The organism is Clostridium coskatii, assembly GCF_001675205.1.
Classification (GTDB): Bacteria; Bacillota; Clostridia; order Clostridiales; family Clostridiaceae; genus Clostridium_B; species Clostridium_B ljungdahlii.
In genome coordinates, this window is the sequence record NZ_LROR01000095.1 from 1 (window position 1) to 87,062 (window position 87,062).

Below are 87,062 nucleotides of genomic sequence, written 5' to 3' on the forward strand. Positions count from 1 at the left end.
GAAGTTTTGTGTAAATTGTCTGTAGCTCTTAAAACAAAAGAACTTTTAAATAATAAAACACTTGAAAGAGTATTTAATGAAAAATTATCATGGGTACCAACAAACATACTCATAGAAGAATTAAATAATAGGAAAGATTTTCCTATAAAGATAGTCAGGAAGTGATTAGATGCAGATACATTATAAATTTTCAGATTCAGATATTAAGAAGCTTTTAAAAGAAAATTTTGTTATTCTCTATGATACGAGAGAACAGCAAAACAGCCATATATTAGCTTATTTTGATAGTAAGAAGGTGCCATATAAGAGAAAGAAGATTGACGAGGGCGATTATACAGCTATTATAACTAAAAGGGCTGATATGGGCATATATAGAGATTTATATTTTCCTGTAGCTATTGAAAGGAAAAATTCAGTTGACGAGCTTGCAGGAAACCTATCAGAGAAAACGGATACCCATGACGATATAAGGCTCATACGTGAGCTTCAAAGGGCAAAGTACAAACATATCAAGATGTATTTAATAATCGAAGATAAGGACGCTATGGAGCATATAAAGGCAGGTAAATACAGAAGCTTATATCAACCAAAAGCATTTTTAGGACGGCTTTCAAGTATACAAGATTTGTACTTGCATGACACAATTTTTGTTGACAGAAAAGACGCGGGTTTTGAGATATACAGAAAACTTTACTACAGTGTTAGGAATTTCTTAAAAGAATTGGATGCAGATATAAGTCCAGAGGCAGAATGTCAGTAATATGAATACAATACGAACTTTTAAGGAGGAATTATTTTATGGAATGGATACAAATAAGTGAAAAATTACCGCCAGCAGGTACTTGTATAATCGCAACAGTTAAAGACCATTGTAGAAATCAGTTAGAACTTAGATACCCTGTGTGGTATATGGAAAAATGTTATGAGCAAGGATACGCTTTTCACTTTGGTGAAATAGGTAATATATTATTACCAGATATAAGTGAAGTGATTGCTTGGATGCCTATGCCAAAACCATATGAGCAAAGTGATTTATAAGTCACAATTCAACTAAATTTTACATTAGAAAAGAGGTGAGAAGGTGGAACTGCAAGATATTGACTTAAAAGAATTAATAGAAAGAGAAACAGGAGAGCATTTTAATAGACAGGGGTACATAAAGTGCCCCTTCCATAGATTTAAAGAAATATGGAAAGATATTGCAGGGTATGAAGGATATTATCAGGTAAGCAATTCAGGAAAAATAAGAAGCGTAAATAGAATAATTATTTATTCAGATGGCAGAATATTCAGATATAATGGACGGGACTTAAAGACAACTTTAAATAAAGGATATGTTAATGTAAAGCTTAGTAAACACTCAAAAGTCGAAACATTTAAAGTTCACAGACTGGTGGCAGAGGCTTTTATATCTAATCCTTTAAACTTGCCTCAAATAAATCACAAAGACGAAAACAAAACTAATAATAATGTTGATAATTTAGAATGGTGTACAGGCAAATATAATATGAATTATGGCACTGTAATACAAAGAGTTAAGAATAATACCAATCATAAACTTATAGGAGAAAAATTAAAAAACAAAAATGGCAAAAAGCTATATCAATATTCTTTAAAAGGCAAACTCATAAAAATATATCCATCCATACACGAAGCTGTCAGGAATGGTTTTGATAAAGGTGCTATAAATAGATGTATTAAAAAGAAAGTAAAAACACATAAAGGCTTTATATTTAGTCTTCATAAGCTTGTAGGTTAGGGGGGGGTAATATGAATATAGAAAACATTGATTTAAGACAAGTTATAGAAGATGTTACAGGGCAAAAATTCAATAGAGAAAATAAAATATTATCTCCTTTTTCTAATGAAAAAACCCCTTCTTTTGCTATTTATTTTGATAGCAATAATAATAAATGGAAATTTAAAGATTTTTCAAGTGGCAAAAGTGGAGACGCAATAGACTTTATAAGAGAGACAAAAGGGGTCTCATATAACCAAGCTCGGGAGTATTTGGGACTTACAGTTGAAAAAAGTGTTCAAGAGCAGCAGACTGAAAGAGTACAGAGTTTTATAGATTGGCAAATAAAGAAATTTGTATGGAAAGAGAAGCTCATAGGGTTATTTCCTTTTACGAACGATAAGGGCGAAGTTGCATATTTCAAAGCCAAATTCAAGAACGATAAAGGTGAAAAACGGCTTTCTTACTATCATATCGAGGACAGTAAGGTAATTAATAAGCGTGGATGTGATGAACTCCCATATAACCTGTATGAAGCCATACAAGGTATTGAAAATGGAAAAGTAATAATTATATGTGAAGGTGAAAAAGATGTAAATAACCTTAACTCTATGCTTAAAAGAAGTGATTATGTTGCTACCAGTGTTAAAAATGTAAAAGATTTGTCTATGTATGAAAATGCATACTTATACATTTGCGGTGATACCGGAGAAGCCGGAGAAAGATATAAGTGGTCCATATATAAAAAACTATTTAGTTCAGCCAAGTCATTCAAATTTATAAACCTCCTGGGTATAAAATCCATGGGGGACAACAAAGATGTTACAGACTGGTTAGATGCTGGACACGATAAAAGGGATTTACTAAATGCTTTTAATAGGTCATTAGATTTAAAAAATAAATATGAGTTGCAGCAGGATTCTTTAGGAATTTATAAAACTACTTTTAAGGGTGAAGATGAAAAAAGAATATACATGACCAATTTCAATGTGGTTGATGCTACAGCAATACATTATGTTAATGAGGATGTGGAAGGTATAAAGTTATCCATAAAAACATCTTTCGGTAGCATAATTGAAAAGATGGATTATGTGAGTGTGTTTGATGATCCAAAGTCATTTAGAAATTTTCTTGGTTCTATGGACCTTATATTTAAGGGAAAAGTTGATGATTTAATGACCTTAAAGGCATGGATAAACAAATATTTTGCTCTTGAAAAATCGAAAGTTTATTCAGGTACTAGATTTGTACTTGAAGATGGTGAGATTAAACTTGTCACAAAAGATGGGATGATTTCAAATAAAGGTGTAGATCCAAAGATAAAGAGTGATGGCGGCACAACTATTAAGATTATAGACATAAAACCTATAGAAAAGAAAGAATTACAGGAACTTATGAAATGTTTATTTGAGTTTGTACCTAAAAAAATAAGCTATTCCATTATAGGTACAATAATTAATAATTTTGCAGTGGCTCAAGCTATGGAGCTAGGAATTAATTTTCATCACCTTTTATTAGCTGGAGAAAGTGGAGGAGGTAAAAGTACAACATTAGAAAATGTGATTGCTGCTATCTTAAATTACCCGAAGGATGATATTAAGTCAATAGGGTTAACAACGCCGTTTGCTATGGAAAAAGCATTAAGTGAAGGAAATTATTCAATTCTATTTGAAGAATTTAAACCAAGTGAAATGAATGAGTATAAAAAGAAAATGATTAGCGAAATTTTAAGAAATAGCTATGATAGGCACACTATTGATAAGGGTAATAGAAACTTAAAAAGTAATACAGTATTTGCTCTTACAAGACCTATAATACTGGCTGGTGAACAAACTTTTGTCAATAATGAAAAAGCACTTAATGAAAGATCATGTATTGTTTACTTTTCTAAAGGTGAAAGGACTAAAGAACATACTACTGCTATGAATTGGATAATAGATCATCAAGATATTTTAAATAAACTAGGTAGGAGCTTGATTGATATAGTCTTGAATATGTCAGTAGAAGAATATAAAAATCTTAGAGATATTGAGGCTAATAAGATTGAGGGGTTAAAAGATAGGCCATTAAATACTGCAATTAATATCTGCACTGGAATTGCTATATTGGATAAGTTACTTAGTAAATTTAGTTTAGATCTTATACAAGAATATGAAACTTCAGTAGTAGAAAATATTAAAAATGAAATTTTGGACAATGGGGAGGAATCATCTTCTGAAGTTGAACAAATATTGAAACTTTACGACCAGATTGTTGGTGATGATAGGGTAAGTGATGAATATTTAAAATGTGCTGTATATCGTCATGAAGGTAATATATACATTAGAACTAGCGAAATGTACAACCAGATATTTTCATACATGAAGGACATTGGAGATAAAAAGCCAATGATGGAGCTAAAGGATTTTAAGAAGCAGGCTAAAATGGCAGGATATTTATTAAAACCGTCAGGAAAGGTGGTAAAAGTAAATAAGAAAACCACAAAATTTGATTTATATGATATTAAAAAAATTAAGAAGTTAGGACTTGAGGCAATAGCTCCGCCGGATATTTTTGAGGATGAGTGGGAGAAAGATGAACAGAAAGTCGTATTTCCGGACAAGTTTAATAAAAACAAGTAGGTTACTAAAAATGCAAAAAGGTAACCAAAGGTAACCAAAAAAGTAACCGCTGAAAATGTTGGTATATCTGGCGTGGCTGTATATATATATATATGAGTTACTAAGTTACATAAACATATATATATACACGCGAGTGTACATGCACTTACGTATAAAGTTCTGTCCATATGTATTTCAAAAAGGTAACCTTTAAAAAAATGCTCTTAAAGCTAGATATACCAATACTTAAAAGGTTACTAAAAAGTAGTAACCAAAAAGGTAACCTGATAGAAAAGAGGTGTTTGCTATAAAATATTACAAAGGTGTGGAATCAAATTTATATAATTATAAAGCAATAAAAGCAGAAATTAAGAATATAGATTTAGAATTACAAGAGTTGGATAATGAAGGTGCAGGATGTAAGGCTATAGGATATGAAGAGAAGTCGGCTCCTACAAATAAATTTAATAGTGCAGTTGAGAATGAGGCATTGAAGCCAGAACAATTGAGGGTGAGGAGGCATAAACTTAAGGTCCAATTGGAGAAGATAGATAATGCACTAGAGACTTTGTCTGATGATGAAATGAATTTAGTAGATCTAAGATATTTCAAGAAGCTACAGTTTAAAGTTATAGCACAAATAATTGATAGGAATGAAGTATACTGTGTTTGTTTGAAAAGTAAAATAATAAAGAAGTTGATACCTCTTATATATGTATAATAAAAATTATATAAAAATATTAGATTTATATAAGATATATATAATGTAGTCTGTGATATTATAGTATCATAGAAATTTACAAGAAAGACACTTAGATTAAGTTCTGAGTGTTTTTTATTATGCTTAAATTTAGACTTTAATAGTTATACACAATATATTGTACATAATGTGGATAACTTATACTATATATTGAATACTAAAATTTAAAAGGAAGTGAATAAATTGAATCGAATCTATAAGAAAAATGAATATATAATAATTCCAGTATATAGTGAGTACCTGATTATAAATACAAATAAAGTATTTAAAGAAGGATGCATACATGTAAAAAATATGGGTATTGCCAGAATGCTTATAGATTTGTGTTTAGAGAAAAAACTTCCTAAGAATCCTCATTTTGCGGAAAATTTAATTAGAATTTCTATTGATAAAGAGTATATAAAGAAACTGCAGGACTTTAAGATTAAAGAATGTATTAACTATAAAGAGCTTATGGATGCACATAGTTATAAAAGACATAAAAGTGCTTTAAGACAGGTGAGATAATGGATAAGAAAATTCGAAACTGGGAAAAAGGAACTGCAGCACCAATACCAAAAAATAAATATCAAAGGTTTAAAGAGAAATTAGTTGAGTATAGTAAAAGATATGCCGAAAGAAATTTAATGCTATTTATATTGGCCAGAGCAACTGGGTATAGAATGCAGGATCTGGTCACACTTACAATTGGACAAATAAAAGATGCGTTAGAAGATGGTTATTTTTTAATTCAAGAGCATAAGCAATATAACCAGTGGGTATCAAATTTACATAGGTATCCAAATAAAAAGAAACCCGATAAGAGAAAAGTTTATATAGGTAATAATTTAGAAAGATATTTAAGTAACTATGTTAAAGGTAAAAAAAGGCTTGAATATGCTTTTCCTTCTAATAAATCTAAAAATGGATTGGAGCCAATAAAACAAAAATCATTTAGTGCGATTTTAACAAGAGTAGGGCAGAGCATAGGTCTTAAAAATATAAGTGGACATAGTCCACGTAAAACTTACGCCACCATAATATATGAAGAGTCAGGTGGAGATTTAGAAAAAGTAAGAATTGCATTAAATCACCAGTCAGTAGAGGAAACAAAAAGGTATTTGGGTATAAAAGAAAAGATGAAAGAGGATGCAGCAAAAATTGCTGATGAAGATATATAATGCGTAAAAAATAAAATGGTGCTTATTTAAAGTAAAATGAAAAAATCTTACCAATATATGCACCTAAAAAAAGATATCAGTAATCCTCCCTGTTATTACGTATTCTAAAAAATTCCAATAGATCATAAAAACCTAGTAATATCAATGGGTTAACAGTGATTTAACTTTTTGTTGGAAAAATAACCCTGAGGGTTGGTCAAAAAAGGGGTTTGATTCAACTCAATTAGGTGGTGCTAACGCGTTATAGGTACAATGCTTAACGTAACATCTACTACAATAAAAACATTGCAATTACTACAATGAAAACTGACTGGGTAGTCGACACAACTTTTAGTAAAAAAAATCTACGTTTATTTTATTAAGATACAAATATTTACACATAACGAAATTAAGCCATTTGTTGAGTAAAAAAATAAGTAAAATAATTAAAGTAAATATATTGACAAACAATACCGTTTAAATTACTATATAAGTATAGTAATTATTGAAGGACGGTGTTTTTTATGATATTAGGATATGCTCGTGTAAGTACAGTAGAGCAAAATTTAGATAGACAACTAGATGCTTTAACTAAAGCAGGTGCAGAGGAAATAATACAAGAGAAAATAACTGGTACAAAAGCAGATAGACCAGAGTTAAATAGATTATTAGATAAATTAAGGCCAAATGACGTTGTGTTAGTTATGGATCTTACTAGGCTAAGTAGAAGTACTAAGGATTTATTCAATTTGGTTGAACAAATAGAGAAAAAAGGTGCTAATATAAAAAGCTTAAAGGAAAGTTGGTTAGATACTACCACACCACAGGGGAAATTAATGTTTACTTTCATGGCTGGAATAAGCCAATTTGAAAGAGACTTAATTAGCCAAAGAACTAGAGAAGGATTAGAGGCAGCAAGAGCTAGGGGAAGAAAGGGTGGTAGAAGACCGAAATTAGATCAGGCTAAGAAAAAAGCTATATATGATTTGTATAGCCAAAAGAAAACTCCACTAAAGGATATATGTGATATGTTTGGTATAACAAAACCAACATTGTATAAAGCAGTTGATGAAATGAGTAAAAAAGCTAGTGCTTAATTCTAGCTTTTTTATTTTGCTTAAAAAGGAGTGATGATATATGACAAAACAAAGAAATCCCAACAGGAGTAAGGCTTTTGAAATATATAAAAAATATAAAGGAAATATTACTAATAAAGAGATAGCTGCTCTACTAAAGGAGGATAAGAGAACTATAGCAGCGTGGAAGTGCCGAGATAAATGGAAAGAAAAAATAAAAAAGAAAGTAGGTGCTCCTACTGGAAATAAAAATGCTATTGGCAACAGTGGAGGTGCTCCATTAGGTAATGTTAATAGGTTTACCTATGGCAATTATAGTAAAAGAATTCCTCTTGCAGTAAAAAACATAATGGAAGAACTAGATGAGGAAGATCCACTTGAAAAGTTATGGAGAAGTATTTGTTTGCAAGAGGCTAGAGTAATTTATATGCAAAAAATAATGCATGTAAAAAATAAAAATGATATTAATAAGGAACTTAAAAGAGAAAAAGAATCTAGTGGGACAAATTCTGATGGTTGGGAAAAGGAATATGAAATTCAATTTGCAGGTGATAGAGAGGCTACTTTAATAAATACTCAATCTAATGCACTTAATACATTAGAAAAGCTTATAAAACGATATGATGATATGCTTCATGCAAATTGGAATTTGGCAACTGAAGAGCAGAAAATAAGAATAGAAAAAATTAGGGCAGATGTTGATAAGGTTAAAAACCCTGATAAAGATAAGCCAATAAAAATAATAATAAAACGAAAGGGCGAGGAATAATGGCTGTAGAAAAGGAAGTCAATCCTCACTTTGAAGATTTTATTTTTAATTGGGATTATAAGTTTTATTTTTTAGTTGGTGGCTATGGATCATCAAAGAGCTACCATGTGGCATTAAAATTAATACTTAAATTACTGCAGGAGAAAAGAACTGCACTTGTGGTTAGAGAAGTATTTGATACTATACGAGACAGCTGCTATTCGCTCCTTGAAGAAATAATAACTGATATGGGACTAGATGATAAAATAAAGTGCGTAACATCACCAATGCAGGTTAAGTTCCCTAATGGCTCTAAGATAATATTCAAGGGCATGGATAAACCTTCAAAACTTAAATCTATAAATAATGTTTCTATAGTATGGATAGAGGAATGCTCAGAGGTTAAATATGCCGGATTTAAGGAACTTTTAGGACGTTTAAGGCATCCAAGCCTATCATTGCATATGATACTTTCAACTAACCCTGTAAGTAAGGATAATTGGGCATATAAGCACTTTTTCAGAAATGACAAAAAGAAAATATTCATACTTGATGATGAAGAACTTTATAAAAAAGGAATAGTCATAAGAAACAACACATATTATCATCATTCAACTGCTGATGATAATTTATTTTTGCCCCAAAGTTATACAGAGCAGCTTGATGAACTAAAAACTTATGATCCTGATTTGTATAGAATAGCACGTAAAGGCAAATTTGGTGTAAATGGAAGGAGAGTACTTCCACAGTTTGAAGTTGCTCCACATTATGCAGTACTCCAGTCTATAGGCAATATAAAGAATTCAATTAAAAGAGTTGGCATGGACTTTGGTTTTGAAACTTCATATAACGCTATTGTAAGAATGTGCATTGATGATGATAACAAAATACTTTATATCTATTGGGAATATTACAAAAATCAAATGACAGATGATAAGACCGCCATTGAAATAGCTGAATTTAAAAATACTCAAGAGCTTATTTATTCTGATTGTGCAGAGCCAAAGACTATAAAATATTATAAGCAGCAAGGCTTTAATATGCGTGGCGCTAAGAAGTTTCAAGGTTCAAGGCTTCAAAATACTAAAAAAGTAAAGAGGTTCAAGAAGATAATATGTTCTGATAACTGTACTAATACCATAGAAGAATTGAAAGATCTGACTTATGCAGTGGATAAAAATGAAGAAATCATAGAGGATGAATTTAATATTGATCCACATACATTTTCAGCTATATGGTATGGATTAGATGGATATGAGGTTGCTGATATTAAAGAACAAAAGTATGCAGACAGTGTCTACAATAAAGGAAATGGAACTATTAAACTTAACCAACAAAGGAAAGGGGGTGCTGTATTCTAGTGATAAATGATGTAAGGGAAACATTACTGCAATTACCACCTATAGAAAAAAAGGAAAGAAGAAGGGCTCTCAAGGATTATATTTTTTATAAAGGTAAATGTATAAACAAGAAACTTGCCAAAGCTGATAAAGTGTTCTTAGGTCAAAGTTGGGAAAACAATGATAATGTAGACTATGAGCCAACGGAAGACATAAGAAATAAAGTTAAGCCATTACTTAAAAAGCAAGCTAGATTTATGTTTGGTGTACAACCTATAATAACAATTAAACCAGATAATACTAAAGATACAGATAGTTGCGAAGAATTAAGAAAATTTATTGATGATATACTTGAGGACAATAAGTTCTGGAAAAATACAAGAAAGGCTTTTCTTATGAGTACTATAAAGAAAAGGGTGCTTTTAAGGCTGGAAATTAATCCAGGAACTCCAATATCAATTAAGTATGAGAACATAGAAGATTTCTCTTATAAAGAAAAAAACGGTGATCTGCTTCAGGTGAGTTTCTTTCAAGAAGATGATGACAATGTGTTCCAGCAGGATGATACTAAAAAGATTTATTATATTCATACTTATTACTATGATAGAGAGAATGAGAATTCACCGGTTCAAGCATATTATAAAAAGCAAACTTATTCAGGAAATGATTTAAGCAGTCCCACTGAAGAAATTACCCAGAATACAGGTTTCGATACTATTCCATGCTGGCTTATAAAAAATGGTGGAGAACTTAATGATGATTTTGGTGAAAGTGACCTTGAAGATCTAAAGGGACCGCAAACTTTATATAATAAAAAGAATTCTGATTATGCAGATGCATTAAGATTTCAAATGTTTGGTGCAGAGGCTGTTATTGATGGTAATGAAGATGACGTAAATAAATTAACTATAGCCCCTAATGCATTACATGCTATAAAAACAGAAAATACGGCTAATGAAAATGGTAAGCAGGCAATCATCCAGAGACTTGAATATAATATGGGCAATGCTGAAGCAGCAAATAATTATCTTGATAGAATTGATAAAGACATGAGAGATATTTTAGACATGCCCAATATTAAGGATTTAAGCAATATTCCAAGTGCAAAAGCTATGAAGTATATGTATAATGACTTAATTGCAAGATGCGAAGAAAAATGGAGTGATTGGGAACCAGTTTTTAAAAATCTGATAAGTTTTATAATTAAGTCTGCTAAATATAGCTATAATGCTGCTTTTAAAGATGAGTGGCTAAGTATTTCTTATACCATTTTATTTAAACATAATTATCCTATACCTGATGATATAGACGATAAGAAGAAGACTGCAATAGAAGAGGTTCAAGCCAATGTAAGAAGTCACAAGGATTATATTAAAACCTATGGTGATGTTGAAGATGTAGAGGGAGAATATACACAGATAATTCAGGAAATAAGCGATATAACTGCAGCTGAAAATGACCAAATGCAGTCAATTCAGGATGGTAATTTAAATGAATGAGTACCAAAGGTTAATTAAAGAAGCAAGGGAAAACAGAGATAAGCTCACAATAAATCAGTTTAGACAAATTAGAGATTTATATAAAGAAGCTGCTAAAGATTTGAAAATCAAAGCGAATAAGGCCAGAAAAGGAAGCTTAACAGAGAGATGGTTAAAGGATTATAGTAAAGCTGTAAGAGCAAAAGTTAAAGAAATAAATAAAATGTTAAAATCTATTATTGAAGAAAACGTGAAAAGTAGCGCTGAATATGCAACCGCAATACAACTAGATTTCTTTGACCAGATTAATATGAGATATGGATTAGGAATGAGTAAATCATTCACGAATATGTTTTCTCAAGTACCTAGTGATGTAGTGAAGGAACTTGTTAAAGGCAACATATACAAAGATGGCAGAGGACTTTCAAGGAGAATTTGGTTTAATGATACTAAGGTTAATGGTGATATTGATTATATAATTCAAAAAGGCATTGCAGAAAAGAAAAGTGCATATGAATTAGCTCAGGATCTTCAGACATATGTAAATCCGGATGCACAAAAAGATTGGAATTGGAAAAAAGTTTATCCAGGTACTTCAAAAACAATTGATTATTGTGCTCAGAGACTTGCAAGGACTTCAATAAGTCATGCATATACTTTAGCAATGCTTAGAAGCTGTGAAAGAAACCCATTTACAACAAAGATTAAATGGCATAGTGTATTTGCAGCAGGCAGAACATGTTCTTTATGTAAAGATAGGGATGGAAGAGTCTATTCACTTAAAGATTGTCCTATGGATCATCCAAATGGACTGTGTTATCAGGAACCCTTACTTGATGATAGTTTAGAAAATATAGGTTCTAGATTGAGAAATTGGGTTAATGGAAGTTCAGATAGTGTGGTAGATAATTGGTACAAAGAATATGGTGATTATTTTAGTTCGTAGGAGGTATTATGAAAAACAGTTTGAAAGAAGCATTAAAAATGCCAGAAATAAAATGTGATTCCTGTGGAAAGTCGTTTAAAATCAAAAAGCTTAAAACAAAGTGGATAAATGATAATGTTCAGAGAGTTTTCTTTACTTGTCCATACTGTAAACATGAATATACCTCTTTTTATAAAGATGACAGAATTAGAAAAAATCTAAAAGAAATAGAAAAATTACAAAAGAAGTATGATGAAATAGTTAAGGAGGATAAAGAAATAATGCAGGAACTTAGAGAAAAATATGATTTATAGTAAACAAAACGGTAAAAGATAAATAAAAATTTATTTTGAAATCTTTACCGAGTATATTTACTAAAGAATGGTTTAAGTGCGTATGCTATATAATTATTAAATTCAAGTAAATAAAACAGTCGTTTATTTTACTTGAAATAGGGAGCGTTTGTTATGGAAAACTATATAATATGGCTTGATAGTGGTGAGTGTATAGAGGGCACTGCGACTAAAAATGAATGCTTAAGATTAAAAGAAGCTTATTGTAATTTTAAAAATGGCAAAACAAATGAGAGTTATAAATGTTATGAGATTAAAGATGATGATGGTACTGCATGGGTAGATTTTAATAAAGTACAAGCAATAGCAATTAATAAGAATATTAAAAATAAAGAGGTAGGATTTAAGTCTTAGAAATAAGGCTTTTTATTTTTGTAAGAAATGAGGTGATGTTAATGCCCAAAGATTTATCTGCAAAAGTAGATATTACAGGGACTGACGCATTCAATGGCTTTACAAATATTTTGAAAGAAGTCATGGAAGATAAAAGAGTTCCTGATGAAGTAAAACATGAAATCATGGATAAAATTAATAATTTGATAAATAAAAAGGAGGACAAAAGTAATGCCAAAATTAAATGAGATTATAGGAGAAGAGGCTTTTAAAGCACTTCCAGAGGAAACTAGAAATAAATATAAAGATACTGATTTTGTGGACAGTACTGGTTATGTTGAAAAATCTAAACTTGATACTGCAAATAATTCTATCAAGGATTATAAAAAACAGTTAAAAGATAGGGATACACAGCTTGAAACTTTAACAGAGAAAGCTAAAGGCAATGAGGATCTTACAACTGAGATTAAGAGGCTTAAAGAGGAAAATGAAACTGCTACTAAAGATTATGAAGCTAAACTTACCAAAATTAAGCTTGATACAGCAGTTAAAGAAGCTTTAAAGCAATCTAAAGTTAAAGATATTGAACTAGCAATGAAACTTATTAACTATGACAATATAAAGCTTTCAGATGATGGAAAAGTAGTTGGTATTAATGAACAAATTGAGCCTATGAAAAAAGAGAGAGAGTATCTTTTTGAAAAAGAAGTACCTGGTACCGGACACTTTGAAACGGGTGGTGCTAAAGACAGGCAGCCAACAATTACACATCTTGGGGAAAGACTTGCAAAACAAAAGGCTGCAGCCATGACCAATACTGAAGAACAAAATAAATTTTTTAAGTAGGAGGTTTTAAGAATGAGACAAAGTACAACCACAATTGGAAGTTCGCAAGTAAATATATTAAAATACAGTCAATATTTTTTGAATGAGGATCTTAAAGTCGCAAAAACAGCAACTACTCTAAACGCTAATGGTATTTTACCAGCAGGAACAATTATTGATTCTACAGGAAAAGTTGTAAATGATGGCACTGCATATGGAATTGTCTATGAAGATGTAAATTTTAATAATTCAATGGGTACTGAAGTGGTTCCAGTAACTATATTTGGATTCGTTGATACGTCCAAATTACCAGTTTCACCAGCAGATGCAGCTAAAACAGCATTAAACATGATTAAATTTTTATAGGGGAGGAATATAAATGACTTTAGAAGAATTTATAAATTCGCAAGAAATAGCGTTATACATTCAAAACTTACCACCACAAACTACAATTGATAAAGTTTTATTTCCAGCAACCAAGCAGTTAGGTACTGAAATAGAATTAGCAAAAGGATCTAAGAAAAAACCTGTGGCACTTAGACTATCTGCTTTTGATGTAGCTGTTAAATCAAGAGCATTAAATGCAAGTTTAAATCTAGAGAAAAAGGAAATGCCATTCTTTAAGGAATCAGTTTTAATAAAAGAAAAAGATAGGCAAATGTTAATGCTTGCAATGCAATCTAATAATCAAAATTTAGTAGAACAGCTTACATCACAAGTTTATAATAATTATCAAAATTTAGTTGATGGTGCAGAGGTTCAAATGAGGAGAATGAGAGCGCAGTTGTTGCAAACTGGTGAAGTTAATATAACAACATCAGATGGAGATATAGTTGTTGATTATAATATTCCAGCTAATCATAAAGAAGTTTTGACTGGAACTGCTACTTGGGATAATCCTGCTGCTGATATTGTAGGTGATTTAATAAGATGGTCAAAAGTATTAACTGATGATGGATATGGCAAGCCTACAAGAATCTTATTTACAGATACAGTGCTAGGTTATATTAAAGGTAATACAGCTATAAAAAATGAATTAATGGCAAGAAATCTTGGAGCTGTAATTGTTACAGATACAGATATAATTAATTATTTAAATACCAAACTTAATTTATCTGTAGGGTTATTAAACGGAACGTTTATAGCAGAGGATGGTTCAACAAAAAGCTATTATAATGATACTGAGGTTACTTTAATTCCAGATGGTTCTTTGGGAAATACAGTTTATGGCACAACTCCTGAAGAAGCCGATAAGATTTATGGTACAGGTAAACTTGATACTTCAATAGTTAATACAGGTGTTGCTATAACAACCAAAGTACAAGAAGATCCAGTAACAGTTGAAACAAAAGTATCACAATTAGGCATACCTTCATTTGATAGAGCAGATGAATGTTTCTTTGCAACTATAAAATAGAGTGAGTTATTCTCTCTATTATTTTTTTAGAAAGGATTGATATAAATGGCAGCAGCTAAGGAAAAAGAAAATATGATTGAGGTAACTGCAAAGGTTAATATGAAATATGATACTGACATTAAAAAAGTTGGAGAAAAGCTAAAGATAAGAGAATCTGATTTAAAAGAATTGCAGGATAAGGGATATATAAGTTATACTCCACCAGTTCAAACACAACAGCCTGGGCAGGGAAATGGCCAACAAACTCCTCCTCCTGCTGATAAGTAAGCAGGTGAAATTATGGCTACTGATTTAGAAATATTAAAATTTAATCTTCAAGAGAAGGAGTATTCCTATTTTGATGATGAAGATCTGCAGCTTTTGTTAGATAAAAACAGTGGAGATGTACAAGCAGCAAGCTATGAAGGCTGCTTAAAGAAAGCAGTAGCAGATGATGCATTGATAATATCAGGAATAACGTTAAAAAGTAACAGAGAATATTGGTTAGGGCTTGCAAAGCAGTTCAAGCCAGTTACTTCTTATAATACAAGCATGAAAAGGGCTGATGGACAATGAGATGGAATGAAACTAGGAAGCAGAGAATAAGAAGGCAGCTTGTAAGAAAAATAACTCCTTTTATGAAAGAAGTAAAAATTTTAAGGCAGGATGATAATGTTTTTAAAGAAAAAAGTGATGATGACTATGTTTGTACAGTAAAAGGATACTATCATACAGGAAGTACTTCCATTAATTTAGTTAATGATAGTTCAGATGCTGCAAATCTTAATAGAAATTATCAGGACAGATTTTTGCTTATAGTTGATGATGAAGTTAATAAGATAGAGGAGCATGATTATTTTAAATTGGATGCCGTAATGTATGAAATAATTGATAAAGGCAATATAGAAGATATTGTTTGGGATACTTATCTGAAAAGGATGGAGTGAGCCATATGTCTGGATTTAAATTTGATGCTACTGATTTACTAAGAAAAATTGCTAAAAATGGAGAAGTAAACAATAGAATGAGATCAGCTGTAGGAGTTTATTGTGATAGTGCAGGAAAAAAGATGGAAGGCTATGCTAAAAATAATGCTCCTTGGAAAAATAGGACTGGCAATGCAAGACAAACTATAAAAGGTGGATTTAAATGGGAAGATGAAAGTAAGTGTAGTGCTTATGTTGCCGGAAATATGGAGTATTCTCCATACCTTGAACTAGCTCATGCAAAAGGAAAAAGTACAGATAATGAAGTTGGAATGGAGGTAAGTCCTTCTTTTGCCCAGTTAGAACTGGGAAATGAGGGTAAATATGCTATTCTTAGACCAACAGTAAGAAAACTTACACCGGAAGTTATAACTGGAATGGCTAATTTACTTGGAAAGTAGGTGCTTTTATGCCAGAAATTAACTTTAAGTATGCAGTCCCGGGAGATATACTGGAAGATTATATAAATGGAACATATATACCACGTACCGTATGGGAACGTGTTTTTTTATTTCTAAAGAGTAAAGGCATAGATGTATATAGTCCAAGTCAACACAAAGGAAAATGTACATCTTCTTATACAGTAGTAAAAAATACAGGTACTACAGGATTTCAAGGTAGCAATCAAATAGGTTCACAAACTTTGGATGTTATTGTTTATTGCCCTAGAAGTAATTATTCAGACATGGAACCTTATACAGTACAGATACAAAACTTTTTAAGTGAATTAAAAGAATATATAAGACCTACAGGAAATATCATGCCTGTCATTTTAGATGATAGTGTGAATGGATATACACAATCAATAGAATATCAAACATTTCAAAGACTAAGGAGGTAGATAATTAATGTCAGGAACTGAAATTCAAGGTATGCCAATAGCAAACATAGCATTAGCAGAGATCATTAATGAAGATACTGGACAGACTTACTATTTTGATACTGCTGAAAAAGCTGATGTAAAACCTGATTTAAGCAAAGGTAAAGAAGATATACTTAGAGTTAAAAATAGAATAATTGCAATGAATCGAACTGAAGACATTTGCATTGGATATAACGTAAAACTAACTGATAATACTTTTCCACCAGAGCTAATGTGTTTAGTAGATGGTGGAACTATGACAAGCAGTGGCTATGAAGGTCCTGAAATTGGAGTTGCAGTAAACAAAGTACCATTTACATTAAATTTATATTCAGAAGAGAAAGACTATGATTCTTCAACTATTCAATATGTTAAATTTAGTTTTAGACATAATAAAGGTACGCCAGTGGAATTTAAATTTGAAGATGGAAAGTTTTATGTACCAGAGTTTGAAAGTACAAGTAGACCTAAGAAGGGAGAAAAGCCAATATATATATCATATGTAAGCAGTTTGCCTAATTCATCAAGTTCTTCTACAGGAGGAACAACTCCTACTACAGTAACAGTACCAAGTCCTCCAGCTCCAACGAGTCCTGATTCGACTACAGGTACCCCAGGAGTTACTGTAGGAACTGACTGCAGGGTAACATGGATTTTTGCTGATGCTGTGAATGATGCAGATGTGACAGCTGCCAATTTTAAAGTCACTAAAAAATCAGATGGTTCAGTAGTTTCGGGCAGTGTAACAATGGATACAGCTAAGAAAGTAATAACTTTTGTACCAACTTCAATAGTTGCAGGGGTAACATATGAGGCCACTGCATCAGCTATAAGAAAAGCTGATGGAACTGGAAATACAACAGCTGTAACAGTTGAATTTACTACAGCATAGGAGGGAATTTAAATGGATGAATTAAAAGTAACAAGTATTGAAGAATTAAAAAATATGTCTACAGAAATAATAGAGTTAAGTTCTTTTTCAGGGACTAAGCCTTTTTGTGCAAGAGTAAAAAGGCTTTCAATTTTAGGATTATGTCAAAGTGGACAAATACCTAACCAGCTTTTAGGTGTAGCTAGAAGGCTTTTTTATCAGGATAAGATAGATCAAATAGATCTAAAAGAGTATGGAAAAGTCATTGATATAATTTGTGAAAATACATTAGTAGAGCCAAGTATAAAGCAACTTAAAGAGATAAATTTAGAATTGACTGATACACAGAGATTTGAATTATGGGCATATAGCCAGCAGGGGGTAGAGGGTTTAAAATCCTTTCGTACAGCATCAAAGGATAATCTCAATAATAGCAATGGCAAGGACATACAAAATAAGGCCAAGTCAAATTTTAAACATAGAAAATAGTTATGATGCATTTTGTTTTGATGAAGCATGTTCCTATATTTTAAGTGAGCTGTCGGCTGAAAAGCCTAAAACTCCTAAATGGAAAGATGAAGAAAAACATATTAGCAATGACAATAAATCTACTATAGAGTGGATGATGAAGCATAATAAGCCACTTTAAAACGACTATATCCCTTATAATATGAACAAATTATTAAGAATATATGATATAATATAGTATATTATACAAATAAAGTATTATTTGGCATAAGGAGCACTATTATGTGGATAGCTTATACTATTGGACTTGTATTTTTAATAATGTTAGTAAAATCTATGATAATTAAACCTATATTATTTAAAGAAAAGTGGCAGGCTGGAGTAGGGTATGGCCTTCCTGCTATTTTGTGTTTCCTATTATTTTTTATGCTTGCTTATTCAGATTACAGTTCTGAACAAGCGTATTTTAAAGATCAGAAAGATAGATATACTGCATCAAGTTGGCATCCACCAACAGTGAGTGGAAGTGTAACTCCTTCAAATCCTACAAGTGGTCAATATGTAAGTATACCAATTTCTCAGGACAAGAATTTACAGGACGGACTTGTGAATTTACAAAATGATTTGAGTACATTGGAGAAAGATGTTGCTACGAAAACATTAAGTACATCATCAGCTAGTGATGATTCTAAAAAACAGCCTTACATAGATAATAATGGGAAACCTGCTATTATAGGTGATACAGATAGTAAAATATATCATTTGCCAGGTGATCCATATTATGCTAAGGAAATGCAAAAGTTAAGTAATAATGTCTATTTTAGGACGATAGAAGAAGCAGAGGCAGCTGGATATAGGGCGATTAAAAGCTGAAATAGTTTAATAGAGTATAAGGAAGAAGAATCACTTAATTGTGATTCTTTTTTTGTACTCAAAATTAAGGGGGGAGGTGAGTATTTGGCAATAAATGCAGGATCTGTAGTTGCTTTTATGGAATTAGATACTTCAAGATTTACAAGTGGTTTAAGCAGTGCAGGAGAGCAGATGAAACAGTTTATGAATTCTAATAATTCTGCAGAGAGTAGAATTCAAAGTCTTGGAGGTGCAATGCAAAGTGTTGGTTCTGTTGCAACTAAGGCTGTAACACTTCCTCTAGTTGGAGTTGGAACTGCAGCAGTGAAAACCAGTATGGATTTTGAAGCTCGAATGTCTAAAGTTAAGGCTATTTCAGGTGCTACAGGGGATGAGTTTCAAAAATTAAGAGATCAAGCAATTCAGCTGGGGGCGGATACGTCTTTTAGTGCTTCAGGTGCTGCTGAGGGTATGGAAAATTTAGCTTCTGCTGGCTTTAAAAACAATGAGATAATGAGTGCAATGCCCGGAATGTTAAGTCTTGCGGCTGCAGGAGGTGTTGATATAGGGACGGCTTCAGATATAGCAAGTAGTTCTTTAAGAGGATTTGGAATGGAAGCTGATAAAACAACGCATGTTGCAGATGTATTAGCAAAAGTAGCTGGAGATACAAATGCTGAAATTACGGATACAGGGGAAGCTATGAAATACATAGCTCCAGTTGCACATTCACTGGGAATTTCTTTTGAAGACACAAGTGCAGCAATAGGACTACTGAGTAATGCAGGTATAAAAGGAAGTCAGGCAGGTACTACATTAAGAAGTGCATTAACTAATCTTGCAAGTCCGACTAAAGCAGCATCAAAAGTAATGAAACAGCTGGGAATGAATTTTTTTGATGCAAATGGAAAAATGATTCCACTTGGACAAGTTATACAACAGCTTCAGGATAAGACAAAAGGACTTACCCAGCAACAAAAAGCAAGTGTTATGGAAACTTTGTTTGGTAAAGAAGCTATGTCTGGTATGTTAGCTTTAGTAGATCAAGGACCCCAGAAATTTAATAATCTTACAAAGGAGTTAAAAAATTGTGACGGTGCATCTAAAGAAATGGCAGATACAATGCAAGATAACTTAAAAGGATCTATAGAGGCAATGAAAGGAAGCTTGGAAACAGCAGGAATAAGGATAGGAGATGTTTTAGCTCCTGGAATAAAAAAAGCTGCTAATTTTATATCTGCTTTGGTCAATGCATTTTCTAGTTTGCCAAGGCCAATTCAAACTATTATTGTTTATGCCGGAGTCATGGCTGCTGCGTTTGGACCTGTTATGATTGTGTTTGGCAAAATAATAACATCAACTTCAACAGTTATAGGGGCGTTTTCAAAATTTGGACCAGCAATCACTAAAGTAATAGGAGTTTTTCCTAAACTAATAACCGGTATTTCAAAAGTAGGAACAGCATTTGGAGGATTGAAAAAAGCTGCAAGTATATTTACCGCATTACCTGGATTGGTTACTCCACCTGTAGTAATAACCATAGGAATTATAGCTGGTTTAGGATTGATAGTTTATGAAGTTATAAAGCATTGGGACGCATGTAAAAAATATGCAGCTGCTTTTGGAAAAGCTATAAAAGATATATTTGCATCCGTTGGTGACTTTTTCTCTAAATCTATAAAAGGATGGGAGATTGCTTTTGATGAATTTAGAGATTTCCTTTCCAAATCAGCACAGGGATGGAAAATGATATTTAAAAACTTAGGTGCAGATATGAAAGCTATAGGTAAATTTATTTTTGAAGGTTTATTTAATGGCATAAGCAGTGTGGCCGGCAAAATAAAAGATAAAGTGGCATCTATAGCAAGTTCTATAAAAAATACGTTTAAATCAGATCTAGGTATACATTCACCGTCAACATTTTTTACTGGATATGGTATTAATACAGGACAAGGATATATAAATGGGTTAGATAAGATGCAGAGTCCTATTAAAAATAGACTTGCAAGATTAGCAAATGGTATTAAAAGTTTAGGCAGTGTAAGACCTAAATTGGACGACATTGCATTAAGTGGAGCTTATGGAAGTTCTCAGCAGCAAGGGTTGAGTAAAATTAGCAAATTAAGCTCTAGTAAATTACTTAATTTTGATCCTAAGATAACACTTTATGTAACTGTAGCAGATACAGGAGAAAAAGGTACTGCAAAACTTACCAGTGAGGTAAAATCAATGACTAAGAGTTCATTAAAAAATGGTTTGGTTGACTTTTTCATGAATGATGTTATAAGGGATTAGGAGGTGGCTTGTTTTGGATATATCTAGACTTAATGAATTTAATATACAACTTTTGTATTCAGATGGTGCAGATACAGGTGCAGCAATAACAAATTATAAACCTCCTCGTCCTGCTTATTTTAGAAAGGCCGTAAGAACTGTTTCTGGTTACAGCCAATTTCAGGATAACGTCAAATCAGATTGTATAATTGAATTTACAGCTGCTTTTCAAATTAAAGGTGATACAGATTCAGAAACCCAGATAAATGCACAGAAGTATCTGGAATTTGTTAAAAGATACAGCGAGAGGTTAACTTTAATAAATGAATTTGGAATAATGTATAAAGGTTATCTTCAAAATAAATTTGATCTGGATACAACAATTGAAGGAGATATATATTATATATCACTTGAGATGCTTTGCAATCATGATGTTTCTGGATGGGTGAGTGATAATGATGGACTCTAGCGTAACTATATACAAAAAGGCAGGCTATGTAAGTTATGGTACAAGTGATGCAGATAAGATTACAGTGAGAAACAGCCTTACAAGCATAAAAACAAACAGGGCTAAAGATACCCAGGTTACAGAGTCTACTATAATTATGGAATACGAAAAACTTCCACTAGCAGCATTTAAGGGGGGCAACACAGGAATAATTGACAACTATGCACACATTGAGATTTATTTTGATGATCTGATTCAATACTCAGGAGTTATAAAGAAATATAACTATAATGAAGGAGATAAGACTATCACATTAACTTGTCACGATATGTTCTATAGGCTTTTAAATGCCACAAATGAAGATATAGTTTATGGTGCTACTACTGCAGTAAATGTAATTGCAGATTTAGTAGGAAGAGCAGGACTTAACTTTTATCAAGCAGGAGGAGATAATTACAGCATATCCAATTTAAAGATAGCTGAAGGCACAGTGTATGCAGATGTTATACAGAATTTTTTAGAGACAATGCATGCAGCTATTAGATGCAGCAAAAGTGGAACTATTATTTTGGAAGATCAGTATCCGTCTTATATAGAAGGTGGTGGAGATAAAAACCATTTTGACTGGGTTTATAAAGATAGTTCAAATAACTCTTCAGATGATGCCGGAAGAGATGCTTCATTAATGAAAAACATATTAAAAGTTACCTGTGATGTAAAGAATGGTGATAAGACTCAAACTGTTTTTGACAAGTTTGAAGATCCAAGTATGACCGAATATCTCAACGGTGAAAAGTGGTATGAAATAGTAGATAATCCTCTAGCAAATACACAGCAAAAAAGAAAAGCAGTAGCAGGTTGGCAGTTCCTAGAGTATTGGAGAAAAAGTACTCCACTTACCATATTGCCGTGTAAGGGAAATAAGAATATTGACCTAGGCCAGGTAGTTAAACTTTTGAGAGACAACACAGATCCAGGATATTATTTAGTTGTTGGTATAGATACGGAAGTAACGGCAGATGGCTATCAAGATACTTTACAATTGGAAGGTATGAGAGACAAAAATACAATATATCTAATACCTAAACTGCTTGCTTCTGGCGTTATGAAGGAGGCTAGTTAATCATGTCCGGAAGTGGGTTTAAGAATTTTAGGGAGCCTGTAGTCTATGTATTAGACCAGGAACTTAGAAAAAGAAATCTTAAAAATAAAATATCCATAGATACAGGGGACCAGCCTTACAGTGGAGAGCTTGCAGAATATCCTGTACAGCTTGTGAGAGATTCTAATACAAAGAAAGTAGTTAAATGTATATATGGAACTGGAACGGACCAATGGAGTGAGGAACTTATCAGAGATAGCAATGGAAAAGTATATAGGATTAAAACAACATATCCTGATGGCAGCACAAAGACAATACAAATTAATAAAGGTTCAGACAACCTGGTTGACAATATAGATTATGTTTAGGGGTGATTCAATTGAGCCTACCAAGTTATGTTATAAATTTTGATGAGTTAGCAGATGCAATAAAGGATTATTTACAAAATGGAGTTAAAGTTGATATAGGGAGCATAACAGTTCCTACAGATAAAATTGAAGATTTGCTTACCCAAATAAGAGATAAAATACAGGGTGTAAATTATAATGATTTAATAGCAGCATTAAATGCTCTTGGAGTTAAATTGGATGCTCTTTCAGGCAATTTAGGCATAAGTGGTGTACAAAAAATATATGGAGAAATGCTTCAAATACCAGCAACCACAGGAGTTTATACTATAGAATTTGAGGTACCTGAAAAGGGAAAAATTACTGGTATAACATATTCTCAATCAGCCTGGAATTTTCAAGATACATGGGATTTAAAAGCAGGAGATACTACATTATTTACTGGTGTCAGGACTAAAGAGTATGGAGAAAATAAGTTCTTTAATGTGTTTTATCCAGTAGCTGCAGGTCAGAAAATAGACTTTATGTTTAATAATGTTAGTGGATCTTCTAAAATATTGTGGGTAGATTTTAATATATTGGAGGACGCAGTATGAGTTTGCCGAGGTATGTTATAAATTTTGATGAACTGGAAACTGAATTAAGATTTAACTTACTAAAGTTAATAGATGATGCAATGAGAAACAAATATCCACAGCTAGATACAGGAGATATTGAATCATTATTAAGTGAAATAGAAGATTTATTACCTGATGAAAAATACAAAGGGCTTAAAAATAGGATAGAGCAATTCTTATTGTATAAGTATGATGGAACACAACAAGTTGAAGGTGGAATGATCGACATACCTGCAATTATAAAGGACTATAAGAAAGACTTTATCTTTGATAAAGATGTGTTTTTAACAGGATTACACCTGAATCAAACAGGATGGAAAAAAGAAGATAGATACAGCCTGGTAATAAATAAAAATAAAATAATAGACAGTGCCACTACAAAAGAAATAGGGGAGCATAAATACTTTAATACTTACTATAAGGTAAATGCCAATACTCCTATTTCTTTTATTTTGCATAATAAAAGTGGAAACAGCAGACAGGCTTTAATTGATTTGGAGTACATACAAGGTAAAGAAATTACAATTGATCCTAGTCAACCAGTACCAGATCCGGATGTGCCTAATATACCAAATGATTGGGACATAGCAGTCCGTATGCAGTGGGATAAAAATTCTGATACAGATATGGATCTCCATGGAATTATGGGTGACATGCATGTTTGTTTCTGGTATAAATCTTATCCTGGATTTTATTTAAATTGGGATTGGCTCCAGCATATATCAAACAATAATCCTGAGATAATATCTGTTAAAGGACACCAGAATAAAGTTTTGGATATATATGTCCAGGACTATAATCAAGGAAAATTAAGAAATCCTGTGAATGTGAAAATATATGAAAAAAAGTCTTATGGTGCAGTACTTTTAAAAGAATACAATATTACAGTTGAAAACACGAGTCCTTTAGGATATGGAGTATGCAGTATAGATTTAAAAACTAAGAAAATAACGGATATGTTTACTAGAAAAAATATATTTATTAGGTAGGAGTGAGATAAAATGGCTATAACAGAGGATTTCTACTATATGGAGGGCAACTGTAGTGTAAAGAATTTAGTTAAGACCTTAGTAACGGAAATAACTCAAAATTCAGGTGTATACAAATGGAATTTAGTTGTACCTGACAGCATAGATAAAATAGGGGTAAATGGAGCAGCTGGAACAATAAATTTAATAACAGATGGAAGCACAACTGATAAAGTTCAGACTACATTTTCAGTTTCTAGGTCAAATGATACTTGTATAATAAAAACAACTACCTCGTATGGAAAGATTTTTTATGTTAAAATTAGCAGACCTACAAGAGAATTGACAACAGCAGAGAATAATGCCATACGAAAGTTTAAAAGTTCGCATATTTATGACGATATTAGTGGCGCAACACATTCCAGGAATGATGCACAAGTTTTAGAATTTATGGCTGAACAAAATGCAGATGGCACTGACAATGGGTACAATGACTATGTTAGTGCAATGACAGTAGGATTAGCTTTAAATAACATAAGACTGCAAATGGCAGCTTCACTTAATTCAGATAGTACAGATATTGATGTAAGTAAGGATATACAGGAAAGGTATAATTACAGGTTAGCATGGTATAGAAATTTACAACCTGAAATAAAAGATTTCTTGCCAGTTCAATACTGGATTTGTGTAACCAAGGATAGTATTAATCTTGTACTTAGGGGAGATCCGTCAGCAGATGTTGCACCATATAATAATTATTTGACAAGTTATGCTTATATTGGAGCGTTAAAGCCTGTAGAAGATTCAGCTTACACAGATGATGAATACAATTTTGGAATAACTACATCATCCGAGATAGAACCAAATTATAGTAATCCATATGGAGAACGAACAGGAACTGGTGTAACAGATGTATGCATGATAGCCAATAAGATAGGTATGCCCTATCAACCACACTACCCGGCTTTTTATAGTACTAATCCGTTTATGGACAAGTGTGGAGTAGAAGGTTCTAGGTGGAACCATAAAAAGCATCAGTTTTCCGATATTACATTAGTTCATCCGGTAGATATGGAACGTGGCAAGATGATTAATGTGCTGGTGGGAGATGCTTCAAGTATTTATGATACAGACAAGTTGGTATATATGAAAGGAACAGACTCAGAGGAAAATTACAAGAAATTTAAGATTACAGCACCATTTAATTTTTTAAATAATAGCTCAAATATTAATTACTGTATTGCTATTAGATGTCCTCAATCCATTGAGTAGGAAGTGATATAAATGCCCTTGCATATAATTCCCTTGTGTGATTTTAAATATGCAGGGGAGATTTATTCTGGAGCAACTTTTAAGTATGATACTGCTGGGAAAATTTCAAAAGTTAAGTTAAAATTGCTTTCTAAAAGTTCAAAAGAATTTGAAAAAAATTCTAAAAAACTACTTTATAGAGATACATCAGATATGTTAAAAAATAACAAAAGGTATTTATCCAGTGAGTCTTGCAAAATAGGCAATAAAAATTTTACTAAGGAATTAAAAGCCAATATTAAAGGATTGGATAAAATTTATAAAATGTATTTACTAAGAATAGAAAGTTTATGTTTTATAAAAAATAGCACTTTTAGATTAAGAAAAAATAATTCTTTGATAAATGTGGAATCAGGAGTAAATTTGGATGTTGCCAAAGATAATGAGTTAAATTTAAAATCAAGTAGAGAGTTAAGTAATGGTAAGAATAGCTGCTTAGATATAGAAAAAAGTAAGGAGCTAGGCAATGCTAAAAACAATTATTTAAGTATAGAACTTGGTAAACCAATGCTAAGAATTTATGGCAATAAGTTTAATAAAGAGGAGGCTTTTAACCTCATAGATCATGGAAGAAAAAATATATTATTAGGTAAATGCAATGATATATTTTTAAGCAAAAGTGCGCAGATTCTTGATAAGGATAAACCTGTGGAGCTAATAAGGTCATATATTGGTGATGTATGTAAATTTACAGAGAGGTATATCATCAGAAATAACATAAAACAGATTTCGTTTGATTTAAGTAAAAGGCTTTATGGAAGATACAATCTAAAAGATGTATTTAAAATCAAAAATAAATTTATTAATAAAATTGCTATTAAAAAAATTGGTAAAATGAATTACCAATTTACCTTAAAGAAGGATTCATCAAAAAGAATAATTAAAAATTATGATGAAAATTACCTAAGTAAACTTAATTTAAAAAGAATATCCAGCAGCATAAAAGCAAGGCTTCTTTATAAATGGAGCATCAAAAGTATTAGTAAAATGAATGCCTATGGCCTTAATAAGATTGTTTTTAAAAATATTTTTAAGAATAATTATAAACTACTTAGAAAAATAACTGATAAGAATATTTACTGCAGTAATGATGATATTGGGTTAATCCTGCAAGAAATAAACAATATAGCTAAAATTAGCGATAGATATTTAAAAAGCACAGCATCTATGAATATTTATAAACAGTTAGAGAAAGGATTATTTGATTTAACTGTAACTGATATAGCACAAATTCAAAGTTACTATTTGGGGAATGATTTAAATAGAGAAGTTTACAAGGAAGGTAGAAATAATAAGTTTATTGATATTATAAAACGCTGGTGGTGGCTAAATCCTACAGATCCAAGAGACAGCATAATTATTCCAAATAAAGATTTTGATTATGACAGCAGTTTATTAAATAATCCTGACTATGAATATCTTAGATTTACTAATCATCCTATAGGATGGGGCGCAAGTTGGGGAATAGATTTCAATATTCCTGCTTATGCAGTAAGTATAGAAATAATGCTGGATCTAGTAAATATCTTGATTATGATATGGCACCATGACGTACAAGCATGGATGTGTTGTAGTGGAAAAGAATCTATGCAGTTTGTAATGGAGATACTTTATGATTGGTATACCTTAGATACTTCTAAACCTAATGCAGATTATTACAGAGCATATAGATGGATAAGATGGGAAGCTGAAAAGGTGTATTTCCTAAATTTAGATACAGGGTTGCAAGCAGTAGGGGTACTTATAGCAAATTTGATAGACTATTTAAAGTATCATGAATTTAATTCAGTTCTACTTTGGAGAAATCCAAAAGCTATGGCCATAGAAAGAAATTTTAATAGAATGGCTCAAAATGGTGATTTAATGAGGAATTTAGATAAGGTAAAGGGCAAAAGATATTACTATATAGAGACGCAAAATATAGAAAAGAAAAATATTTTAGGGAGATGATACTAATGGCAACAATTCCTAGTGCGATAGATTTTAAAAAACCCAGACAAAAAGAATGGGGTATTCTTCAAGGCAGGACATTAGCTTCTTTAAATTATGGTGGAATAGTAGATAGCAATGGAAAATCTATTAATTTAACTTCAACAAATTGTTATCAGGATGCACTTGAGCAGGCCAAAATACTTATAGCTCAGGGGACGGGTACAGTTAATGTACAGGTAGTTGAGTTTGTACCATATGATTACATGATGCAACCTAATGTATAGGAGCTGGTTACATGAAACTTATAAAAGTTAAAGATGGATTACTGGAGGTTGAGAATTTTTTCTTAACCTCTTCTTTCAGTGATTTTGCTGGAAGCGCTAATGTAACAAGAGATATGAGCACAGGAAAAATGAAATTAATCTCCAATAATAAGATTGAAAGAAATTTTACCTATACCGAATTTGTTGTAGAACTTGAGAAAGAAAACTTTAATGATGTGGGTATAGATGATCACTGCTCATTATACTTTGGCAATGATAAATATGCTTTCGGAATTAGAGAGATGAAGCAAGGTGAACAACATAAGTTTTGGAAAATACTTAAGGAAGATAATTATGTACAGGCTTATGCATCAGATGATGGGATAAATTACACCAATATAGGAGGCATGAATTTTATAGATGCAGTGTTACATCAGGGCTTTGAAAAATACAGTAATGAGGATTTTATATTAGATAATTACAAAGTATATGCAAGTCCATATGTTACTATACAAAATTTCCCTGAAAATACTGTATGTGAATTGTATGACTCAAATAATAATTTGTTAAAAACCAGAACCTTCAATGGCGATCTGGAGTGTAAAATATTTCTGGATAGTAATATTCAAGGATATTTTATTTTTAAGGACTCCACTGGAAATCAGATATATAAATCAGATTTATTGGATCTTAAGTATGGTGATGTATATGTATTTAGCAAGTACGAACTTGAAGTAATTTATAACGGACTGGTTGTAACTAACACAAGTCCTGTAGTATTAAAAGACCTTCAGGAGAGCATAACAATTAAAAACATAGATACTAAAGATTATGCGGGGCTAAAAATAGAGATACAGACTGCAAGTGATGATTTAATTCAACTAAGCTTGGATGGTTCAGCATATTCAGATAGTGTAAGTTTGGATTTGCTTCAAGGACAAAGTAAAGATGTATTTGTTAAAATAACTAAAAATGTTGATAATCATAATTTTTCTGTGAGAGATTTTCAACTAGTAATAGATGAGTAGGTGATGACTGTATGAGTGAATTTTTTAATGTAACTCTTAACAAAGATGTTGTTTTGGATGATACTGCAACTAATAGTTCTACAGGATGGACAGGTAAGCATATACTAGATGAAATAATAGCTCATAGAGTAACTAAATTTGAAGGCTTAGATGATGTAAATGTAGCAAATAAGCAAGATAAACAGGTAGTTGTTTATTCTGCAGATGAAAAAAAGTTTACTACTGTAGATTTACAGAATATTGGAGATGCAGCAGGATTAAGTTTAAAGCAAATAAGTAAAATGGGTATAGTAGGAAGTGTATCAGCTCCATATGAAGTAGACATTCCAATTAATACAGTGGATTTTAAAGTCCCTAGAGTAAATGTATTACAATTTCAACAGGGTGACCAAAATGTAATAAAAACTTTAAATTCATTCAGTAACTCTGAATCCAGTGATTTTCAACCTGATGATATGATAGCGTTTGATAATACAGTACATTTAAAAACAAGTTATGATTATCAAATGAAAGATGAGGGATCTATAGGATCTAACAATGAAGAATATTTCTGTGAAATAGATAAGAGCATTTTTAAAGAAATAGATGACATTGAAGAATCGGTTGATGGAGTAAGTGAGATACTTACAGTAACTGCTGTACCACCAGATAGATTATTAATTGCTAGTGGTGATAAAGATTTAAGTTATGTACAGAATATAGATTATTTTAAACTCACAGGAACGGGGAGTAATTTAAGAGTAGTTATAAGTGTAGACGGTGGCACAACATGGAAAACTTTTAATACGGATCATTGGGAAGATATAAGTTTAACTATGAATGATGTAAAGACAAAAGGTATAGATATGTCTATTTTCAATGCTATTAATTCTACTTACTGGAATTTGCTTAATGCAAATAAAAAAATAAGGTTTGCTTATTTACTGTCTATGAATAGTATTTCAGATACAGAGAGCATTGATAATTTAGATTTACAGTATGATGGACAAGGTAAATGGATACAAGCTAAGGAGGATATGTATGATGTAGTATATGTTTCAAATACCCAACTGCAGGTGCTTGTAAAATTTTCAGGAGATATAAAAATAAATTACTAATTAGTTTAATATTGCAGGCTTTATAAAGATAGGAAGTGAAAGAATGACATTAAGTGTAGGAACAACGGGTGTAATACAACCAGAAACGGGATGGCAAAGATCTCAATATAATGAAGGAAGATTAATATTTATAGGTACTGATTGGCAATTATATGATGATAATTCTGGACATTTAATAAAATATCAGTTAGGTTCTTTAAAACATCAAGTTAAATTTAAATTTTTAGGAACTAAATTTAGAATGATTGGATGCGGTAGAGGATATTATTCAAATCAGTGTAAGGTAATTATAACTTCTCTTAAAACAAATCAGATTATATCAAATTATACTTTTAATGAGCATTGTACTGAAGATGCACTTAATCTTACTTTAGTACATGAAAGCCCTGCTATTCCTTTAGATGAATATGAAGTAATAATAGAAGAAACATCCGGCAAAAATTTTAATATAAATTCTATTGATATAGAAAATACAGGTGAATTTTTAGCTTATATAGGACAAACATTAACTGCACCAGAAATAGGTTGGCAACGTATAGAAGATACAAATAGTATCATTACTTACGAGGGACAATGGTATATCCAAACAAACAATACTTATTCTGGAGGAAGTTGTCATTATTCAATAAATAAAAATTCAATAGTTAAATTTAATTTTACTGGAAATAAATTAAGAATTATAGCTGGGGCAGCTCCTAATTGTAGTGGAAATATTACTATTACTATTGATGGTATAAAATATCCTTTTTCAGAATATGAAAGTAGTCTTATTAGTAGTTGCTTGTTATTTGAAAAAAGAGATCTAGCAAATAAAGAGCATTCATTTATGTTTTGTACAAATGATGAAAATTCAAGTATTTATAGTGTTTTTGATGCTATAGATATAGATTCAAATGGAATATTAAAACCTTACAACCCCAATTTAAATAAATATTTAATTATGAAAAATAATCAATATTATTCTGTAAAAGATAATTCACTTACTTTATTAGGGATACCAACAGATGATACTCAAAAAGAACAGTGGTTTAATGATTATGGTGTAGATGATTTAAAAGCAGTATTGTTAACTCCACAATCTGATGGAAGTAAATTAATTGATAATCTTGATGATAAATTTGAAATAAGAATGATGAAACCTAAGGACTAGATATAGTCTTTTTATTTTAATCAAAAATGGGGGATGTATATTGAAAAATAAAATATATAAAGACTTAATATTAATAGCTACAATGGGTGCTATATACATGGTACTGGAAGGTGTATGGAGAGGCTGGACGCATATAAGTATGCTGGTGGTTGGTGGCTTGAGTGCTTTCCTAATAGGAAGATTAAATGAGTACCCTAAATTCTATGACCGAAAGATGTGGCAGGAATGTTTGATAGGTACTTTTATAATTCTTATCTTAGAATTTGCAAGTGGGATGATTTTAAATGTGTGGCTTGGCCTTGATATATGGGATTATTCTAATGAGCCTTTTAACTTATATGGACAGACATGTTTGCCTTATGCTGTGCTGTGGTTTTTTCTAGTACCATTTGCTATATATGTTGATGATTATTTAAGGTATAAGCTCTTTGAAGAAAAGAAGCCAGCAGGGTTATTGAAAAATTATAAAGATTTATTTACGTTACAATAGAATATCTTTACGTACTAACTATAAAGAAAAATAAGGACTAGAAGTAGTCTTTTTATTTTGATTAAAACACTTAAATGGGAGGCCTAGAATGAATGATAATTGTAAAGAGTGCCCTTACATCCAAAACTTAAAAGATGATGTAAGTTCACTGAAAAGTGAGCTTAAAAGTTTAGATGAAAGGGTAATTGTTGTTGAAAAATTTTCTGCTTCAGGTGGTGAACAGATAAAGATGATATTTAAAATACTTAATGAAATTAAGGACAGTATCAAAGATATTGGTTCAAAACTTGAAAATATAGAGACAAGGCCATCACAGGATTACTCAAAAATTAAATTAGCTGTTATAACCTCAATATGTTCAGGAATAGCTGTAACAATACTGGGGTTTATTTTTACAAAAAAATAAGGAAAGGAAATGATTTTATGGTAATAACTTATGATTTTGGCCATGGTACTGGAGAGGATAGAGGAGCTGAAGGATATAGAAATGAGGAACATGACTGCCGAGAATATGGAGTACTTGTTATTAAAAAGTTGCAGCAACTAGGACATATCTGCTATGATTGTACACCTTCAGCAAGCCCAGGTTTATCTTTAGGACAAAGTCTTGCTTATAGAGTTAACAAAGCTAACTCTATAGGTTCACAGCTCCATATTTGCATGCATGTAAACGCCTATGAAACAGATAAGGCCAATGGCTGTGAAGTTGAGTATATAAGTGCTAGTGGAAAAGAATATGCCGATAGGATATGCAGTGAAATGTCTAGTGAGCTAGGATTTAGAAATAGAGGTAGCCAATTAAGAACAGGACTATATGTACTTAAATATACAAAAATGGCTGCTATTTTAATAGAACCATTTTTCTGTGATACGAAGTCAGATTGTGACAAGTACGATCCTGAAAAATTAGCAACAGCTATAGTAAAAGGCATTACAGGACAAACAGTGTCAAGTCAGTCACAAACTACAGCGACACAAGTACAGACAGTGCCTACGTATCCTGAAACAATTCCAGAAGGAGTATTTCAGATTCCAGGTACTAAATTTTATATAGAACCAAGAGCTGATGGAGATATGGGAATTCATCTGGATAGAGGAAATTATTTAGTACTGAGAAAAGGTGGAGCACCAGTGGTAGTTTACAACAATAACAAAGGCCAGGGCGGGTCTAAAGTGTTATTCTAATTTTCATCTTATCGATCAAAAGATATGATGAGAATTTTGTTTTATAAGGCTAGTAGAATAGCCTCTTTTTAAATTATCAAGAATACAAATTAAATTTTGGGAGGAAAAAAGTATGTTAGGAAATGAAGTAGCAAATATAATTTCAAGTGGAGTATTAAGTGTATTAGGAGCTTTAGCTTCTTATGGTGTGGCAGTAGGAGTTACTTATCTTAAGAAGAAAAGAGAGTCTCTTATAGAGCAAATGGGCGTTGACCAGTATAACAAGGATTATAAAATAGCGCAAGATATTTACTATATAATAGAGCAGCAGTTTAAATTTATTCCACAGGCAGGAGAACAGAAAAAGAAAGAATTTGATAAGTTGCTAATTGAAAAGATACCAGGAATATCTCAGGAGGAATTGGATCATTTTAGGGAGACTATTTGTGGAAAGATAAATTCAGCGGTTAAGGACAGTAAATTAGTAGCTCCTGCCTTTGATGTAAGTAAAGATGTTGCAGATGTAGCAGGTACTATTAATATTAAACAGGATGCATCAAGTAATGTACAAAGTACTGGACAGAACGTATCGGCTTCTGTATAAAATGCTGAACAAAATATAGCCACGGTTCAGTAATAATTTAAGGCTCAGAGTAGTATAAAAAAGCTATTCTGGACTTTATTTTTTGTACATAGTATAATACATAAATAAAATTTAATTAGAAAAATAAATAATAAAAAATACAAATATGTTTATACTAAATAACATAGTAATTAAATGATTTTAAACAATACCAATGTCAAAATTAGCATTGAAAGACTTTGAAACAATAAAATAAATAATAATTGTTTCAAGACTTTTAATATAATCATAAAAAGACCTCCCTTCGTAAGATAAATATCAACAAATATATCTTTTACGTAGAGGGATCTTTTTATACTGTTTAATTAAAAAATACATAATTTATAAACAATAGTACAGAAATAATTTATACCCCGGGAAACCGGGGACTCTTTTTTTATACCAAAATAGACATAATATGAATATTTTGTTACAATATAATTAAAATTACATAATTGAGGGGGTATTTACATTGGAAAATAATAAAATGACAACATGCAAGGCTTGTGGAGAACAAATTGCAAAAGGTGCTAAAAAGTGTCCACATTGCGGTAAAGATCAGAGAATTTTTTTCATGAAGCATAAAATAATAAGTGTAGTAATTGTGGTTATTATACTAGGCTGCATTGGATCAGCATTAGGAGGCAGTAAACAATCTAATACATCAAATAATGCTACTTCAAGTACAAAAACTTCTAATAGTAAAAATACAAGCCAACCATCTACTAAGCAGCAGGAAGTTAAACAAAGACAAGTTCAAGGAAAAGCAACAGATTTAGGCGCAGGTACATTTACAGTGGGAAAAGATATAGAAGAAGGGCTGTATGATGCAACTCCAGTAGATGGCTCAGGCAATTTTATAATTCAAAATGCGTCAGAGCCAACCTTAACAGTAAATGAAGTATTAGGTAGTGCAGACAATATGGGAGTTCCTAAAGTAAGAGTTAAACTTGTAAAAGATGAACAAATTCAATTAGAAAGTATAAATAAGACACATTTTGAACCTGTGACAGCTGCATTTGTTACAGAGTATAAAGCAACGTCATTATGTAGTGGTAGATGGGTAGTAGGAGAAGATATTGGCAGTGGAAGATATGTAGTAACTCCCAAAAGTGGTGCTGGAAACTTTATAGTATATAAAGATGGCTCACCTGAAGTAAATGAAGTTTTAGGGCAAGGAGGAGTACAGCAAGTAACTGCAAATTTAAATGAGGGAGATATAATTACAATAATGTCATTAAACCAGGTAGATTTTCAACCACAGAAATAGTAAATAAAAAACTCCAGCCTAAAACTAAGCTGGAGTTATATTTCTATGCCTATAATTTATTATATTAATTGTGGACTTAATTGGTGGAGGCGAGGGGAATCGAACCCCTGTCCAAAAGCAGAAACATTTGAGCATCTCCGAGTGCAGTCCTTAATTTAAAATTCCCTCCTTCAGACGCCTAAGGACAGGCTTCTGAATTCAGTAGCTTCATAAATTCCGTTCCTAGGTCAAAGCTTTCCTAGGCTCGTTTCCCCGCTATCGGCGCCAGACCCTAGATCGCGGGAAGTCTAGGCTGACGGCTAGCAGACTATGCTGCTAAAGCTAAATTTTCGTTATTATTTTCGTTTATATTTAATCCCATAGTTTTTTAACGCGGGCCCACAGGTTCCCTCGACTCGCTTCTCAAACACATCACACCCCTGTCGAAACCATTGCGCCCCCATGTTGGGTTAAGTGTTTGAATACTTAATACCGCATAATAATTGTCTTATGCAGTATTAAATTATATCACCCAGATTACTATAAGTCAAATATTAAAATAATGGAAAAAATATTCTTAGAAAGTGGAAAAAAATAAGTCGTCACATGACAGAAATAGCATTTATATGAAGATTAATGGAAAACATGTTATAATTAAAATAGATTTAAATACAAAGTGTTTGGAGGAAATATGAGAATAAAAAAACCTAGATTAACTTTACAAACCACTATAACTTTACTTGTTTGCGGCGTGGTGGCCATTTCTCTATTAGTAACAGATGTTCTTATAAGTGCAAAAATATCAAGTAACGCAGAAAAAAGTCTATCTAATAAAGCGTCCTATATTGCTAGGATGGCTGCCAGTTCACCTACTATAATTGAATCTTTAAGTGATAAGAAAAATGAAAAAATCATTCAAGAACTAGCGAATAAAATAAGAAAATCAACTGATGTAGAATTTGTTGTAGTTACTGACATGAAAGGTATAAGAAAATCGCATCCAGATATAAATCAGCTAGGAAAGCATTTTGTTGGTGGTGACGATGTAGAGGTTCTGAAAGGCCATGAATACGTTTCAACTGCTGAGGGAACATTGGGTAAGTCACTTAGAGCATTTGTTCCAATATTCACTGCAGACGGCAAGCAAGTAGGAATGGTTTGTGTTGGCATATCGTTAAATACTGTGCAGCAGGCTGTCTCACAAAGTAGAATGATTATATATTTAGGTATAGGTATAGGGTTTATAGTTGGAGTTATAGGTGCTATGCTGCTTGCCAAAAGCATTAAAAAAACCATGTTTGGATTAGAACCTTGGAAAATTGCAAAACTTTTAGAAGAGCAGAATGCAATGCTTTACTCAATAAGAGAAGGTGTTATAACTGTAGATGAAAACTGCCGAATTACTCTAGTAAATGAAGAGGCAGCCCGGATATTCAACAAAGCAGGCATTACCAACCTTATTGGTGAAAAAGCGGAGGACTGTGTTCCAAATACCAGATTAAACCATATTCTAAAAACTGGACAACCAGAATTTGACCAGGTGCAAGATCTCAGAGGGATAAAGATTTTGACCAATCGTATGCCAATTTTAGTGAATAAGAAAATTGTAGGTGCTATATCAACTTTTCGTGATAAAACTGAAATGAAAGTATTAGCGGAACAGCTTACAGGAGTAAAACAATATGCAGGTGCACTTAGGGCACAAACCCATGAGTTTATGAACAAATTACATGTTATATTAGGTATGTTACATATGAAATGCTATGATGAACTTACAAACTATATAAATGGAATTGCAAATAAATATCAAGAAGAGATAGGATTTATAGTAAGGCATGTAAAGGATCCTGTACTTGCTGGATTTATTTTAGGTAAAATGAGCTATGCTAGAGAAATCAATGTCAAGTTAAAAGTATGCGAAGACTGCTTTATCCCTGAGCCAGAAAATCCTGAGTTAACTCATGAAGTTGTAACTATACTTGGCAATTTACTTGAAAATGCAGTGGAAGCTGTAAAGGATTCCAAAGAAAAGATAATAAATTTAACATTACTATATGAGAAAGAAACTCTGACTATAGAGGTAAATGATAGTGGTTCTGGAATTGATGAAGATACGAAAGAAAAACTTTTTATAAAAGGTTATTCAACAAAAGGAAATGACAGAGGATTAGGTCTCTATTTAGTACAAAAAAGTGTAGAGAGATTAGGTGGTGAGATTGAAATATACTCAGAGTTAGGTAAGGGTACTCTATTTTCAATTTATATACCTTATAAGAGCAAGGAGAGAATGGTAAATGATTAATGTTTTAATTGTTGAAGATGATCCTATGGTTGCAGAATTTAATAAAAAATACCTTAGTCAAGTAGGTGGATTTAAATTAAAAGCTGTAGCACGTTCCTTTGAAGAAGCTGTAAAAGTTTTAAAAACAAGCGATATACAATTAATTTTATTGGATATATATATGCCCGGTTTGAGTGGATTGGAATTATTATCTCAAGTAAGAAAAATGGGTAAAGAAGTGGATATAATTATTGTATCGGCTGCTTGTGATATTCAAACTATAAAAAGAGCTTTGCAATACGGTGCAGTGGATTATTTGATAAAGCCCTTTGAATTTGATAGATTTAATTCAGCATTATCTGCCTATAGAGAAGCACAGAATTTTATGAAACAAAAAAAAGAACTTAGTCAGACAGAACTTGATCAGCTTATTTTAAATAATCGAGAAGAAAATCAGGTATTCCCACAGCTGCCAAAAGGACTTGATAAAAATACTTTAAAAAAAGTATGGACAAAGGTAATAGAAATGAAAGAAGATACATTTTCAACAAGTGAGATTGCAAGATATGTTGGAATATCAAGAGTTTCCATGAAGAAATATTTAAGTTTTTTAAATAAGCTAGGTGCCTTGAGAGTAGAAGTCATTTATGGATCTGTTGGAAGACCTATTCATAAATATAAATGCGTAGACATTGAAAATAGTTATATAAAAAAGTATATATGCAAAGAAAAAAACCTTTAGATTAATAACTAAAGGTTTTTTATTTGTGTAAATTTAAGTTAAAGGTTTTCACTTACTTTAGTTACAAAATTATTTAGAAAGTTTCAATAACTTTATAAATTGCAATATGAAATTTATAATAAATTTGAAAATAAAGTAATAAAGCAATTATTTTTATGATTTAAATATTAGTTGGAGGTAATATTCATGAATCTAAAAGAAACTGCATTAAAATTTCACAAAGACAATGAAGGTAAAATTGCACTAAAATGCAAGGTACCCGTTAAAAACAAAGAAGATCTAACGCTGGCATATACACCTGGAGTTGCAGAACCCTGCTTAGAAATTAATAAAAATCCAGAATGTATTTATGATTATACATCAAAAGGAAATTGGGTAGCTGTTGTAACAAATGGTACAGCTGTTCTTGGTCTTGGCAATATAGGAGCAGGTGCAGGGCTTCCTGTTATGGAGGGAAAATCCGTTTTATTTAAAACTTTTGCTGGAGTAGACGCATTTCCAATATGTCTGGAAAGTAAGGATATCAATGAAATCGTAGCAGCTGTAAAACTTATGGAACCAACTTTTGGAGGAATAAATCTAGAGGACATCAAAGCTCCAGAATGCTTTGAAATTGAATCAAAGCTTAAAGAAGTTTGTAACATCCCTGTATTTCATGACGATCAACATGGAACGGCAGTTGTTTCAGCGGCCTGTCTTATAAATGCATTAAAGATAGTAAATAAAAAATTTGAAGACTTAAAAATTGTTGTAAATGGAGCAGGAGCAGCAGGGACTGCTATTACAAAACTTTTAATAAAGATGGGAACAAAAAATGTAATACTTTGTGACACTAAAGGTGCTATATACAAGAAAAGACCAATTGGAATGAATAAGTTTAAGGATGAAATGTCAGAAATAACAAATCCTAATCTTCAGAAAGGAACTCTTGCTGATGTTTTAAAAGGTGCAGATGTATTTCTAGGAGTATCTGTAGCTAATTGTGTAACTGAAGAAATGGTAAAGTCCATGAATAAAGATTCAATAATTATGGCAATGGCAAATCCGGATCCAGAAATACTTCCTGATTTAGCTATAAAAGCTGGAGCTAAAGTGGTATGCACAGGGAGGTCAGATTTTCCAAATCAGGTTAACAATGTACTTGCTTTTCCAGGAATATTTAGAGGAGCTTTAGATGTAAGGGCAAGTGAAATAAATGATGAGATGAAAATAGCTGCAGCATATGCAATAGCAGAACTTGTAAGTGAAGAAGAATTGAAACCAGACTATATAATACCTAATGCTTTTGACTTGAGAATAGCTCCAAAAGTAGCCGCATACGTAGCAAAAGCTGCTATTGATACAGGTGTTGCGAGGAAAAAGGATGTCACTCCAGAGATGGTTGAAAAACATACGAAGACTTTGCTTGGAATTTAATATGTGAGAATATGAAAACAAGGGGGAATTTACGTGCAAGGTACAATTAACATGCCTAAATCTGAAAATAATAATTTTATTTCAAAATTTGTAAATTATAAAATAGGGGTTACACCTCTTCCAATATTTATTGTACTGGCAGCAATAATCTATTTTGCTTCAGTAACAAAAAAACTTCCTGCAGATATGATAGGTGGTTTTGCAATAATCATAGTTTTAGGAACATTTTTCGGAGACCTTGGATCAAAGCTTCCAGTGTTAAAAAACATTGGTGGTGCTGCAATTTTATCAATAATAATACCTTCTATGATGGTATATTTTAAACTGCTTAACACAACATCCATGAAAGCGATTACTGGAATAATGAAAAATTCTAACTTCTTATATTTATATATTTCATGCTTGGTTGTAGGAAGTATACTAGGAATGAATAGGAAAGTACTGATAAAAGGTTTTGTCAGGATGTTTGTTCCTTTAGTTGTAGGAACTATTATGGCAATTGCAGGTGGAATGTTAGTGGGCTTATTATTTGGATATAAGCCAGGCTATACTTTCTTCTACATTGTAGCCCCTATACTTGATGGAGGAATTGGAGAAGGAATATTGCCGCTAACTATGGGATATTCAGAAATTTTACACCAACCTCAAAGTCTCCTTATTGCAAAACTAGTTCCAGCAGCAGTACTTGGAAATATTGTTGCTATAGTAAGTGCTGGAGTATTGAAACGTTATGCTGAAAAAAGACCAGACCTTACTGGTAATGGACTGTTAGTAAAGACAAAAGAAGATAATGAAATACTTGCAGAACAAAAAGCTGAAAAACCTGTTGATTTTAAACTTATGGGAAGCGGTCTTTTAATTGCTTGTACTTTCTATGTATTTGGTCTTTTAACTAGTCCGCTTATAGGAATACCAGCACCTATCATTATGATATTTACTGCAGCAATAGTTAAATATCTCAATGTGATACCACCTGAAACAGAACAAGGTGTTCATCACTTGTATAAATTTGTATCATCAAGCTTAACTTAACCGTTGTTAGTTGGTATTGGTGTATTATATACTCCGTTTAGTGATTTGGTTAGAGCAATCACACCAGCATACATTATTATTTGTATATCCATAGTTTTGTCAATGATGGCATCAGGATTTTTTATTGGCAAGTATATAAATATGTATCCAATAGAATCTTCTTTAGTTACAGCATGTCACAGTGGACTTGGTGGTACAGGTGATGTAGCAATCTTGTCTTCAGCAAATCGTATGGAACTTATGCCATTTTCACAAATATCTACAAGAATTGGCGGAGCATCTATGGTTGTTATAGCAACATTGCTGCTTAAAATGTTTAGTTAATAAATTAATTTAGGGAGAAGTCATTATATATTGTTAATGACTTCTCCCATTTTAAATGTTTTTATTTTGCTGATTTCTTTTTACTGTTTTTATTATGGTTTTGTCCTTCTTCAGTAATAGGTATCTGGCCTTTACTTTTTTTAGCTCTGGCCTTTTTGTTATCAGGCTGACTGTCCTTAGTCATTTATGTTACCTCCTAAATTAATCCTGCTTTCTTATTACCAGTTTTAGCTTTTCCCTGGATTTCTTTCACAGGTTTCACAGTATTTCTATTAGATTTCATCTTTTTATTGCTTTCAGTACCATGAGGGTCACTTGGATCGGGCCTTCTCATTCCTGCTTTAGCCATAAAAATACCCTCCTTAGATTCAAAATACATAGTTATTTTTAGCATTGAATAAGAAAATATACACATAATAAGCAGAGATATTATTTATAAAATATATAAGTGATTAATAAAAAAGAGGTGGCAAGGTATGAAGAAAAAATTAAGTATTTTTATGTGCACTATGTTTTTAGTATCTTTACTTGGAGTACCTGTAGTATATTCCAAGGAAGTTACAGGAATGAAAAATGAAAATGTGCAGCTTGAACACATACAAAATAAAAATGTACAGCTTAAAATAGACTCTAAAAAGAAAAATAAAATTCCTAAGAGATTCAGAAAAACTACAGATGACATTAGAGTTTATGGTAAAGCCTTAAATTTGAAGGGACTATCCTCTTTAAATGCTTCAGGCAGCGCACAGTTTACAGGGCAGAATATAAAAATGGTGAAAGAGGAAATAGGCAATGTACCTATATTGGTAGTAGATTTAAGGGAAGAGTCCCATGGTTTTATAAATGACCTGGCAGTTAGCTGGGTAGGAGAAGAAAAAAATAATGCAAATAAGGGACTTACTAGGGAGCAGGTATTAAAGGATGAAAGCGAAAGGTTAAAAGGTATCAAATTAAATGAGAAACTTGGTATTGAAGAAAAAGAAATAATTCCAGATAAAGTTCAAGATGAGAGGGAACTTACGGAAGAAAATAAGATGTCCTATGTAAGAATACCTGTTACAGATACAGAAGGGCCTACAGATGAAATGGTGGACTATTTCATAAGCATTGTAAAGAAAACGCCGCCAGGTACATGGATGCATTTTCACTGCAAAGCCGGAATTGGAAGGACTACTACGTTTATGACAATGTACGATATTATGAAAAATGCTAAGGATGTAAGCTTAGACGATATAATGGAGAGACAGATTTTGCTTGGAGGGAAAAATTTACTTAAGCCTTTTCATAAAGTTGGAAGTAAATCTTCAGAGAGATCGGAATTTATAAAGAAATTCTATGAATACGCAAAAGAAAATAAGGACAATTTTAATACTAGCTGGTCTGAGTGGTTAAAAAACCATAAAGATTCAGTTAAAGACTTAGATTAGGAGGTCCTATAGGTTGAAATATAAAAATAACATATTTGTCAAAACAGTTGTACTTATGTGTATATTTTTTATGACAATAAACCTCAATGTGGTTTTTGCAAATAATTCAAAACATAACCTGAATGATGATTTACAGAAGGACAATAAAAAAGTAATTTACTTGACTTTTGATGACGGACCCAGCAAACTTACAGATAAGTTCCTAGACATACTAAAGGAGAACAATGTAAAAGCCACATTTTTTCTCATAGGCAATCAAATAGAAGATAATGAACAGGTAGTAAAGAGAATATATAGTGAAGGTCACAGTATAGGACTTCACACATATAGTCACAAATATAGAAAAATATACAGAAATGGCGACAGTTTTATAGATGAAATGAATAAATCTAACGAATTAATAAAGAAAGTTACAGGGAAAGAAAGTCATTTAATAAGATTTCCAGGAGGGAGCAGGAAACACCTAAATAAAAGGTTTTTAGAGAAATTGCACAACAATAAGTTCAAAATATATGACTGGAACATACAGGCATCTGATGGAATTAATCCAAAGATTCCACCGTATAAACTAGTCAAAGAGGCTACTAAAGATCCAGATAAACACAATCCAGTAATACTTTTAATGCACTGCGATTATATGCATAAGAATACTTGTACTGCGCTGCCTCAAGTAATAAGTTATTACAAATCTCATGGCTATGAATTTAAGCCTATAACAGAAAATACAGACGAGGTTTATTTTCCTATAAAAACTAATAAAGCTTCTTCATTTTTAGAAAAGTTATTTAAAAATTGATTTTTAAGTTAGAATACCTTAGAGACTTAGATATGTCTGATGCACGAGTTTATCTAAGTCTCTTTAGATTTTTGAAATAATTTCTAAAAATTTAAAAAAATAAGAAGGAATTATATATTTTTTATAGTTTATAACATATATAAACAAATATGAACATATATAAACAGTATAGAACAAATTACATGTTTTATTATAACAAAGGAGAAAACAAAATCCTTCCAGAAGAGAGACGTATTAAAATAGTAGATTTTTTAAAAGAAATATGGACAAGAAAGTAGCAAACAAAAATGAGAAAGAGAGAATAGATATATCTGGTTTAATTAAAAGAGGAGGGTATATATGCCAGGTGTTTTAGTGATGGCTGATGATTTTACAGGCGCAAATGATACAGGGGTACTACTTAAGACAAAGGGACTAAATGCTATTTCTTTTTTGAGAAGTGATGATGTGAAAAATTTTCATAGTGATGAAGATGTTTTCTGTATAAACACAGACACTAGAGATAAGGAAAAGCAGTATTCGTATAACTTGATTAAAAGTATAACCCATGAATTTAAAGATCAAGTTAAAGTTATAAGCAAAAGAATAGATAGTACCTTGAGAGGAAACGCAGGAAGTGAAATAGATGGTGTACTAGATGAATTGGGGAAAGAATATAAAGCTGTTGTAGTAGCTTCTTATCCTTCATCTGGACGAATTTGTATTGGAGGATATGTTCTTGTAAATGGAGTACCACTAGAAAAAACTAATGTTTCAAAGGATATTAAAACCCCGGTAAAATCATCTAATGTAATTGATATTATAAAATCTCAGAGCAGTAAAAGTGTTGGACATATATATTTGGAGAAAGTTTTAAAAGGAAGTAATTTTTTAAGTAGAGAAATACAGGATAATTCTAATGAAATAATTGTTATAGATGCAGTAACAAATGAGGATATTAAAATTATAGCTGATGCATGTGTATTGTCACAGCAGAAAATTGTATGTATAGATCCAGGGCCTTTTACGGCATATTTTTCATTAAATTTGTTAAAGTCAGGCAAAGAAGATTTTTATAGAAGCTTAATGGTTATAGGAAGTACTACAGATTTAACTAGAAGGCAAATAGAATATTTTAAAGAACATAAAAATATACTTATTTATAACGTAGATGTGAGTAATTTAATAGATGATTTTGAAGACGAATTGCAAGAGGCGTTAAGTTATTTTAAACAAAATTATAAGAAATATAAGTATCTCTGCATAAGTACTTCTTTAGAAAAAGATGAAATAAGGGATAAAGCTAGCATGAGTATATCTTATATTATATCAGATAGATTAAATAAGCTAGCAAAAAATATACTTAATGTAAAGGATTTCAACATTAATCTTGCTTATTTAACTGGAGGAGATATAAGCCAGGGGTTTTTGAAAAATATAAATTCAATTGGTGTGGAAATAATAGATGAAATAATTCCACTTGCAGTATACGGAAAAGCAGTAGGAGGCGAATTTGATGGATTAAACATAATAACCAAAGGAGGACTAATTGGGAATGAAACATCTGCAGACTTTATATTGTCTGCTGTAGAAAAAAACGTTAAAGGTGGTAGTAAAAATGAATAAAAAAATTGTAGCAATACCAATAGGGGATATAGCAGGTGTAGGACCTGAAATAGTAGTTAAAGCTCTTAACAAAAAAATTATTTATGATAAAGTGAACCCTCTAGTAGTAGGAGAATTGAGGGCAATAAAAAGAGCTTTAGAAGTGACCAATATAAATTTAGAAATAAATGTTGTAGACAAAGTAGAAAAGGGAAAATTTGAATTTGGAATAATTGATTTGATTGATCTAAATAATGTAAATGGATATGAAATAAAATTTGGAGAGGTACAAGCAAAGGCAGGAAAATCAGCTTTTGAATTCATTAAAAAATCTGTAGAGCTTGCAGGTGAACATAAGGTAGATGCTATAGCAACTACTCCTATAAATAAAGAAGCTCTAAAGGCTGCAAAAATAAATTATATTGGACATACTGAAATATTGGCTGGTCTTACAGGTACAGATGATCCTATGACCATGTTTCAAGTACGTAATTTAAGGGTGTTTTTTTTGACCAGGCATTTATCACTTAAGGATGCTGTAAGTTCTGTAAAAAAGAATAAGATTTATGAATACATTCTAAAATGCAGTAAGGGACTTATGCAGCTGGGAGTGAAAAATCCTAGGATTGCAATTGCAGGATTGAATCCTCATGCAGGGGAGCACGGACTTTTCGGAATGGAAGAAGTTGAAGAAATCGTTCCTGCGGTAGAAGCTGCAAGAAAAAAAGGTATAGATATAGAAGGGCCTATAGGAGCAGATTCAGTATTTTATAAGGCATTAAAAGGTACTTATGATGCAGTAATATCACTATATCACGATCAAGGTCATATTGCTACGAAAATGGTAGACTTTGAGAAAACTATTTCTATAACTGTTGGACTGCCTTTTATAAGGACATCTGTTGATCACGGTACAGCTTTTGATATTGCAGGTAAAAATATTGTAAGTTCAGTAAGTATGGAGGAAGCAATTAAGTTGGCTTATGAATATGCCGAGGTGTACAAATAAAAACTTAGTTTTCTGTGCTAACTCATTTAAAATATATTATAATCTAAAAACTTAAGTACAGTGAACTAGTTTATATAAACAGAGTTCTTGGTTTCAGGTGGAGTTTTTTCTCCATCTGAAACTTAGAAATCGTTATCCAGAGGCGTAGCAGCCGTTATGCACAGCATAAGAACTCTAAATCGCTCAAGCTCAAGAGTTCTAATATTCCCCACTTTATAAGAAAAGCAGATATCCCAAATTTTTGATTTGGCGATAGTCGCTTTCACTGTGTGCGATGGGGGTATTACGGCTGGTAGCCATCGGATAAAAATAAATTATAAGAAAGGATATGGTGTGAACATGGGGACATCAAGAAGGTGGGTGAGAATTATACCTATAGCATTTGTAATGTATATGACGGCTTATATGGATAGAATAAATGTATCTATGATACTTCCATATATAGATAAGTCATTTAACTTGACAAGTGCAGATATGGGTATAGCCTCAGGAATATTTTTTGTAGGTTATATGGTACTGCAGATACCAGCTGCTATACTAGCAGATAAGTGGAGTGCCAAAAAAGTTGTATTTATACTGATTATGCTTTGGAGTATAGTTGCTATGTGTACAAGTTTAGTACAAAGTAAAGCTCAGCTATTTGTATTAAGGTTACTTTTAGGAGTATTTGAAGGTGGTGTATGGCCGTCAGTTTTAGTACTGCTTGCTAAATGGTTTCCGTCAGGAGAAAGAGCTCGTGCTAATGCTTTTTGGATGATTAACATGCCGTTATCTGCTGTTATTATGGCACCTATTACAGGTTGGCTTATATCTATAACAAGCTGGCGTATGGTATTTTTAATTGAAGGACTTTTACCTCTTATTTGGGGATTTGTATGGTGGTTTGCAATATCTGATAGTCCAACTGATGCTAAATGGGTATCTGACGATGAGAGAAAATATGTAGAAGATACAATTGCGAAAGAAAATGAAAATAAGCCTAGAGCTACTGGATATGGTTCAGCTTTTAAAAATCCAACAGTTATATTGCTTTTGGTTGCCTACTTTTTCTGGATGTCTGGTTTTTATGGATATACTATGTGGGTGCCAAGTGTTGTAAAAGGTTTTAAAGGACTTAATTCTTCTGCAGTAGGACTTATAAGTGCAATACCTTTTATTTTTGCAATGGCATCTATGGCTGTTAACTCTTCCTTATCTGATAAGAGGCATCAAAGGGAAACGCATGTTGCTATACCTCTTTTAATTGGAGCATTTGGACTTATTGGAGGACAGTATTTTGCACATACGGCTGTAGGAAAAATGATATTTTTAATTATAGCAGCTATAGGAGTATATGGACCTTATGGACCATTCTGGGCTATACCTACAGACATATTAAGACCTGAGCTGGCAGCAGCAGCTATGGGACTTATAAATGCTCTTGGAAACCTGGGAGGATTTTTGGGACCTTATATTGTAGGGTGGATTCAAGGAAAATTTGGAGGATTCTTTGGATTTGTTGTTTTAGGAATATTCTTAATGATTACCGCTGCTATTTCTATGGTAATTAAGTCTAGAAGAAATGCTGCCAAACAAAATGTAGTGGTTTAATTAGAATGTTGTACTAGTAGTATTATAGGGGGAATTAAAATTGAGAATACTTCTTGCTCCAGATTCCTTTAAAGGAAGTTTGTCTTCAAAAGATGTTTGCAGTGCTCTTAGAGAAGGAATACTCAGGGTATCTCAGATGGATATACTGGAAGTTCCTATTGCAGATGGGGGAGAAGGTACAGTAGATGCAATTGTTTCATCTACAAAAGGTACAGAATATTTTGAAAAAGTTAATGGACCTTTAGGAGAAAAAATAAAAGCTCATTACGGAATATTAAAAGATAAAACTGCAATTATAGAAATGGCCTCGGCTTCAGGATTATATCTTGTACCTGAAAATAAAAGGAATCCACTTATAACTACATCTTATGGAACTGGACAGCTTATAGAAAGCGCTCTAAATAAAGGATGTAGAAAGTTTATAATTGGAATAGGAGGAAGTGCTACAAATGACGGTGGTGCAGGTATGCTGCAGGCTTTAGGTGCAAGCTTCTTAGATGAATGTAATAGGGAGATTGGTTATGGAGGCGGATGCCTTGATAAGCTGGCAAGGGTGGATTTAAGCAGTTTAGATGGCAGAATATATGAAAGTGAATTTATTGTTGCATCGGATGTGGTTAATCCTCTATGTGGTAAAAATGGTGCATCTTTTGTGTATGGACCTCAAAAAAATGCATCTCCTGAAATGGTCAAATTGCTGGATGATAATTTAATGCATTATTCTGAGGTTGTGAAGGATACTCTAAATAAGGACTTATCACAAACTCCAGGAGCAGGTGCTGCAGGTGGAATGGGATTTGCACTTATGGCCTTTTTAAATGCTAAATTAGAAAAAGGTATAGATGTTGTAATTGATATTACTGGAATGGAAGATAAAATAAAAGCCAGTGATTTAGTTATAACAGGAGAAGGAAACACCGATTTTCAAACTGCTTTTGGAAAGGCTCCTCTAGGCGTTGCAAAACTAGCTAAAAAATACAATAAGCCTGTAATTGTATTGTCCGGTGGTCTTGGAGATAACTATAAGAGCTTATATGATATTGGTGTTACTTCCTTATTTAGTATCATAGATAAACCTATGTCGCTTGAATATTCTATGAAGCATGCATCTGAATTAATAGAGGATAGAATAGAAGATATTATGAGAACAATAGTAGGAGTTTTAAACTAAAATTTGACTTATACTAAATCATATAATGACAAATTGCGTCACCTTAAAAATTTTAGTAAGTCTAAAGTTCGGTATTTTGAAAAGCTAAGAAGCTTAGCTAAACTCGTGCCTCAAACATATCTAAGCTTCTAAGATTTTCTAAAATACCTCACTAAGACTTACAAAAAAATTTTTAAAAGTGACTTCAATTTTGTCATTATATTTCATGTATAAGGCTAAATTTCAATTGAAAACTCTATGTTGGTATTCTAGCTTAAAATCAACTTATACGCAGGCATATTTTTACAATGCTGAAGCTCTTTTAAATATTTTGTATATAAGTCTTGGAAAAAATTCGTAAAAACTTAGAACTTTTGAATTGTTTGAGGTACGAGTTTTCAAAAGTTCTTAGCTTTTTTAGAATTTTTTACTAAGACTTATCAAAATATTTAACGAGCTGAAGGTTGTAAAAGATATCCGGAGTATAAGTTGATTTTTGCTTAGATTCCCCCATAGAGCTTATTTCCTGATATTTTTTTTCATAATATCCATAAATGTATCTGGTGGGACAACTTTTACTTTAGGATTTTTATTTAACTCTGTTATTACTTTTTCTACGTCTTTCATAGATTTACTCCATGCATGAACGTACACAAACGTATAGGCTTCAGGTTTGGATATGTTGGTGTAGCCTTTATTAACATAATTATTTATGTTATTTATAAGAGCATCTTCCTCTTCCAGTCCAGACCAGAGTACATCTCTGCAGGACACCACTGGTTTTCCATTGCTCCATACAATTTTACCTTTATAGTCATTTTGCTTATTATAATTAAGGTAGAATATACCGTCAACATTTGAACAAGTAGTGTATTTATTCCATAATTTAGTATCATAAAGTGACCAATCATCCAAAACTGATACATACCTTTCATCTACATCTGCCATATAATTGTTTAATCTTTTTAGATATGCGTTTAAAGAATCTTCCTTAAATTTACTAGGGTACATATAACCATTGCCAGAAGGTGATACTACAAAGTTATCCCTATAAGGAATTGAAGATGTATTTTTATAATATAGTTTAAAAACGGTAGGAGCTAGTTCATACATAGAAGGACTTATGCTGAATCCCATATTAAAACTACCTCTTTTAGGAGATCCGTACCATTTTTTAGATCCATAATTACTCCCCAGGTTCCACTGCTGGTTATCTCCATCTGACATTATAAAAGTTACGTAGTGCATAGGTTGAGAGAAAAGTTTTTTATCAGGCTTTACACTGCTTTTTTGTGTTAAAGGTACTGATGGAAAGGCACTTAATACTGTTAAATTGTAAGACCAATCTGCAGGAACCATACTTACTCCATTTTTAGAGGCTGCACTTACATTACTATGTTCGTCAGGCCCCCATCCAAGGCATGTAGAGTCCTTTTTCATAGACTCAAAAACTTTATCCCTTAGTGAGAAATCTTTTAGATCATCCTCATAAAACACTAAACATTTACTCATGATTCCATAATCTCTAAGAGGAGCATTTTTATTTGGAGACAGCTGAATTACAACGGAATGGTTTAGTCCTGAATTCCACAAATTATTATAAGCCCAATATTTATCGGTGTTTACACAATCACCCTGTATTTTAATTCCTGTACTTTTAACCTTATCTTCTATAGATTTATCTATAGCTATGGAATTTTTTAATGCTGCAAGAGAGCAGGCATTGTTAATAGAAGGGTTTTTCTCAGGATAACTGCTGTAAAGTACATATCCAGACACTAGTGATTTAAATTTATCTAATAAATACCAGGGATCTTTTACTATGGTATAAGTTACCCCGTAATTTGTTTTTAAATCATCCAGCCATATTTTGTAATCAGGTTGATTTTTGTTTAAAGTATATATTTGAGAATATGACTTATTTGATATTACTCCTTGAAGGGTGACTATCATAGTTTTTTCTGCAGGAGTTAGATCATTTTGGTAAATTACATAAAGGTGATGTGGTATTTTCGAGTTTTTTACATAATAAGGCTTGCCTAAAAAAGCATGTACATTTGGAATAAATATACCAAATAAAAAAATAGAAATAATTAGTACAATAGATTTTTTAAATTTCATATGAATTTACCTCCTAATCTTATTATGCAGTTTTTTGGTTAGTTTATTAGAAATTTGGTTTGGTAAGATATAGTAGGAGATGTTTAAAAAATAGGAATATTTTTAGATGTATAATATTTGGAGAAACTCTAATTTTAAAAAATATATTGACAATAAATTTCCTGTATTCTATTATATAGAAAGAGTTTAATTAAATATAGTGATATGCAAAGAAGAGGATTAGTAGAAATGATATTTTTTTAAGAGAGGAAACGGGTGGTGAAAGTTTCTAAATGTACATTTTGAACCTACCTTTGAGTTCTGTTAGAATACAGCGGTAATTGCCGTTATAATTATAATTGAGAGAATATGTTTAATATTTTAAATATATTAATCAGGGTGGTACCGCCGACGTAACCTCGGTCCCTTTTGGGATTGGAGGCTTTTTTATATTTAAAGGAAAAACTAACTACACTAGATTCAAATTTTGGAGGTAATTAAAATTGAGTAAAAAGATGGTAGAACAAATAACATCAAGAGATGAAGATTTTGCACAGTGGTATACAGACATTGTAAAAAAAGCAGAATTAGCTGATTATTCAAGTGTAAGAGGCTGTATGATAATACGTCCTTATGCTTATGCTATGTGGGAAAATATTCAGAGTTATTTAGACAAAAGATTTAAAGAAACAGGACATCAAAATGTATATATGCCCTTATTTATTCCTGAAAGTCTTCTTCAAAAGGAAAAGGATCATATAGAGGGATTTGCACCAGAAGTTGCCTGGGTAACTCACGGTGGTAATGAAGAACTTACAGAAAAATTATGTGTTCGTCCAACATCAGAAACATTATTTTGTGAACATTATGCTAAGATAGTTCAGTCTTATAAAGACTTGCCTAAGCTTTACAATCAGTGGTGTTCTGTAGTTAGATGGGAAAAGACTACAAGACCTTTCCTTAGAACTACAGAATTTTTATGGCAAGAAGGTCATACTATACATGAAACTAAGAAGGAAGCCCAAGAGGAGACCACAAGGATGCTGAATGTATATGCGGATCTTTGTGAAAAAGTACTGGCTATTCCGGTATTAAAAGGACAGAAAACTGACAGTGAAAAATTTGCAGGAGGAGAAGCTACATATACTATAGAAGCACTTATGCATGATGGAAAGGCACTTCAGGCTGGTACATCTCATTACTTAGGACAGAACTTTGCGAAATCTTTTGGAATGCAGTATTCAGATAAAGAAGGAAAACTTCAATATGTATACCAGACTTCCTGGGGTGTAACAACCCGTCTTTTAGGAGCAATTATAATGGTACATGGCGATGATAATGGACTCGTAGTTCCACCTAGAATAGCTCCTACTCAGGTAATTATAGTACCTATAGCACAGCATAAAGAAGGAGTACTGGATAAGGCAAACGAACTAAAAGATAGAATAGCTAAATTTGCAAGAGTTAAACTTGATGACAGTGATAAAATGGCTGGATGGAAGTTTAGTGAATATGAGATGAAGGGAGTTCCTATACGTCTTGAAGTAGGACCAAAGGATATCGAGAAAAATCAAGTTGTACTTGTAAGGAGAGACAGTGGAGAAAAGATAATAGTATCCATGGATAACCTGGAAAAGGATATACCAGATCTTTTAGATAAAATTCATGACGGTATGTTTGAAAAGGCAAAAAATCTTATAGAAAACAATACAAATAATGCTGTAAACATGGAAGAGTTTAAAGATATAATGGAAAATAAAATAGGTTTTGTAAAGGCTATGTGGTGTGGAGACGCTAAATGTGAAGAAAAAATTAAAGAAGTTACTGGTGCATCTTCAAGATGCATTCCATTTGAACAAGAACATATTTCAGATACCTGCGTGTGCTGTGGTAAAAAAGCTGATAAATTAGTTTATTGGGGAAAAGCATATTAAAGAAACCTGTGTTAATATAATACTTCAATTTTTAGAAATGCTATCAAAATTTTGATAGTATTTCTTTTTGGCAAATAAATTTAGTGGTTACTTGCAAATATCATAGATATTTGGTTAAAAATAACTTTAAAAATATTTTGTAAATACTAGTAGGAAAAAGAGTATTTATTGCTATAATATAAGTAGATTATGAGTTGAAATAAAGTGGAGGCTTACATATGTTTAATAGCAAAAAATTTAAAGGTAACAAATTCAAATATGTTATTTATTATTCACTATTAGCTGTTATAATTGTGTTTATAGTTAATGAATACTCTAGCCAATTAAAATATGAGCACATAAAATATAGTGATTTTATAAATTATATTAACCAAAATAAAATATCTAATGTACAAATATCCAAGGATAGGCTAATAATAACTCCCAAGGATAAGGATACAGCTCATAAAGGAAAAATACTTTATACTGAAAGGGTAGATGATCAGAATTTAATTAAAAAGCTAAATGATGCCAAAGTTCAATATGAAGGCGTGTCACAGGAAAGCTCTCTAATGAGAAGCCTTTTTACAAATTGGATTTTACCCTTAAGTATAATTATGTTTTTTGGAAGTATTTTAATGGGAAGATTAGATAAAAAAATGGGCAGTGGAGTTATGTCCTTTGGGAAGAATACCGCTAAAATATATGCGGAAAATGAAACTGGCGTGAACTTTAGTGATGTGGCAGGACAGGAAGAAGCTAAAGAATCTCTGATTGAAATAGTTGATTTCTTGCATAACTCTCAAAAATATGTATCAATAGGTGCAAAGCTTCCTAAGGGGGCACTCCTTGTAGGGCCACCAGGGACAGGAAAGACTCTTCTTGCAAAAGCTGTAGCAGGGGAAGCTAAAGTCCCATTTTTCTCTATATCAGGTTCTGCTTTTGTAGAGATGTTTGTAGGTATGGGGGCATCTAGAGTTAGAGATTTATTTAAACAGGCACAGGAAAAGGCTCCTTGTATAGTATTTATAGATGAAATAGATGCCATAGGTAAAAGTAGGGGTGGCAACGTATCTGGAAATGATGAGAGGGAGCAAACTTTGAATCAACTTCTTGCAGAGATGGATGGATTTGATTCTTCTAAAGGAGTTGTAATTTTAGCAGCTACCAATAGACCAGAAGTACTTGACAAGGCACTTTTAAGACCAGGAAGATTTGATAGAAGGGTTATAGTAGATAGGCCTGATTTAAAGGGAAGAGAAAGCATACTTAAAGTTCATACTAAGGGAGTTAAAGTTTCAGAAGATGTAGATTTAAATTCTATAGCAAAATCGACTCCTGGAGCTGTAGGAGCGGATTTGGCTAATATGATAAATGAAGCTGCTTTAAGGGCAGTGAAAAATGGTAGGGAAGAAGTAATTCAGGAAGACTTAGAGGAATCAGTAGAAGTAGTTATGGCTGGTAAAGAAAAGAAAGATAGAATTTTATCTGATGCTGAAAAAAGAGCTGTTGCTTTTCATGAAGTAGGTCATGCACTTGTGGCTGCATTATTAAAACATACGGATCCTGTACATAAGATAACTATAGTTCCGAGGACCATGGGTGCACTAGGTTATACGATGCAGCTTCCTACAGAAGAAAAATATCTTGTTAGCAAGGAAGAAATGATAGATAAGATATGTGTCATGCTAGGGGGAAGATCTGCAGAAGAAGTAGAGCTTAATAGCATATCTACAGGTGCATCTAATGATATTGAAAGAGCTACGGAAACAGCTAGGAGCATGGTGACTATGTATGGAATGACAGATAGATTTGATATGATGGGACTAGAATCAATAAAAGATAGATATTTGGATGGAAGACCGGTGCAAAATTGTAGTGCGGAAACGGCTGCTATTATAGATGATGAAACCTTGAACATAATAAAAGAATGTCACGAAAAGGCAAGAAGTATTATTAAAGAAAATAAGGATTTACTCATAAAGATATCTGAAAGCCTAATTGAAAAAGAAACTTTAATGGGAGAGGAATTTATGGACATAATAAAAGAATATAATGACAAAAAACAGGAAACTCAGGATACAAAACTCTGATTATGGACTACTCTAAGGCATTTGGAAGAAAATAGGATAGAATACTCAATGGTTATTTCTTTGAAAATGCCTAATGGGTAACTTATGAAATGGAGATAGTAATATGTATAGAGACGATTTAAAAAAGGAATTGGAGAAAGAAGTCGAGCTGGATCTTGAAAGGGAAAAATTAGAAGAAGTCTTAAAAGAAATTGAGGTACAAATTTTAGAATACATTGAGAGTAGAAAAAAAGTAATAGACTATATTTTAAAGCTAAGAGAAAAAAATTTGGAACAGTACGAAGATGATGAAGACAAAGTTATAGAATATTTTAACCATGAAATGTACGAAAAGGAAGAACAGTATAGGCTAGTAAATAAAAGCATAAAAGAACTTACCATACTGAGCAATTCACCTTATTTTGGTAAGGTAAAATTTCAGGATGAATATGGAGAGGAAGAAATATACATAGGTAGGTTTGGTGTGACAGGAAGGAAAAGTTACGAACCTATTGTAATTGACTGGAGATCACCTGTATCTTCTTTGTTTTATGCAGGTAAGCTGGGAACTGTAAAATATACATCTCCTATGGGAGAAGTAGAAACAGAAGTGCTTTCTAAAAGACAATTTATTATAAAAAAATCTAATCTAGTAGGTATGTTTGATTCCAGTATAGATGTAAAAGATGAAATCTTGCAAATGGTACTTAGCAAAAATGCTGGTGAAAAGTTAAAAGATATTGTAATGACTATACAAAAAGAACAGGATAATTTAATAAGACAGCCTAGAACAGGGGCTATTGTGGTAAATGGAGTAGCAGGAAGTGGAAAAACTACTATAGCACTGCATCGGGTAGCTTACTTATTATACAATTATAGAAAGGTTCTCCAAGGAAAGGTACTGATATTAGGTCCTAACAGCATATTTATAGACTATATTTCACTTGTACTTCCAAGTTTAGGAGAGGAAAAGGTTACTCAAACTACTTTCAGAGAATTTGCAGAGGATATGCTAAATGTGCCTTATATAATGGATTTTAAGGATTATATGGAAAAAATATTAAGTCACCAAAAAGATTTTTCTGAAGAAATTAAGTATAAGGGTTCTTTAGAATATGTGCAGGATATAGATAATTTTATTGGCAGCTTGGAAAAAGATTGTTTTAAAATAGAGGATGTGTTTTTTTACGATAAACTTATAATATCTGGAGAAGACATAAATAAGATGCTTAATTATTATTTTAAAGATATGCCTCTGTTTAAGAGAAGTTCCAGGATAAAAAGAGTCATATACTCTAAGGTAAGGGATGAAAGAAACAGGCTAATAATATCTATACAAAAAGAATATGAAAATAAGGTGAAGAGTCTAACGGAAAGTGAACTAAATGATTGTGGAAATGAGCTGGAGTACAAAAGACGAAATGATATAAGAGATGTAATAAAAGAAGTAATTAGTATCAAAAAAAATAAGTTAATTTGGCTTAAAAATCCTGATGTAATTACATTATACAATGATTTTAATGGAAATAAACTGCTAATTTATGATGACTTAGCTCCTATTTTATATTTAAAAATAAAGCTGGAAGGGTTAAGATATAGAGATGAAATAAGACATATAGTGATAGATGAAGCACAAGATTATTCCCCACTACAGTTTCGGGTTATTTATGAACTTACAAAGTGTAAATCTTTTACTATAGTAGGAGATACCAATCAAAAAATTATATTTTCAAAAGAGACACCTGCTGTGGAGAAATTGGAAAACATACTCCCGGATTTGGAGATAAAGCGTTTTTCATTAAATAAGAGCTATAGATCCACAAATGAGATAATTGATTATGCTAATAAATATCTAGAAGAGGATAAAACCGTGCCTCTAGTTAGAAGTGGAAAAAAAGTTGTGGAAAAAAGGGTAGATAATTCCAAAGAACTTGTGGACAAAATACTAGATAATGTTGTAGAATTAAAAGAAAGAGGTTATGAAAGTATAGCCATAATTTGCAGGGATTTAAAAGACACGGAAGCTATAGGTAATTTAATAAAAGCAAGAATTCATATAAATGTGCTTGATAGAGAAGATATGATTTATTCCAGCGGCGAGGTTATACTTCCAAGTTATTTTGCCAAAGGTTTAGAATTTGACGCGGTTATAATGATAGATACCTGTGAAAAAAATGAAAATACATTAAAATATATAATGGCTACAAGGGCGCTGCATGAATTATATGTGTATAAGACTTCCTCGATTAATTAAAAGTTTACTAAGCTTCAGGTTTAAATCAATTATCCTGAAGCTTAGTGTTTTGTAAAGGAGATATGATCTATGGGGGATAAATTACTAGAATCAATTGAAAAAGCTGAATTGAATCATACACTTGATAAAAGTGAAATAGTTGAATTATTTAACAGTAACGAACATAATGAAGAACTTTTTAAAGCGGCAGACAGAGTAAGAAAAAAATATGTAGGGGATGAAGTACATTTAAGAGGACTGATAGAATTTTCTAATATATGCAAAAGAAATTGCATGTACTGTGGACTTAGACGTGATAATAAAAATATCAAAAGATATAGAATAGAGCCGGATAAAATAATTGAATTAGCAAAAAAAGCAGTAGGATACGGCTATAAAACAGTTGTTTTGCAGTCTGGAGAAGACGATTACTATACTGTAGATAAGCTAAAATACATAATATCAAATATGAAGAAAATGGACATAGCTGTAACTCTCAGCATAGGTGAAAAAACTTTTGAAGAGTATAAAGCTTTTAAAGAAGCTGGAGCAGATAGATATTTAATAAGAATAGAAACTACGGATCCGGAACTGTATGCAAAAATGGACCCTGGGATGAGTTATGAAAATAGAAAACGCTGCTTGAAAGATCTTGGAAAGTTAGGATATGAAGTTGGTACAGGATGTCTTATAGGTCTTCCTGGCCAAACTTTTGAGTCGCTTGCAGAGGATATATTATTTTTTAAAGAAATAGATGCAGATATGGTAGGAGTAGGGCCTTTTATTCCAAATGCAGATACGCCTTTAAGAGATGAAAAAGGTGGAACGTTTATAAATGCTCTTAAAGTTATGGCTATAAGCAGACTGATTATGCCAGATATTAATCTTCCTGGTACAACAGCTATGGAAACTTTAAATCCAAGAGGCAGGACTATAGCTCTTCAGAGTGGAGCTAATGTAGTTATGCCAAATGTAACGGAAGGTGTATATAGGAAGCTTTATGCACTATATCCAGGTAAAATTTGCACAGGGGATACTCCTGCCCAATGCAGAGATTGTATAACCGGTAAAATAATTACTATAGGAAGGGTCATATCTGGTTCTAAAGGATTTAGAGTAAAAAAATAGTTGAAATCATTAGATATTTGTGATAAACTTAGAACAATTTAATAAATTAGTTACCTTAGGGTAGAGGTGCTGTAACTATCAGTATTTATTTTTAGTCGGCGGACGTTGAAAAATAAAGAAAGGAGCTGCAGCCGAAAAAACTAGTTTGGCGAAACTGTTTTTGGCTTTGTACATAATATGTTCAAAGCTGTCATTGAAAAGGCATATTCATTTTATATGATTTAATGGATATACTTTTAGTGGAGAGCTACAAAGGTACACGACCATGCATATTTGTGCAGTATAGGTGTTGTGTCCCTTTACTGCACTATTTTTTTATAAGATTCATTGATAACAAACAATTTAGGGAGGAGTATTATGGCAATTATTGTTCAGAAATATGGAGGGAGTTCAGTAGGAACTCCAGAGAAGATAAAAAATGTAGCAAAGACGGTAGTTAGTAGGGTTGAAAATGGAGATAGTCTAGTAGTTGTAGTATCAGCTATGGGAGATACTACAGATGACTTAATAGCCCTTTCAAAAAAAATTACAGATACCCCAGATAAGAGAGAATTAGATGCACTTTTGTCTACTGGCGAAATGATGTCCTGTGCACTGCTTGCTATGGCTATAAAAGATTTAGGATATGATGCTGTAAGTTATACTGCTTATCAAATTGGCATAAAAACTAGTGGACAATATGGCAAATCTCTTATATGTGATATAAATGGAGAAAAAATAAAGAAAAGTTTGGATGAAGGAAAAGTTGTAATTGCAGCAGGTTTCCAGGGTATAAATGATAAAGGAGATATAACTACTCTAGGAAGAGGAGGGTCAGATACCTCTGCTGTTGCAATAGCTGTAAAACTAAAAGGAAGTTGTGAGATATATACAGATGTAGATGGCATATACAGTGTAGATCCTAGAAAATATAAAGATGCTAAAAAACTAGATGAAATAGATTATGAGGAAATGCTTGAACTTTCAAGTTTAGGTGCTCAAGTTATGCATTCTAGATCTATAGAATTAGCTCAAAAGTATAATATACCCGTATATGTGGGATTAAGCAATAGTGATATAAGAGGAACAGTTATTAAGGGGGTAGATAGTATGAATTTAGAGAGTAAACCAGTAACAGGACTTGCAACAAGTGATGAAGATGCAGCAATAACGCTAACAAATATTGATAACGACATAAACATTATTTCCAATTTATTTGAGAAGATAGCAGAAAAAAGAGTAAATGTAGATATGATAAGCCAAACTGCACCTGTAAGTGGAAAGGTGAATATATCATTTACTGTACCAAAAATTGACTTAAAAGATTGTCTTACTATTTTAAAAAGTTATTTCAATGAAAAAACTAAGGTTGATATAGATGAAAACATTACTAAATTTTCAGTAGTTGGTATAGGAATGAAAACTACTTCTGGAGTAGTTGCAAAGATGCTTAAATTATTTAAAGAAAACAATATAGGTGTAAAGATGATAACTACATCTGAGATAAGAATTACTTGTGCTATAAAACAAGAAGATAAAATGAAAACTATAAACTTAGTAGCAAAAGAATTTAATTTATAGTTTTATTCGGATAAATCTTGACGTATATTCGGAGTATGCTTATGAAATTAAGAGCATATTTAAAAACTTTTAGGAGGAAACCAGTGTGAAAATGATGGGTAGTATGGAGATCAGAAACAATGTTTTATACATTGGTGGGATGAGTACGGGGGAATTAGTGAAAGAATTTAAGACTCCTCTCTATGTAATGGATGAAGAATTAGTAAGGGATAGGTGCAGGAGATATTACAAGTCTTTCGAGGCTGATAAAGCTAATAAGGTCACTTATGCAGGTAAAGCCTTTTTAACTTTGGCTATGTGTCAGATAATAAACAGTGAGGGATTGTATTTGGATGTAGTATCAGATGGAGAATTGTATACTGCACTAAAAAGCGGCTTTCCTATGGAAAAAGTCTATTTTCATGGAAATAATAAAACTTTAGATGAAATAGATATGGGAGTAAAACTTGGAGTAGGTAAGTTTGTAGTAGATAATTTCTATGAGATGGAAAAGATAAATTCCGCAGCAAAGAAATATGGAAAAATACAAGAAATACTCCTTAGAGTGACACCAGGAATAGAGGCTCATACCCATGACTATATAAAAACTGGTCAAATAGATTCTAAATTTGGATTTACAATGTTAAATAATGAAGTTATGAATATAATAAAAAATGCAGTTGATTTTCCTAATTTAAAATTTGCTGGAATCCACTGTCATATAGGTTCTCAAATATTTGAAACCAAACCTTATGAAGACGAAGTTGAAATTATGTTAAATTTAGTTAAAAAAGTAAAAGATGAATTGGGCTGTGAAGTAGAGGAATTAGACCTTGGCGGCGGATTTGGAATATACTATACTGAAGGGGATAAACCTAAATCTGTAGAAGATTTTTGCAGTATTATACTTCAAAAGGCAAAGGAAAAAGCTAAAGAGCTTGATTTAAAACTTCCTACGCTTGTGATAGAACCTGGCAGGTCTATAATTGGTAATGCAGGAACAACTCTTTATACCGTAGGATCTATAAAGAATATTCCAGGTGTAAGAAAATATGTATCTGTAGATGGAGGCATGGCGGACAATATAAGGCCGGCTTTGTATGGTGCAAAGTACGAATGTGTTTTAGCAAATAGAGTAAATGACAGCGTAAAGGAAACAGTTACCATAGCAGGAAAATCCTGTGAATCGGGAGACATATTAATAAAAGATGTGGAACTCCCAGAAAGCAAAAGTGGTGACATATTAGCTGTGTTTACCACAGGAGCTTATGGATATTCTATGTCTAGTAATTATAATAAGATTCCAAAACCTGCAGCAGTTTTAGTAAAGGAAGGAAAGGAAAGGCTAATTGCTAAAAGACAAACCTTTGAGGATTTAATAGAAAATGAAATAATGTTATAATTTAAATCCATCCTGAGTGTGAATTAATATTTTGTGGTTTTATTGGGAACAATAATCAAAGCAAAATTCTTTTTCACAGGAAAGGATGGATTTTTTATGCTTTACATTGTATGCATTATAGGTATAGGGATAATTTTATTGCTCATGATGACTTATAGCAAACTCAATAGGGTTGATTGTAGAAATGAAAATGTAGGAGAGGATATTTCTACACTAATTGTTGATAGAGAAGAATTAAAGAAATATGCTAGAGAAATATCAACTGTTCCGTCTGCAGTTCAAAGAAGAAGCTGCAAGAAGCAATTAATAAAGAGTTTGGATAAAAGTTATGGAAGAATTTTAGCTGGATACAATTTTTTTGATGAGGAAATTAAAGATAGAGAGGAAATAGTATCCTGTGCCGAATGGCTTTTAGATAATTTGTATCTGGTAAAAAAGGAATACAAAGATATAAAAAATAATATGTCTGAAAAATATTATAAAAATCTTCCTGTAATGACTGAAGGCACTATGAAAGGCTTCCCTAGAATATACTACATTGCTAGGGAAATGTTATCAAAGACTCAGGGAACTGTAAAAGAAAATACCATAGAGACATTCATAAATGCATATCAGGAAAACACAATATTAAGAAGTGGAGAACTCTGGGCAATACCTATAATGATAAGGATAGCTTTGATTCAAAATATAAGTAGTATAACTGATCGTATGGTATTTATGCAAAAAGAAAGAAAGAGGGCAAAAAGTGAAGCAGAGGATATTATAAATTCTAAAGAGAATGAAAATGAAATAATTAATAAGTTAAAGGATAAAAATATTAAATTTACACCCCATTTTACAGAAGGATTCATTAAAACATTAAGGGATAATTTTATAAGAAATGCTGAAATATATAATTGGATAGATGAAGAGCTAGATAAAGAAGATAGCAGCGTTAAAAGGATGGTAAATATAAATCACCAAAAGCAGGGTATATGCCAGATTTCTATGGAAAATTCCATAAGTGGAATGGTAGAAATATCTGCATTGAACTGGAAAGAAAATTTTGAAAGATTGTCCTACGTAGAAGAAATATTGAAAATGGATCCTGCAGGAATTTACAGTGAAATGGATTTTAAGTCTAAGGATTATTACAGACATAGAATAGAGAAAATGTCTAAAAATATAAACATACCTGAATCTTTTATAGCCAAGAAGGCTATAGAGTGTGCAAAAGAAGCTTGTGGAGAAGAATATGAAAAACATGTAGGGTATTATTTAATCGATAAGGGTATAAGCTGTCTTGATAAAAAAATAAAAGACAGTACAAGAGAATATAAAAATTTGCATTACAAAGCTCGAAATAATATAACGGTTAACTTCTATATAGGTAGTATTGTATTTGGAACTATTTTTCTAGATGCGCTCATAAGTGGTATAAATTTTTATGTAGACAATTTATCTTTGTGGAAATATATATTAGGAGCAATTGTACTCTTTATACCTTTAAGTGATATATTTATATCTATATTCAACTGGAGTGTAAATAAGCTTGTAAAACCCAGGTTTATACCTAAAATTGAATTTAGAGATGGTGTACCTGAAAAGTTTAGTACGGTAGTAGTAATACCTGCTATTATAAACGATATTAAGCAGGTTAAAAAACTTATAGGTGATATAGAGGTTTATTATCTAGCAAATGAAGAAAAAAATTTGTATTTTGCACTATTAGGTGATTTTAAGGATAGCCTTGAAAGAGAAGAGAAAGATGATAAATTAATAGTAGATACAGCTTTAAATGAAATAGGAAAATTAAATAAGCAATATTCTCAAGGGCAAAAAGACAAATTTTATTTTTTAAGCAGGTTTAGGAAATATAATGAGAAAGAGGGAAAGTGGATTGGATGGGAAAGAAAACGTGGAAAGCTTATGGAGTTCAACTCTCTTATAAGGGGAAATGATAATACAAGTTATGATGTTATAAGTGGTGACATAAAAAATTTATATGATGTAAAGTATGTTATAACTTTGGATGCAGATACTAAATTGCCTAAAGACACAGCTAAATTCCTCATAGGAGCTATGGCTCATCCCCTAAACATACCTTATCTGAATCGTGACGGTAAAAAAGTAATAAGGGGACACGGCCTTATGCAGCCTAGAGTAAGTGTCAGTGTATTAAGTGCAAATAAAACTCTTCATTCCAGTATATTTTCAGGCGAAACAGGAATAGACGTATATACAAATGCTATTTCTGATGTGTATGAAGATTTATTTGACGAAGGTATATTTACGGGTAAAGGTATTTATGATGTAGATGTATTTAACAGTGTTTTAAAAGGTGAAATACCCGAAAATTCTGTATTAAGCCATGATCTTTTAGAAGGATCTTATACAAGAGCTGCTCTTGTGACTGATATAGAACTTGTAGATGGATATCCTGCTTACTATAATACCAGTTGTAAAAGACTTCATAGGTGGGTAAGAGGAGACTGGCAGCTGCTTCCCTGGTTATTTAAAAAAAGTTCTTTAAATAGGTTATCAAAGTGGAAGATAATAGATAACTTAAGAAGAAGCATTATAGCACCCTCCGTAATGGTGTTAATTATAGTGTCTATGACATTATTTAAAAATTTAAATGATTTTTTGGTGGTAGCTTTTGTTTCAATACTTTCACCTATACTTTTTGACGTATCTGAAACAGTAGTTTCTCCTATAAGGGGAAATGGACTTTCAGGTAAAATAAGTAATTTTAAAACTGTAGTAGAACAATTCTTTCTAATACTAAGTTTTCTACCTTATCAGGCGTATTTAATGTTGGATGCTATAATTAGAACTCTTTACAGGCTTTTTATAAGTAAAAAAAATTTGCTCCAATGGCAGACTGCAGCAGATGCAGAGGCCACTTGTAAAAAGGGATTGGAAAGTTATTTAAGGTCTATGTGGATAGGCAGTGCATTAGGTATTATTATAGCTTTTTTGGGCTTTAGAAGCTCTGTAGAAGATGCTGTTTTGGTAGTACCTTCCTGTATAATCTGGATTTTTTCACCGTGGATTGCATTTAATATAAGCAATGAGAGAAAAAATACTGAGGAAGATATTCATAAGGAAGAAAAAGATATATTGAGAAGATTGGGAAGAGAAACTTGGGCTTATTTTGAAGATTTTATATCACCTGAAAGTAATTGGCTTTCTCCGGACAATTATCAGGAAGAACCGTATAAGGGAGTAGCCTACAGAACTTCTCCTACTAACATGGCTATGGGGATTTCTTCTAATATAGTTGCTTACGACTTAGGATATATAGGCATAAAAGAGCTCATATATAGACTCCACCATATAATATCCAATATGGAATCCTTAGAAAGGTATAGAGGACATTTTTATAATTGGTATGACATAAAAAATAAAGTTCCTCTAAGGCCTAGATTTATATCTACAGTTGATAGCGGGAATTTAGTGGCATACATGTGGCTTACGGAAGAATCACTGGAAGAATATCTGAGCTATCCTATAATAAATAAAAATTTGCCAGATGGATTTAAGGATACTTTGAAGCTAGCGCAAAATGAATTATATAGTAAACTTAAAATTGAATATGCTTATGGTAATTTTATAGATAAACTTTCTAAGGACAATTTAACCGTATTTTCCTTAGAAAGTTTATTGCAGGATTTAAATACAGAATGTGTGAAGTTTATAGGGGCTGGTAAGAACTTATATTGGAATGAGAAAGTTAAAAATATGACCTGTAAACTTGTGGATGAATTAAATGAATTTTTCCCCTGGATTTATTTAATAAATGAAAATGAGGAATTTCATGATTTTAGGCCTGAATTGAACGAATTGGCAACTAAAATTCCTTTAAGAGAACTTCCAGAAGCTTTTGATAAATTGATTAATCTTATGGATAAAGGTAATAAAAAAGACTCTTCAGAAGAAGAAAATAGACATAAAGATGATTTGAAAAAATTATTGTTGGACAGTAAATTAAATTTATGTAATTTTATATCTAATGTAAAAAATGTAATAGAAAAATTGAGAACCATTGATGAAGAACATAATTTTAGTATGCTTTATAGTAAAAAAAGACAGCTTTTTGCTATAGGATATGATGTTGAAAAGGATACTATTGGCAAAAATTATTATGACCTTCTAGCATCTGAGGCAAGGCAGGCTAGCTTTGTATCTATAGCTAAAGGTGAGATTAAACAAAACCACTGGTTTAACCTTGGTAGATCCATGGCTTCTATGGGAGGTGGAAAGGCATTAGTTTCTTGGTCTGGAACTATGTTTGAATATTTAATGCCACTTATAATTATGAAAAGCTTCCCTAATACTTTGTTGAGTGAAACCTATGAATATGTGGTTAAAGCTCAAAAAAAATATGGTGAGAAAAGAAGAGTCCCTTGGGGAATTTCAGAATCTGCTTACTATGACTTTGACATAAATTCTATATATCAGTATAAGGCTTTTGGAATACCGGCAGCTGGATTAAAAAGAGGACTTATTAATGAATTGGTAATAGCACCTTATGCATCCTTAATGGCTCTTCAGGTTGATTTTAAAAGTGCATTTTATAACGTAAAAAATCTTATAAAATCTAAGGCTGAGGGCAGATATGGATTTTATGAAGCTATAGATTATACTAGGGAAAGACTTGCAAGAAAGCAAAAGTGTGCTCTGGTAAAATGCTTTATGATACATCATCAGGGAATGAGTTTTATGTCACTGGATAATGTGCTTATGGAAAATGTACTTCAGGAAAGATTTCATAGAATTCCTAGGGTAAAATCTGCAGAACTTTTACTTCAAGAGAAGATTCCTAAGAACATAATCTATAATCATGAAGAACATAGTACAAATGAAAAACCTATAGTAAAGAATGAAAATGTAATTGCTAGAAAGTTTACCGGAGCATCTACAGAAATACCAGTAGTGAATATAATTTCTAGTAACAATTATTCTATGATGATAACCAATAGCGGCAGTGGATATAGTAAAAGAGGTAACATGACAATTTATAGATGGCGTGAGGATGCCACAAAAGATGATACGGGAATGTTTTTTTATATAAAGAATATAAATTCAAATGAATATTGGAGTGCTGCTTATGAACCTTGTGAACATGAAGGAGAGGAATATGAAGTGATATTTTCGCCTGATAAATCAGAATTTAGAAGAAAAGATGGAAACTTAAGAACTTATACAGAAGTTACTGTATGCCAAGAAGAAGAAGGTGAAGTGAGAAGAATTTCTATTACAAATACAGGTGAAAAGAGGAGAGAAGTTGAAATAACCAGTTATATGGAAGTAACCTTGTCACCTTATAATGCGGATTTGGTTCACCCTGCATTCCAGAAATTATTTATAGAGACTGAATTTATACACAATCCTGTATGTTTACTTGCAAGCAGAAGACCTAGAAAAAAGGATGAAAAAAGACCATGGTTAGTGCAGACTATAGCAGTGGAAGGAGAACAATTAGGTTCAATCCAGTATGAGACCAGCAGAATGAAGTTTATAGGAAGAAATAGAAATCTAAGAAACCCAAGGGCAATGGATAATGATGTGCAGCTTACTAAGTCCGTAGGAGCTGTAATTGATCCTGTAATAAGCATTAGGGTAAGAATAGCTGTAGATCCAGGAAAGACCTGCAAGGTAGCATATACTACTGCAATTACAGGCTCCAGAGAAAAGGCAATCGAAATTGCAAATAAGTATAGGGATATGTTTAATATAAATAGAATATTTAAACTATCCTGGACAGAATCTCAGATGGAAATGAAGTATTTGGGTATAAAATCCAATCAAATAAATATGTATCAAAAAATGGTCTCAAGGATTTTATTCTTAAATAGCTCCCTTGAGCAAAGAAAAGAATATATTATGAATATAAGAAAAGGACAGTCTGCTTTATGGGCTTATGGAATTTCAGGTGATTTACCTATAGTACTTGCCGTTATAAGGAATGAAAATCACATGTCACTTGTGAGACAGCTTTTAAGTGCACATGAGTACTGGATGTGGAAAGGGTTGTCGGTAGATTTAGTTTTTATAAATTTACAAGATAGCTCATATATGCAACCTCTTCAAAATAAGTTGGGGGATGCTGTGAATTCTAAAGCTTCAAGATATAAGAAAAATATTGATGGGGGAATATTTTTATATAATAAAGATACTATGAAGAAAGAAGATATAGAACTCCTTATAGGCATATCTAAACTTGTAATAGATGGAGATAAGGGAGAACTGTTTGAGCAGATTGAAGATAGTATATATTTACCAGAGGGTAGTATGGAGAAGATTGGTGAAAACACAAGCTTAGCCTTAAAAAACAAATCTTCTTATCATTTTCAACTTCCAGAGCTTCAGTATTTTAATGAGGTAGGGGGATTTTCTTCACAAGGAAAATCGTACATTATAGTGCTAAAGGATCATAATCATACTCCGGTTCCATGGATAAATGTAATTTCAAACAAAAAGTTTGGATTCCATATTTCTGAAAGTGGTACTTCTTATACATGGAGTAAAAATAGTAGGGAAAATAAACTTACAACCTGGTCAAATGATCCAGTTATGGATGGAGAGTCTGAAAGCATTTACCTAAGAGACGAGGTTACAGGACAGATATGGAGTATATCTCCTGAACCTATAAGAGATTCTGGACAGTATGTAATAGAACATGGATTTGGGTATTCCAATTTTAAACATGAGGCTAATGGGATAGTAGGCGAAATGGATGTTTTTGCTGATATGAATGAAAGCGCAAAAGTGTTTAAAATAAAGCTAAAGAATATAAGTGGAAAGAGAAGAAAGATTTCAGTAACTTATTATGCAAAATTAGTATTGGGAGTTTGCCATGAGCAGACAGCACAGTATATATGTACAGGATTTAACAAGGAATCGGAATATATATATGCTAGAAATCCATATAGTGAGCACTTTAATCAAGGAATATGTTACATGAAAATTTTAGGAGGAGAAGAACTTTCTTATACTGCTAGTAGAAAAGAATTTATAGGTAGGGGAGGAGATATATCTAAACCTAAAGCACTGGAAGGTGAACAATTTTCTAATAAAGTAGGGGCAGGATTTGATCCTTGTTTAGCTGAGAATGTAAAAGTAGAATTGGATACAAATTCAGAAGAAGAGGTACTAATTTTATTTGGAGAAGAAGATAGTTCTGAAGAAGTGAGAAGGGTAGTTGAAAAATATAGTAGTATAAAAAATGCATATATGGAATTAGAAAAAGTTCAGGAGTATTGGTCAAAATTATTTGGAACTATACAAGTGGATACGCCAGATGAATCCATGAATATAATGTTGAATGGGTGGCTTATGTATCAGATTATAGCTTGCAGATACTGGGCAAGAACAGCTTTTTACCAATCTGGAGGTGCCTATGGATTTAGAGACCAGCTTCAAGATGTAATGGCTATTTGCTATATAGATCCATCTGAAACTAGAAAACACATAATATACAGTGCTTCAAGACAGTATCTTGAGGGAGATGTACAGCATTGGTGGCATCCATTTGTTGAAAGTGGAATTAGAACTAGATTTTCCGACGATTTACTTTGGCTTCCTTATGTAGTAGAAGACTATATACAAAATACAGGCGATTACAGCATATTATCTGAAAAAGCTTTGTATTTGGAAGACACTGCCCTTCAAGATGGAGAAGATGAAAGATATAATATATCAAATGTGTCAGAAAAAAGCGGAACGATATATGAACACTGTATAAAAGCAATTGAAAAATCCCTTAAATTTGGAAGTCACAATATACCACTTATTGGTTCTGGAGATTGGAATGATGGTATGAGCACTGTAGGAAATAAAGGACAGGGTGAAAGTGTATGGCTTGGATGGTTTTTATATAATATACTAGATAAATTCATACCTATATGCACATTTGAAGGAGATGTGAAAAGTTCAAATAAGTACTCAGAGCTAAAAGAATTTATAAGAGAAAACATAGAAAAAAATGCATGGGATGGCGGCTGGTATAGAAGAGCCTATTTTGATGATGGAACTCCACTTGGTTCTGCAATGAATGAAGAGTGTCAAATTGATTCAATTTCTCAATCTTGGGCTGTTATATCAGGGGCCGCAAAAGAGTCTAGAGCAAAAGAAGCTATGGAAGCTTTGGAAAGAAATCTCATAAGAAGAGATAAGGGAATTATATTGCTTTTAAGCCCGGCTTTTGATAAATCCGATTTAGAACCAGGTTATATTAAAGGATATGTGCCTGGCGTCAGGGAAAATGGAGGCCAGTATACCCACGCTGCTATATGGTCAATTTTGGCACTAGCTAAAATGGGATATAATAATAAGGCATATAGTGCATTTTCTATGATAAATCCTATAAACCACAGTAACACATATTTAAATTGCCAGGTTTATAAAGTGGAACCTTATGTTATGGCAGCAGATGTGTATGCAGTTGAGCCTCATACAGGCAGAGGAGGATGGAGCTGGTATACAGGTGCGGCAGGATGGATGTATAGAACTGGAATAGAGTCAATACTTGGAATGAAATTCAAAGAAAAATTAGGATTTACAGTTTCTCCTTGTATACCAGACAGTTGGAATGGTTTTAGTATGAAATACACGAGAGGAAAGTGTATTTATAACATACAGGTTTTAAAAGACAATGAAAAGGGAATATGGTTAGATGGAAACAAGGTTTCACAAGGTATAATACCTTTTTTAAGAGAGGGCGAGCATGAAGTAAAAGTATATATGTAACCCAGGTAAAAATTTCCATAGCATTTTTTACAGGTTTATAGTAGAATATATGATAATATTCGATATAGTTTAAATCCTTTGAAAGAAAGCAAGTAAATTTAAAAACAGATTTTTAGAGAGCTGTATGAGGTGAAATTACAGTAATTATGCTTGAATTGAATGGATTCTTGAGGAGAAAAATGAATTAAATTAGTAGTTTTAACCGTAAGTCTTACGTTATAAAGACAGGATATTTTGTAATCCATATGAGAAAAAGATGTAATTTTATCTTTTTGAATTTAGGTGGTACAGCGGTAAATACGCCCTATGATTTTTATATCATAGGGATTTTTTTTATAAATGCTTAAAGGGAGGCAATAATCATGGAAGAAAAGAAAAAAGTAATATTTAGTGGCATTCAACCTTCAGGAAATTTAACTATAGGAAATTATTTTGGAGCTTTAAAAAATTGGGTAAAACTTCAAGACAAATATGACTGCTATTTTTGTGTAGTAGATTTACATGCAATAACTGTAAGGCAGGAGCCAAAAGATTTGAGAAGGAGAACCCTGGAAGTGCTTGCAATATATTTAGCAGCAGGTATAGATCCAGAAAAAAATACTATATTTATTCAATCTCATGTTCCTACTCACTGTGAAGCAGCATGGCTTTTAAATTGTTTTACTTATGTAGGAGAATTGGAAAGAATGACTCAGTATAAGAGTAAATCTAAAAAATACGAAAATGGTGGTTCTATAAGTGCAGGACTTTTAAACTACCCTGTACTTATGGCAGCAGATATATTGATTTATAATGCAGACCTTGTTCCTGTAGGTAAGGATCAAACACAGCATGTAGAATTAACTAGAGATATAGCGGAGAGGTTTAACAATCTGTATAGTCCTACATTTACTATGCCAGAAGCATATATACCAGAGGATGGAGCTAAAATAATGGATTTACAAGATCCTACAAAGAAAATGTCTAAGTCATCAGATAATCCTAACAGTTACATACTTATTATGGATAAACCAGAAGATATAAAAAGAAAGATAAATAGGTGTGTTACTGACAGTATTGGAAAAGTAAAATATAATGATGACCAACCAGGAGTTAAAAATCTTATAAATATAATGAGTGCTGTAACTGGAATGAGCCATGAGGAGATAGAGAAAAAATATGAAGACAAAGGCTATGCTGAATTTAAAAATGATACTGCAGAAGCCTTAATAGGTGAACTAAAGCCAATACAGGATAAAGTTAATGCGTTCCTTCAAGATAAGAAATATCTAGAGGACATATATAAGAAAGGTGCAGAAAAGGCTTATTATGTATCAAGCAAGGTACTTAGAAAAATGCAGAAAAAGATAGGATTTATTCCTGTTTCAAAGTAAATAAAATTTTTACTAAGAAAACAGCCAGCTTCAATTCAGTAGGAAATTAAAGCTGGCTTATTTTATTCTGTTTTACCTATATCTGATAGTTCAAGGCCTTTATTGTGTTCAAGTGCCCAACTAATAGACCACTCACTTTGAAATATTAAAAGGTCTCTTCCTTTTAGGTCTTTTACTTTTTTAGTATCACTTGTTAAAACAAGATCTTCTACCTTTATAGAAGAGCTTTCTATCCACCTTATAGCTCTATAAGGAAGCATGTCGACTTTTATATCTACATTGTATTCATTTTTCATTCTGTACTCTAGCACTTCAAACTGAAGAACGCCAACCACACCTATGATGATTTCCTCAATCCCTATATTTAACTGCTTAAATACTTGAATTGCACCTTCTTCTGAAATCTCACTTATACCTTTTATAAATTGTTTTCTTTTCATGGTATCTATGGTTTTTACTCTGGCGAAATGTTCTGGGGCAAACACCGGGATGCTTTCAAATTTAAATTTTTTATTTGCAGGACATAATGTATCTCCTATATTATAAATTCCAGGATCAAATACACCTAGTATATCCCCTGCATAAGCTTCTTCTACTATTTCCCTATCTTGAGCTAGGAATTGCTGGGGCTGAGAAAGCCTTACCTTATTTCCTCCCTGGAAATGAAATACTTCCATACCTTTCTTAAACTTACCTGAACATATTCTCATAAAGGCAATTCTATCCCTATGTGCAGGATTCATATTTGCCTGTATTTTAAATATAAAAGCAGAAAAATCATCACTAAAAGGATCTACTTCCCCAATGTCTGATTTCCTTGGTAGAGGTGTTGTAGTCAAATTTAAAAATTCCTTTAAAAAAGGCTCTACCCCGAAATTGGTGAGGGCACTTCCAAAAAATACAGGAGTAAGTGAACCTTCTCTAACTTTTTTTATGTCAAATTGGTCTCCTGCAATATCTAAAAGCTCTATATCGTCTTTTAGTTTTTCATGTAAAGCTTCACCTAATAAGTCTTTAAAAACATTGTCATCTACAGAGCCTTCTATGGATTCTACTGCTGTTTGACCGTGATTTCCGCCATTAAATACTTCTATTAGACTTTTTTCCCTATCATATATTCCCTTGAAGTCTTTACCGGATCCTATAGGCCAGTTCATTGGGTAGGATTTTATTCCTAAAACATTTTCTAGGTCATCCATTAATTCAAAAGGATCCTTACTTTCTCTATCCATTTTATTTATAAATGTAAATATGGGAATTCCACGTAAACTGCATACATTAAACAGTTTTTTAGTCTGTGCTTCAACTCCCTTTGCTGCATCTATTACCATTACTGCACTATCTGCTGCCATTAAAGTTCTATATGTATCTTCACTAAAATCCTGATGGCCTGGTGTGTCTAATATATTTATACAAAAATTATTATAGTTAAATTGCATTACTGATGATGTTACAGAAATACCTCTTTGTTTTTCTATTTCCATCCAATCAGATACTGCGTGTTTTGAAGCCTTTCTTGCCTTAACAGAACCAGCAAGTCTTATGGCGCCCCCGTATAATAACAGTTTTTCAGTAAGAGTTGTTTTACCTGCATCTGGGTGAGATATTATTGCAAAAGTTCTTCTTTTTTCTATCTCTTTTTTTAAGTCTGCCACTACCTTTTCTCTCCTCTTTTTTTATTAGTTTCATCACTGATTTTAACTTTATTATATATTAATGTCAACTTGTGCTGTTTGTAAAATTTAAACGTTTAATTCTAATGCTTATAGGTTAATATAAGGTCTTTTACAATTTAAACTTATTTTTTGTAAATGATATAATTATTATGAAATATTATTTAAGGGAATAAGATAGCACCTATATATGGAGGAAATTTATGTATAAACTAGTAGGAATAGATATGGATGGTACTTTGCTTAGAGATGACAAAAGCATTTCAGAAGAAAATTACAATGCTATTCAAAAGGCTAAAGAGCTTGGAATAAAAATTGTACTAGCTACTGGAAGGCCTTTAAAGGGAATTGAAACGTATTTAAAACAATTGAAATTGACTTCAGAAGGAGATTATTCTGTAGCCTTTAATGGAGCAGTAGTTCAAAAAAACCATAATGGTGAAGTTATAAGTGAAAATTTACTTAAGCATGAAGATTTAAAATATTTATATAGCCTAAGTAAGGAATTAAGTGTAAATATTCATACTCTTACTTTTGATTTTTGTGCTGCGGCTAAGCTAAATAAATATAGTAAATTGGAAGCTTCTTTAAATAAGATACCGCTTAAAATATTAGATTTGAATGAAATTCCTGATTATGTACCTATAATAAAAGTTATGTTTGTAGATGAGGAAGCAAAGATTTCAAGGGTCATAGAAAATTTACCTAAAACAGTATATGAGAAATATACTGTACTTAGAAGTGAACCATATTTTTTAGAGTTTATAAACAAAAATGTAAATAAGGGATTCGGTATACAAGTTTTAAAGGAGAAGCTAAATATAAGTAGGGATGAAATAATGTGCATAGGTGATGCTGGAAATGATATTCATATGATAAAATATGCAGGATTAGGTGTGGCTATGGAAAATGCTTTTTCCGATGCAAAAAGAGTTGCAGATTATATTACAAAAACTAATGAGCAAAATGGAGTGGCACATGTAATAAATAAATTTATACTAGAACAATGTGCTGTAAAATAGAATATTTTTACAACCTTCGGCTCGTTAAATATTTTGATAAGGCTAAGCAAAAAATTAAAAAAAAGCTAAGAACTTTTGAAAACTCGTACCTCAGACAATTCAAAAGTTCTTAGCTTTTATGGATTTTTTCTAAGACTTATATACAAAATATTTAAGTGAAATTTAAAGTTAATTTTTCATAGTTTCTAAATAGTAATTACTTACATATATAGCCTTTTTCTTCTTGTAATAAAGCATGTCTAATGGTTTCTGGACAAGTACTTTACTTTTAGCCAAAATAAAGTCTACTAATTTTACAGTTACGTAAGCTAATATCATTCCAGCAAAAACATCTATTACCCAATGAACCTCTAGATATAGAGTTGAGAATATTACACTTAAACAGAAAAAACCAAATACACATTTCCATATTTTGTTCCGTTCCCTAAGAACTAATAAAAACATGGCAAAGCATATAGATGTATGCATAGATGGAAAACAATTAAGAGTAACACCTGCCGCAGCGCTTGGACTTAATTGCCTATCAAGGCCATCAGGTTGCCCAAGTACAAACCATACCTCCTGTAAATGGAAAATAAGATAAAACGGAGTTATTAAAAATATCTGTACTACATGTGCAGATAAAATATAACGTAGCATTTTCTTAAAGTCCTTGGCTAAGGTAGATCTATAAACTGCAAGTAAAACAGGTAGTACAAAACCGTTATTATATACCATTCTAAAAAACCAGGTTAAAGTTTCTGTTTTATAAATTCTTGCAAAACTTCCATTATTAAATGGTATTTTACTAAATATGGGATTTAAATCTACTACTATTTTCCTACTTATTTGCCAACTTAGCATTTTCCCCCAAAACGCATATCCATGCTGTTCTATGTAAAATATGAACGCAAAAAATGGAATACATAATATTAAGAAAGGAATTACTTTAATATCATTTCTAATATCTGAATAGACTGTGAAACACATTAAAGCAAGCATACCCAGATATATTTTACTAGTCAAACTAATAGATGGATATTGAACTAGATATAAAGTCTTATGCAAGAAATATAAACCTATAAGAATAAAGTAGTACTTACTTAGTAAATTGAATAATATTTTAAACGTGTGCTGCGTAGTTTTCCACATTTTATTTTCTACAAATTTATACATGAAATTTATACCCCCCTTATGGACAAATAAATTATATCACTAGTAAAAGGGTAAGTATATAAAAAAATTTAACAATATTTTATCTTATTTTACATAAATATAACCTAATTATCTTTTCTATATTTATTTGTCATTAGGGAGGAATAAACTAAAATCAAGTATAAAATATTAATTTTATGCAGCATATTAGAATCGTTTTTTGCCCATAAATGCCGTGTCTATTATAAAAACAAAAGCACATATTAAAAGCAGCATATTTATGAAAGTTAATCCTATTTTAAATATTGCACCTATAAATAGGAATATCAAAAAAAGGCTGCAGAGCCATTTAAAAAAAATCATTTTAAAATCTCCCTTATATAATTAAATAAAAATATTAAATGTATAAAGTAGTATTTCCTCTTTTATATGAATTAATACAAAAGTGTATCGTTACATTTTGAGTTTTTTATAAAAAAAAATATAATGTTATTAATTCAAATTTAAGGGGGTTATCATTATAATGGAACAAAAAAGATTAAGCGTAAGTGGCTTAAAAGTCAGAGACATTATTCAGGTATCACTTATGGCAGCAATAACGTATATTGCTACAGCTATAATTAATATACCAACAGGAGTATTGGTTAAAGGTGTTGTACATATGGGAGACAGTATGGTACTTTTAGCAGCTATATTAATTGGAAGAAAAAAGGCATTTTTATCTGCAGCTATAGGAATGAGTTTATTTGATGTTCTTTCATCCTATGTTATTTGGGCTCCTTTTACTTTCCTTATAAAGGGTATTATGGCTTGGATTGCAGCAACTATTGCTTACAGAGGAGAATATAATGGTGAAAAGTTTTGGAATAATATAATCGCATTTATTGTAGCTTGTATTTGGATGGTATCTGCATATTATGCAGCAGGAGTGGTTATAATGCATTTTGTCACAAATATAGCTTTTTCAAAAGCCATCATTTTATCTGCAGCAGAAATCCCGGGGAATATAGCCCAGAGTATTGTAGGAATAGCTATAGCGCTTCCACTAGCAAAAGTTTTAAAGAGAGCTAATTTAGGTAAATAATAAAGGAGAGGTTTTCACCTCTCCTAATTATTTACCTAGCTCTCATTCTATTCTTTTCAGCTTTTCTTTTTCTTCTACATTCAGGACATCTTACAGGATCATTTTCAAATCCTTTTTCCTTGTAAAATTCCTGTTCACCCTCTGTAAATACAAATTCTTTTCCGCAATCTTTACATACGATTGTTTTATCTGCCATAAAAAAACCTCCTTAACCTAGGACTAATTTTATTCTTGATAACCTACCTCCTAGGATTAAAAGGAGAATATAGCACCTTGAAAAAATTTGACCTAATATAAATATTATAATTAGAGTAAAACTCTAAGCTAATTATACCATATTTTAATAAAAAAACAATATTTTAAATAATTATGGCTTGTACCAATTCGTTGGTATAACTAGCATAGGGGAAAATGTTAATTAATGCAAATGTTAATTTTAATTAAAGTTGAATGAATTAAAAATCTGTCAAATAACAATAGTAATAGGGTATAATTAAATTAGGTTTTATATATTAAACTCAAAAAAGTAATGGGGTTGTTTTCATGGATATAAAAAGATTTTTTAATTTATTAAAGAAAATGGAAGGACCGAAATTAGATTTTAAACAATTACTAAATATTGAAACTGATAGTGGAAGAAAAGAATTAGCTAAGGACATATGTGCTATAGCAAATTCTAGAGGGGGAAGAGGATATATTATAATTGGAATTGAAGATAAGACTAAGAAAATAGTAGGAGTAGACAGAAATTTTAGTGAAGAACAAATACAGCAGATAATAAGCTCTAGAATAGAACCTCCCATACCAATTTCTCTAGAACTTTTAAAGTATAAGGGAAAAGATATAGTTATTATAAATATATATGATGGACCTCAAAAACCATATCAAATGAGAGAAAATGGAGCCTTTTACACGAGAAGAGGTTCAACAAATGATACGATGCGTAAACAGGAAATAATATCGGCTCTTCAGCAAAATTTAAATTTAAATACGGAATTGTGTCCTATACCACATAGCAAATTAAACTGTATAGATAATTGTATAGTAGATAAGTATTTTTTGTCTCAAGGGATAAAAGTAAATGATGAAAATAGATTGGGTTTAATGGAGGATGCTTCTATAATATATATAGATAAGGATTCAGGTAAGTATATGGTAACGTTAGGTGGGCTTCTAATTTTTTCTAATACAAACAATGTATATATTCCCCATAATATGATAAAAATAGTTAATAAGATAAATAAAGATTTTAGAAAGGTGAGTATAATTCAGGGAAATCTACTGTCAATTATGGATAAAGCACAAGAGGCTATTGAGAATATTATAACAGTGAAATCATATCCCACAGAGGGGATAAGTGAAGGAATAAGAAATGCCGTAATGTATAGGGACTATTCTGATTTTTCTAGGGAAATAGAGGTTATAGTAAGCTATAATAGTGTAGTAATAACTAGCCCTGGAATGTTATCAAATAGGGAAAATACAAGTTACTATAATTATGCAAGAAGGAATATGTGGATATATGAAAAAATAATTACACTGGATTCTAAAAAGAGATTTACAGGAACTGCAGCAAGTTTTAGTAGAATTCAAAAGCTGTTTAAGAATGTAGGAAGAGTTAAATTTATAAATTCTATAAAAAATGATTATTTTAAGATTATATATCCTGGTACTAAGAAGTTGAGTAACTAATATACTAGTAACAAAGGTAGAAAAATAAAAATAATATTTTCCAAAATAATACACCTAAGTTATTGAAAAAATATTCTGAATATTATATAATTTATCTATAAGGATGACACCTGAATATTAAATTAAGGGGTGATAAAAATGATTCATGTATTTTGCAGCAAAAGAGGATCTGGGAAAACTAAAGAACTGATTAATTTGGCTAATGAAAAGACAATGATAGGGAGGGGGCACGTTGTCTATATAGATGATGATAGGGGACCACTGTGGCAATTGAACAGAGGAGTAAGATTTATAGTAACAAGTGATTTTAAATTAAAAAAAATAGAAGAGTTTTATGGTTTTTTGTGCGGCGTACTTTCAGAAGATTATGATATTGATACAATTTTTATTGATGGATTGTTTAATATTGTAAAAGAAAATCTTCAGGATATGGCGCATTTATTTTATGCCATTGAAAAGCTGTCGGAGGAATACAAGGTTAATTTCTATATAAGTGTAAATGGAGAAAAAGAGGAGATACCTGAGTGTATTATGAAGTATGTGGCCTGATTAATGAAGTAATTTGTTTGTGAGAAAATAATGCTGGTTTTTATATAGTTAAGACTGGAGAGTGTATCTTCAGTCTTAAAATTTTTAAAATAACTTTAAATTAAAATTACATAGGTAAATCATTTAAATGTTGATAAAAATAGGTTTTAAATATATACTATACAATATATAAGAGTACTATTGTACTGACTATTTGAAAGGTAGGGATTTAGGTTGCCTAACGTTTATGACATATTATTGGAACGTGGATACATAAAACAAAGTACACATGAAGAAGAAATAAGAGAGTTATTAGGAAAAGAAAAAGTGACATTTTATATAGGATTTGACCCAACAGCAGATAGCCTCCATGTAGGACACTTTTTACAAATGATGGTTATGCATTATATGCAAGAAGCAGGACACAGACCTATAGCTTTGCTTGGTGGTGGTACTACAATGGTTGGTGATCCTACTGGAAAAACTGATATGAGAAAGATGTTATCTAAAGAACAAATACAACATAATGCAGAGTGTTTTAAAAAGCAGTTTTCAAGGCTTGTGGATTTCAAAGATGATAAAGCTATCCTTGCCAACAATGCAGATTGGCTTTTAAATTTGAATTATATTGAATTCTTGAGGGATATAGGAGTTCATTTTTCTGTAAACAAAATGCTTACAGCAGAGTGCTTTAAGCAGAGATTAGAAAGGGGATTGTCTTTCCTTGAATTTAACTACATGCTAATGCAGGGATATGATTTTCTAGAGTTAAATAGAAGATATGGCTGTGTGTTGGAATTAGGGGGAGATGATCAGTGGTCAAATATAATAGCAGGAGTAGAATTAATTAGAAAAAAAGAGCAGAAACCTGCTTTTGGGATGACTTTTACTCTTTTAACTAAAAGTGATGGTAAAAAAATGGGTAAGACAGAAGGGGGAGCTATATGGCTGGACCCTGAAAAAACATCACCTTATGAATTTTATCAGTACTGGAGAAATATAGGAGATGCTGATGTGGAAAAATGTCTGGCTCTTTTAACTTTTCTTCCAATGGATGAAGTGAAAAGACTTGGCTCACTTCCAGGTGAGGAGATAAATGAAGCTAAAAAAGTGCTTGCTTATGAGGTAACAAAGATTGTACACGGTGTAAAGGAAGCTGAAAAAGCTAAGGAAGCAGCAGAAGCTTTGTTTTCTGGTGGACAGAATATGGAAAATGTGCCTACTGTAGAGATAGGTGAAAATTCACTTGGATGTTCCATAGTGGAATTACTTGCTGATTTACAAATACTTCCTTCAAAAAGCGAGGTAAGAAGGTTAATACAACAAAATGGACTCACTGTAAATGACGAAAAAATAACTGATCCAAAACTTTTAATTACAAAGGATAGTTTTAAAGATGGAGAAATGCTTATAAGAAGAGGAAAGAAAAAGTATAATAGAATTATACTAAAATAATATATAATTTAAGTATTAGACCTTCGTAGCTTAAAAAAATTGCGCTGCAATATTTTCAGAGGACAGAGGACAATTGACAGAGTACAGTGAAGGAGGATTTTTCTCCGTTACACTACGAAAAATCTTTAATTAAATTTTTAATGACTTATATAAATTCAAAGCTTGTTTTGCGTTAGCAAAGCAAGCTTAAAAATAAATTAGTTTTCTGACGTAAGGAGGAAAACTCACCTTCATTGTCCTCTGTCCTCTGTCAAATGTCCTCTGAAAAAGTTGTTTCACAATATTTTTATATTAAGTCAAAATTTCATATATGTGAAAATGCTTTAAATATTATATTTCCACATTATTAGAGCATCTTCTTTATTGTCTCTATAATATCCTTTCCGTATACCGTTTTGTAAAAATCCGTACTTTTTATATAAATTTTGAGCACGTATATTGGATTTTCTAACCTCTAAGGTCATACTTTTTATAAATTCAATTTTGCATATTTCTATAAGGGCTTCTAAGAGTAAACTTCCAACACCTATACCCCTGTATTCTGGATGAACTGCTATATTTGTTATATGCCCCTCATCTAGTATAACCCACATGCCTGCATAACCTATGACTATGCCTGATTTTTTTGCTACAACATATTTTGTAAGTGAACTGTTTTCAATTTCTTTCTCTAGAGACTTTCTACTCCAGGGCATAGGAAAACATAAAGAATCTATTACAAGAATCCTATCAATATGTTCTAGTTTTAAAGGGCAAATTTCTATATCACTCATGGACTTGGGACCTCAGCTTTTTTTCATACTCCCTTTCAGCTTGGGATTTCCTTAGATAAAAAGGTGCAAAACTATATAAATCGTCTTGTATGCCGGATTTTAGAAGTTTTAATCCTAATTCACCCAAAGAAGAGGCTCTTGCCAAATTTAAATTTGCAGGTGAGAAACGAATTTGTTTTATATTTGAAGTTAAATCATCCTTAAATTTCGGAACAGCATCTCCTATGAAACATATAGGCTCATTATAGTTGTTCAATGTTTTAATCAGATTTTCTATGGAAAGGAGCATATGATCGCCTAGCATATTTAATTTATTGTCTGTAAAGTTATAAAGGGCGGTGTATACATTTCCCCTAAGTGCATCTAATATAGGACAAATAATACCAGAGGTATAACATAAATTATAGGCTAACGCATCTAATGAAGATACTCCCACAAAGGGTTTGCCTGTACCTTGGCTTAATCCTTTTATTACAGCGGCTCCAATTCTAAGTCCTGTAAAAGAACCAGGACCCTTTGAAACAACAAAGCCATCTATAGAATGAATATCCATATTTAAGTTTTTTAAGAGAGTGTCTATCATAGGCATTAATACTGTGGAATGCTGTTTTTTATAATTAAAAGTAATTTCACCAAATAATTTATTGTCGTCTATTACAGCACAAGTTGCTGATTCGGTGGAAGAATCTAAACTTAATATTTTCATGTTCTTATTTTAGCTCCTTTATGTAATCATATCTATTACCATGATATTTTATTATTATTTTTCTATAATTTGGACCTTTTTCTGGAAGTTTATAAATACTTACCCATATGCATTCTCTAGGTATTAATTCTTCAATATAATTTGCCCATTCTATAATACTTACAGCATCACTGAAAATATACTCATCAAATCCAATCTCAGCAATTTCATCTATATCATTAACCCTGTATACATCAAAATGGTATAATTTTAGTCTTCCATAGTACTCATTTACTATGGTAAATGTAGGGCTTGTTATAGGATCATCTATGTTAAGACCCTTTGCTATTCCTTTTGTAAAATGGGTCTTTCCTGTACCCAAGTCACCATTTAGACAAATTATGTCACCGGCATTTAATAAGCTGCCTATTTTTTTGCCTAGATTAATGGTATCTTCAACACTATTTAAAATAAATTCCACAACAATTCACCTCATAGAATATTGTATCTAAAATGTATTAAAAAGTGAAGGAATATATTATTTCATTTCAGGGTTGTAGGAAACAGTTATATAATCTTCATAAGAGCCTAGATTAGAAAGATTACTTATTGCTTCCTTTAGATGGTTTAGTGCATGGTCACATATAAATCCTCCAGATACCATTTCGTCCATTATGTTAAAGGCTTTTTCTGAACTCATACCATTTCTATAAGGTCTATTTTCTGTAAGGGCTTGGTATATATCACATACTGCCATAATTCTACATTCTTCGGATAATTCATCTGCTTTTAAGCCTTGAGGGTATCCTCTGCCATTTAACTTTTCATGATGATTTGATGCCCATTTGCTTATATTAGGAATATCGCCTATTTTATTCAATATTATTCTAGTATAATAGGCATGAGATTTTATTATACCGAATTCCTCACTTGACAGAGAACCATTTTTATCAAGTATATAGAGAGGAATAGATAACTTGCCTATATCATGCAGGAGACCTGCAATCTTCATTTCATGACACTTTTCCTCTGGATATCCAATGAATTTTGAAACTAAATAGGCAAGGCTTGCTATACCTTTAGAATGAGTTGCAGTAAATTTACTTTTATTATCTATTATGTTTGCAAATATTTTAGATATTGCTTCAAACTCATGGAGATCCATAAACATATTTAACTTGGGGTGAGTTTCATCTAGTATAAAGTCAATAAAATCTATATTTTGAAGATTAAGCCAGAACATATCAGAAGATGCACTTCCTAAAAAAGCATTTGCAATTGTTTCGGAAAAAATCTTTTTAGAATTTTGTTTGATCCATAAGATAATATTATTTTTTTGCTGATAGTTAGATATATTTTCATTATATATAAGTTCTATTAAATCCGAAATTCTTATTATTTGACTTTCTAGAGGGATCATATCTCCTTTTAGCCCCATGGCACCACTTCCATCAAAATTTTCATGATGATATAATATTATCTTTGATATATCATGAAAGTAGGGAAAAGATTTAGTTATTTTATTACCAAGTTCACAATGTTCTTTTATAAATAGATTAGCAGAATGACTCTGAGATAAAAAGGTAGCAGCTCCTATATCATGCAGTAGAGCTGATACATAAAGTTGTTTTTTAAAATTATCACTTAATTTTAGATAATTTGCAATTTCAAGTGCTATATAGGTAGTCCTCTGGGAATGATGGATAAATCGATGATCTGAATAGTTTATATTTGTTATATTTTCAATGACTGGATCATTCCCATTAAAGCTATCATATTTGGAACTCATTTGAGCTAAATCCAGTGCAATTGACATGGCCCTTATTGTTTTGTCCATACTAACCTTCATGGATAAACCCCCTTAAATAGAATATACTCTGTACACCTAATTTTATCACAATGGAATGTGTCAATAAATACTTATGAATAAGCAATGTGAAAAATAAAAATTATTTGCAAAACAGGTATTGTGATTTGCAATGTTAAAATACATTATGTAAAATGTATTTGTTATGAGTTAATTTATCAATGGTAGATAAAATGATATACTTTGATTTGCATTCTGGATAGGAAGGTGAAAGACTTGAAAAAAGTATTGAGCTTAATTATGTCTTTTTTAATAATTTTTATTGTTGTTGGATGCAATAGTAAAGAAGAATATAAAAGTAATAGCAAGTTGCAGGTAAGAAATAATGTACAATTAAATATAGTTACTACAGATAAATTTCTATATAATATGGTAAAGTCTATAGTAGGAAACAGACATGTAGTAGAATATATGTTTAATGATAGAAAAAGTGAAATGAATTTTAAGTTTACTGAAGATAGTGTAAATAATGTATCTAAAAAAGATCTATTTTTTTATGTAGGTGCAGATTATGAGCCTTGGGTAGATACTTTTGTGGACAAATTAAATAAAAGTAAGGTTGGAGTTATAAATGTTTCAAGAGGAATAAATCTTTTATCTTATAACAGAGTAATAAAATATAATAATACAATTTTAAAAGATAATCCCTATTATGTTAACAATATTGATAATTATAGGATAGCACTTATGAATATTAAAAATGCACTTGAGGATAGGGATGCTAAAAGTAGAGATTTTTATGAGAAAAATTTTTCTGAAACTTTGAATAAATTAGATAGTTATAAAAAAGACTTAAAGTCAGTAGATGGAGAATTGAGTAATTACACTTTTATTGTTATAGAAGATGAACTTAGTTATTTTGCAAGGTATAATAATTTGAAACTTTTAGATGTAAGTCCAAGGGAAGATAATAGCATAATGCCTTTGGATTCAGCAGGGCAGAAGAACTTAGAACAAAAATTAAAAGACAATAAGGTAGTTCTTCTTTATAATAATGATGCTGTAGTTAAAAGTAATGAAGAGTTGATAAAAATTTATAATATAAAAACTTCTAAAATAGAAATTTATAATGGGGATTTTAACTATGAAGAAACCCTTAAACATAATATAAATAGTCTAGAAAATATTTATAAAAAATAAAAAGCTTGCATTTTATTAGTTTATATTATATAATTATTAACGTCTTAGGGGTATAGCTCAATTGGTAGAGTGCCGGTCTCCAAAACCGTAGGTTGTAGGTTCGAGACCTACTACCCCTGCCAGATATCAATGCTTTCACGATTTCGTGAAAGCATTTTTTATATGAAATAACACAACCGTAACACAACCCAGAAAAAAATATATAAACACAAATAAAAAAAGTGCCCTAAAAATATAGGGCAAATAAATGATTAATTCTATCAACTGCTTTGATTTTTTGCTTTGGTAAAACATGAGTATAAATATTAGCTGTAGTAGAAATATCTGCGTGACCCAAAAGTTCCTGGACTGTTTTTAATGGAACATCTGCTTCAAATAATCTTGTAGCATAGGTATGTCTCAGTGCATGAAAGTTTCTATAATCTATTTTTGCTTTTTTTAATGCTCTCTCGTAACTTCTAGTTAGATTCCTTGTATCGGTAGGTTCACCTAATTCATTAGGGAAAACTAAATCGTTATTTACATATATATCTCCGCTTTTAAGCTTTTCTTCTAGCTGCCTTTTCTTATGTTTTTTCAACTCTTCCATTATATTTAGAGGTACAGGTATAGTCCTCTTACTGCTTTTAGTTTTAGGCTCCTGTTCTATTATTGCAGTTTTATTTTCCGCTGGATTTTCTATATTAATTTTAGATACTCTTTTAAAAGTTCTCTGAACTTTAAGCTCATTATTTTCAAAATCTATGTCAGACCACTTAAGAGCTACTACCTCACCTATCCTCAAACCTGTTCCAAGTACTAATATAAATAATGCTCTATTTCTATGATCTTGTATAGATTTCAAAAATTTTTCTTCTTCTTCTAAAGTAAATATTTGAATTTCCTTTTTATCAGTTATTTTAGGTAGTATTACATTGTTACAGGGATTAATTATAATATAGTTTTCTTTAACTGCCTGATTTATGGCAGGCTTGAGCATTTTATTTATTGATTTTATAGTATTTGGGGTTTTATGTTTATCTTTTACTAGTGTGTTATAGTAAGCCTGTATATTGGTTGATTTTAAATCTTTTAGCTTTCTCATACCTATTTGAGAATTAAGTATGTAGTTCTTATATAGGCTGTTATATTCCGCTAATGAAGAAGGCCTTAAATCATTAATTCTGTATTCATAAAGCCATATTTTAATCCACTCCTGCAGGGTTATCTTCTCATCACAGGGAAGAAGTCCTGCAGCGGATTTATTCATATATTCATCCTTCTTTTTTATAGCATCCAGCTTTGTCTTTCCGTAAAACTGTTTTCGAACAAGCTTTCCAGTATCATCCCGTCCTATAGTAATTGTAGTTCTCCATCCCTTTAGAACTCCATCTTTATAATATTTTTGTACGGAGCCTTCACCATTTGCTTTCTTAGAGGGCATATTAACTCCTTCCTTCCACACATAATAGAGAATTACTTATTGCGGCTGTTGCCTGTGTATTTTGATGCATTTAGTACATCATCTACTAAATCTGCAAAAGACTTCTTTAAGTATTTTGAAAAATAGTTTTTGTTAAGGTCATTTGTACTTGTATAGTCTAAAATTTCATCTTTAAGTTTTATATTAGATGGGTCATCGAAGAACAAAACGAGATCTTCAAGTTTATCTACTATTGAATCAAGACCTATTTTTGTAAGTGATTTAAGTTTGTTTATATCTTTAAGCGTATCCCTGGATATAGAATCTATGTATTTAACATCTTGAAGGGAACTTTCTGTGTTATAGCATAAAACTTTATTTTCCATTTCATCATAAAAACTTTTCAGTATATCTACAGCTTTAGTTATGAGATACAGAAAATCCAGGTTTATTTCATACTGCTTTTTTTCATTATCAAAATTCATGAAAATGTTAGAAGTATAATTTGAAAGCAAAAAATACACTGCCTTTTTCATATTGTCAGGGTAATTTTTTATAAGCTTTTCAATGTTTTGCTTTGAAAGATATTTAGAAAAATATTCAAAGTTAATTTCATCTATACTTACAGAGTCAGTTTTGCCAAGCAAATAATCTGTTGGAACATCAAAATACTGTGCTATTTTTATAAGCATTCCAATTGATGGGTCCCTGCCGTTCTCCCAGTAAGATATAGTTTGTGTATATATTTTAGAATTATTACTTAAGTCCGTATTGAGTTTATTTAATTCATCTGCCAGTTCTTTTTGGGTTAAACCTTTAGACTCACGGAGCTGTTTAAGTCTATCTTTAAATTCCATTTTGTACTCCCCCTATGAAAATAGTATATCATAAAATCATTAAATTTATAAATAGGTTATTCATAAAATTATTGACAATCATCAAAGTAGTGATAGAATTAAATTATAAAATCAATAAATTAGTAAAAAGATATTATCATTAAAAGGGGGAGCGGATGATTATATGTTGTACAAATTAAAGGCTAAAAGGGTTGAAAAGGGCATAAAGCAGATAATACTTTCAAAACAACTTGGTATAACACCTCAGTATTTAGGAAAAATAGAAAAAGGCGAAGTTGAACCCAGGAGAGATCTGATGAAAAAGATTGCAGAACTTTTAGGGGAAGATGTGAAGGAACTGTTCTTTAAATAATATTGATTAATGCTGGAGGGATTTAAATGGAAGAGTATAAAACAGCCGACAGGATGAGACATGATAAGAAAAAAGTAATGACAGTATCTCAATTTATGGAGGAATACTGCATAGGTCATAACAAAGCATATGAGTTAATACACTGTAAGGGTTTCCCTGTGGTTTTCTGCGGTAGAAAAGCACTTATCATAAGAAATAAAGTTGATGAATGGTTTTTGGGACATTTAGGTGAAAAATTTTGATAGGTATGTTTCTTTATAGTTTATATGTGACAGATGAAATGTTTTTAGTCAGAATATTGAAAATAATACAGAAGTATCTTACAATGAAATTATAAATATAGAAATTATGTTATATTATGTCATGGAACATAGTCACATTAAAAGGGTGTTTAATAATTTTTAGGTGATGAGTATGGGGGTAAATTATAAACTTAAGTCTCTTAGAATTAAAAATAATGTAACTGAAAGGGAACTTGCATATATGCTTCACATGAGTGTATCTGCGTACAGCCGTAAAGAAATAGGAAGCAGAAGTTTTACTATTGGAGAGGCTGGTAAACTTGCTAGGTTTTTTAATACCACAATAGAGGATATTTTTTTGAAATAGTTATTTTAGAAGACACTCGAAAAGTAGATGGAAATTCTGAAAAGATATTTAATTAAGCAACTACTTAGAAGTAACTGGAAAACTATTGGCGTACTTTGAAAAGCATATATTGTTACGGGATAAAGGATATAAA

83 protein-coding genes, 1 tRNA gene, 1 other RNA gene, 1 pseudogene, 1 riboswitch and 1 other annotated feature are annotated in these 87,062 nt (G+C 31.7%); of the genes and pseudogenes, 72 read left to right on the top strand and 14 right to left on the bottom strand.

Features of this window, described 5'->3' with window-relative positions; translation table 11 throughout:
- Positions 1–175 precede the first annotated feature (175 nt).
- The 44 genes from CLCOS_RS19700 to CLCOS_RS19915 all read left to right on the top strand — a co-directional run bounded on the left by CLCOS_RS19700 (position 176) and on the right by CLCOS_RS19915 (position 34,833).
- Positions 176–760 (top strand): ERCC4 domain-containing protein, encoded by a 585-nt coding sequence (locus tag CLCOS_RS19700; protein ID WP_192847904.1) that lies wholly within the window; start codon positions 176–178, stop codon positions 758–760.
- Positions 761–798: 38 nt separating this feature from the next.
- On the top strand, positions 799–1,038 hold the full coding sequence (locus tag CLCOS_RS19705) for a DUF551 domain-containing protein (protein WP_063601164.1): 240 nt from the start codon (positions 799–801) through the stop codon (positions 1,036–1,038).
- Positions 1,039–1,186: 148 nt separating this feature from the next.
- Entirely contained in the window at positions 1,187–1,759 is a 573-nt protein-coding gene (locus CLCOS_RS19710) for an NUMOD4 domain-containing protein (protein ID WP_430392622.1), read from the top strand.
- 11 nt (positions 1,760–1,770) lie between these two features.
- Positions 1,771–4,359 (top strand): CHC2 zinc finger domain-containing protein, encoded by a 2,589-nt coding sequence (locus CLCOS_RS19715; protein ID WP_063601163.1) that lies wholly within the window; start codon positions 1,771–1,773, stop codon positions 4,357–4,359.
- Between the two features lie 304 nt (positions 4,360–4,663).
- Positions 4,664–5,059 (top strand): RNA polymerase subunit sigma, encoded by a 396-nt coding sequence (locus tag CLCOS_RS19720; RefSeq protein WP_242866920.1) that lies wholly within the window; start codon positions 4,664–4,666, stop codon positions 5,057–5,059.
- Between the two features lie 222 nt (positions 5,060–5,281).
- Entirely contained in the window at positions 5,282–5,605 is a 324-nt protein-coding gene (locus CLCOS_RS19725) for a hypothetical protein (RefSeq protein WP_063601162.1), read from the top strand.
- Positions 5,605–6,258, top strand: coding sequence for a tyrosine-type recombinase/integrase (locus CLCOS_RS19730; RefSeq protein WP_063601161.1), 654 nt, complete (start codon positions 5,605–5,607; stop codon positions 6,256–6,258). Before CLCOS_RS19725 ends, CLCOS_RS19730 begins: the two co-directional genes overlap by 1 nt.
- 503 nt (positions 6,259–6,761) lie before the next feature.
- Positions 6,762–7,334, top strand: a complete 573-nt coding sequence (locus CLCOS_RS19735) for a recombinase family protein (RefSeq protein WP_063601160.1) — start codon at positions 6,762–6,764, stop codon at positions 7,332–7,334.
- 40 nt (positions 7,335–7,374) lie between these two features.
- Positions 7,375–8,082 carry a phage terminase small subunit gene (terS, locus tag CLCOS_RS19740; protein ID WP_063601159.1) on the top strand — a complete coding sequence of 236 codons (708 nt, stop codon included), beginning with the start codon at positions 7,375–7,377 and terminating at the stop codon, positions 8,080–8,082.
- Positions 8,082–9,422 carry a PBSX family phage terminase large subunit gene (locus CLCOS_RS19745; RefSeq protein WP_063601158.1) on the top strand — a complete coding sequence of 447 codons (1,341 nt, stop codon included), beginning with the start codon at positions 8,082–8,084 and terminating at the stop codon, positions 9,420–9,422. The genes terS and CLCOS_RS19745 overlap by 1 nt, the downstream gene beginning before the upstream one ends.
- A complete protein-coding gene (locus tag CLCOS_RS19750) occupies positions 9,422–10,900 on the top strand; it encodes a phage portal protein (protein ID WP_063601157.1) in 1,479 nt (492 codons plus the stop codon). Before CLCOS_RS19745 ends, CLCOS_RS19750 begins: the two co-directional genes overlap by 1 nt.
- Complete coding sequence (locus CLCOS_RS19755; RefSeq protein ID WP_063601156.1) at positions 10,893–11,825, top strand: hypothetical protein; 933 nt, start codon at positions 10,893–10,895, stop codon at positions 11,823–11,825. Before CLCOS_RS19750 ends, CLCOS_RS19755 begins: the two co-directional genes overlap by 8 nt.
- An 8-nt stretch (positions 11,826–11,833) precedes the next feature.
- On the top strand, positions 11,834–12,118 hold the full coding sequence (locus tag CLCOS_RS19760) for a hypothetical protein (protein ID WP_063601155.1): 285 nt from the start codon (positions 11,834–11,836) through the stop codon (positions 12,116–12,118).
- A gap of 153 nt (positions 12,119–12,271) precedes the next feature.
- Positions 12,272–12,511, top strand: a complete 240-nt coding sequence (locus CLCOS_RS19765; protein WP_063601154.1) for a hypothetical protein — start codon at positions 12,272–12,274, stop codon at positions 12,509–12,511.
- Positions 12,512–12,552: 41 nt separating this feature from the next.
- Complete coding sequence (locus tag CLCOS_RS19770; RefSeq protein WP_063601153.1) at positions 12,553–12,738, top strand: hypothetical protein; 186 nt, start codon at positions 12,553–12,555, stop codon at positions 12,736–12,738.
- Positions 12,722–13,336, top strand: coding sequence for a phage scaffolding protein (locus tag CLCOS_RS19775; protein ID WP_063601152.1), 615 nt, complete (start codon positions 12,722–12,724; stop codon positions 13,334–13,336). Before CLCOS_RS19770 ends, CLCOS_RS19775 begins: the two co-directional genes overlap by 17 nt.
- 12 nt (positions 13,337–13,348) lie before the next feature.
- Positions 13,349–13,681: a hypothetical protein gene (locus CLCOS_RS19780; protein ID WP_063601151.1), complete on the top strand. Its 333-nt coding sequence runs from the start codon at positions 13,349–13,351 to the stop codon at positions 13,679–13,681.
- A gap of 13 nt (positions 13,682–13,694) precedes the next feature.
- The gene (locus tag CLCOS_RS19785) at positions 13,695–14,732 is read left to right on the top strand and encodes a major capsid protein (RefSeq protein WP_063601150.1); all 1,038 of its coding nucleotides are present in this window, start codon (positions 13,695–13,697) and stop codon (positions 14,730–14,732) included.
- Positions 14,733–14,777: 45 nt separating this feature from the next.
- Complete coding sequence (locus CLCOS_RS19790) at positions 14,778–14,999, top strand: hypothetical protein (RefSeq protein WP_063601149.1); 222 nt, start codon at positions 14,778–14,780, stop codon at positions 14,997–14,999.
- Between the two features lie 12 nt (positions 15,000–15,011).
- Entirely contained in the window at positions 15,012–15,287 is a 276-nt protein-coding gene (locus CLCOS_RS19795) for a hypothetical protein (RefSeq protein WP_063601148.1), read from the top strand.
- On the top strand, positions 15,284–15,658 hold the full coding sequence (locus tag CLCOS_RS19800) for a hypothetical protein (RefSeq protein WP_063601147.1): 375 nt from the start codon (positions 15,284–15,286) through the stop codon (positions 15,656–15,658). The genes CLCOS_RS19795 and CLCOS_RS19800 overlap by 4 nt, the downstream gene beginning before the upstream one ends.
- 5 nt (positions 15,659–15,663) lie before the next feature.
- Positions 15,664–16,098 carry a hypothetical protein gene (locus CLCOS_RS19805; protein ID WP_063601146.1) on the top strand — a complete coding sequence of 145 codons (435 nt, stop codon included), beginning with the start codon at positions 15,664–15,666 and terminating at the stop codon, positions 16,096–16,098.
- Positions 16,099–16,106: 8 nt separating this feature from the next.
- Complete coding sequence (locus tag CLCOS_RS19810; protein WP_063601145.1) at positions 16,107–16,538, top strand: hypothetical protein; 432 nt, start codon at positions 16,107–16,109, stop codon at positions 16,536–16,538.
- Between the two features lie 7 nt (positions 16,539–16,545).
- The gene (locus tag CLCOS_RS19815) at positions 16,546–17,451 is read left to right on the top strand and encodes an Ig-like domain-containing protein (RefSeq protein ID WP_082853545.1); all 906 of its coding nucleotides are present in this window, start codon (positions 16,546–16,548) and stop codon (positions 17,449–17,451) included.
- A gap of 12 nt (positions 17,452–17,463) precedes the next feature.
- The gene (locus tag CLCOS_RS19820; protein WP_063601144.1) at positions 17,464–17,919 is read left to right on the top strand and encodes a hypothetical protein; all 456 of its coding nucleotides are present in this window, start codon (positions 17,464–17,466) and stop codon (positions 17,917–17,919) included.
- Positions 17,867–18,079: a hypothetical protein gene (locus CLCOS_RS19825; RefSeq protein WP_065080061.1), complete on the top strand. Its 213-nt coding sequence runs from the start codon at positions 17,867–17,869 to the stop codon at positions 18,077–18,079. The genes CLCOS_RS19820 and CLCOS_RS19825 overlap by 53 nt, the downstream gene beginning before the upstream one ends.
- Positions 18,080–18,180: 101 nt before the next feature.
- Positions 18,181–18,771: a hypothetical protein gene (locus tag CLCOS_RS19830; RefSeq protein WP_063601143.1), complete on the top strand. Its 591-nt coding sequence runs from the start codon at positions 18,181–18,183 to the stop codon at positions 18,769–18,771.
- A gap of 84 nt (positions 18,772–18,855) precedes the next feature.
- Positions 18,856–21,045 carry a phage tail tape measure protein gene (locus CLCOS_RS19835; RefSeq protein ID WP_063601142.1) on the top strand — a complete coding sequence of 730 codons (2,190 nt, stop codon included), beginning with the start codon at positions 18,856–18,858 and terminating at the stop codon, positions 21,043–21,045.
- 13 nt (positions 21,046–21,058) lie between these two features.
- Entirely contained in the window at positions 21,059–21,493 is a 435-nt protein-coding gene (locus CLCOS_RS19840; protein WP_063601141.1) for a hypothetical protein, read from the top strand.
- Positions 21,483–22,595, top strand: a complete 1,113-nt coding sequence (locus tag CLCOS_RS19845; RefSeq protein ID WP_242866919.1) for a hypothetical protein — start codon at positions 21,483–21,485, stop codon at positions 22,593–22,595. Before CLCOS_RS19840 ends, CLCOS_RS19845 begins: the two co-directional genes overlap by 11 nt.
- A 2-nt stretch (positions 22,596–22,597) precedes the next feature.
- Positions 22,598–22,942: a hypothetical protein gene (locus CLCOS_RS19850; RefSeq protein ID WP_063601139.1), complete on the top strand. Its 345-nt coding sequence runs from the start codon at positions 22,598–22,600 to the stop codon at positions 22,940–22,942.
- A gap of 11 nt (positions 22,943–22,953) precedes the next feature.
- Positions 22,954–23,517: a hypothetical protein gene (locus CLCOS_RS19855; RefSeq protein ID WP_063601138.1), complete on the top strand. Its 564-nt coding sequence runs from the start codon at positions 22,954–22,956 to the stop codon at positions 23,515–23,517.
- Complete coding sequence (locus CLCOS_RS19860; protein ID WP_063601137.1) at positions 23,514–24,527, top strand: hypothetical protein; 1,014 nt, start codon at positions 23,514–23,516, stop codon at positions 24,525–24,527. The genes CLCOS_RS19855 and CLCOS_RS19860 overlap by 4 nt, the downstream gene beginning before the upstream one ends.
- Before the next feature lie 12 nt (positions 24,528–24,539).
- Positions 24,540–25,778 carry a hypothetical protein gene (locus CLCOS_RS19865; RefSeq protein WP_063601136.1) on the top strand — a complete coding sequence of 413 codons (1,239 nt, stop codon included), beginning with the start codon at positions 24,540–24,542 and terminating at the stop codon, positions 25,776–25,778.
- A 12-nt stretch (positions 25,779–25,790) separates the two neighbouring features.
- Complete coding sequence (locus CLCOS_RS19870) at positions 25,791–27,767, top strand: hypothetical protein (protein ID WP_063601135.1); 1,977 nt, start codon at positions 25,791–25,793, stop codon at positions 27,765–27,767.
- 5 nt (positions 27,768–27,772) lie between these two features.
- A complete protein-coding gene (locus CLCOS_RS19875) occupies positions 27,773–28,033 on the top strand; it encodes a hypothetical protein (protein WP_063601134.1) in 261 nt (86 codons plus the stop codon).
- An 11-nt stretch (positions 28,034–28,044) separates the two neighbouring features.
- Positions 28,045–29,040 carry a hypothetical protein gene (locus tag CLCOS_RS19880; RefSeq protein ID WP_063601133.1) on the top strand — a complete coding sequence of 332 codons (996 nt, stop codon included), beginning with the start codon at positions 28,045–28,047 and terminating at the stop codon, positions 29,038–29,040.
- 11 nt (positions 29,041–29,051) lie between these two features.
- Positions 29,052–30,137, top strand: coding sequence for a hypothetical protein (locus tag CLCOS_RS19885; protein WP_063601132.1), 1,086 nt, complete (start codon positions 29,052–29,054; stop codon positions 30,135–30,137).
- Between the two features lie 43 nt (positions 30,138–30,180).
- The gene (locus tag CLCOS_RS19890; RefSeq protein ID WP_063601131.1) at positions 30,181–31,287 is read left to right on the top strand and encodes a hypothetical protein; all 1,107 of its coding nucleotides are present in this window, start codon (positions 30,181–30,183) and stop codon (positions 31,285–31,287) included.
- A 40-nt stretch (positions 31,288–31,327) separates the two neighbouring features.
- Positions 31,328–31,777 (top strand): putative ABC transporter permease, encoded by a 450-nt coding sequence (locus CLCOS_RS19895; protein WP_063601130.1) that lies wholly within the window; start codon positions 31,328–31,330, stop codon positions 31,775–31,777.
- An 88-nt stretch (positions 31,778–31,865) separates the two neighbouring features.
- The gene (locus CLCOS_RS19900; protein ID WP_063601129.1) at positions 31,866–32,183 is read left to right on the top strand and encodes a hypothetical protein; all 318 of its coding nucleotides are present in this window, start codon (positions 31,866–31,868) and stop codon (positions 32,181–32,183) included.
- Between the two features lie 17 nt (positions 32,184–32,200).
- The gene (locus tag CLCOS_RS19905) at positions 32,201–32,962 is read left to right on the top strand and encodes an N-acetylmuramoyl-L-alanine amidase (protein WP_063601128.1); all 762 of its coding nucleotides are present in this window, start codon (positions 32,201–32,203) and stop codon (positions 32,960–32,962) included.
- A gap of 112 nt (positions 32,963–33,074) precedes the next feature.
- Positions 33,075–33,545, top strand: coding sequence for a hypothetical protein (locus CLCOS_RS19910; protein ID WP_063601127.1), 471 nt, complete (start codon positions 33,075–33,077; stop codon positions 33,543–33,545).
- Positions 33,546–34,035: 490 nt separating this feature from the next.
- Positions 34,036–34,833, top strand: a complete 798-nt coding sequence (locus CLCOS_RS19915) for a zinc ribbon domain-containing protein (RefSeq protein ID WP_063601126.1) — start codon at positions 34,036–34,038, stop codon at positions 34,831–34,833.
- Positions 34,834–34,914: 81 nt separating this feature from the next.
- On the opposite strand, the gene ssrA is transcribed toward CLCOS_RS19915, so the two are convergent.
- Positions 34,915–35,274, bottom strand: a transfer-messenger RNA (tmRNA) gene (gene ssrA, locus CLCOS_RS19920).
- A 229-nt stretch (positions 35,275–35,503) separates the two neighbouring features.
- On the opposite strand from ssrA, the gene dcuS reads away from it, so the two are divergent.
- The 4 genes and pseudogenes from dcuS (at position 35,504) to CLCOS_RS19940 (ending at position 40,607) form a co-directional block, all read left to right on the top strand.
- Positions 35,504–37,114, top strand: a complete 1,611-nt coding sequence (gene dcuS / locus CLCOS_RS19925) for a DcuS/MalK family sensor histidine kinase (RefSeq protein ID WP_063601125.1) — start codon at positions 35,504–35,506, stop codon at positions 37,112–37,114.
- Entirely contained in the window at positions 37,107–37,835 is a 729-nt protein-coding gene (locus CLCOS_RS19930) for a response regulator (RefSeq protein ID WP_063601124.1), read from the top strand. Before dcuS ends, CLCOS_RS19930 begins: the two co-directional genes overlap by 8 nt.
- 186 nt (positions 37,836–38,021) lie before the next feature.
- The gene (locus CLCOS_RS19935; protein ID WP_063601123.1) at positions 38,022–39,251 is read left to right on the top strand and encodes an NAD(P)-dependent malic enzyme; all 1,230 of its coding nucleotides are present in this window, start codon (positions 38,022–38,024) and stop codon (positions 39,249–39,251) included.
- 51 nt (positions 39,252–39,302) lie between these two features.
- A pseudogene (locus CLCOS_RS19940) lies at positions 39,303–40,607 on the top strand (2-hydroxycarboxylate transporter family protein).
- A 61-nt stretch (positions 40,608–40,668) separates the two neighbouring features.
- Here the strand turns inward: CLCOS_RS19940 and CLCOS_RS23035 are convergent.
- Positions 40,669–40,791: a hypothetical protein gene (locus CLCOS_RS23035; RefSeq protein WP_023162421.1), complete on the bottom strand. Its 123-nt coding sequence runs from the start codon at positions 40,789–40,791 to the stop codon at positions 40,669–40,671.
- A gap of 12 nt (positions 40,792–40,803) precedes the next feature.
- Positions 40,804–40,956 (bottom strand): hypothetical protein, encoded by a 153-nt coding sequence (locus tag CLCOS_RS22610; RefSeq protein ID WP_013240447.1) that lies wholly within the window; start codon positions 40,954–40,956, stop codon positions 40,804–40,806.
- Between the two features lie 127 nt (positions 40,957–41,083).
- On the opposite strand from CLCOS_RS22610, the gene CLCOS_RS19945 reads away from it, so the two are divergent.
- From CLCOS_RS19945 to CLCOS_RS19970, 6 genes are all read left to right on the top strand, one after another.
- Positions 41,084–42,034, top strand: a complete 951-nt coding sequence (locus tag CLCOS_RS19945) for a fused DSP-PTPase phosphatase/NAD kinase-like protein (RefSeq protein ID WP_013240446.1) — start codon at positions 41,084–41,086, stop codon at positions 42,032–42,034.
- A 55-nt stretch (positions 42,035–42,089) separates the two neighbouring features.
- A complete protein-coding gene (locus CLCOS_RS19950) occupies positions 42,090–42,830 on the top strand; it encodes a polysaccharide deacetylase family protein (protein WP_063601254.1) in 741 nt (246 codons plus the stop codon).
- A 339-nt stretch (positions 42,831–43,169) separates the two neighbouring features.
- Positions 43,170–44,435, top strand: coding sequence for a four-carbon acid sugar kinase family protein (locus tag CLCOS_RS19955; RefSeq protein WP_063601122.1), 1,266 nt, complete (start codon positions 43,170–43,172; stop codon positions 44,433–44,435).
- Entirely contained in the window at positions 44,428–45,423 is a 996-nt protein-coding gene (pdxA, locus tag CLCOS_RS19960) for a 4-hydroxythreonine-4-phosphate dehydrogenase PdxA (protein ID WP_063601121.1), read from the top strand. Before CLCOS_RS19955 ends, pdxA begins: the two co-directional genes overlap by 8 nt.
- A gap of 246 nt (positions 45,424–45,669) precedes the next feature.
- Positions 45,670–47,013 (top strand): MFS transporter, encoded by a 1,344-nt coding sequence (locus tag CLCOS_RS19965; RefSeq protein ID WP_242872343.1) that lies wholly within the window; start codon positions 45,670–45,672, stop codon positions 47,011–47,013.
- 40 nt (positions 47,014–47,053) lie between these two features.
- Positions 47,054–48,184 carry a glycerate kinase gene (locus tag CLCOS_RS19970; RefSeq protein WP_063601119.1) on the top strand — a complete coding sequence of 377 codons (1,131 nt, stop codon included), beginning with the start codon at positions 47,054–47,056 and terminating at the stop codon, positions 48,182–48,184.
- A 498-nt stretch (positions 48,185–48,682) separates the two neighbouring features.
- Here CLCOS_RS19970 and CLCOS_RS19975 read toward each other — a convergent pair whose 3' ends face one another.
- The gene (locus CLCOS_RS19975; protein WP_153042966.1) at positions 48,683–50,284 is read right to left on the bottom strand and encodes a GxGYxYP domain-containing protein; all 1,602 of its coding nucleotides are present in this window, start codon (positions 50,282–50,284) and stop codon (positions 48,683–48,685) included.
- A gap of 200 nt (positions 50,285–50,484) precedes the next feature.
- Positions 50,485–50,694, top strand: a binding site (T-box leader).
- Positions 50,695–50,778: 84 nt separating this feature from the next.
- Between CLCOS_RS19975 and proS the strand changes: the two genes are divergently transcribed.
- From proS to trpS, 8 genes are all read left to right on the top strand, one after another.
- Positions 50,779–52,197, top strand: a complete 1,419-nt coding sequence (proS, locus tag CLCOS_RS19980; protein WP_041705614.1) for a proline--tRNA ligase — start codon at positions 50,779–50,781, stop codon at positions 52,195–52,197.
- A gap of 218 nt (positions 52,198–52,415) precedes the next feature.
- Positions 52,416–54,269, top strand: coding sequence for an ATP-dependent zinc metalloprotease FtsH (gene ftsH, locus CLCOS_RS19985; protein ID WP_013240438.1), 1,854 nt, complete (start codon positions 52,416–52,418; stop codon positions 54,267–54,269).
- Positions 54,270–54,372: 103 nt separating this feature from the next.
- Positions 54,373–56,502 (top strand): HelD family protein, encoded by a 2,130-nt coding sequence (locus CLCOS_RS19990; RefSeq protein WP_063601117.1) that lies wholly within the window; start codon positions 54,373–54,375, stop codon positions 56,500–56,502.
- A gap of 69 nt (positions 56,503–56,571) precedes the next feature.
- The gene (hydE, locus tag CLCOS_RS19995) at positions 56,572–57,609 is read left to right on the top strand and encodes a [FeFe] hydrogenase H-cluster radical SAM maturase HydE (protein ID WP_013240436.1); all 1,038 of its coding nucleotides are present in this window, start codon (positions 56,572–56,574) and stop codon (positions 57,607–57,609) included.
- Positions 57,610–57,662: 53 nt separating this feature from the next.
- A riboswitch (Lysine riboswitch) is annotated at positions 57,663–57,867 on the top strand.
- Positions 57,868–57,966: 99 nt separating this feature from the next.
- Positions 57,967–59,169, top strand: coding sequence for an aspartate kinase (locus CLCOS_RS20000; RefSeq protein ID WP_063601116.1), 1,203 nt, complete (start codon positions 57,967–57,969; stop codon positions 59,167–59,169).
- Between the two features lie 94 nt (positions 59,170–59,263).
- Positions 59,264–60,550, top strand: coding sequence for a diaminopimelate decarboxylase (gene lysA, locus CLCOS_RS20005; protein WP_430392623.1), 1,287 nt, complete (start codon positions 59,264–59,266; stop codon positions 60,548–60,550).
- Positions 60,551–60,646: 96 nt separating this feature from the next.
- A complete protein-coding gene (locus tag CLCOS_RS20010) occupies positions 60,647–69,283 on the top strand; it encodes a GH36-type glycosyl hydrolase domain-containing protein (protein ID WP_063601114.1) in 8,637 nt (2,878 codons plus the stop codon).
- A gap of 362 nt (positions 69,284–69,645) precedes the next feature.
- Positions 69,646–70,656: a tryptophan--tRNA ligase gene (trpS, locus tag CLCOS_RS20015; protein ID WP_063601113.1), complete on the top strand. Its 1,011-nt coding sequence runs from the start codon at positions 69,646–69,648 to the stop codon at positions 70,654–70,656.
- Between the two features lie 62 nt (positions 70,657–70,718).
- Here trpS and CLCOS_RS20020 read toward each other — a convergent pair whose 3' ends face one another.
- On the bottom strand, positions 70,719–72,311 hold the full coding sequence (locus CLCOS_RS20020; RefSeq protein ID WP_063601112.1) for a peptide chain release factor 3: 1,593 nt from the start codon (positions 72,309–72,311) through the stop codon (positions 70,719–70,721).
- A gap of 221 nt (positions 72,312–72,532) precedes the next feature.
- Here CLCOS_RS20020 and yidA point away from each other — a divergent pair, with 221 nt between their 5' ends.
- The gene (gene yidA, locus CLCOS_RS20025; protein WP_063601111.1) at positions 72,533–73,351 is read left to right on the top strand and encodes a sugar-phosphatase; all 819 of its coding nucleotides are present in this window, start codon (positions 72,533–72,535) and stop codon (positions 73,349–73,351) included.
- 168 nt (positions 73,352–73,519) lie between these two features.
- Here the strand turns inward: yidA and CLCOS_RS20030 are convergent, their stop codons facing one another.
- Together CLCOS_RS20030 and CLCOS_RS22615 are read right to left on the bottom strand one after the other, a co-directional pair.
- Positions 73,520–74,482, bottom strand: coding sequence for a phosphatase PAP2 family protein (locus CLCOS_RS20030; RefSeq protein WP_430392624.1), 963 nt, complete (start codon positions 74,480–74,482; stop codon positions 73,520–73,522).
- Positions 74,483–74,692: 210 nt separating this feature from the next.
- Complete coding sequence (locus tag CLCOS_RS22615) at positions 74,693–74,848, bottom strand: hypothetical protein (RefSeq protein WP_167317022.1); 156 nt, start codon at positions 74,846–74,848, stop codon at positions 74,693–74,695.
- Positions 74,849–75,008: 160 nt separating this feature from the next.
- Here CLCOS_RS22615 and CLCOS_RS20035 point away from each other — a divergent pair, with 160 nt between their 5' ends.
- On the top strand, positions 75,009–75,569 hold the full coding sequence (locus CLCOS_RS20035; protein ID WP_013240428.1) for an ECF transporter S component: 561 nt from the start codon (positions 75,009–75,011) through the stop codon (positions 75,567–75,569).
- A gap of 31 nt (positions 75,570–75,600) precedes the next feature.
- Here CLCOS_RS20035 and CLCOS_RS20040 read toward each other — a convergent pair whose 3' ends face one another.
- Positions 75,601–75,765 (bottom strand): zinc-ribbon domain-containing protein, encoded by a 165-nt coding sequence (locus CLCOS_RS20040; RefSeq protein ID WP_013240427.1) that lies wholly within the window; start codon positions 75,763–75,765, stop codon positions 75,601–75,603.
- Positions 75,766–76,112: 347 nt separating this feature from the next.
- Here CLCOS_RS20040 and CLCOS_RS20045 point away from each other — a divergent pair, with 347 nt between their 5' ends.
- The 3 genes from CLCOS_RS20045 (at position 76,113) to tyrS (ending at position 79,244) form a co-directional block, all read left to right on the top strand.
- Complete coding sequence (locus CLCOS_RS20045; protein ID WP_063601109.1) at positions 76,113–77,261, top strand: AlbA family DNA-binding domain-containing protein; 1,149 nt, start codon at positions 76,113–76,115, stop codon at positions 77,259–77,261.
- Positions 77,262–77,399: 138 nt separating this feature from the next.
- Complete coding sequence (locus tag CLCOS_RS20050; protein ID WP_013240425.1) at positions 77,400–77,810, top strand: hypothetical protein; 411 nt, start codon at positions 77,400–77,402, stop codon at positions 77,808–77,810.
- Between the two features lie 213 nt (positions 77,811–78,023).
- Positions 78,024–79,244: a tyrosine--tRNA ligase gene (gene tyrS, locus CLCOS_RS20055; protein ID WP_023162401.1), complete on the top strand. Its 1,221-nt coding sequence runs from the start codon at positions 78,024–78,026 to the stop codon at positions 79,242–79,244.
- A gap of 323 nt (positions 79,245–79,567) precedes the next feature.
- Here tyrS and rimI read toward each other — a convergent pair whose 3' ends face one another.
- The 4 genes from rimI to CLCOS_RS20075 are packed head-to-tail and all read right to left on the bottom strand — an operon-like array spanning position 79,568 to position 82,551.
- A complete protein-coding gene (gene rimI / locus CLCOS_RS20060; protein WP_063601108.1) occupies positions 79,568–80,017 on the bottom strand; it encodes a ribosomal protein S18-alanine N-acetyltransferase in 450 nt (149 codons plus the stop codon).
- The gene (gene tsaB, locus CLCOS_RS20065) at positions 80,010–80,723 is read right to left on the bottom strand and encodes a tRNA (adenosine(37)-N6)-threonylcarbamoyltransferase complex dimerization subunit type 1 TsaB (protein WP_063601107.1); all 714 of its coding nucleotides are present in this window, start codon (positions 80,721–80,723) and stop codon (positions 80,010–80,012) included. Before tsaB ends, rimI begins: the two co-directional genes overlap by 8 nt.
- Before the next feature lie 4 nt (positions 80,724–80,727).
- A complete protein-coding gene (gene tsaE / locus CLCOS_RS20070) occupies positions 80,728–81,183 on the bottom strand; it encodes a tRNA (adenosine(37)-N6)-threonylcarbamoyltransferase complex ATPase subunit type 1 TsaE (RefSeq protein ID WP_063601106.1) in 456 nt (151 codons plus the stop codon).
- A gap of 57 nt (positions 81,184–81,240) precedes the next feature.
- On the bottom strand, positions 81,241–82,551 hold the full coding sequence (locus tag CLCOS_RS20075; protein ID WP_063601105.1) for an HD-GYP domain-containing protein: 1,311 nt from the start codon (positions 82,549–82,551) through the stop codon (positions 81,241–81,243).
- Positions 82,552–82,776: 225 nt separating this feature from the next.
- Here CLCOS_RS20075 and CLCOS_RS20080 point away from each other — a divergent pair, with 225 nt between their 5' ends.
- Together CLCOS_RS20080 and CLCOS_RS20085 are read left to right on the top strand one after the other, a co-directional pair.
- On the top strand, positions 82,777–83,709 hold the full coding sequence (locus tag CLCOS_RS20080; RefSeq protein ID WP_242872344.1) for a metal ABC transporter substrate-binding protein: 933 nt from the start codon (positions 82,777–82,779) through the stop codon (positions 83,707–83,709).
- Between the two features lie 46 nt (positions 83,710–83,755).
- A tRNA-Trp gene (locus CLCOS_RS20085) sits at positions 83,756–83,831 on the top strand.
- 104 nt (positions 83,832–83,935) lie between these two features.
- Here CLCOS_RS20085 and CLCOS_RS20090 read toward each other — a convergent pair.
- Positions 83,936–85,132, bottom strand: coding sequence for a tyrosine-type recombinase/integrase (locus tag CLCOS_RS20090; protein WP_063601103.1), 1,197 nt, complete (start codon positions 85,130–85,132; stop codon positions 83,936–83,938).
- Between the two features lie 32 nt (positions 85,133–85,164).
- On the bottom strand, positions 85,165–85,968 hold the full coding sequence (locus CLCOS_RS20095; RefSeq protein ID WP_063601102.1) for a helix-turn-helix domain-containing protein: 804 nt from the start codon (positions 85,966–85,968) through the stop codon (positions 85,165–85,167).
- Between the two features lie 163 nt (positions 85,969–86,131).
- Between CLCOS_RS20095 and CLCOS_RS20100 the strand changes: the two genes are divergently transcribed.
- The 3 genes from CLCOS_RS20100 (at position 86,132) to CLCOS_RS20110 (ending at position 86,929) form a co-directional block, all read left to right on the top strand.
- Positions 86,132–86,320: a helix-turn-helix transcriptional regulator gene (locus tag CLCOS_RS20100; RefSeq protein ID WP_023162394.1), complete on the top strand. Its 189-nt coding sequence runs from the start codon at positions 86,132–86,134 to the stop codon at positions 86,318–86,320.
- A 26-nt stretch (positions 86,321–86,346) separates the two neighbouring features.
- The gene (locus tag CLCOS_RS20105) at positions 86,347–86,562 is read left to right on the top strand and encodes a hypothetical protein (protein WP_063601101.1); all 216 of its coding nucleotides are present in this window, start codon (positions 86,347–86,349) and stop codon (positions 86,560–86,562) included.
- Positions 86,563–86,734: 172 nt separating this feature from the next.
- A complete protein-coding gene (locus tag CLCOS_RS20110) occupies positions 86,735–86,929 on the top strand; it encodes a helix-turn-helix transcriptional regulator (RefSeq protein WP_063601100.1) in 195 nt (64 codons plus the stop codon).
- Positions 86,930–87,062: the final 133 nt, after the last annotated feature.

Excerpts from the sequence above, each read along its gene's own strand:
- CLCOS_RS19705 (WP_063601164.1), top strand. The coding sequence starts at position 799 with ATGGAATGGATACAAATAAGTGAAAAATTACCGCCAGCAGGTACTTGT.
- CLCOS_RS19715 (WP_063601163.1), top strand. The coding sequence starts at position 1,771 with ATGAATATAGAAAACATTGATTTAAGACAAGTTATAGAAGATGTTACA.
- CLCOS_RS19730 (WP_063601161.1), top strand. The coding sequence starts at position 5,605 with ATGGATAAGAAAATTCGAAACTGGGAAAAAGGAACTGCAGCACCAATA.
- CLCOS_RS19735 (WP_063601160.1), top strand. The coding sequence starts at position 6,762 with ATGATATTAGGATATGCTCGTGTAAGTACAGTAGAGCAAAATTTAGAT.
- terS (WP_063601159.1), top strand. The coding sequence starts at position 7,375 with ATGACAAAACAAAGAAATCCCAACAGGAGTAAGGCTTTTGAAATATAT.
- CLCOS_RS19745 (WP_063601158.1), top strand. The coding sequence starts at position 8,082 with ATGGCTGTAGAAAAGGAAGTCAATCCTCACTTTGAAGATTTTATTTTT.
- CLCOS_RS19755 (WP_063601156.1), top strand. The coding sequence starts at position 10,893 with ATGAATGAGTACCAAAGGTTAATTAAAGAAGCAAGGGAAAACAGAGAT.
- CLCOS_RS19760 (WP_063601155.1), top strand. The coding sequence starts at position 11,834 with ATGAAAAACAGTTTGAAAGAAGCATTAAAAATGCCAGAAATAAAATGT.
- CLCOS_RS19765 (WP_063601154.1), top strand. The coding sequence starts at position 12,272 with ATGGAAAACTATATAATATGGCTTGATAGTGGTGAGTGTATAGAGGGC.
- CLCOS_RS19770 (WP_063601153.1), top strand. The coding sequence starts at position 12,553 with ATGCCCAAAGATTTATCTGCAAAAGTAGATATTACAGGGACTGACGCA.
- CLCOS_RS19775 (WP_063601152.1), top strand. The coding sequence starts at position 12,722 with ATGCCAAAATTAAATGAGATTATAGGAGAAGAGGCTTTTAAAGCACTT.
- CLCOS_RS19780 (WP_063601151.1), top strand. The coding sequence starts at position 13,349 with ATGAGACAAAGTACAACCACAATTGGAAGTTCGCAAGTAAATATATTA.
- CLCOS_RS19785 (WP_063601150.1), top strand. The coding sequence starts at position 13,695 with ATGACTTTAGAAGAATTTATAAATTCGCAAGAAATAGCGTTATACATT.
- CLCOS_RS19790 (WP_063601149.1), top strand. The coding sequence starts at position 14,778 with ATGGCAGCAGCTAAGGAAAAAGAAAATATGATTGAGGTAACTGCAAAG.
- CLCOS_RS19795 (WP_063601148.1), top strand. The coding sequence starts at position 15,012 with ATGGCTACTGATTTAGAAATATTAAAATTTAATCTTCAAGAGAAGGAG.
- CLCOS_RS19800 (WP_063601147.1), top strand. The coding sequence starts at position 15,284 with ATGAGATGGAATGAAACTAGGAAGCAGAGAATAAGAAGGCAGCTTGTA.
- CLCOS_RS19805 (WP_063601146.1), top strand. The coding sequence starts at position 15,664 with ATGTCTGGATTTAAATTTGATGCTACTGATTTACTAAGAAAAATTGCT.
- CLCOS_RS19810 (WP_063601145.1), top strand. The coding sequence starts at position 16,107 with ATGCCAGAAATTAACTTTAAGTATGCAGTCCCGGGAGATATACTGGAA.
- CLCOS_RS19815 (WP_082853545.1), top strand. The coding sequence starts at position 16,546 with ATGTCAGGAACTGAAATTCAAGGTATGCCAATAGCAAACATAGCATTA.
- CLCOS_RS19820 (WP_063601144.1), top strand. The coding sequence starts at position 17,464 with ATGGATGAATTAAAAGTAACAAGTATTGAAGAATTAAAAAATATGTCT.
- CLCOS_RS19825 (WP_065080061.1), top strand. The coding sequence starts at position 17,867 with ATGGCAAGGACATACAAAATAAGGCCAAGTCAAATTTTAAACATAGAA.
- CLCOS_RS19830 (WP_063601143.1), top strand. The coding sequence starts at position 18,181 with ATGTGGATAGCTTATACTATTGGACTTGTATTTTTAATAATGTTAGTA.
- CLCOS_RS19845 (WP_242866919.1), top strand. The coding sequence starts at position 21,483 with ATGGACTCTAGCGTAACTATATACAAAAAGGCAGGCTATGTAAGTTAT.
- CLCOS_RS19850 (WP_063601139.1), top strand. The coding sequence starts at position 22,598 with ATGTCCGGAAGTGGGTTTAAGAATTTTAGGGAGCCTGTAGTCTATGTA.
- CLCOS_RS19860 (WP_063601137.1), top strand. The coding sequence starts at position 23,514 with ATGAGTTTGCCGAGGTATGTTATAAATTTTGATGAACTGGAAACTGAA.
- CLCOS_RS19865 (WP_063601136.1), top strand. The coding sequence starts at position 24,540 with ATGGCTATAACAGAGGATTTCTACTATATGGAGGGCAACTGTAGTGTA.
- CLCOS_RS19870 (WP_063601135.1), top strand. The coding sequence starts at position 25,791 with ATGCCCTTGCATATAATTCCCTTGTGTGATTTTAAATATGCAGGGGAG.
- CLCOS_RS19875 (WP_063601134.1), top strand. The coding sequence starts at position 27,773 with ATGGCAACAATTCCTAGTGCGATAGATTTTAAAAAACCCAGACAAAAA.
- CLCOS_RS19880 (WP_063601133.1), top strand. The coding sequence starts at position 28,045 with ATGAAACTTATAAAAGTTAAAGATGGATTACTGGAGGTTGAGAATTTT.
- CLCOS_RS19885 (WP_063601132.1), top strand. The coding sequence starts at position 29,052 with ATGAGTGAATTTTTTAATGTAACTCTTAACAAAGATGTTGTTTTGGAT.
- CLCOS_RS19890 (WP_063601131.1), top strand. The coding sequence starts at position 30,181 with ATGACATTAAGTGTAGGAACAACGGGTGTAATACAACCAGAAACGGGA.
- CLCOS_RS19900 (WP_063601129.1), top strand. The coding sequence starts at position 31,866 with ATGAATGATAATTGTAAAGAGTGCCCTTACATCCAAAACTTAAAAGAT.
- CLCOS_RS19905 (WP_063601128.1), top strand. The coding sequence starts at position 32,201 with ATGGTAATAACTTATGATTTTGGCCATGGTACTGGAGAGGATAGAGGA.
- CLCOS_RS19910 (WP_063601127.1), top strand. The coding sequence starts at position 33,075 with ATGTTAGGAAATGAAGTAGCAAATATAATTTCAAGTGGAGTATTAAGT.
- dcuS (WP_063601125.1), top strand. The coding sequence starts at position 35,504 with ATGAGAATAAAAAAACCTAGATTAACTTTACAAACCACTATAACTTTA.
- CLCOS_RS19930 (WP_063601124.1), top strand. The coding sequence starts at position 37,107 with ATGATTAATGTTTTAATTGTTGAAGATGATCCTATGGTTGCAGAATTT.
- CLCOS_RS19935 (WP_063601123.1), top strand. The coding sequence starts at position 38,022 with ATGAATCTAAAAGAAACTGCATTAAAATTTCACAAAGACAATGAAGGT.
- CLCOS_RS23035 (WP_023162421.1), bottom strand. The coding sequence starts at position 40,791 with ATGACTAAGGACAGTCAGCCTGATAACAAAAAGGCCAGAGCTAAAAAA.
- CLCOS_RS22610 (WP_013240447.1), bottom strand. The coding sequence starts at position 40,956 with ATGGCTAAAGCAGGAATGAGAAGGCCCGATCCAAGTGACCCTCATGGT.
- CLCOS_RS19945 (WP_013240446.1), top strand. The coding sequence starts at position 41,084 with ATGAAGAAAAAATTAAGTATTTTTATGTGCACTATGTTTTTAGTATCT.
- CLCOS_RS19950 (WP_063601254.1), top strand. The coding sequence starts at position 42,090 with ATGTGTATATTTTTTATGACAATAAACCTCAATGTGGTTTTTGCAAAT.
- CLCOS_RS19955 (WP_063601122.1), top strand. The coding sequence starts at position 43,170 with ATGCCAGGTGTTTTAGTGATGGCTGATGATTTTACAGGCGCAAATGAT.
- pdxA (WP_063601121.1), top strand. The coding sequence starts at position 44,428 with ATGAATAAAAAAATTGTAGCAATACCAATAGGGGATATAGCAGGTGTA.
- CLCOS_RS19975 (WP_153042966.1), bottom strand. The coding sequence starts at position 50,284 with ATGAAATTTAAAAAATCTATTGTACTAATTATTTCTATTTTTTTATTT.
- proS (WP_041705614.1), top strand. The coding sequence starts at position 50,779 with ATGGTAGAACAAATAACATCAAGAGATGAAGATTTTGCACAGTGGTAT.
- ftsH (WP_013240438.1), top strand. The coding sequence starts at position 52,416 with ATGTTTAATAGCAAAAAATTTAAAGGTAACAAATTCAAATATGTTATT.
- CLCOS_RS19990 (WP_063601117.1), top strand. The coding sequence starts at position 54,373 with ATGTATAGAGACGATTTAAAAAAGGAATTGGAGAAAGAAGTCGAGCTG.
- hydE (WP_013240436.1), top strand. The coding sequence starts at position 56,572 with ATGGGGGATAAATTACTAGAATCAATTGAAAAAGCTGAATTGAATCAT.
- CLCOS_RS20000 (WP_063601116.1), top strand. The coding sequence starts at position 57,967 with ATGGCAATTATTGTTCAGAAATATGGAGGGAGTTCAGTAGGAACTCCA.
- lysA (WP_430392623.1), top strand. The coding sequence starts at position 59,264 with ATGGGTAGTATGGAGATCAGAAACAATGTTTTATACATTGGTGGGATG.
- CLCOS_RS20010 (WP_063601114.1), top strand. The coding sequence starts at position 60,647 with ATGCTTTACATTGTATGCATTATAGGTATAGGGATAATTTTATTGCTC.
- trpS (WP_063601113.1), top strand. The coding sequence starts at position 69,646 with ATGGAAGAAAAGAAAAAAGTAATATTTAGTGGCATTCAACCTTCAGGA.
- yidA (WP_063601111.1), top strand. The coding sequence starts at position 72,533 with ATGTATAAACTAGTAGGAATAGATATGGATGGTACTTTGCTTAGAGAT.
- CLCOS_RS20030 (WP_430392624.1), bottom strand. The coding sequence starts at position 74,482 with ATGTGGAAAACTACGCAGCACACGTTTAAAATATTATTCAATTTACTA.
- CLCOS_RS22615 (WP_167317022.1), bottom strand. The coding sequence starts at position 74,848 with ATGATTTTTTTTAAATGGCTCTGCAGCCTTTTTTTGATATTCCTATTT.
- CLCOS_RS20035 (WP_013240428.1), top strand. The coding sequence starts at position 75,009 with ATGGAACAAAAAAGATTAAGCGTAAGTGGCTTAAAAGTCAGAGACATT.
- CLCOS_RS20040 (WP_013240427.1), bottom strand. The coding sequence starts at position 75,765 with ATGGCAGATAAAACAATCGTATGTAAAGATTGCGGAAAAGAATTTGTA.
- CLCOS_RS20045 (WP_063601109.1), top strand. The coding sequence starts at position 76,113 with ATGGATATAAAAAGATTTTTTAATTTATTAAAGAAAATGGAAGGACCG.
- CLCOS_RS20050 (WP_013240425.1), top strand. The coding sequence starts at position 77,400 with ATGATTCATGTATTTTGCAGCAAAAGAGGATCTGGGAAAACTAAAGAA.
- rimI (WP_063601108.1), bottom strand. The coding sequence starts at position 80,017 with ATGAGTGATATAGAAATTTGCCCTTTAAAACTAGAACATATTGATAGG.
- tsaB (WP_063601107.1), bottom strand. The coding sequence starts at position 80,723 with ATGAAAATATTAAGTTTAGATTCTTCCACCGAATCAGCAACTTGTGCT.
- CLCOS_RS20075 (WP_063601105.1), bottom strand. The coding sequence starts at position 82,551 with ATGAAGGTTAGTATGGACAAAACAATAAGGGCCATGTCAATTGCACTG.
- CLCOS_RS20090 (WP_063601103.1), bottom strand. The coding sequence starts at position 85,132 with ATGCCCTCTAAGAAAGCAAATGGTGAAGGCTCCGTACAAAAATATTAT.
- CLCOS_RS20095 (WP_063601102.1), bottom strand. The coding sequence starts at position 85,968 with ATGGAATTTAAAGATAGACTTAAACAGCTCCGTGAGTCTAAAGGTTTA.
- CLCOS_RS20100 (WP_023162394.1), top strand. The coding sequence starts at position 86,132 with ATGTTGTACAAATTAAAGGCTAAAAGGGTTGAAAAGGGCATAAAGCAG.
- CLCOS_RS20105 (WP_063601101.1), top strand. The coding sequence starts at position 86,347 with ATGGAAGAGTATAAAACAGCCGACAGGATGAGACATGATAAGAAAAAA.
- CLCOS_RS20110 (WP_063601100.1), top strand. The coding sequence starts at position 86,735 with ATGGGGGTAAATTATAAACTTAAGTCTCTTAGAATTAAAAATAATGTA.